Below are 113082 nucleotides of genomic sequence, written 5' to 3' on the forward strand. Positions count from 1 at the left end.
GAGAACGATCAAGTGCCAAAAGGGCGTTCAGTGGATGCCTTGGCGCACACAGGCGATGAAGGACGTGTTACGCTGCGATAAGCGTCGGGGAGCTGCGAATAAGCTTTGATCCGGCGATTTCCGAATGGGGAAACCCGGTCTTCGGACCACCCGCAAGGGAGCTAACCCGGGGAACTGAAACATCTCAGTACCCGGAGGAAAGGACATCAATTGAGACTCCGGTAGTAGTGGCGAGCGAACCCGGACCAGGCCAGTGGCAGTTAGGTAAGAACAGGAAGGACCTGGAAAGGTCTGCCTTAGTGGGTGATAGCCCCGTACTGGTAGAAAGCCTAATTGTCCTCGAGTAGGGCGGGACACGTGAAATCCTGTCTGAACATGGGGGGACCACCCTCCAAGCCTAAGTACTCGTGTGCGACCGATAGTGAACAAGTACCGTGAGGGAAAGGTGAAAAGCACCCCGACGAGGGGAGTGAAACAGTTCCTGAAACTGGATGCCTACAAACAGTCAGAGCCCAAGGTTCGTCCTGGGTGATGGCGTACCTTTTGTATAATGGGTCAGCGACTTAGTCTGTCGTGCAAGCTTAAGCCGTTAGGTGTAGGCGTAGGGAAACCGAGTCTGAATAGGGCGATAAGTACGACGGATTAGACCCGAAACCGAGTGATCTAGCCATGTGCAGGTTGAAGGTGCGGTAACACGCACTGGAGGACCGAACCCACGTCTGTTGAAAAAGACGGGGATGACGTGTGGCTAGGGGTGAAAGGCCAATCAAACTCGGAAATAGCTGGTTCTCCGCGAAATCTATTTAGGTAGAGCGTCAGACGAATACCTTGGGGGGTAGAGCACTGGATGGGCTAGGGGTCCTCACCGGATTACCAAACCTAACCAAACTCCGAATACCCAAGAGTACTATCTGGCAGACACACGGCGGGTGCTAAGGTCCGTCGTGGAAAGGGAAACAGCCCTGACCTACAGCTAAGGTCCCCAAGTCATGGCTAAGTGGGAAAGCATGTGGGAATGCTTAGACAACCAGGAGGTTGGCTTAGAAGCAGCCATCCTTTAAAGATAGCGTAACAGCTCACTGGTCAAGCGTTCCTGCGGCGAAAATGTAACGGGGCTCAAGCCATGCACCGAAGCTTAGGGTGTGCAGTTTACTGCACGCGGTAGCGGAGCGTTCCGTAAGCCTGCGAAGGGATACCCGTGAGGGGTCCTGGAGGTATCGGAAGTGCGAATGCTGACATGAGTAGCGATAAAGAGTGTGAGAGACACTCTCGCCGAAAGTCCAAGGGTTCCTGCGCAATGTTAATCAGCGCAGGGTTAGCCGGCTCCTAAGGCGAGGCCGAAAGGCGTAGTCGATGGGAATCACGTTAATATTCGTGAGCCTGCTGGGAAGTGACGGATTGCCAGAGTTGTATGTCCTTATCGGATTGGATGTGCAGTGAGGCGGTTCCAGGAAATAGCCCCAGCTTATAGTCCGTACCCTAAACCGACACAGGTGGACTGGTAGAGTATACCAAGGCGCTTGAGAGAACGATGCTGAAGGAACTCGGCAAATTGCACGCGTAACTTCGGGATAAGCGTGACCCGTTGATGGGCAACCATTGGCGGGTGGCACAAAAGAGGGGGTGGCGACTGTTTATTAAAAACACAGGGCTCTGCGAAGCCGTAAGGCGACGTATAGGGTCTGACGCCTGCCCGGTGCCGGAAGGTTAAAAGGAGAGGTGCAAGCCTTGAATTGAAGCCCCGGTAAACGGCGGCCGTAACTATAACGGTCCTAAGGTAGCGAAATTCCTTGTCGGGTAAGTTCCGACCTGCACGAATGGCGTAACGACTTCCCCACTGTCTCCAGCATCGACTCAGCGAAATTGAACTCCCCGTGAAGATGCGGGGTTCCTGCGGTCAGACGGAAAGACCCCGTGCACCTTTACTATAGCTTCACGCTGGCATTCGTGTCGGCATGTGCAGAATAGGTGGTAGGCTTTGAAGCGGGAACGCCAGTTCTCGTGGAGCCGCAATGTGAGATACCACCCTTATCGTCATGGATGTCTAACCGCGGTGTAACAGCACCCGGGACAGCGTGTGGTGGGTAGTTTGACTGGGGCGGTCGCCTCCCAAAGAGTAACGGAGGCGCGCGATGGTGGGCTCAGAGCGGTCGGAAATCGCTCGTTGAGTGCAATGGCATAAGCCTGCCTGACTGCGAGACTGACAAGTCGAGCAGAGACGAAAGTCGGTCATAGTGATCCGGTGGTCCCGCGTGGAAGGGCCATCGCTCAACGGATAAAAGGTACGCCGGGGATAACAGGCTGATGATGCCCAAGAGTCCTTATCGACGGCATCGTTTGGCACCTCGATGTCGGCTCATCACATCCTGGGGCTGGAGCAGGTCCCAAGGGTATGGCTGTTCGCCATTTAAAGTGGTACGTGAGCTGGGTTTAGAACGTCGTGAGACAGTTCGGTCCCTATCTGCCGTGGGTGTCGGAATATTGAGAGGAGCTGTCCCTAGTACGAGAGGACCGGGATGGACGAACCTCTGGTGGACCTGTTGTGGCGCCAGCCGCATAGCAGGGTAGCTAAGTTCGGACGGGATAACTGCTGAAAGCATCTAAGCAGGAAGCCTCCCTCAAAACCAGTATTCCCTATCAGAGCCGTGGAAGACCACCACGTCGATAGGCCGGGTGTGGAAGCGCTGCAAGGCGTGAAGCTTACCGGTACTAATAGCTCGATCGACTTGATCGTTCTCATTTACCAATGTCCGCAACGTCGAAGACGTTGCCGGTCAGATCAGACCTCCCGTCCGCACGGACGAGCAAGGCGAGGACCCCGTCGCACAATTGCGACGCCCCGCCAGAGGGCCAGCAAAGAGCATAGGCGCGGTTTTAGCGCCGTCATGCTCGACGCGGTGCGGCCCGTGAGGCCAACATAAAGACCAGTTCACCCAGCGAGTTTTATCGATCTGGTGGCTATGGCGAAGCGCCCAGAACCCGATCCCATTCCGAACTCGACCGTTAAACGCTTCTGCGCCAATGGTACTGTGTCTTAAGGCACGGGAGAGTAGGTCGCCGCCAGATCTATAAAACCCGCTGGAAAATCCTTCTCAATACACAAAACAACAAAAAGCCCTCGGTAACCCCGAGGGCTTTTTGCATTGGGGGGAACGAAGTTGTGATTTCGAAAAGCCCAGCTCCGTCCGAATGTTAACGCTCTCTTAAGGGGCGGAGCGCAACTTGCGTTCAAGTCGTCTCAAATTGGTCGTCTTCCTCGACCAATGAAGCGCGTCCGTAGCCAGTTCATAATCAAGACCAAACATGATCATCTCGCGTCGCCATTTTCTCGGCTCGATGAGCGCCCTCGCCTTGGGCGGGTCATTGCTTCCGAGCCCGGCTCAGGCCGTTTCTCTCATGGACCCGTTCAACCTGCCGACGGCCGTCGATGGCGGTGTCGTCAAGATCGGCGACGGTATTCCCTATGCCGGCGGGCCGCGCGGCAAGCTCGACGTCTATGTGAAGCAGAACCCCAGCGCCAATGCGCCGGTCTGCATGTTCATCTATGGCGGAGGCTGGAACAGGGGGGAGCGCTGGGAATATGACTTCGTCGGCCGTGCCCTGGCGGCGCGCGGGTTTGTGACGGTGATCCCGGATTATCGGCTGGTGCCTGAAGTCACGTATCCGGCTTTTCTCTACGACGTGGCCGTGGCGGCCAAATGGATAGAGACCAACATCACGACGTTCGGCGGCAATCCCGAAAAGCTTTTCATGGCCGGTCATTCGGCAGGCGCCTACAACGCCGTGATGATGGGCCTCGACCCCTCGTTTTTCAGAGAAGCAGGATGTGGGCTTACGGTCCGCGGGGTTGCGGGACTTGCGGGTCCTTACGACTTTTATCCCTTCGAATTCAATGAAGTGCGCGCCGCTTTCGGTTTTGCCGCAAACCCCGAGGGTACTCAGCCGGTCAAGCTGGTTACTCCCGAAGCGCCACCCATGTTTCTGGCGACGGGCAATCTCGATTTGATCGTCAAGACCGACAACACCACCGCGCTCGCCGCCAAGCTGCGCGAATATAATGTGCCCGTGGACGAGCGCTATTACGACGGCATCGGACATATGGAAATCGTCACAGCGCTCGGCGCCATGCTCAGATGGCGTGCGCCGGTGCTCGACGACATGGTCAATTTCTACGCCAGTCTCGGCGCATTGGACGCTTAGAGCCTACCGCGCTTGCAGGAAGGCTTCGAGCCGTTCGAGCCCCTGGGTGATCTTTTCAGGGCGGGCGGCAAAACACCAGCGTAGCCAGCCGGCACCCTCGGGGCCGAATGCGCTGCCCGGAGCGAGCCCCAGGCCATGCTCGGTCACCAGCGTCCTGGCGACTGCCATGTCGTCATTATCGCCCTCAATGCGGAAGAAGGCATACATCGCACCATCGCTGCGGGGGGCTTCGATGCTCCCGAAATGCTCTAGGCCATCGAGCAGCAGCTTGCGCGAGGCGGAAAGCCCGGTCCTGAGCTCGGCCACCGATTGCTCGCCACGCGGATCGGTCAGCGCCGCGATGCCGCCCTTCTGGATAAAGGCAGGGGCGCATGAGGTGTTGTATTCAATCACCTTGGGCACGTCGGGCATCATGGCCTCGGGCAAGGTCAGCCATCCCAGTCGCCAGCCCGTCATGCGCCAGGCCTTGGAAAAGGAATTGACCCGGATGATCCGGTCTTCGGGGTCGGCATGGACGAGCATCGATGGGGCTGCTGGGCTGCCGTCGAAAACCAGCCGCTCATAGACTTCGTCGCTCAGAATCCAGATGCCGTACTTGCGGCAGTGGGCGAGAAGCTCGCGCTGCTCCTGGGCGTGGAGCGTAAATCCCGTGGGGTTGTTGGGGGCGTTGATGATCAGCATGCGCACGTCGGGGGTGAGCGTATCGATCAGTTTTTGCAAGTCGAGCGTCCAACGCCCGTTTTCGACCTCGAGGGCAAAGCGGGTGACCTCGGCGCCGATCAGACGCGGCCCTTCGGCGATGTTGGGCCAGATCGGCGTAACCACCACCACCCTATCGCCGGGCGAAACCACGAGCTGGTTGGCGATCATCAGCGCCGAAACGCCCGAACCTGTCACCGCAATGCGCTCAGGCGTAGAGGCGAAGCCGTGCAATTTGTTCTCATAGGCGGCGATCGCCTCGCGCAGCACAGGAAGGCCCAGATTGTGGACGTAGAAGGTTTCTCCATCCGTGATCGCCTTCTGGGCAGCCTCGCGGATGAAATCAGGCGTCACTTCGTCGCCTTCGCCGAACCAGAACGCGGCCATGTCGGGATGGTCCATTCCCGCATTGGCGATATCGCGGATGCGCGAGGACGAGAGCGCGAGAACTTCGGGGCGAGCATTGGCAGTCATATGGGGAAACCGAACCTTTTAAACCTTGCGCTGGGCGCGTCTGCCGATCAGCGTCGCCGCGATCACCCCGATGGCCACGACAGCGATGATGATCGTGGCGAGCGCATTGACGTCCGGGGAAACGCCAAGGCGAATTTTCGAAAAGATCACCATGGGCAGCGTCGACGAGCCTGGGCCGGACACGAAGCTCGCAATCACCAGATCGTCGAGCGAAAGGGTGAAGGCCAGGAGCCAGCCCGAAATCAGCGCCGGCGCGATGATGGGCAGGGTGATGTCGAAAAACACCCGCAGCGGTGTCGCGCCCAGATCCATGGCGGCCTCGTCGAGCGAGCGGTCCATGTCGGAGAGCCGCGCGCGCACGACCACGGTCACATAGGCGAGACAGAAGGTCGAATGAGCGATGGTTACCGTCGTGAAGCCACGACCAGCCGGCCAGCCGATCAGGTTTTCCATGGAAACGAACAACAGCAGGGCCGAAAGTCCGGTGATCACTTCGGGCATGACCAGCGGCGCCGAAGCCATGCCGGTCAGAGCCGTCTTGCCGCGAAACTTGCCCATGCGGGTCAGCGCGATACCGGCCAGCGTGCCCAGCACGGTGGCGATGGTGGCGCTGACGGCGGCGATCTGCAGGCTCAATATGCCTGCGGCCACCACCTGGGAATCGTTGAACAGAGCCGCATACCAGCGCAGGGAAAAGCCGGTCCAGACGGTCACCAGCCGGCTTTCGTTGAACGAAAAGACGACGAGGGAAACGATCGGGGCGTAGAGGAACGCAAAGCCGATGATGGCGAGGATGGGAATGAACGGGCCGCGCTTCATTGCTCGCTCTCCACCACTGTGTCCTGCGCCCTGTTGAGCAGCATGATGGGCACGACAAGGATCACCAGCATGACGATGGCGACCGCCGAGGCGACCGTCCAGTCGCGATTGGCGAAGAATTCGTCCCACATCACCCGGCCGATCATCAGCGTATCAGCGCCGCCCAAAAGCGAGGGAATGACGAACTCGCCGATCGCCGGAATGAACACCAGCATCGAGCCGGCGATGATACCGGGCATGGCCAGAGGCACGATGACCGTAAGGAACGTCATGAAGGGCCGCGCGCCAAGATCGGCCGAGGCTTCGATCAGGCTCTGGTCGAGTTTGACGAGGGTGGTGTAGAGCGGCAGCACCATAAAGGGCAGATAAGTGTAAACGATGCCGATAAAGACGGCGCCCTCGGTCTGGAGCATCAGGATCGGCTCATCGATGATGCCGAGCGAAATCAGCGCGTTGTTGATGATGCCGTTGCGGCCCAGGAATCCCATCCACGCATAGACGCGCAGCAGGAACGAAGTCCAGAAGGGCAGGATCACCAGCATCAGCCAGATGTGGCGATGTTTTTCATCCGAACGGGCGATGAACCAGGCCATGGGAAAGGCAATGACCAGCGCGACCAGCGTCGAAATTCCGGCGATACGCACCGAGTTGATGTAGGCGTTGGCGTAAAGGCTGTCGCTGAGGATGAACAGGAAGTTGGAAAAATCGAGCTGGATCGAGAGCGTGCCGCTGCCGCTCCAGCTAAACATCGGGGCATAGGGTGGCTGGCCGAGCGCGAAGGTGCTGAGCGCTATCTTGAAGACCACCAGCAGCGGGACGAGGAAAAACAGCGTCAGCCAGAGGGTGGGGGCGAGGATCACCGCCGTGCGGCCGGAAATGCCCAGCCGCGCCAGTCCGTTGCGGATGAACGTCCAGGGACTGCGCCGCGCGGTATCGAACCGATCCGCGCTCATGAGGTCAGCACCGCCCCGGCGTCGGACGCCCAGGAGATATAGACCTTCTCGTCCCAGGAAATGCCCTCGAGATCGTAGCGGGTGGCGTTGGTTTGCGAGACATGGATGCGCTTGCCGCTGTCGAGCACGATGCGGAACACGCTCATGTCGCCCAGATAGGCGACGTCTTCCACAAGACCGTGGGTGATATTGGCATCGCCCTCGGGGCGCTCGCGGGTGATGGTCATCTTTTCGGGCCGGATGGCGTACCAGAGGATTTGCTCGGGCGCGCAATCGACACCGTGCGACACATAGATATCGCAGCCCGCCTCGGCCGAGGAATCGATGCGAATGTGGTCGTCCTCGTCTTCGGTCACCACGCCCTCGAACATGTTGACCGAGCCGATGAACCCCGCCACGAAGCGGGAATTGGGGAATTCGTAGATTTCCTGGGGCTCGCCAATCTGGGCTATCTTGCCGTCATTCATCACCCCGATGCGGGTGGAAAGCGTCATCGCCTCCTCCTGGTCGTGGGTGACGACGATGAAGGTGACGCCGAGCGTTTCCTGGATCTTGACCAGTTCGTACTGGGTATCCTCGCGCAGCTTCTTGTCGAGCGCGCCGAGCGGTTCGTCGAGCAGCAACAGTTTGGGACGACGGGCCAACGAACGGGCCAGCGCCACGCGCTGGCGTTGGCCGCCCGAAAGCTGGTGCGGCTTGCGTCGGCCATATTGATCGAGGCGCACGAGTTTCAAAAGCTCGGCCACGCGATCGGAGATTTCCGACCGCGCCAGGCCCTGGCGCTTGAGGCCATAGGCAATGTTGTTTTCCACCGTCATATGGGGAAACAGCGCATAGGACTGGAACATCATGTTGATGGGCCGTTCATAGGGCGGCACATCGGCCATGTTCTGGCCGTCGATCTCGATGGTGCCCGAGGTCACCGTCTCGAAACCCGCCAGCATGCGCAGCAGGGTGGACTTGCCCGAGCCGGACCCGCCAAGCAGGCAGAACAATTCGCCCTTGTAGATATCGAGCGAGACGTCGTCGACGGCATAGACGTCGCCGAACGTCTTGGTCACGTTGCGAATGCGTACGAAGGGCTTTGCGTTTGGATCGCGCCAGGGCCGCGTATCCGCTGCAATCTGAGGTTTCTTCAAATCGAACTTCCCGAACCCCGAGAGACAAGGAAAAGGCAGGGCGCCGAAACGCCCTGCCTGAGCAATGGCGCCTTACTGGCCGGTCTTGATGCGCGTCCAGGTGCGGGTCAAGAGGCGGTCATAGCCGGCCGAGCGTGCAACGATGGGGTAGAGGTTTTCCATCACTTCGGCGGTCGGATAGATGGCCGGATCGGACGAAATCTCGGGATCGACCAGATCGAAGGCTGCCGCGTTAGCATTCGAATACCACACGTAATTGGTGATATCGGCGGCGATCTGGGGCTCGAGCACGAAGTTGATGAAGGCGTGGGCGGCTTCGGGATTGGGCGCGTCGGCCGGGATGGCCATCATGTCAAACCACATCGAAGCGCCCTCGTCGGGGATCACATAGGTGATCTCGACGCCGCGATCGGCTTCGGCGGCGCGGTCGGCGGCGATAAAGACGTCGCCCGAATACCCGACGGCCAGGCAGATCTCGCCATTGGCGAGGTCGGAAATGTACTGGGACGAGTTGAACGTGCGGATATAGGGACGAATCGACTGGTAGAGCGCTTCAGCCGCTTCGAGGTCCTCGGGGGCTTCCGAATTGGGGTCGAGGCCGAGATAGTTCATGGCCAGAGCGGTCATTTCGACCGGCGCGTCGAGCACCGAGATGCCGCAATCGGCGAGCTGGGCCGCGATTTCGGGGTCGAACAGCAGGTCCCAGGAGTTGAGCGGACCTTCCGCGCCCAGCCGCTCGGTGATTGCGGTGACGTTATAGCCCAGACCGGTCGTGCCCCACATATAGGGAACCGAATATTGCCCGCCGGGATCATGGGCTTCGACGATCTCCATGATGGCGGGGTCGAGGTTGCCCAGATTGGGGAGAAGGTCCTTGTTGAGGGGCTGGAACAGGCCGATGGGGATCTGGCGCTCGAGGAAGAAGCCCGAGGGGATCACCACGTCATAGCCCGAGGAGCCGGCGAGAAGGCGCGCCTCGACGATCTCGTTGGAATCGAAGACGTCGTAATTGGTGGCGATACCGGTTTCGGCGGTGAATTTTTCCAGCGTGTCCTCGGCGATGTAGTCGGACCAGTTGTAGATATTGACGGTCTGGTCCTGCGCTGTGGCCGCCGAGGCCATGAGAACGGCGGAAAGAGAGAGGAAAATGAACGGCTTATGCATGTGACGGGGGTCCCCTTTCAAGTCCAAAAAGAGATGGTGACAGTGTCGTGCGAGCCCTCGGAGTTACCTCTTGGCAGCGTTAACCACACGGCACTCCCTTCGCCGCTTCACCAATCGAGTACGAGGATCAAACCCCGCGCGCGGACCCGACCGCTAGGCATAAAAAGGTCGAAATCCGCATTACAGGCAAGTGCCTTTTCTGAAAAGCGAAATTGTTGCCATCGCCGGTGCATGGTCCCGAAATTTTGCATGCGCGCAACAGAAGGGTCAACATGAGGCGAAAACGGCGTCGGGGTTGCGTGTGTTGAAGGGCTTGATGGCGCAAAGTTTAGACGGTTGGATGACGGTCATGAAAAAACCCCCGCCACGGCGTGTCGAGCGGGGGTTTTCGATGCCGAACAGGAAAGGAGAACCTATTCGGCGTCGCTTGCCGGCTTGGCGTTGAGCTGGCCGTATTTTTCCAGACCGATGGTTTCGAGCAGGTCGAGCTCGGTTTCCAGGAAGTCGGTGTGGCCTTCCTCGTCGGTCAGCAATTCCTCGAACAGGCGCTGGGTGACGTAGTCGCCCAGGTCGTTACAAATCTTGCGGGACTCGCGATAGGATTTGATGGCGTCGAGTTCGCCGGCGAGGTCGGCTTCGAGCACTTCCTTGATGGATTGGCCGATGCGCAGGGGGGCGACCCGCTGGAGGTTGGGATGGCCCTCGAGGAAGATGATCCGGTCGATCAACTTGTCGGCGTGGTGCATCTCCTCGATGGATTCGGCCCGCTCCTTGTCGGCCAGGCGCTTGAAGCCCCAGTCGTCGAGCAGACGGTAGTGAACCCAATACTGGTTGATGGCCCCGAGTTCGAGAAAGAGCGCTTCGTTAAGCCGCTCGATGATCTTTGCGTCGCCTTTCACTTTCACCTCCAGGTCGCGTCGATTTGCGCAAGCGTTTCATCCTGGACCTAACGTCGACGAGATTGGCGGCGTTCCCGGCCAGTTTGAGGTGATAAGTTTCGGTGACCTTGCCGATAATGTCCACAATGTTCGGCACGCAGCCGCAACATTGGCCGCGCTTGCCCAGTTCGCGGTAGATCAGGGCCGGCACGACGAGCTGCCAGGGATCGTCATCGAGAATGGAGACGACGATATCCTCGATGTCTTTGGTCGATATCAGATTGCACTGGCAGACAAGCATGGCGCGGCGAAGTGAGGGGCTGCAGTTTTTCGTGCCCCATACATACGGGGTTAAAGCTGATTGTCAACGTCAGCTTTGTTTTCGTCCTTCACTCTCCCGTGTCACCGGGGTCCTCGGGCTTGTCCCGGTTCCATACGATAAAGAAGGTATAGACGGCATAGACGGCCAGGGCGCCGAAAAGCAGCGTCCAGCCGAAATTGCCGTGATAGGCGTCCCACCCGGCCACGGCGGCGGGAATGGCCACCATGAGCGCACGGCGCCAGACGGGCTTGAACCAGGGATGCTGGGCGTCGTTGTTCATGGGCGGCTCGGCGCGATCACTGGGGGCGGTTCACATAGCCCGAAAGCGCATAGGCGCGTTGGGCGGTGCTGTCGAGAATGCAGCCGGCATAGACGAGGGTGCGGATCGTGCCCTCGCTCCAGAGTTCGTATTCAAAGCCGCAGCTTGCATCGCGATAGGCGAGCCAGCTCCGCTGGGCGTCGCGCAGCGATGCGAAGAGATCGGCGTCGAGGGTTTCCTCGAGGCTGGCATAGTGGACGTTGAGCTGGCTGTCCCACCAATTGGTTTCCCGCCCCACGCATTCGGCCATCCCGATGGTGGAATAGCCGCCCTCCTCGTTTTCCATGCACGGGTTGGAGGCGGCGCCGATGCAATTGGTTTGCGGGCGCACCTCGTCGGGATTGGCCTTGGACAATTCCGGATCGGCGAGCCCGTCGATGCAGGCCGTCATCAGTTCGGCGTCCTCGGGCGTAAAGGTCGGCGTATCCTGGGCGGCCGCCGGCACCGACGCGATCAGCAGGGCGGTGAGGATAACTGTTCTCATGGATGCACTCCTTTGGGACCCTCTAGACTGTATTTCGTCGTGCGGTCGAACCGGAAAAGTCTGCAACTTTTCCTGACCGCACTCTAGTGAGGCGTGATGCGCGCGACCAGCCAGCGGGCGTCGGAAAAATACTCCCTGTGGAGCAGCAGGATAACCGTTCCCACGGTCACTACAATCGCCGCCCAGCTCGAAACGAACCACGCAACCATGGGAATTGCAAAGTAATAAGACCTTATGCCCGCGTTGAAGCGCTGGGCGGCCATCGCATTGATCCGCGCGATGGTGCGGATTTCCTCCGGCGGAGCAGGCTTTGCGTTGTCGAGGGCGCCGAGCAGGATGCAGAAATGGTTGAACTGGCGCAGCGACATGGTGAACGCCAGGAACGCATAGACGAACAGCACCAGCAGCATCACATTGTGGATCTGCAAATCGACCTCGGAGTGGAGCGGGCCGAAGGTGATGGCCGAAAGCGCCGGGGCGTATTGGGGCAATTGCCCGATGACCGTGAACAGCGCAAGAATCAACAGCGCGGTGGTCGAGGCGAAAAACGACACCGAACTCATGAGATTGCCCGATAAGATCGCATCGAGCGGGGTATCGCGCCGGGCCGCCTGGGTGACCCAGTTGAAGCGCTGCTCGTTCATCAGGGTCGAAAGCGCGGGGCGACGGCGGTCGAGAAGGGTCGAGGCGGCGCCATAGAAATACAGCGCCGCCAAGGGCAGCAGGGATGCAAAGAACGAAAAGAAATTGATCCTGTCCAAACCGCTCCCCCAAAGGCTGATCGCTGCAAACGATACCGTCTGCGTCCGCTCATGGCGACCTGAAAAATCTCCCGGTTAGACGGTGCGCGGGTAGAGGCGGTGGATTTCCTCGATGCCCGCGAGCACTGTCTCAGAGAGAATGACGTCACTGGCCGCGATATCGGTGCTGAGCTGGTCCATCGCGGTCGCCCCGATGATCACCGAGGCCATCGAGGGGCGGGTGAGGCAGAAGGCGATGGCCATCTGGCAGACGTCGAGCCCATGTTCCTGGGCCAGCATCATATAGGCCTTGGTGGCGGTTTCCGAATGGGGATTGTGGCGCCACATGGCCCCCAGCGCGCCGCGCGTTCCCGCCGGCATCGCGCCATCGTTGTATTTGCCGCTCAACAGCCCGGCGGCGAGGGGAGAATAGGCCAGAAGCCCCACATCCTCGAAGGCGCACACTTCGGCCAGATCGAGGTCGAACCCACGGCGCAGCAGATTGTATTCGTTCTGGATGGTCGCCATGCGCGCCAGCCCCTCCCGTTCGGCCAGCGAGAGATACTGCATGAGACCCCAAGCCGTTTCGTTGGAAACGCCGACGGCGCGGATCTTGCCGGCCTTGATCTGCGCGTCGAGCGTTTCGAGCACTTCGAGCAGGTTGTCGCGAATCTGCTCCCGGTCCTGTCCGTAGGGGTCGAAGGTCCATGAGCGGGAGAAATTGTAATGGGCGCGGTTGGGCCAATGGAGCTGGTAGAGGTCGATATAATCGGTGCAAAGGCGCTCAAGACTGGCGTCGAGGGCATTTGTGATTTCCGTGGCGTCCATGGGGCGCCCGCCGCGAATCCAGTCATTGCCGGGGCCGGTGATCTTGGAGGCCAGCACCCAATCGGCGCGGCGGCCATTGGCCTTGAACCAATTGCCGATGATGGTTTCGGTCGATCCTTGCGTCTCGGCCCGTCCGGGGGTGGAATAGAGCTCGGCGGTGTCGATGAAATTGATGCCGTGATCGAGGGCATAATCGATCTGCGCGTGTCCTTCGGCCTGGGTGTTCTGCTCGCCCCAGGTCATGGTGCCAAGGCAGATTCTGCTCACGGAGATGCCGGTGCGGCCGAGGGTGCGCTGCTGCATGAAAACGAAAAATCCCGGATGTCGTCTGTTTGAAAAGAAGGGCAGGGGCCCTTACCCTTGTCTAGCCGGCATGGCGCCCGCGCGCAATCGCCGGCAGGTTTTGAACGATTGTCAAAAAAATGTCGTGTTGAATGACCGAAAGGGGTTTGCAAACCGAATTTGCCCCCCTATATAGGCGGCGTCCGAGCGGTTCGGGATGAACTGAAAATCGCCGACATCATTGACGCGGGGTGGAGCAGCCCGGTAGCTCGTCAGGCTCATAACCTGAAGGTCGCAGGTTCAAATCCTGCCCCCGCAACCAAACAAAAACCCCGCCAGACCCATGGTCTGCGGGGTTTTGTTTTGGGCCGGGTCAAGAAGCCGGGTTCAACCCCCGATGATCTTCCGCAGACAGCCAGCAGCCTGAGGGGCGGTGGCGAGGCAGGGGAGGCGGTGGAGGAGGGTTTGAGGTGTGAAGGGGTCGTCGGCGATGCCGCCGGCTTCGCGCACCAGGAGCAGGCCCGCCATGCAGTCCCAGGCGCTCAGTTCGGGTTCGTAAAATCCCAGATAACTGCCTTGCGCCACATAGGCCAGACTCAACGCGGCGGAGCCGTTGCGCATGTAATTGCCGCCCTGTTCGAGGATTTCGGTGACGATGCGGCCGGTTTCCCGTGCGTGCCGGGCGTTGCCGGGACCGATGGCCGAAAGGCCCGAGGTGAAGGGGGTTTTGGTATCGACGGCCAGGGGCCTGTCGTTGCGCCAGGCGCCGCCGCCGGCCTGGGCCCAATAGAGCGCGCCGGCGCAGGGCTGGGCGATGAGGCCGAGAACCGGGTTGCCGTTTTCGACGATGGCGATCACCACGGTCCAGGTTTCGAGCCCGTGCAGGAAGGCGCTGGTGCCGTCGATGGGATCGATGATCCAGCGATAGCCGGTGCTGCCTTCCCTGAGGCCATGTTCCTCGCCGACGATCCCGTCGCCGGGGAAACGGGCGGCGATCTCATCGCGGATCAGGGTTTCCACCTCCCGGTCGGCAATGGAGACCAGATCCTGCCCATCGGTCTTGCTCTCGATGGGAAGGCTGCGATGGCGGCTGAAAAACTCGAGCGCCATGTCGCCGGCGCGGGCGATGATGTCTCGGGCGGCGTCGTGGCGGGCCGCCAGTGCGGCGGAAGGAAGGGAGGCGGGCATGAAATCGTCTAGTCTTCTTGTTGTGGGGCCGGAGGCCGGGGAGAGGAATTAGAGGCGCGGAGCCGAGGAGGTGGAGCCGCGTTCGACGAGATGGACGTCGACGATGATCGGTGCGGCCTTGGAATGGGGTTCGGTTATGCGCCCAAGCAGGCCGCTGACCGTCGCGTCGGCGATCTCGATGGGGTCCTGGCGCACGGTGGTCAGGTCATAGGCCAGCCAGCCGGCTTCGGCGATGTCGTCGCAGGCGGCGATCTTGAGATCGCCGGGGATCGAGAGCGTCGAACGGTGCCGGATGGTGTCGATGAAACCCAAGGCCAGATAGTCATTGGCGCAATAGACGCCATCGGCCGTCGTGGCCTGAGCGAGAAAGGCTTCGGCGGCGTCGCGTCCGCCATCGTAATTGGGCAGGGCGCCGAAATATTCGCCGCAAATCGAAATGCCCAGCCGCCTGCATTCGGCCAGGAATGCCGCACGGCGCAGGCCGATGGAATGGGAGGGGCGGTGCTGGCTCGCCAGTGCGACGTTGGCGCATCCGGCCCGGTGAAGGGCGCGCGCCGCGATGACGCCCGCCTTGCCGGTATCCATCGAGACGTTGAGGACGGTATCGGAAACGAACATCTTGTTGATCAGCACCAGGGGCACGCCATGCGCCGCGCAGTGGCTGGCGATCTCGTCGGGCGAGGAATCGTCGGTGACGATGGCGCCCGAGACGTTGTAGTGGAGCATCATGTCGATATGGCGCACCACCGAGCCGCCGGCCTCGGTGGGCAGCAGGAAGGGGCGATAGCCCGAGGAGACGAGGCTGCGGCCCAATTCGGCCAGAAGCTGGGCGCGGAAGGGATTGTCGATATCGGACACCACCAGCCCGATCAGATCGGTGCGCTGGTGGGAAAGGCTGCGGGCGAGGAGATTGACGCGATATCCGAGCGTGCGAGCGGCCTCGAGCACCTTTTCGCGCGTTTCGGGCGCAACGCTCGCGCCGGGGGTGAAGGTGCGCGAAACGGCCGACCGGTGCACGCCGGCCAGCCGGGCAACGTCCTCGGCGGTGGGGGCGCGGCCGGGCCGCAGCACATCCCTAGACATGGGCCAGCCGCTTTCTCTGCGCCGCGATCAGCAGATCGGCGCGGTCGAGGTTGATCATGGGGGGAGCGATCTCCACGATGCTGTCGAAAATTGCGCGATCATCGCCGAAATATTGCATCATGGGAATGATCCCTGCGTCCTGGCAACGGGGCGCGAGGCGCAGGTAATCGGCATAGCCGATTTCGGTCAGTTGCGGAGCCAGATGGGACTGCATTTCGCCGATGTCGGCATAGCGGTTGATATTGGCCTTGATGATGGCATCGGGCGCGGCTTGGCGCATGGCCTCCTGCAGGCGCTCGTCGCCGGACCAGAAGAAGCACTGATCGAGAAAATCGTGCGCGCGCACGAAATCGACCAGCTTTTGCGCGTCGACCGATTTGTTCTCGATATAGAGCTTGCGGCCGTAGGATCTGGCGAGCGCGATGGATTCGGCGAGGGTGGGGATGGTCTGGTCGCTGTAGAAGGGCGAGAACCAGCTTCCCGCGCTCAGTGTCTTGAGCGTGGCGAGGGTGTGGGAGGTGACGTCGCCCGTGCCATTGGTGGTGCGGTCCAGCGTGGGGTCGTGGAGGACGACGATCTCGCCATCGGCGGTTGGGCGGACATCGATCTCCACATAGTGCGCGCCCTGGTCGAAACTCAGCCGCGCCGAGGCGAGGGTGTTTTCCGGCGCGAAGGCGTTGGCACCGCGGTGGCAGACGATTTGCGTCGTCCAGCCGGCAAAGCTCTCGACACCGCGCATGAGTTCGGGCTGGTTGGTGCATATGCCCAGAACCGGAAGGTCCATGATTGCGTCGAGCACGTCCCTGCGCTCTTCGTGCCAGAGAACGACACCGAGATTGTGCGCCCTTGCACGATCGAGCAAGGCGGCTGTGACCAGATCCTGCGGCCGGTCGCCGCCTTTTTCCCAGCACAGATGGATGATGTCGGCGCCCGATTGGGCGGCGCGCTCGAAGGGATCTTCGCCGAGCGGGACGAGGATGGCGAGGGGATAGGGACAGCCGGCGTCCGAAAGGGCGCGGATTTCGGCGGTGTTGAAACTGCCGATAACCGCGCGGGTGAAGTTTTTCGCTTCGAGGAGGGTCCAGACCACCCTTCCGGCGCCCTGTGCCTTGATCTCGATATAGAGCGCCTGCCCGAGGCTTTCGGCGAGGTCGAGGGTTTCGGCAAGGCTGGGGATGTCGGGAGCGTCGTTGCGCAATTGGGCCAGCGTCGTTTGTGCAATGGCGCCCTCGATATTGGCAGTGCGCTTGAGGTCCGCGTCATGGGAGACGACGGGGATGCCGTCGGCGGTGAGGTGAACGTCGATTTCCCACATGTCGGACCCCAGCGCCGCGGCGACGCGGAAGGCCTGGAGCGTATTTTCCGGGGCGTGCGCCGACGCGCCGCGATGGGCGATGCAGGCCGGCTTGCCCCCGCGCACCGGCCAGTCGATGGTTTTCGTCTGGCGGCGGGTCATATGGCGTCGCCCTTGGAATCGAAGGCCAAAAGGCTTTCGATGGAAAGGCTCCAATTGACGGTGTCGCCTATGGCGATATCGGAGCGCGCGGGCTGGATGGAGCGCAAGACGGTCTTTTCGCCCAGCCGGACGTCGAACAGCATTTCGCGGCCCTGCGGCTCGACGAAGCTGACGACACCAGGAGGCCCCTCGGGGCCTTGGGCGCCAAAATGCTCAGGGCGGATGCCCAAGGCGATGCGCTCGCCCTCGGTCCGGGTGTGCAGGCGTTGGGGGAGGGGCAGGCGTATGCCGTCATCGGCGACAAGAGCGGCCTTTTCGATCCGACCCTCGACGAAGACGATGGGGGGATTGCCCAGAAAGCCGGCGACGAAACGCGTGGCGGGCGCCCGGTACATTTCCGATGGGGTCGCGATCTGCCGGATCTGTCCGCGATCCATGATGGCGATGCGGTCGCACATGGACATCGCTTCCACCTGGTCGTGGGTGACGAGGATCGCGGTGATACCGGTTTCGAGCTGGATGCGGCGGATTTCGGAGCGCATTTCGAGGCGCAGCTTGGCGTCGAGATTGGCCAGAGGCTCGTCGAGCAGCAGCACGTTGGGCCGGCGCACCAGGGCGCGGGCCAGCGCGACGCGCTGTTGCTGGCCGCCCGAAAGCTGGCCGGGCTTGCGCGCGAGCAGTTCCTCGATATGGGCGAGGCTGGCGATGGCGCGCACTTCGCGCTCGATATCGGCCTTGGGCTTGCGCTGGACGCTCAAGGGGAAGGCGATGTTGTCGAAGACCGACATGTGCGGGTAGAGCGCGTAGTTCTGGAACACCACGCCCACATTGCGCTTCTGGCTCGGCAGGCTCGAGACGTCCTCGTCCCCGAAGAGAATCTGCCCGCTGTCGATGCGGTGGATGCCGCATATGGCAAAGAGCGTCGTCGATTTCCCGCACCCGGAGGGGCCGAGCAGGGCCATCATCTCGCCCGAGCGTACAGTGAGGTTCATGTCGGCGATGACCGGGGTGCCATCGAAGCTTTTGGTGAAATTGGAAAGAGAGACTTGCATCAGCCTTTGGTGCCTCCACTGAAGATGTTCATCAGCGGCTTTTGGAAGAGCACGAAGAGAACGATGACCGGCAGGGTGTAGAACAGCCCCACGGATTTGAAGATGTTGAAATTGAAGTTCGAGGAATCGGGGTTGGAGACCGATTCGAGATAGACCGAGAGCACTTCGATCTGCGCCGCAGGGGCCAGGATGCGCGGCAGCAAATACTCGCCCCAGCCGTCGATGAAGGCGAAGATGGTGAGCGCCAGAAGACCGGGTTTGACCTGAGGAAGGATCAGCCGCCGCCAGACGGTGAACCGGCTCGCCCCGTCCTGAACGCCGGCCATTTCGATTTCCCAGGGCACTGCGTCGTAAAAGCCCTTCATCACCCAGATGCCGAAGGGCAGCATCAGGCTGGCCTTGACCAGGATCACCCCGATCAGCGTGTTGTAGAGCCCGCCATATTGGAGGACGAGAAACACGCCGATCAAAAGGGTCACCGTGGGAAAGGCGTGCATGACGAGAAGGCTCGAAAGGAAAAACCGCCGGAAGGGCAGGTTGAGCCGGGAGATCGCGTAGCCGGCGGTGGCCGAGATGGAGACGACGATTATCACCATGCTGGCCGCGAAGATGAAGGTGGTCAGCGTGGGCTGCCAGACGTCTCCGGTGATCGTGGGGTCCCAGAGAAAGCGCCAATGGTCGAGCGTGAACTCATTGGGCAGGATCGCGCCGAAGGGCGTGTTGGTGAAGGTATCGACGACCAGATAGAGATACATGATGGCCAGCGGCGCGCTGACCAGAACCAGCACGGCGACGATCGGCCAGAGAGCGAAATTGCGCGTCAATGTGTTGCTCCTAGAATTCGATCTTGGGTCTGCTGACCAGTTCGCCGAAGCGGAACATGCGCAGATAGACGATCGAGAGCACCAGCCCGACGATGACCAGGATCAGCGCCATGGCTGCCCCCAGCCCGTATTGCAGATTGCCGGTGTAATTGTTGAGGGCGGTGTTGAACGCTTCGAGCGCCCAGACCGAGGTGGTGCGGCCCGGACCGCCATTGGTGGTTAGCCAGATCATTTCATAGGACGAGAGCAGCGACAGCGTCTGGTAGGAGGTGACGAACAGGATCGGCCAGCGCATCTGGGGCAGGATAATCCGGGTCACCTGCTGCCAGCGGCTGGCGCCATCGACTTCGCTTGCCCAAAGCTGCTGGATGGGAATGGAGCGCAGCGCGCCCGAAAAAAGGATCATCCCGAAGGATGCGCCCACGAAACCGTTGACCAGGATGACTGTCGCCCACGCGGTTTCCACCGAGCCCTTCATGTAGTTGAAGGCCGGCAGGCCAAGATTGAGCGCCATGGAATAGAGAAAGCCATTTTCCCAGGTGAAGGATTTCCAGAGCACGGCGTAAAGGACGACCGGCGTGATGCGCGGCAGCAGCCATAACACGCTGAACACGCCCGATGTGCGGGCTGGCATGTAGAAGGTGGCAAGAGCGAGAAACAGGCCCACAAGCACGTTGAACGCCAGGGTCGCGCCCACATAGAAAATCGTGTTGCCGACCAGCCGCAGCGTTTCGGCGCGGGTCAGAAGGTTGACGAAATTGCCCAGTGTCCAGGTCCAGCCGGTGTAGCTCGCGCTCGAGATCGTCGCGATATCGGATGGGCCGGCGTCGGGGACAAACGCGCTGAGCGCGGTTTCGAACCGGGTCTGGTCGGCATAACGGATGTTGATCACCGAGCGCTCGAACGGTTCCGTGGCGAGCTTGAGATCGCGCACGCGCGAGGGGCGCGAGGGCAGCGTCTTGAGATCGGCCTCGAAGTCCGAGGAGGACGAATAGACCCGTCCGGCCAGCCGATCCTCGATCTCGCGCAGAAAGGCGGGATCTATCTCGGTATCGGCCGCCGCCGCGAGCGTGGTTTCATCGACAGCGTAGTTTTTCTCCCGCAGGGCCTCGAGAATGGAGGAATCGAGCTCGCTCGATTGGAGATTGCGCAGCACGGTTTCGGTCACGACATAGGCGCCGCCCGAAATCCCGGTGGCGGTGCTCATGTTGGTGAACGCGAATATCCCCGTCAGCACGGCGGGCGTAAGAAAGAATGCAGCCAGGAGCAGCAGGGCCGGCGCCATAAGCACAAGACCGAGCCGGTTGGTTTTGAGTGGCATCGTACAAGGGTCCGGATAGGGTTCCGGAGCCGGCGAACCGGCCCCGGAGGGAGGGCCGCCTAGCGGATGATGATGGCGTCGCCCAGGGCGGCGGTCACTTCGGATTCGACGGTGTTGACGGCGTCTTCGACCGAAACCGTGCCCGTCCAGCTTGCCTCGAGCCCCTGATACATCGCGTTCCAATAGACGCCGAAATCGATGTCGTTGGGGATGGCGGTGGCAAACGGCAACAGCTCGGTGGTGGCGATGCCGGCCCAGCGGTCATTGGCAAAGATCGGCACGTCGACCTGCGCGGTGCCCAGCGCGACCTTGCCCGATTTGACGGCGTGCAGCGCATTGATGCGCGGCTCGGAGGCGATGGTGATCAGCTCGGACGCGATCACGGCGTCGTCGTCGGTGCCGGTCGTGGAAAGAAGATAGACCAGCGGGTGGCTGATGGTGTTGGCCTGGCCGTTTTCATTGCCGGCCGGGATGAGGCTGTACTGGATTTCGCCGAAGAAATCTTCGAGCCCGTGCTGGGCCTCCCATTCGGATTTGTGCCAGGAGCCACCATGCCAGGCGCCGGCGCCGCCATTGACGACCAATTGGTGCCAATCACCCCAATCCATGCCCAGATGGGTCGAGGAGGTGACGCCCATATCGACCGCGTCCACGAAGAACTGGTACATGTCGGTGAGGGCCTGGCGGTCGAGAACGAGGCGGCCGCTTTCGGGATCGATCATCTCGCCGCCGAAGCTGACGTAGAACTGCCAGTAATCGGTGCCGTTGTTGACGCGCGGCAGGAACCCGCGGCCGGCTTCAACCAGCCCGGCATCCTGCATGGCCTTGACGTCATCGAGCATGGAATAGAGCGTATAGTCGCCATCCTGCACGCGCTGGGGCAGGGCGTCGATCTCCTCCTGCGAATAGCCGATTTCGGCGAGGTGGGCGCGCGAGAAATAGAAGGGACGCACTTCGGCATCCTGGGGCAGGCCCCAGACCACGCCATCATAGCTCGCGATGTCGATCAGATTGGGATAGATCTGGTTGAGCGGCCAGGCGTCGAAATCGACATAGTCCTCGACCGGGCGCAGCAGGCCCGAGCGCGACCAGGGGCCGAGATCCTCATGGCCCGAGACGATGATGTTGGGCGCGTTGCCCGCTTCGGCGGCCAGCGTGACGGCCTGCTTGAAATCGTCCCAGCCGCTCCATTCCTGGTGCTCGATGGTGATGGAGACGTCTTCGCCCAGAACGGCGTATTCGCGTTCGAGGATGTCGGCGGCCATTTCGATCGCCTGCCAGCGATAGCTGCCGGTTTCGCCGGTGCCGCCCGACCAGACGCTGATGGTATAGTCCTCGGCCACGGCGCCTGCCGCTGCGCCGAAAACGAGTGCGGAGCCCAGAAGGGCGGTGGTGGTGGTTTTGAGAATGCTCACGAAAAGCCCCTAGAATTTTGACTGCGAGCCGGATTGCACGCGCGTGCAACATCTATTGGGCGGATGTGTCGTGGGCTTAACGGTTATGTTGCAGTTTTGTGTCCCCGAGCGTCACAGATCGATGAGATAACGCACGCTCATTTCCGTCTTGCCGGATGGGACGATTTCAGGCCGTGCTTCGCCCACCTGCCGGAAACCAGCCTTGAGAAGGACCCGCTCGGAGGCGGGATTTTCCTGCACCGTGCGGGCACGCAATCTTTTGAGGCCGATCTGGCGAGCCATCTCCAGCGCCAGCACCAGGGCACGGTTCGCAAGTTTCCGGCCGCGATGGTCTGGGGATATCCAATAGCCGATCTCGGCCTCATCGTGGGCCATATCGAAAAACACAATGCTGCCGGCAAATGCATCCGTACCGGAATCGGCGATGGCAAGGACGGCCAGTGATCCCTCCCGCAAGCCCTCGGCGATGGCCCCATCGATCAGGTCGCGCACGATCTGGGGGGTGTAATTTTCCAATGGCAGATGGGCGAAGCGCACAACCAGTTCGTCCTCGGTTCCGGCGGCATAGGCCTCTGCATCCGAGGTCTGCATTGGCCTGACGGTCACCGTGCCGTCAGAGGTGGGCAATGCTGCGAGAAAATCGCGATCAACCATGTCGCCTCCTGATGCTGCATAAGAATTTATGTCCTGTCGGACGCCCTAGCGAGCGTTTGCGCTCTTTTCATGATGACGTCCCAGCCCTTCCGGCCGCCGCCCGCTAACGGCTGTATTAGCTGTAGTAATATTGTGTCATTGCCCGGTTATTGCCTCTCCATACCGTCATCTCGCCGGCCCCAGCGGTCGAAGCGCATGACATTTCAGGAGAACAAGAATGACAGTCCTTGGAAGGATGGTCATGATTTCGGCCGCGGTTCTGGCGATGGCTTCGACAGCCCTTGCACAGGACGAGCGCCCGTCCATCACCATCGGCGTTCAGTCCCTGCCGGCGGGTTTCGACCCAGGCCTCAACATTTCCAACGTGGGCCAGCGCGTGAACTACTCGCTGTTCGACGAATTGATCCGCCGCGCCTATTGGGAAGGCGAGAACGGCGACGGAGCCGAGCTCGCCCCCTCGATCGCCACCGACTGGCGCAATGTTTCGGACACCGAATGGGAAGTCGATATCCGCACCGATGTCGTTTTCCATGACGGCACGCCGATGACCGCTGAAGACGTGGCGTTCTCGTTCAGCGAAGAGCGCGTGTTCGGCGAGGAGCGGCTGGTGGCGGCCGGTCCGACCTATTTCGGCAATTTCACCAATGTCGAAGTGGTCGATGAGGATACTGTCCGGTTCACCACCTCCGGCCCCGATCCGATCTTCCCCTATCGCTTCACTGCGACCTTGGGCAAGGTCGTCCCCAAGGACTATTACCTTGAAGTGGGTCCCGAGCAGTTCAACCTCGCTCCGATCGGCACCGGTCCCTATAAGCTGGCCGAAATGCGCCAGGGCGAATTCATTCGCCTCGAAGCCAATGACGATTACTGGGGCGGCCTGCCGCCGGCCCGTGAAGTGACCTTCGTCGAAATCCCGGAAATGGCCACCCGTATTTCGGGCCTGATGACCGGCGAACTCGACATGATCACCGACGTCTCGCCCGACCAGAGGGATACGCTGGCCCAGGCCGATGGCGTCCAGCTTATGCCGGCGGTCATCGACAATTCCCGCGTTATCGTCTTCAACACCTTCGAAGCTCCGATGGACGACCCCAACATGCGCCGCGCCATGGCCTATGCCGCCGACCGGCAGATGGTCGTCGAGGCCCTGTGGGGCGGGGATTCCCGGGTGTTGCCGGAACTGACCTTCACGGCGCACGGCGAGGACTTCTTTGCCAGCCGCACCGCTGCCGCCTACGATCCCGAAGAAGCCCAACGCCTGCTCGATCTCGCCGGTTATGAGGGCGAAGAGATCGTCTTGCGCATCCCCGATGGCTATTACACCAATTTCCTCGAAGTCTCGCAGGTGCTCCAGCAGATGTGGCGCGAGAGCGGGATCAACGTCAGCATCGAATTGCGCGACACCGGCCCGGTTCTGACCGAGGACACCTGGCATATGCGGGCCTGGTCCAACGGTATGCAGATCCCCGATCTCACCCACCCGCTCGCCAACAATTACGACCGTAGCGCGGTGCGGACCAATCCCGACCACCACAACTACACATGGCAGGCTCCCGAGCGTCTTTACGAACTGCTCGACCTGCTCAACACCACCATCGATGCCGACCAGCGGCTGGCCTATTTCACCGAAGCGCTCGACCTCATGGAAGCCGAAGCGCCCCAGATGGAGCTGTTCCAGCACGTCGAATATTTCGGCGTCCGCGAAGGGATCGACTGGAAGCCCTATTCCTTCTGGATGATGGATCTGGGTCCGGATAACCTCTCGTTCGAATAATCCTTGAAGCGGGCGGCATCGCACGATGCCGCCCGTCCGACTTTCCGGGAGCCCGGTCTGGTGAAAATCCACCCCGTTCTGGCCCGCGCCCTGCGCATGGGCATTACCCTTTTCGTCGTTGCCATTGCCGTGTTCTTCATGGTTCGGCTTTCGGGCGATCCCATCGAGATCATGGCCGGCCCCGATGCCGACCCCTATTTCATCGAGCAGATGCGCGAGCGTTGGGGCCTCGACCGGCCGCTGCACGAGCAGTTGATCGCCTTTATCGGCGGCATCTTCCGGGGCGAATTCGGCTATTCGCTCGCCACCGGCCTGCCCGCCGCGCAATTGTTTCTCGAGCGCCTGCCCGCAACGCTCTGGCTCGGTTTCGCGAGCCTCGCGTTCAGCATCGTCATCGGCCTGCCGCTGGGCATTTTCGCGGCGCTCAAACATAATTCGGCGCTCGACCGGTTCGTAATGTCGATGTCGGTTCTGGCATTCTCCATGCCGAACTTCTTTCTCGGCGTGCTGTTCATCCTGTTCTTTTCATTGCATCTGCGCTGGCTCCCCAGCTTCGGCAGCGGGTCGCTCGCCCATATGGTCATGCCGGTGCTGACGCTGGGATTGTCGAGCGCAGGCGCCATAGCCCGGTTCGCGCGCTCCTGCATGCTCGACGTGCTCAACCAGCCCTATATGCTGGCGGCCCGCGCCAGAGGCATAAGGCCTCCGCGCCGCACCTTCCTTCACGCGCTGCCCAATGCCTCCATTCCGCTGGTGACCATTCTGGGCATGCGGCTTGGCGATCTGATCGCTGGGGCCATTATCGTGGAAACGGTGTTCGCATGGCCCGGCATCGGGCGGCTGCTGGCCGAATCGGTCACCAATCGCGATCTCGCCGTCGTGCAAATCATCGTTCTTGCCACGGCCACAACCATGGTCCTCGCCAATCTGGCGGTGGATCTGCTCTACGGCTGGCTCGATCCCCGGGTGCGTCAGTCATGAAGGATTTTTTCAAAACCCTCCCGCCCAGCACCGCTGTTGCCCTGGGCGTGTTGAGCGTTCTGTTCATTCTGGGATTGGGCGCCGAGCTTTGGGCGCCCTATGACTATCGCCACACCGACCTCCTCGCCCGGCTCCAGCCGCCGGTCTTTGCCGGCGGGGACTGGGCCCATATCCTTGGCACCGACGAGATCGGGCGCGACATCCTTTCGCGCATTCTCTACGGGCTGCGCACCAGCCTGATGATCGCCGCCGTGGGCACGATGATCGGCGCGGTGGTGGGCACGCTTCTGGGGTTCATCGCCGCCCATTTCCGGGGGGCGACCGAACAGGTGATCATGGCGGCTGTCGATTTCCAGGCCGCCGTGCCGTTCATCATCCTGGTCCTGTTCTTCATGGCCATCGCCGGCACGGGAATGTGGATATTCCTCTTGCTGGTGGGACTGGCCGGGTGGGAGGTCTATGCGCGCCTCACGCGCGGCATGGTGCTGAGCGCCCGTGAGCAGAATTACGTTCTGGCCTTGCAGGGGCTGGAACTGAGCCAATCGACCATCTATCTACGCCACATCCTGCCCAACATATCGAGCGCGCTGATCGTACAGTTGACGCTCAATTTCCCCGCCACCGTGCTGCTCGAAACCGGGTTGAGCTTTCTCGGCCTCGGCGTCCAGCCGCCCAACACCAGCCTTGGGCTGATGTTGGGGCAGGGGCGCAATTTCCTCCTTAACGCGTGGTGGATTGCTGTGTGCCCCGGCGTGGTGATCGTCATGACGACGCTCTCGATGAGCATGCTGGGCGACTGGCTCCGCGACCGGCTCGATCCGCTTTCGCGGGGGCGGTAGAAAGAAAAACCCGGCGTCTCAACGAGACGCCGGGTTCAATATTCATCACTACGGAATGTTCACGCCAGATGGCAGGCCACGCGCCGCGTTCCCTCCATAGGACGCAGATCGGGGCGTTCTCCTTTGCACGCGTCGACCGCCTTTGTGCAGCGCGGGTGGAACGGGCAGCCCGAGGGCAGGAACAGCGGGTTGGGGGGTTCGCCCACCGCTACTTCGTCACGCCGGTTCTGGCGTGGATCGAGTGCGGCGGAGAGCAGGACGCGCGTATAGGGATGGCGCGGGGCGTCGAAGATTTCGGCGGTCGGGCCCTGTTCGACGATGCGGCCGGCATACATCACGGCAATCTCGTCGCAGAGGTAACGCACGCTCGAAAGCTGGTGCGAGATGAAGAGATAGGCGATGCCCAGCTCGCGCCGCAGGCTTTCCAAAAGCCGGATGATCTGCGCCTGCACCGAGACATCGAGCGCCGAAAGGGGTTCGTCGCAGACCAGGAGCTTTGGCCGCGCGGCCAGTGCCCTTGCGATCACCACGCGTTGCTTTTGCCCACCCGACAATTGATGGGGGAACCGGTCCGCAAGACTGGGTGACAGGCCCACCAGCGTCAGCAGTCGGTCGCGCTCGGCGGAGCGTTCAATGCGCGAACCGTCGCATGTCAGCGCAATGGCCTCCTCGATCTGCGCGCCGATCGGCATGCGGGAATCGAGCGCCGAGGCGGGGTTCTGGAACACCATCTGCACGCTGCGGCGCAGGCGTTTGCACTGCTCGGGGTCGGCATCGGCGAGTGAAATCCCATCGATGCGGACGCTTCCGGCCGAGGGGGGAAGGAAATGGGTGGCGATCCGCGCCAGCGTCGATTTTCCGCATCCGCTCTCGCCCACAAGGCCGAGCGCCTGCCCCGGCTGGATCGAAAGCGTCACCCCACCGACGGCAACCAGCGTGCGGGCGGGCGAAAAAAGCCCGCTGCCGCGCGTCGAAAAATGCATTTCGACATCGTCGAGGGCCAGAAGCGCGGTCACTGCAGCCGCGCCCCGGCGCGAAGCGGATGATGGCACCTGACGGTTGCGCTCGCTCCGAAGTTTTCAATTTCGGGCAGGTCGGCGGCGCAGGCCGCGCTCGCGTGAAGGCAGCGCGGGTGAAAGGCGCAGCCGGCGGGGTGCCGGCCGGGGCTGGGCACTTCGCCGGCGATCGCGGCCGGGGGCGGCGCGTGCGGATCGAGCGAGGGGAGGCAATCGAGAAGGGCGCGGGTATAGGGATGGCGCGGCGCCGTGAACAATTGGTCCTTGCGCCGCGATTCCACCGAGCGGCCGGCATAGAGCACGGTCACCCGGTCGCAGAGTTCCGCAACCACGCCCAGATCGTGGGTGATCAGGACGATGGCGAGGTCGCGCTGGCGCTGGATGGAGCGCAGCAGGTCGAGAACCTGAAGCTGCACAGTCGCGTCGAGCGCCGTGGTGGGCTCGTCGGCGATCAGCACTTCGGGCTCGCTGGCCAGCGCCATGGCGATCATCACGCGCTGGCAGGTCCCGCCCGAAAGCTGGTGCGGATAAGCGTCGAGACGGCTTTGGGGCGCCGAAATCCCCACCATGCTGAGCAATTCGCAGGCCCGCTCACGCGCCTGGGCCGTATTCATGGGGAAATGGCGGCGCAGGGTTTCGATCAATTGCCGGCCGATGGTGCGCACGGGGTTGAGCGCGCCCTGCGGGTCCTGGAAGATCATGCCGATCCGGCTGCCGCGCACCGTATCGAGCCGGCTCTGCCGGTCGCCCAGGATCTCGGTTCCGCCCAGCCGCACCGAACCGGTGACTGTCGCTTCGCGGGGCAAGAGGCCAAGGGCGGCGAGGCAGGTGACGGTCTTGCCGCAGCCGCTTTCGCCGACAATGGCGTGGCATTCGCCGCGATTGACCGAAAGGCTCACATCATGGACGAGATCGATCCGTCCCTCGCGGCCCGGCACGCTCACCGACAGGCCTTCAATGGCGAAGGCCGGAATTTCGGGCGCGGCGTCTTCAGCGACAAGCGGATAGGGCAGGCGCGAAAGGGGCGGGACGAGGTCCATCGTCATGATGCGAGTTCCATCGGTTCGGGATCGGCGGCGGGGACTGCGACGCCGCGCTGGGCGCAATTGCGGATGAAATCGGTGAACTGTCCGCGCGCGTGGGTTTCGGCATCCCCCGCATAGGTGAAATCCTGCGGATGGGTGATGAGGCTGCGCTCGCCCACCAGGGCCACCGCGTAGTGCGGCGCGCCCGACCAGCGGGTGACCATTTCGGTGGCAAGGTCGGGATAGACCTGCGAGCCCATCGAGCGCAGTCCGGAAAACGAAATGCCTTCCACATGGCCCTGCATGTCGGCGTGGCAGTGCCCGTGGAAGATGTGGCGGATCTTGCCGCTGTGGCGGGCCAGCACCTTATGGAAATCGTCCCAATCGGCGACGCCCTTGGCGTCCATGGCAAACGCGCCGGTCGGTGTGGGGTGATGGTGCATGAAGATCAGGATTTCGCGCGGGCTTTCCGATAGCTGCCGGTCGAGCCAGCGCAGGCGATAGGAACCGAATGCGCCGCCGGCGGTGCCCACGGTCTGGGTATCGAGAAACAGCAGGCGATAGGGACCATGGTCGGCGAAATACTGCACGAAAGGTGCGTCAAACGGATGACGGTCCCCGAAGACTCCGAGGAAATTGTCGCGGTTGTCGTGATTGCCGACCATCAGATAGACGGGGAGGGGGAAGTCTTCCAGCAGCGCCTTGAGCTTGCGATAGGCGCCCGGCTCGCCCCAATTGGCGAGGTCGCCGGTGATCGCCAGAAAATCGGCATCGCCGAAATTGGCGCGAACGTGGTCGAGGGCAAGCCGCGTCGTCTCGTGGGTGTCGTGTCCGAAATGAAGTTCGCCCGTCCCGGTGAGATGAAGGTCGGTCATATGGATAAGCTTGAGCAACGGGGCCTCGCAGAACTTTAGAAACTTGAGGCCGCGATATCATCCAACTGTCACGTTGGGGTGATGTTCTATTAGCGCCGATTATATTGCGATCAGGCTTTGGGGCCGATTTTGAAGATCAACCACCACCATATCCTCGCCTTCAACGCGGCCTGCCGCCACAAGGGGTTTTCCACGGCCGCCAAGGCCCTGGGTGTCACCCAATCCTCGGTGACCCAGAACGTCGCCAAGTTCGAGGCCGAGGTGGGGGCAAGGCTGTTCGAAAGGCGCCGCAGCGGGCTGGTCCTCACTCCGGCTGGCAGCAAGATCCATGCGGTGACCGAGGAAATCGGCCAGCTCTACAAGCTGCTCGAGGAGCGTATGGCCGAATACGCGCAATCGAACCGGGGATTGCTGCGCGTCGTCGCCGCCGCTTCCCAGCCGGCGCTTTCCTATCTGCAGCGGTTCAAGCAACGCCATCCAGGGATAGAGCTGGCGTTCGATAACGCCAGCTGGCGGCAATGCGCCGATCTTTTGCGCGACCGGCAGGCCGATGTCGCCTTGATGCCCCAGCCGGAAAATACCACCGGCCTCTATCTCTGGCCAATCGAGGAACGCGTGCACAGAGCGCTGGTCTATCAAGGTCACCCCCTCTACGAGGCAGCGGCGATCTCGATTGCCGACATGGCACGGACGACGGTGATCCTTGCCAGTTCACGCTCCTTTGCCCGCTGGCGTTTCGAGCGGCGCGCCGCTGAACTGGGGGTAAAACTGACCGATGTGATGACCGTGGGCTCGACGCCCATGGCGGTGGAAGCGGTGCGGAGCGGGCTGGGCATCGGCATCACCTATGGCGAAGCCATGCAGGTCGAGCCCCATCTGCGCTCCATCCCCATCACCGATCTGAGCGACAGCTATCCCCTGGTCGCCGCGTGCAACAGCGACGTGCGCGACCTCGCGGTCATCCGCAGTTTTTTCGATTGCATGGATTGATCCACGCCGGCCGACCGGCGCGGATCGTCATTCCATTCAATTTACCCAGCCGTGCTCGGCAATGTTGCGCCGGGCCAGCCGGCGGACCGTCAGGTGCTGCTCGAAAGCGCCGCTGCCGGTCGTAAAGGTTTCGGCCTCCGGCATGGCATCGTCGGGCTCGGTGCCGCCCGCCAGCAAGCCGGCAAGGGGCCGGCCCACCATAGTTTCGGGCTGGGCGATGCCGAACACCGAGAGGATGGTCGGGGCGACATCGACCATGCCGCCGATGGTCTCGGAGCGGTGGCTGGTCCTGAAATCGGGGCCGGCGGCAAGGAACACCGTCGCCAGCTCCTCGGAGTGCAGCCCGCCATGGCTCGATCCGCTCGGCCCTTTGTCGCCGGCGTTGAGGCAATGGCCGTATCTGCGGTCACGTCCATTCGCTTCCATGCGGCGTAGTTGGAAAAAGAGGTCGGGCGAGCGCTCATGGTCGAGCGAAAGCAGGCTGGTCGAGAATGTTCCGGGCACCGCGCCCTCGATGCCGTCTCCGCCGGCGGTCAAGAGGTTGCCGCACCAGGGCTGGGCCTGCATCCAGCCAACGATATCGGCGAGGGCGGATTGATCGGTATCGCGCAGATAAAGTCCGCCGCTGCCGAAGGGAAGCAGCAGGGCGCCGGGCTGGTCGGGATTGGCCGTGACCGGCAAGCCGGTTTCGGCGAACAGGGCCTGGAGATCGATGGTTCCCGAGGTTTCCACATGGCCGTGGTCGGACAGGAACATCAGGTTCGGCGCGTCCTCGCCCAGCCCGCGCCACCAGGCGACGATCTCGCCCACCAGATCGTCCACATGGGCCAGAGCCGTGGCGCTGACGGGGCCGTCGATGCCATCGACATGGAGCGATTTGTCTGGCTCTTCGGACCAGAGCACCGTGACGTCGGCCAGGACCTCCGGATAGACGATTTCCGTCAAGGCCCGCACGGCATAGCGCGAGCGGTTGAGATTGACCCCGTTCGGCGAGGGCATGGCGCCGAGCTGGGCTTCGACCGAGGCCCACAATTTGGGCGAGCTGAACTGGGGACCGGCCATGGAAAGATAGTGCTGGCCGCGCTCGGTCGCCCGGTAGTTGAGCAGGTGCGGCGCACCGGATGCGCCGCAATGGATCACCGCCATCGAGCGCCCGCCATCGGCGAGCGCCGCGCCCAGCGGAACCGCCGTCAGCAGATCGTGGGCGGGCGTAATGGAAGAGATTTCGCCATGATCGCCCACGTCGAGAATGCCCGGCTTGAGCTTGCCGCCGAAGATCTTGTTGAAATGGATGCCGTGATGTTTCGGTGTCGTCCCGGTGCCCAACCCCGTCTTGTTGACGCGGGTGTGGCTGGGATAGAGCGCCCGGCTGCCGGCGAGCGTGGCCGCCTGGACTTTGAAGGCGGCAAGGTTGGGCATTCTTTCGGGCGTCACGAGGTCGGGCCGCAGGCCGTCGAGGACGATGATGACGAAGCGATTGTTGGACATGGACGCATCTTCTTATGTGGGCGGTGGCACCGGCCTAGTCCCATCAGGTGTCGTAACGTTGACACTCTATTACGCCGGCTAATGCTGCTGACGGATCGGTCCATGGCGAGACGGCTCGAATTTTTTTGCATCCCTCCCCAATAAAGCCGTTTCCCCCGGCGTCTCATGGGGTGACACTTCTTGCGCGACAGGACCTGAAGGGAACCGGTTATGAGCGATTGCAGCATGGGAAATATCGACAACCACAGGCTCGGCAGGGGCGTTAGCCCGCTGCTGGTGCCGCTCGTCAATCGCGCGCTGGCGGGCGTATGTCTGGCGGTTATCCTGCCGCTCGGGGCCGCTGTCGCGCAGGAAGGGGCGGAAAGCCGCATCGAGGCGATTACGCTTTCCTCGTCCGGCCTTGCCGAAATCCGCAGGGCCATAGCGGCCGAGGGGGCGGGCGAGCTCGATTTCGACGTGCCGCTCGATCAGGTCAACGACGTTCTCAAGAGCCTTCTGGTCTATGACCCGGCGGGCAATGTCGCCTCGATGACGCTCGATGGCTTGTCCCCGGTCGAGGAAACCTTCCGGGGCCTGCCCTTTACCGCCGAAGACATGCGCGCGCTGCCGCGCCTGTTGGGCACGCTTCAGGGCGTTGCCGTGCGTGTGTCCTCGGGCGGGCGCACCGTTGGGGGCATGGTGCTGGGTGTTTCCGAACCCGCTCCGGATGCAGAGACCGAGGAAGCCAGCCCACTGCTTTCGGTTATGACCGAGGAGGGGCAGGTCGCAACGATCCGGCTGCGCGCCGATACGGAGCTCGACATTCTCGATGAGGCGATGCGCGAAAACCTGCGCATGGCGGCCAGTGTCAGCGGGCAGCGGCGCATCGAGGACATGCGGACCATCATGCTCACCCTCGAGGGCACCGGCGAGCGGGATGTGCTGCTCGACTATGTGGTGCCCGCGCCGATCTGGAAGACGGCCTATCGCCTGATCCTCGATGCCGAGGGTACCGTTCGCCTCCAGGCCTGGGCGGTGATCGAAAACGCCACCGGAGACGATTGGTCCGATGTGGAGGTGACGCTTTCGTCGGGCGCGCCGGTGACGCTCGCCCAGGCGCTTCACGAGCGCTACTGGCACCAGCGGCCCCAGATTCCGGTGCTTTCCCAGTCGACCACCCCCATGGGGCCCGATCGCTTCCGGGAGATCGCCGTGGGGCAGGCCGGCTTCGCCGCCGAACAGGAAATCATGATGGACACCAGCCGCACGGCCCCCGCTGCCGCGCCTTTCGCCATGCCCGAGCCCTCGATGTCCGCCGCCCAGGCCCAGGCGGGCGAGGGCGAAACCGCGGCGACCTATCGCCTGCCCATGCCCGTCGACCTGCCGGCGGGCCAGACACTTTCGGTGCCGTTCGTGGATGCCGAACTGGAGGGCGAGCGCATAGCGCTGTTCCAGCCCGAACGTGGCGAAATCCATCCCATCTCCGCCCTGCGGCTGGAGAACGGCACGGGCACCAGCCTGCCCGCCGGCATCGTCACCGTTTATGCGCCGCAACAGGAAGGCTATGCAGGCGATGCGCAATTGGCCAATCTGCCAGCGGGCGAAAACCGGATGCTCAGCTTTGCCGCCGACCGGAAGGTCGAAATCCGGACCGAACGGGTGCCCGATGAAATTTCCTACCGCGCAAGCCTCGTCGAAGGCGTGCTGCGGGTCACCCGGATCTGGCAGGCCGATACGGTCTATACGGTTTCCGGCGCCCCCGATGCATCGCGCACCGTGGTGATCGAGCACCCGCGCCGGGATGGTTGGCAGTTTTCGTCGGACGCGCTCGATGGCAGCACGCCGACCCATCACCGGTTGCGCGTCGAGGTCCAAGAGGGCGGCACGGCGGAGGTGGTCGCTACCTTCGAGCGTACCGAAACCGAGAGCCTTTCGCTTCTCGATGCGGATTCCGAAACGCTGCTCTTCTGGCTGGGTCAGCTCGACGATCCGGAAACCGCTCAACAGCTTACCGAACTCGCCGATCAGCAGCAGGAGATCGTAAGGACCAAGACCGAGATTTCCGATATCGAGCGCGAGTTGGACAACGCTTTCGCCGGCCAGGAACGGATCAGGGAAAACCTTGTGGCGGTGCCGGGCGAAAGCGCGCTGGCCCAGCGTTACCTCTCCCAGCTCGAAGAGCAGGAAGACCTGATCGCCGATATGGAGGAACGGCGCGGAGAGGCCGAACAGAGGCTCGCCCAATTGCGCGATGCATTCAACCGGGCCGTCGAAGCGCTTTAGGTAAAAGCCGTTAAGTGGGTTTCGACGAGCTGGGAAACCAGCTCGTCGAACGCCCCGTCCATGATGCTGTCCAGCCGGCCTTCGGTGGCCAGGGCGGTTATTCCATAGATGCCCGCCCAGAGCAGATGGGCCTGACGCTGGGCTTCCCTAACCGGCCGGCCCGGCGAGAGATCGGCAAAGCACTGCCCGATCATCGTGGTCAGGCGCCCGATATGGGAGCGATACCATTCGGGCGCCGGCAGGCTGGCGTTGCGGCGATATTCGAACAGCGCGTTCCAGGCGTTTTCATTTCGCGAAATGAAATCGACATATCGCCGGGCATATTCATGCATGCGCTGGCGGGGAGGAAGCGTTTGGGACACTTCGGCGAGCGCGTCGCCCAAGCCGCGCAGCACATCGCCCAGGGCGGCGAGGCGGATGTCCTCGATCGAGGGGAAAAGATTGTAGAGCGAGCCCGGCAACAGGCCCGCCCGCTTGGCCAGGGCCCGCGCCGAAATGGCGCCCGGGCCGTCCTCGGCGATCATCTCCCTCGCCGATTCCAGCACTCGGGCGCGCATTGCCGCCCGATCCGCTTCCGTCCGTCTGGCCATCGAATATTCCTTTACGTGAACATTGTTCACAATAAACGCTTGACATGCATGTCCCGTGCGTCATTATGAACACTGTTCATGTAAAGTGCAACCAACCCTGGGACACCTTGAAATGACACGGGACGCCAGTTCGATTTCCGACTATCTCGACACCCTGCGCGGGCGCATGCCGGTCGATGAGATCGCCCAGCGTCTGGCGCCCAAGCCGGCCGAGGCCAGGGGCATCCGCCCGTTCACCGACATCAGCGCCCAGAACGCGGTGCGGACCTGGGATCAGCTCGAAGCGGCGGGCACGCCCACGACGGCGCGGGCGGCGATTTTCGATTCTCAAACCCAGGACGAGGCCGAGGCCTATGCCGGCAACATCGAAACCCTCGTCGGAACCGCAAGGATTCCCATGGGTGTTGCCGGTCCCGTGCGGGTCAACGGGCTCAACGCGCAGGGCGAATATCATGTGCCTCTAGCGACCTGCGAGGCGGCGCTGGTCGCCTCCTACCATCGCGGCATGCGCGCGGCGACGGCTGCGGGGGGCATCACCGCCGCCGTCCTGACGCGCGGCGTCATGCGCTCGCCCGGCTTTGCGTTCGCCAATGAGCTTTCGTCGGGACTGTTCGTCGATTGGGTGCTGCGCAATCGCGACATGCTGTTTGCCGCCGCGCATGCCACCACCCGCCACGGCAAGCTGACGGAGCTTTTGCCCCATATCGAAAACGAGATCGTTTTCCTCCTGTGCCGCTACGACACCGCCGACGCGTCGGGGCAGAACATGAGTACCATCGCCACCGAGGCCCTGTGCCGGGCGATCGTCGAGCACTGCCCGGTGCGGCCCGAGCACTGGTTCGTGGAAGCCAATTTCTCCTCCGACAAGAAAGCGTCGGCCCTGGCGTTCCTTTCGGGGCGTGGCCGCAAGACCACTGCAAGCGTCGTCCTCGAAGAACCGATCGTGCGGCGCCATCTGCGCACCTCCATCGACATGATGGACAAATATGTCCGCATGTCTTCGCTCGGCGGCATCGTTTCGGGCACCATGGGCGTGCAGGGGCATTACGCCAACGCGTTGGCCGCCATCTTCATCGCCACGGGGCAGGACGTCGCCTGCGTCGCCGAATGCGCTGTGGGGGTGACCCGGCTCGAACGCAGTGAAGGTAGCATGAGGTTTTCCGTTACCCTCCCCAATCTGCTGGTCGGCACCGTGGGCGGGGGCACCGGCACGCCCACGGCGCGCGCCACCCTCGATATCATGGGGCTCCATGGCGCCGGCAATGCCGACGCCTTTGCCGAAGTGGTCGCCGCGACCTGTCTTGCGGGCGAGCTTTCGATCATCGCCGCGCTCTCTTCGGGCCAGTTCACCGGCGCCCATCACAAGCTGGCCCGGACGCGAACCGGCGGAGAGGAAAAATGAGCGCGGTGGGCGAGGCTGAAAAATCATTGTCCGCGCGACTGATCCAGTATGCAGGCGAGCGTTTTCCCCTGCCTGCCAATGGCCTGCTGACGGCGTTGATGTGCGCCGGCTCCATCGCGCCGCTGGATCTGTCGCCGCCGCAACCGCTCTGGCAAGCGGCGCTGAGTTTTCTGGCGCTCCTGCCGCTGTTTTTCATCATGCGGGTGGCCGACGAGCACAAGGATTTCGCCGATGACAGCGCCTATCGCCCCGAACGACCCGTGCCGCGCGGCCTCGTGAGCTTGGGGGAATTGCGGGGTGCCGCCGCTGTGGCGGGGGTGGTGCCGCTGGTGCTGGCTGTCGCCTTTTCGCCGCTCTCCATCGTGCCCCTGTTGTTGGCTCTTGCCTGGATCGGCGCCATGTCGTTCGAATTCGGCGTCAAACATTGGCTGCGCGCCCATCCGCTCGCCTATCTCTTCTCGCACATGCTGGTCATGCCGTTGCTGGCGCTGGTCGCCATCTCTTTCGCGGTGCCCGATACCGAAGCCTTCTTTTCGGCGCGGGTGGCCATGGTCCTCGGTCTGGCGTTCGCCGCCGGGCTGTCGCTGGAAATCGGACGCAAGGTGTGGGCACCCGCCGAGGAGCGCGAAGGGGTCGAGACCTATTCGAAACTCTGGGGACCCACCACCGCTGCCATCGTGTGGCTCGCCGCCGCCTCGGCTGCACTGATTTTGGGCGCCGCCGCCGCCGACCCTCGGCTTCCCATCCTGTTCACGGCGGGCGTCCTGATCCTTATCGGAGCGATGGCCGCGCTGCGCTTCATCGGCCGCACGGACGTGACACACGCCAAGCAGTTGCGCGCCGTCGTCGTATTGGGCGTCGCCGCCGCCTATGGGCTCGCCATCGCCGGAGCCATGCTCCCATGAGTGCTTCTCACGCTATTGTCGGCGGCAAGGCCGCCAATCTTTTGCGCCTGCGCGACATGGGCTGGGCGGTCCCCGATTTCCACGTCATCCCCGGTTCCGACTTTACCGAAAGCGGAGGCATCTCACCCGACCGGATCGAGGCGCATCGCGCCGCGATATCGGCGCTCGAAGGGGACGCCTTTGCGGTGCGCTCCTCGGCGGTGGACGAGGACGGGAGCGACAATTCCTTTGCCGGCCAATTCCTTTCCCTCCTCGAGATCGCCCGCCCCGATATCGAAACGGCGGCTGCCCGCGTCTATCGCTCGGGCACCCAGGCCTCGGTCGCCGCCTATCGCGCGCAGCGGGGCGGCGGGGCAGGGGCGCCGCCATCGGTCATCGTCCAGCGCATGATCGCCCCGCGCAGCGCCGGCGTGGTGTTCTCCACCGATCCGGTCACCTCGCGGCCCGACCATATGGTGATTTCGGCCACCGCCGGTCTGGGCGAGGGGCTGATGGCGGGCACTGTCGATGGCTGGACCTATCTCATCGAAAGTGGTTCGGGCGACATCATCGAAACGACGCCGGGCGAGGGAGAGAACCCGCTCGGCGCGAGCGATATCGAATCGATCGCCGACGCCGCCCGCAGGATCGCGGCATCGATGGACGGCCCGCAGGATATCGAATGGGCCATCAACAATGCCGGGCTCCACATCCTCCAGTCGCGCCCCATCACCACCATCCAGACGGGCATCTGGCGCATCTGGGACAATTCCAACATCGTCGAGAGCTATCCCGACTGGGTTTCCCCTCTGACCTTCTCCTTTGCCCGTTCGGTCTATGCCCATGTCTATCGCCGCCTGCTTGCCGATCTGGGTGCGTCCGAAGCGGCGATTGCCCAACGGCACGCGGCGTTCGAAGGATTGCTGGGGCGGTTCGAAGGCCGGGTCTATTACGAATTGGGCAATTGGCACCGCCTCCTCTCGGCCCTCCCGGCCTATCGGCTCAATGCCGGGTTCATGGACCAGATGATGGGGGTGGACGAGCCGCTGCCCCAAGCCTTCACCGCGCCGCTCGAAGCGGAAGCCGGTTCGGGCAATCGGCTGGCCGCCGGCGCGCGTACAGTCCGGGCCGGGGTGGGGCTGATGTTTCGCGCCATGCTGCTCGGGCGTACCATCAAGCGGTTCCGCGCCCGCCTCGATATGGCGCTCGACCGCGACAATATCGATTTCGCCACGGCCGATCTCGATACGCTCGCCGCCTATTGGCGCGGGCTGGAGCGCGATCTGCTGTCGCGCTGGGACGCGCCGCTCCTCAACGATCTCTGCTGCATGATCGCGGTGGGCGTCGCCCGCAAGGCGCTTTTTTCCTGGGGCGGCGACGAGGGCACGGCGATTTTCAACGATACGCTGATCGGGCAGGGCGAGATCGTTTCGGCCGAACCGCCCCAGCGCATAAGGGCGATGGCCGATCTGGTGCGCAACCGCCTCGATCTCATCGAGGCGCTGAGCCTGCACGATCTCGAGACCCTGCGCGCCGATGCCGAATTCGCGGCGCAGTTCGACGCCTATATTGCCAAGTTCGGCGACCGCTGCGCCGCCGAGCTCAAGCTCGAAAGCCCGACATTGGAAGACGATCCGGCCCCAATTCTCGATGCGGTTCTGGCGGCGGCCAGCCGCGAGCCTGTCACGGTTGGGGCGACACGCACCGCAAAATCCAGTTCGCTCCTGCCGGGCAAACCGATCCGCAGCGCGATCGCGCGCCGCCTTCTGGCGCTGGCCGCCCGCCGGGTGCGCGACCGCGAAAATTTGCGCTTCGACCGCACCCGCGTCTTCGGCCGCGTCCGGCGCGTCGTGCGCGCCATGGGCGACAGGCTGGCCGAAACCGGGCGGCTGGACGCTGCGAGCGATATCTTCCATCTCACCGTCGACGAAGTGCAGGGCAGCGTCGAAGGCTGGGGCATCTCGCCCGATCTTTCGGCGCTGGCGCGTACGCGCCGCGAACAGGCTGAAATCGAACGCGACAATGCCATGCCCGACCGCTTCGAAACGCGCGGCGCGCTGGCCACGGCCAGCCCCATCGTCACGCGCAAACGCGTGGACGACACCGGCGATCTGCGCTCGGGGCTGGGGTGTTCGGCGGGCCGGATCACCGGAACGGCGCGGGTCGTCCTCGATCCCACCCGGGCGAGCGTCGGGGCGGGCGAAATTCTCGTCGCGCGCAACACAGATCCGGGGTGGATCGCGCTTTTCGCCAATGCCGGCGCGGTGGTGGTGGAAAAGGGATCGATCCTTTCCCATTCGGCAATCGTCGCGCGCGAGATGGGTATCCCCTGCGTCGTGGGTATCAAGGCCGTGACCGAATGGATCGAGGATGGCACCACCATCGAAGTCGATGGCGGCGCGGGCACCGTGAGGATCGTGAGATGAGCAAGGACATTTCCCAACGCGCCCGGTTCGACCATGTGCGCTACGCTCAGGTCTGGGAAGATGCGGACGTTTTGGTCCAGGGCCTTCGCATCCGGAGCGGCGAGAGCGTTTTGTCCATCGGTTCGGCGGGCGACAACGCATTGGCGCTGCTCACCGCCGATCCGGCCAGCGTCGTGGCGCTCGATCTTTCGGCGCCCCAGATCATGTGCATCCGCCTGCGGATCGCCGCCTATCGGGCGCTGACGCATGATCAATTGCTCGAACTGATGGGCTCGCGTGAAAGCACGTGGCGGGGCGAACTTCTGGATCTTGTGTTGAAGGCCCCCGAAATCGACGCCGACTGCGCCAGCTTCTGGGACGGCCAGCGCGATGCCGTGCTGCGCCATGGGGTCGGCGGCGTCGGGCGGTTCGAGCATTATTTCGAAATTTTTCGCGAGAAAGTGCTCCCCTGGGTCCATTCGCAAGCCAGTGTCGATGGGCTCCTTGCCGAACGCGCGCCCGCCGAACGCGAAAAATTCTACCGGGCCCGCTGGAACAATTGGCGCTGGCGGCTAATGCTCAAGGCGTTCTTTTCGCGCGCGGTCATGGGAAAGCTCGGCCGCGATCCGGCGTTTTTCACCCACGCGCAAGGCTCGCTCTCCGATCAGGTCGCCCGGCGCACGCGCCATGCGCTCGTCGAGCTCGACCCTTCGCAAAACCCCTATCTGCACTGGATATTGAAAGGCCGCCACGGCGCCGCGCTCCCGCTGGCGCTGCGTGAAGAACATTTCCAAACCATCCGCGATCGGCTCGACCGGTTGGAAGTCGTGCAATCGACGCTCGAATCCTTTGCGGGACGGTCCTTCGACGCCTTCAACCTTTCCGACCTTTTCGAATATCTCGATCCGGCCGGTTTCGAGGCCCTTTATGGCGCCCTCATCGATATGGCCAGGCCCGGCGCGAGGCTGGTCTATTGGAACATGATGGTGCCCCGCAGCGCGCCGCCCCGGTTCGAAGACCGGATCGTGCGCGAAACCGAGCTGGCCCGGCGCCTCCATGATAAGGACAAGGCGTTCTTTTATTCAAATCTGATCGTGGAGCGCGTGCGGTGACCTTGGGCGATCTTGCAACGGTCATCGGCTTTTCGGCGCTGCTGGTCGCGGCGCTGCTGCTGGCCCGCCGGGTCGGCAAAGCGCTGGACCTCGGCCCTGAGGTGCGGCGCAAGATCGTCCATGTGGGGCTGGGCTTTTCCGTCCTCACCCTGCCATTGCTTTTCGATACCGTCGCGCCGGTCCTCCTTCTCTGCGCGGCCTCCATCGCCATTCTTCTTGCCGCCCGCTTCAATCCCCGGTTGGGGGCTGCGCTGCATGGGGTGGGCCGGTCGTCCTATGGCGAGATCTATTTCGCCCTCTCGGTCGCCGTGCTGTTCGTGCTGCAGGCGGTGGGCGAGCGGGCGGGGCTGTCCGCTCTGCAAATCGGGGCCGATCCGTCGGTGTTCTTCATCGTTCCCATCGCGGTGATGACCCTGTCGGACACCGCGGCGGCGCTGGCGGGCACCGAATATGGCAAGCGCGTCTTTCCCGTCGAAAAGGGCAGGAAATCGCTCGAAGGCGCCGTCGCCTTTTTCATCGTCACCTGGCTGGTTTCGATCATCCTCCTGCTGGTTTTGACCGAAATCCCCCGCGATACGGTCATTGCGCTTTCAGGGCTCATCGCGCTGGTGGGCGCCACCATCGAGATCGAAAGCTGGGCCGGGCTCGACAATCTTTTCGTGCCCATCGGGCTGCACATCATCCTCGTCGCCATGGCGCCGGCGGGCGTGTTGCAGATTGTCGCCGTCGCCGGTTTCTACGCCCTCGCCGTCGCGTTCGCCTTTCACATCGCCCGGGCGCGCGATGTCAGCCAGCAGCCGCTGCGCGCCGCCATCCTGCTGCTGGTCGTGGTGCTGCTCTCGTTCGATCCGCTCAACGCCGCGCTTCTGGCGTGCGTTCTTGCCGTCACCATCATGGCCAATCGCATGGCGCGCCAGAGCGAACCCCATGCCGAGCTGCACACCATATTCGCGGTGATCGCCATCGGCATTTTCTGGATGGTGCTGGGCAATATGACAGGCCGCAACCTCATCCTTTATTTCGCCATCACCATTACCGGCTATGGCGCGGCGATGGCCGCGCTGGCGCTGACGCGGCACAAGATCTGGCTGCTGCTGACCATTGCCGGGTTTTCGGCGCTGCTTGCCGCGCGCATCGCCATCGAAGCCCTCGGTCCGGTGACCGCAAGGGTTTTGATCGCCTATGGGGTCGCTTCGATCGCCGCCCTATCGATTCTCTGCGCCTTCCGTCCAGCGCTGTTCGCCCGCCGGCGTGCGGCCAAGATCGCCATGCTGGTGCTGGCGACGACCCTGCCGCCGGCCATTTTCGGAGCCCTACAATGACCGAGACGATTTTGCACGCATCGGCCTCCTGCTCGCTGCTCGTCAAAGGGCGCGAGGGGCGGATTTTCGCCTTCGATACGAAGACCGCCGAAGATGGCACCGCGCTCATCGCCGATGCGCTGGCCCGACTGGCTGAAGCCGGTTGCAGCACGGTATTGGGCCCGATCGGCGAAGATAGCTGGGGCTCCTATCGGCTGGTTGTCGAAAGCGACAGCACTCCGGCCTTTCCGGGCGAACCCGATACGCCGCTGTTTTTCGTCGATTGCTTCACGGCCAACGGTTTCATCCCCGTCGCCCATTATATCAGCACCGTCGATACCGCGCCGCAGCCGTCCGTCCGTCCGGCCCCCGCCGATCTGGCAATCGGGGAATGGAACCGCGACAACCCGGAAGCCGACATGGCCGCGATCCATGCAATCGCCAATTCCGCCTTCGCCGCTGCGCCTTATTTCGAGCCCATCGGGTTCGACCGGTTCAAGGCGATCCACGCCCCGCTTCTCGCTTCGCTGCCCTCGCGCTATTGCCTTGTCGGGCGCGACGCGGCTTCGGGTGAAATCGTTTCCTGCCTTCTGGGCTATCCGAGCGCGGCGGGCCTCGTGCTCAAGAGTTTGATGACCATGCGGCCGGGCGCCGGAAGCGCGTTGGTCGATGAATTCTACCGCCGCGCCATCGATGATGGGCAGAGCCGCATCGTCCACGCCCTGATGCATGAGGACAACCGCTCGACCCGGATGAGTTCCAGCCGCCAGGGCCGGGTCTTCCGCCGCTACGGCCTGTTTGGACGTGACCTGTGAGCAGCGTTCTCGACCCTTTTTTCGCCTCGTGCCGGCGCGCGCCAGAGCGTATCGCGCTGATCGACCGGGACGGCACGGCCATCACCTACGCCCAACTCCAGGCCGAGGCGCGGGGGCTCGCGGCGCACTGGCGCGGCAAGGGGTTGCGGCCCGGACAGCGGGTTCTCGTCGCCACCCCGGTTTCCATCGGGCTTTATCGCAGCCTCATCGCCATCTGGATGGCGGGATGCGAAGCGATCTTTCCCGAGCCCTTCGCCGGGCTCAAGGGGCTGCGCCACGCTTCGTCCCTGCTCAAGCCCGCATCGACGGTGACCAGGGGTGCGCTCGGATGGGCTCTGCCGCTTCTGGCGGGCCGCTGGATGCGCCCGCTCTCGTGCCATGCGGTGGGCGAAAGCACGGGGGGCATCGTGGATATCGCCCCGCCCTCCGAGGTGGCGCTCTATTCCTTCACCAGCGGGTCGACCGGCACGCCCAAATGCATCGCGCGCAGTCACGCGTTCATGCTGGCTCAATCGGGTGCGGTCTCGCGCCTGCTGGCGTCCGACAGGCCGGAAATCGATCTCGTCTGGTTTCCGGTTTTCGTTCTCGCCTGCCTCGCCAATGGCGGCACCGCGGTTCTGGCCGATAGCGCGCTCAAGCGCCCCGCCGCTCCCGACACGCAGGCGCTTGCCGCCCAATGCCGACGGCATGGCGTGACGCGTCTTCTCGCCCCGCCCACGGTCGCCGATGCGCTCTCGCGCGAACCCACAATGCCCCGTCTGGCGCGCGTCTTTACCGGCGGCGGTCCGGTGATGCCGGATCATTTCGGCTCCATTGCCGCCTATGCCGACGAAATCGTCGCCGTCTATGGCTCGACCGAAGCCGAGCCGATCGCCATTTTATCGTCCAAGGATCTCACGCCGGAGCTGATGGACACAATGCGCTCCGGCGGCGGCCTTCTCGCGGGCAAACCGGTGGAAGACCTCCATCTGCGCATCCGCGAGGATGAAATCCAGGTCGCCGGTCCCCACGTCGTCCAATCCTATCTCGACCCGCGCCAGAACCCGGAAAACAAGATCGCCGAAGACGGCGTCATCTGGCACCGCACCGGCGATGGCGGACGGCTGGACGATCAGGGCAGGCTATGGCTGCGGGGTCGGATCGGCGGCAAGATCGAGGGTTTCTGGCCGCTTGAAACCGAGATGACCGCCCGCGCCTGGCCGGGCGTCACCGCCTGCGCGCTTGCGCGGCACAAGGGCAAGCCGCTGCTCGCCATCGCCGGCGATCCCGCGCATCTGCCGCACTGGCAGCAGGCTGCCTCCCGGCTGGCGGTTGGCGTGGTGGTGCTGGAGGAAATCCCCATGGACCGCCGCCACGCCTCCAAGCTCGATTATACCCGGCTCGGCGCGGCCATCGAAAAGACCGTTGTGGCAGCGGGCGATTGAGGAACCACTCACTGGTTCTGAAGAATGGTCCCGATCAGCGTGCCGGCAAAAACCAGTTGCCCTTCGCTCATGGCCTGTTCCATCTGCTGTCCCCTCACCGGGGTGGTGATGGTCAGCGCGAGGACGTCCTCGCCGTTCTGGAGCGTGCAGATCCGGTCGATCAGCTTCATGGGAGCCTCGCCGTCATCGGTCGCTTCCGCCGTGTCGAGCCGTTCGACGACGCCGCAGGCGATCACGGTGCCGTCGACATCGACGCCCATAAGCCGCACGGGCGAAAACTGGAAACCCTCATGCAGCGCGTTGGTGCCGGCCGCGAGGTTCTGGTCGAGCAATTGGAAGAGTACGCGCTGGGCGGCTGCCGATTCTCCGGTTACCTCCGGCTCGGCGCCCGCCACGCCCGATGTGTCGGTTTCCGGCGCGGGGATGATCCTGAGCGTGGCGCGGCCGACGCTCTGGCCGTAATAGGCGATCAGCAGTTCATCGCTCAACTCGGCGTCCTGCAGCGCCATTCCGTTCAACTCCTGGGGCAGTCTGTCCTCATAGTCGGCGGGCGCGGCCCAGGCGGCACCCGAGGCCAGAACGAGGGCGGCGGCAAGAGCGGTCGGGCGGATCATGGTCATCGATATGCGTCCAAATCTGTTCGACAAAGCCCGGAGGCGACCCGATTCGTTCGATGTTTGTATGACAGCGCCCTTTCCTGCTTGCGCGGGGCCAAGCCCATTGCACACCATCGGCATCTTACGGTCACATTTCCGTGAACCATGTCCGGGGTCTATCGGGAGGAGTTTTGAATGAAAAATCTCACCGCCATCGCGCTTGCGCTGTTGCTTGCCGTGCCGGCTCCGGCTTTGGCGCAACAGTTCTCGGAAGCCACCGAAACCGATGAGGAACTGATCGCGCTTTACGATCAGGCCGGCGATCTGTGCCTGCGCAATCCGAGCCGGGACGTGGAGGTCGCCGTCGCCTGCTATTCGATGCAGATCTATGCCATGGCGCTCAACGAACGCGACCTCTGCTATGGCCGCGAAGAGGAGGCCAATGCGGTCATGGAGTGGCACCAATGCGAGGAAACCTCGTTCCGCGCGCCTGAAATCGACCTGCCGGAGGGGTTCAACTAGAGTGAAATCAGGAAAAGTTGCAGACTTTTCCGGTTCGATTTCACGACCAGCCAAAAAGTTTAGGGCTCGACCACCTCGAACTCATAGGTCTCAGCGAGCCAGGACCCGGCGGTCACCATGATCGAATGGGCCCCGAGCGGGTCGCCTTCGGCCAGGCACCATTGCGCCCCGATCCAGCCATCGGCGGGTTCGAGCGTGCGATGGGTCTTGGCCGCCGTGAGGTCGTTGGAAATCCGTGAATCGCCGGCTCCCCAGCTTCCCGCCGGCGCGGGCAGTTGCAGCACTTCGAGCACGTCGATCGAAGCGGGTGCATCCTCGATCCGCGCCTGCCAGGCAAAACAGGCCTTGCCGGGCAAAAGCGGAACCTGGGTCGTTTCCTCGGTTTGCACCGACCCATCTTTCTGCGCGACCGAAACGACGAAGGCCCGCTCGGCCACGCTGGGCTCATCCTGCGCCGCCGCAGGAAAAGCCGACAGGCCAAGGCCCATTATGGTCCCGATAAGAACAATGCGCATGATCCGTCTCCGCAACTTTGCGCTGGATGATAGCACGATTTTGCGCGCCGGTCGGATCAGTTGGCCGCCGGCATCGCCCGCAGTCTGAACCGCGCCGTCAGCGCGCCTTCCGTCCACATGGAAAAATTGGTTCCCCATTTGTTGTTGAAGACGTTGAATCGCCCGCCTTTGCTCATGTCGGGCAAGGCGCGCGAAAAGACGAGGAAGGGCTGGTCGCCGGGCACGAACAGCGGGGTGTCGAGCACCTCGAGGGCAAATTTGCCCCCAACGCCCGTTTCCACGGTCACGCCGTCGACGCAGTGAAGCTGGCGATTGCCGTTCTCGATGACGGACCTCGGATCGATATCGAGCCCCAGCTTGGCCATTCTCCACGCTTCGGGCAGCGCCTTGGCCGCAAAGCTCAAAAATCCGGCTTCCGGCATGCGGTTGGCGGGCTTGTCGGCCAGGGTGACGGTAACGGTCAGCGCATCGCCTTCGATCCGGTAGGTGGTGACGACGGTGGCGGGCGCGCCCAGTTTTTTATGCGCTTCGGCTTCGCACCGGGCCGAAACAATTATCGCATCCGCCGTCCGCGCAATGCGCGCCCCGCCGGTTGCAAAAACCGCCGAACGGGCGGTGGCGGCGTTTTCGAGACCGGGCTTGCCATGGTCCTGCACGCCCCAGCGATAGCGGGCCGTGAGATAGCTATCCTTATAGGCCTCGAAATCTTCGGCGTCGTAGCTCTCATAGGTGAAGGCGAACAGGCCTGACCCTTCCGAGACGGCCTCGATCGACCGCTCTCCCGAAGTGGCACGGCGCAGGCCGCCCGACAGCGGATCGAAGACCAGTGACCAGTCGCCGAGCGTATAGGCGCCGCTTTCGATGGGTTCGGACTGCCCCTCGGCGGCCGCCGGTTCGGCTTCCGAAACAGCCTCCCGGTCGCCAGGGTCGAGCAGCGCCAGCGCCTCGTCGACAATGGCGTCCTGTTCCGCCCAGGCGCCCTCGGCCATGGCAAAGCGCGGATCGTCCCGGCGGGCGGTTTCGAAGACGGGGCGGTCCCAGGCGATTTCGTCACGCAAGTAGACCTTGATATCGACGCCCCATGTGTGTTCGGCCACCTCCAGCAGCTTGCGTCCGAACGCCTTGCGGGCCGGGGTCAATTCCTCGCCCGCGAAGCTGTCGAACGCCCGACGGGCGGCAAGGTAGCGGCTCACCCTTTTGGGGGCCGAGCCCACGCCGTGTATCCAGCTATCGGCGATCTCGGCTTCGATCACCGGGAAATTTTCGCGGTGCGGGCGCAGCGCGTCGGCGAATGCATCGAGCGTCGATGCGGCGATCTCGAACCCCTTGTTGCTTTCCCCCAGCTCGTAGAAGCTGTCGACGACATGGCCGACATTCTGGGGGCCCATATTGTCCATGGTGTGGGCGAAGGCGATGCCGTCTTTCATCCCCTCGGGCACCAGCGTCGTCCCGTATTCGCTTTGATACATGACGAGGATTTCCTCCCCGCCGGGGGCGCGCCAGCGAAAGACCGGGGGCACGTCGGGCGGGGTCGAGGCAGAATTGACCCCGATATGGAGGAAATTGACGCCGGCCCTGGCAAGCAGGGGCACCAGCCCCAGCGTGTGGCCGGGCACGTCGGTCATCTTGGCGGCCCGTGTCCTGCGCCCGAACCGGGCATCGAGTTCGGCGGAAATCGAAAGCGCTTCGGCGACCAGCGCCGGGGACATCAACTCGGTGTGGGTGGTGAAGGGCAGGGCGTGCCAGGCGATGATCCCGGCTTCTATCCCGCGTTCGAGCCGGCGCACCTTGTCGGCGGGCTGGGTCCGCAAATGGTCCCAGATCAGCCACGACCCCGTCGTCCAGACGAATTTGGGCGCGCTTGCATCTTCCTTGAGGAAGTGCTCGCCGGTATCGAGCGCCATGGGGATGAAATAGTCGTGGTACTGGCGGCGCACGGTGCCGGCATAGGCGGTGAAGCCCAGATCGAGATGGGTCTTGAAGATCAGATGCAGCCTGGAAGTCATGATGGGGACAGCTCGGGTTGAAGTGGGCCCACGCTCTAGACGCTGGAGCGCACGGTGAGGGTCGCGGTGACGGTTTCGACGCGGGGCGGGCCTGCAGGCTCTTCGATCCGAGCGAGGATCAGCCTCATGAGGGCGGCGACCCGCGTCTGGATGGGGATGCCGACGGTGGTCAAATCATAGGCGCGCCAGCCCGCTTCGCTCACATTGTCGAACCCGATCACCGCGCAGCGCTCGGGCACCGGCAGGTCGAGATCGAAGCGCAGGGCGTCCATGGCGCCGAAGGCGCTGATGTCGTTGGCCGCGAAATAGGCGTCGGCCTGCCCGCCATTGCGCACGAAGTTGACGACGCCCTGGCGGGCGGTCTGGTAGTCGAATTCGCCACCGATCTCCCCGGCAAATTCCAGCCCGAAACTTTCGAGCGCATTGCGCAGGGCGGCGAAACGATCAGCATCGGAATTGGCGTTGAAGGCGGGCCGGGCGCTTTTGGGGCTGGCCCCACTCACATAGGCGATGCGCCGGTGCCCTGCGCTGGCCAACAGCCTCACCCCGCTGCGGATGCCGGCGTGCTGGTTGATGTGCAGCCTGTCGATCGGCGCGCCGGGGGTCGGCAACGGAGCCGCCTCGCCGTAATGGGGGTAGATGGCGGGCGAATTGCCGAATATCGGCAGCAGGTCCTGGGGGGCGATCAGGTCCATGAAGGCAATCACGGCGGCGGGCTTATAGGCGCGCACCTGACGCAGGGCCGGGCTCGAAATCCCTTCGGGGGTAAGGCGGAAAACCAGCGTTGCCAGCCCTTCGGTCTGCAAGGCCTGGATCAGCGCATCGACTTCCTGGCTCTCCCACGCCCGCGCCAGCGAGGGGACGAGGAGGGCGACGAGGTTCGAGCGGCCCGTGGCCATCGAGCGGGCCGCCATGTCCGGATGATAGCCCAATTGGCCGGCGACCTTGAGGATCATGTCGCGCTTGTCGGGGCGGATCGAGGCGGCGGGGTTGAAGGCGCGCGACACCATGATGCGGGAAACCCCGGCGGCCTCGGCCACGTCCTGTGCCTTGGCTTCATTGCGCGGTTCGGCAAGCGTGCCCGGATTCTTGTTATTTTTGTTCACGCTAACAATTCTTCCCTGGACGGATTTTCTCCTCTTACCCCAGTTGTTGCCGAAATTCCATGACAGCAATGTCATAATGACGTTCCTTCAGTCGATCTCCTTGTTGTTCGCGTGTTCATTCAAGTGTCATGACGGCATCCTAAAACCGCTGGCGAAATTGAGCGGGCGTGGCCCGCCTCACGATCCCAGGGGAGATTGAAACCGATGATTTCGAAATTGACCGCCGGCACGCTTGTCGCACTGGCCACGGCGTTGATGGCCACCACCACTATGGCGCAGGATTTGCGCATCCTCACCTCGGTCACCGGCGGCAAGGATGCCGCCGAGCACGAGCTGTTCGTCCAGGAGCTCGAAGAGCACCTCGGGCTCGATATCGAAATGGTCAAACCCGAGGCCAGCTATAACGAGGTGATGTTCACTTCGCTGGCCAGCGGCGAGCGCTACGACCTCATCTATGGCGATGCCTCGATGATCCCCAACCTGGTCAATCAGGGCGCCATCCTCCAGGTCAACGATATTGTCGATGCGTCTTCCGTCCTGTCGGACCCGTCGGTCATTCCCGAGGGGGAATGGGATCTGTTCGATATCGAGGGCGCGCTCTATGGCGTTCCCAACAAGTTCGAAGGCGGCACGCTGCCGACCGTGCGCCAGGATTGGCTCGACGCATGGGGCATGGAAACGCCGGTGACGCTCGCCGATTGGCGCGCCTATTTCGAACGCGCCAATGAAGAATATGGCGCCTATGGCCTGTCCACCTCGGGGCTCTACGATATCCAGGGCTTCATGTCGGCTGCCGGCGTCAAGGCCGGTTACGTCATCGACGAAAACGGCAACCGCACAATTCCCTACGCATCGGACGCAGCCGCCGAGGTTTACGACTGGTTCGGAGCGCTCCACGCCGATGGCCTGCTCGATCCCAATTTCGCGACCAATGGTTCGGGCGATTTCCGCAATCTGTTCATGACCGACCGCGCCGCCGCCGTCACCTATTGGGATGCGTGGGTGGGCCTGTTCAACAACATCATGACGACCGAGAACCCCGACACCACCTTCAAGGCGGCCGGCGTCGCCGGCGTGCCGGGACCCGATGGCGAGATCATGCTGCGGCGCGGCGTGGCTTCGCTCTGGATGATCCCCGCCAATGCCGAAAATCTCGACAACGCCGTCGCCTTCCTCGAATTCTGGCACTCCGAGCCGGGCTATCTGATGGGCACGCTGGGTATCGAAGGGCATGATTACACCGTCGAGAACGGCGAATATGTGCTCACCGAAACCGGTCAGGCCCATAGCTGCGATCACGGCGCTCCGCGCGTCGCGTCGACGACCTGGGAAAACCCCTGCGGCGTCCTCCCCGGCGTCGCGGAAGCCGAGGCGACCGTTCTCGAACACGGCACCGTGGAAAACCTGCCCGCCGAATGGACGGACGCCGAACCCATCGTCCAGAACTACGCCTATCAGGCCATGAGCGGTGAAATCAGCGGCGCCGAAGCCGTCTCCGCCATGCGCGAGGAGCTCCTCGCCGCCGGCCTTATCGACGAGTGATCCGTTGATCGCGATGGAAAATGACGCCGCGCGGCAGACCGCGCGGCGTTCCCTCTCCGGCGCCGCAGGGCGGGCGATTGCCGCCCTGCGGCGCTATTGGCCGTTCTATCTGATGGTGGCCCCGGCCATCGTCTATTTCGCGCTGTTCCTCTTCTGGCCGATGGCCCAGGGGATATTGATCTCCTTCCAGCGTTTCGGTCTCATCGGGTCGATGGGGTTCGTGGGGCTGGACAATTACCTCGCCGTCTTCAACGACCGGATGGTGGCCAACGCCTTCGTCAACACGGTGCTGATCAGCGCCGGCATCACGATTTTCGGCACGCTGCTGCCGATCATCCCGGCCATCGCGCTCGCCGAAATCACCCCTAAATTCGTGCGGCGCGGCTTTCAGACGGTGATTTACATCCCCTATCTGCTGAGCTGGGTGATCATCATCGGGATATGGACCAACACGCTTTCCCCCATCGGCCTCGTCAATTCCACCCTTCTTGGGCTCGGGCTCATCGAGCGGCCCATCGCCTTTTTCGCCAGTCCGGCCTGGGGCCAGCCGCTGGTCGTAGGGCTCACTGTCTGGAAGGATATGGGCTTTACAGCGCTCATCTATTTCGCAGCGCTGATGTCGCTCAATACCGATCTCATCGAAGCGGCCGCACTCGACGGGGCCAACGGCTTTCAGAAAATCCGCGATATCGTCCTGCCCCATCTGGTCCCGGTGATGCGCGTTGTGTTCCTCATCACCCTGCTCGGCTCGCTGCGCACCTTCGACTCGGCTTTTCTGATGCTCAACGGACGAACGGCCTCGACGGTCAGGACCCTCGCCGTCTTCACCTATGAGCGCGGCATCCTGCGCTTCGATCTGGGTATCGCCAGCGCGGCGGGTGTGCTGCTCTTGATCCTTTCTCTGGTCGTCGCCTTCCTCGTGCGGCGGTTGCCGGGCTTCAAATCGCAGGGGCTCTAGATATGATCCGATCCAAAGGCGTGGCGATCTTTGCCTGGCTGTTTCTGGGCCTGCTTGCGGCCACCATGATCGTGCCGCTGCTCAATGTCCTGGCCACCTCGTTCTCCTCCGCCGCCGACAGCCTTTCCCCCGGTATCGTCTTCTGGCCCGACCCGATCAGCTTTGCGGGTTACGAAACCCTGTTCCGGCGCCTGAATTTCTGGCTGCCGTTCATGAACACGCTCTATGTCACGGTGGTGGGCACCATTGTCCATGTGCTGCTCGCGAGCCTTGCCGGCTATGCGCTGGCGCAGGAGGATTTGCCCGGCCGGCAATGGATCGGCGGCATCATTCTGGTCACCCTCACCATCCCCACCCAGACCATCATGGTGCCGCTGTTTATCGTCTTTCGCGATTTCGGGCTGCTCAACACGCTGTTTTCCCTGATCGTCGCCGAACTGATCTCGGCGTTTTCCATCCTGCTGATGAAGACCTATTTCGAGCAGGTGCCCCGTCAGGTGATCGAATCGGCCAAGATCGATGGCGCTGGCCATTTCCGGCTGTTCTGGGATTTCTACGTGCCGCTGGCGCTGCCCGGCATCGTCACGATCACCGCGTTCAACATCGTTTGGAAATACAATCTGTTCATCGAGCCGCTGCTGTTCATCAACGACCCCGACAAGATCACCCTGCAGATCGCGCTGCGCGCCGTCACGCTGGGCGGGGATGGGGCCTCGGTCACCTCGACCAATGATTTCATCGCCCCCAACACCATGATGGCTGGCATCGTCGTGGCGCTGGTGCCGCTGCTGCTGTTCTATCCCTTCATGCAGCGCTATCTGGTGTCCGGGCTGGCGCTGGGTGGGGTCAAGGAGTAGCGGGCGCCACATAGATCGGGCTGGTCAGCGCCCGCAGGACGGGATGGCCGGCCGTATCGTCCCATTGGGAATGTCCGGGGCGATGATCCCCGAGAAAACCGAGCAGATCGCCGAGGATCTTGTCCCGGCTGGCGACAGCGACGATCTCGGCCCGCACGAACCCTTTGGGGACCAGCGTTACGCACGCCGCAAAATCGTCCGAGGCGATGGGGATTTCAGCGACGATCCCCGTGGCGTCGATCAGGGTAACGATGTCGCCCCTCGCGCCCTGGGCAGGTATTTCGATCTCCGCCGGCGCATCGGGGATGGTCCCACCCATCATCACCTCGCCCACCCCGATCGACAGGCGTGGACCGGTTGGGGATTCGCTCACAAAGCTCCTGCCGGCCCGCATCGCCTCCAGAACCCCTTCGACCGACAAATGGTCGAGCCAGAGAAAGGTGCAGGGCCGCCCCAGCGTGAACGGATTGCCCGAAGCCTCGAGGTGCGGCTGGTGGAAATCCGATCCCCCGATCGCCGTTACCCGCTCGCCCCGGACCAGCCGCTCCTGATAGCGCGCCAGCGAGATGAAATTGCCGGCCAGCCAATGGCCCTGCCACACTTCCATGCAGTCTATGGCCGCAACGTCATAGGAAAAGGCGATGGTGGGCTTGTCGTGATTGGGCGAAAACAGCGCCCCCGATTGCCGGATGGCCTCCACCATCGCCGCGATGTCCCGGTTTTCATTGCTCCGGAAATCGAACACGCGGTCGGCGCCAAAAACATTGGCATGACCGAATTCGGTGGTGAATTCATAGGCCGGGATAAAGATCAGGTCCTGCGAGGAGGCTCCCGCGAAATAGGCCGGGTGCGAGGTCAGCGTGTTGTGCTCGGTTACCGCCAGGAAATCGAGCCCTTCCCTGCGCGCTGTGGCGTGCAACTGCTCGGGCGAGCCCTGCCCATCGGAATGGAAGGTATGGCATTGCAAATCCCCCTTGTACCAGCCGGGCACGGCCCGCTTCGGCCGGGCGGACACGGGGGGCTCGTAAACCGGGCGCGGATCGTTTGAAAACCAGATATCGATTTCCACATCGACGGGCGTCTCGCGCACACGATAAAGCCCGAGAATGACCTGCCACACGCCCGGCGCGATGGGGCCGGGCACATAGCCGGGCGTTGCCGCGTCGGTGCCCAGAAATATCTCGCTCCGCGCCCCACCGCTCCAGCCCCGGTGGCCGCGTGGCGAAGGGAAAGGGCCGAGTTCGGTATCGCCCAGCCCCAGATCGATCACCACGCTTTCCGATTTGGGATAGCGCAAGGCCAGATCGATCCGCGTCGTCCCCTGCGGCACTGTGAACGGCACATGGAAATAGGGATTAATCGCCTTATCGGCGGCGCCCAGCCGTTCGGCAAGGCGCAGGGAGGGTTCGCGGGGAGGGACGGGGGCAAGCTCGGTAAAAGACATTGGGACTCAAACAGATGATTTCCATCCTGCTTGACCATATCCCGATGTCAGAACCGTGAAGGCCCCTCTACAGCCGCCCCGCCGCGATGATCCGTTCGAGGAATTTCCGCGTGCGCGGGTTCTGCGGCGCTGAAAACAGCGATTTGGGCTCGCCTTCCTCGACGATGCGCCCGCCATCGAGAAAGCAGACCCGGTCGGCCACCTCGCGCGCGAACCCCATTTCATGGGTGACGATCACCATGGTCATGCCCTCGCCCTTCAGCCGCCGGATGATGGCCAGCACGTCGCCCACCAGTTCCGGGTCCAGCGCGGCGGTCACCTCGTCGAGCAATAGGATTTCCGGCTTGGTCGCCAGCGCTCTGACGATCGCGACGCGCTGCTGCTGCCCGCCCGAAAGCTGTTCGGGATAGGCTTTGCCGAACTGGCCCAGCCCGAACGCCTCGAGCAATTCCTGTCCCCTCGCCACGGCCTCGTTCCTGGCCATTCCATGCACCTTGACGGGCGCGAGCGTGATGTTTTCCATCACGCTCATATGGGGGAAGAGATTATAGGACTGAAAGACGATCCCGACCTTGCGGTAGAGCCCGTGCCGCCCCCAGCCGGCATCGTCCACCGACACGCCGTCGAGCGCTATGGTGCCGTGGTCGAATTCGGTGAGCTTGTTGATGCAGCGCAGCAGCGTCGACTTGCCCGACCCCGACGCCCCGATCAGGCACACCACCTCATGGGGCGCGACCGAAAGGTTCACGTCGTCGAGCACCAGCGTCTCACCGTAATATTTGGTAAGCCCGGAAATTGAGATACGCGATTGTGTCACAAAACCCCCTGCAGGCGGCGTTGGCGGTCCTTGCGGGCGATGTAGTCGGTCAGCCGCGCCATGGGGATGGTGGCGACGAGGAACAGCAGGGCCGCCGCGATCAGCGACGAATAGTTGAAGGTCTGGGCGGTATAGATCTGGGCTTCGCGCACCGCGTCGCGCACGCCGATGACGCTCAACAGCGCCACGTCCTTTTGCAGCGCCACGGCAAGGTTGAGCAGCACGGGAATGACGTTGCGCACCGCCTGGGGCAGGATGGCGTGGCGCATGGTCTGCCACTGGCCGAGCCCCAGCGCCTTGGCGGCCGCCCATTGCCCGTCATGAACCGCCTCGATCCCCGAGCGGTAGATTTCCGCCGAATAGGCGGCGTAGGAAATCACCATCGCCGTCGCGCCCCAGAACAGGGCGGAATTGGGCAGGCCGGGCAGGTTCAGCGCCGGGATGCCGAAGCCGAAGATCAGCACCAAAAGCAGCACCGGCAATCCGCGGAAGATATCGATATAGACCACGGTGAACACCCGCAGCGGAGCGAACCAGGGGCCTTGCAGCGAACGGAACAGGGCCAGCACCAGCCCCCAGGCCATGATGGAAACCAGGCAGATCACCCAGATCTGGATGTTGAGCCAGAAGCCGCGCAGCACCTGGGGAAACGATGCGGCCATGGCATTGAGATCGAAGAACTGGCGCGCGATGCGCGGCCATTGCTCGGCCGAGGTGACGGTGACGGCAACGATGCCGAACACCACGAGCACCATCGCGATGGAGATCAGGCCCGGCACATAGCGCTCGGTGGCGCTCAGCTTCTTTCTGGCCGGGGGAAGAGGCCGGCGGGGACTTTCGTCGGTGTCCCCGCCGGTCGTCGTGCCTTGCGGCGATACGCCCAAGGTCATTGAGTGATGACCGGCAGGTCGGGGTCGGCGATCAGATATTGGTCGACCAGCGCGTCGATCACCCCTTCGCTCTGGAGCGTGGCGATCGCCTCGTTGACCCATTCGACCAGATCATTGCCCTGCTCGAAAATCAGCCCATGGCCATAATCGTTCTCGTCATGGGGCAGGATGGCGGCGATTTCGGCGTCGGGCACCTGCACGGCGGTGAGGTAGAGGGCTGTCGCGAGTTCGGTCGCCACCGCGTCGATCTGGTTGCCCTGCAGCGCCTGGAACAGCCCAACCTGATCGTTATAGACGGCGGCGTCGTCGACGCCGATGATTTCGGCGACATAGTCGAGGTCGGTCGTGCCCAGCATCACGCCCCAGCGCACTTCGCGCAGGTCGGCAAAGCTGCGCGCTTCGCCAGCCGGCGAACCGGGCATGGCGACGACGGCTTTTTCGGGCAGGTAATAGGGGTCCGAGAAGGTCGCGATCTGGCTGCGTTCCTCGGTCACCGAAATCTGCTGGATGCCGAAATCATAATTCTTGGCGCCCGGCGCGATGGCCTGATCGAAGGTTTCACGCACCCAGACGACGTCCTCTGGCGCAAAGCCCATTTCCTCGGCCAGCGCATAGACCAGCGCGCTCTCGAAGCCCTCGCCATTGGAGGGATCATTGTCCATCATCCAGGGCGGAAACACCGGATCGGATGTGGCGACGGTCAGCTTGCCGGCCTCGAAAAGCCTGGGATCGTCCGGCGTATTCTCCTGGGCGTGGGACGCCCCGGCTGCGAGCGAAACGATAAGCGCCGCCAAAAGGGCGGTGCGGCTGGGTGTCATCATGGTCCCCGACATGTGCATTTTCCTCGCGTCCAAAGGGATGGGAAGCATCAAAGCGTGCGATATTATCGGCGTGGCGTGGACTCGCAAGTGTCTTGCCGGGAATGTTCGTTCCCATTTGAAAGAGGATTGAGCACATGAGCATACGCGGCCTCGATGGCGTCACCGCCTTCCTGCGGGTGGCCGAACGGCGCAGCTTCCGCGCCGCCGCGCTCGATCTGGGGGTTTCGCCATCCGCCGTCAGCCAGGCGATCCGTGCGCTCGAGGCGCGGGTCGGGGTGGCGCTGGTCGCCCGTTCGACCCGCAGCGTGGGGTTGACCGAGGCGGGAGAAAAATTGCTCGCCCACGCCGCCCCGGCCATGGCCGCCCTCACCGCGGGCCTGGAGGCGGCGCGGTCCCTGGGCGAACGCCCGGCCGGGCTCCTGCGCCTCACAGTGCCCCGCGCCGTCGTGGGACCGGTGATCGAGCCGGTACTGGCCGAGTTCTGCGCGGTCCATCCGGAGGTCGAAATCGAGATCGTCGCCGATTCCGGTTTCGTCGATATCGTGGATGCCGGGTTCGACGCCGGCATCAGGCTCGCCGAATCGCTCGATGCCGACATGATCGGCGTGCGGTTGACCCCGCCGTTCCGGTTCTGCGTCGTCGCCAGCCCCGCCTATCTCAAGGCGCATGGCACGCCGAAACACCCCCAGGACCTCGCCGGTCATCGCGCCATCCGTTTCCGTCAGCATTCCTCGGGCGCGCTCTACCGCTGGGAATTTGGCGAAGGCGGACGCGAGTTCGACATGTCGGTTGCAGGGCAGGTCATCGTCAACGACGAGGCGCTGGCGGTCTCCCTGGCGCTCAGGGGGCTGGGGCTTTCCTATGCCGCCGAGCCCATCGTCGCCCCGCACATCGCGGCAGGTCGCCTCGTGCCGGTGCTCGAACCCTTCTGGCCGGAAAGTCCCGGCATCTTTCTTTATTATCCCAGCCGCGCCCAGACGCTGCCCAAGCTTCGGGCCTTTGTCGAGCACATGAAGCGTTCCCGTCCGGCGATCATCGCTGCCAACACCATTCCATCGTGAAGTAAAACTTCACGACCCGTGCCGATTGTGCCTGATTGTCGCGCACTCTCCGCGACGTCATCCTGGGCCAATCGTGCAAATGGACGGATGGAAATGAGCGAAGATTCCGATAGGGCCGGCAAGCCCGCCAACCCCTCGCGCCGCCGCATGCTGGGCGCTGCGGCCATCGGCACCGTGGCCGGCGCGGCGGCGGGCCTTGCCAGCGGCATGGCGCTGGCGGCGTCGGTGCGGCCACCCGAGCCGCCTGTCGTCGATGGCCGGCGTCGGTTCGCCGATCAGGTGGTGCTGATCACCGGCGCCACCTCGGGCATCGGCCGTGCCGCCGCCGAGGCATTCGCGGCCGAAGGTGCGCGCGTTGCCTTTTGCGGCCGGCGCGAGCAATTGGGCGAAGAGGTGGCCGCCGGCATCCGCGAAAGGGGCGGCGATGCGCTCTACATCCGCGCTGACGTTCGCAATGAGGACGATATCAACGCCTTCGTCGCCGGCACTGTTGCAGCCTATGGCGGCATCGATATCGCGCTCAACAACGCCGGGGTCACCTTCAACAATCCCCTGCACGAGATTTCGACCGCCGACTGGGACGATCTTCAGGCCACCAATGTGCGCGGCGTCTTCCTCGCCATGAAGGCGGAAATCCCGCACATGCTCGCGCGTGGCGGCCAGATCATCGTCACCTCATCGGTCAATATCGTGGGCGCGCGTCCGGGGCTTGGGGCCTACAATGCCTCCAAGCGCGCGCTTGCCGGATTGGTGCAGACGGCGGCGCTCGAATATGTGGGGCGCGGCATAAGGGTCAATGCCATCTGCCCAGGCGCCACCGATACCGAAATGATCCGCCGCGATGCCGGCTTTATCAATGCCCCCGATCCCGTCTGGCATGCCGGGGTGGGCGTCTGGGCGCGCTCGAACGTGCATGGCATGCAGCGGGTGGCCTCGGCGCAGGAAATCGCCGCCGCCATCCTGTCGATGGCTTCGCCGGAAATGACCTATCTCAATGGATCGCTGTTCTTCGTCGATGGCGGCATGACCGCCGCGCTTTAGCCCTGGTGTGTCGGACCGCCGTTGGGGGTATAAGGGGGCGCCGACATTTGGGAGAAACAGGCATGACCGGTCATCGCGTCTACAAGATCAGCGTCGCCAGCGTTTATCCTCACTACATCACCAAGGCCGAAAAGAAGGGGCGTACCAAGCAGGAGGTGGATGAAATCATCCGCTGGCTGACCGGGCATACCCAGCAATCGCTTGATGACGAGCTGGAAAACAAGACCAGTTTCGAGGATTTCTTCGCCCGGGCGCCCCGGCTCAACCCCGCGCGGTCGCTGATCACGGGCGTGGTGTGCGGCATCCGGGTGGAAAATATCGAGGAGCCGCTGATGCGCGAATTGCGCTATCTCGACAAGCTCATCGACGAATTGGCCAAGGGCAAGGCGATGGAAAAGATCTTGCGGGCCTGAGCCGCTCAGCCCTTGTCGAGCGCCCCATAACCGCGCCTGTGCCAGAGCAGCGGCGCGCGGTCGGGGAAGGACGCGGTGTGCATCACGATCCCCGCATAGAGCACATGGGTGTCCATCTCGATGGCGCCGCCCAAAACGCAATCAAAGCTGGCGACGGCCGCGTCCAGCCGGGGGTGGCCCGATGCCCATTGGCTCCAGTCGGCATCGGCGAAGCGGTCGGCGGGGCCCCAGCCGGCGAAGGAATCGGCCACCGCTTTCTGATCTTCCGCCAGCATTGAAAGCGAAAATCCGCCCGAGGCCTCGATGGTCCGGCCCAGATCGGTATCCTTGGTGATCGAGACCAGTATCGAGGGCGGCTCGGCGCTGAGCGAGAGCATCGCCGTCACCGTGCGCCCGTGACGCTCCGTGCCATGACCCGCCGCGACGACGGTCACCGAGGCGGCCAGCGTGCTCATCGCTCCGGTGAACTGGGAGGCCGGCACCGCATCGCGGGCAGCGGGGTGGTTGCCGCAGGCCAGCGCGATGGTGGGAGCCGGGTGGGCTGGCATGATCTTGCTCTGTTTCGTCATTCTCACCGGCGCTCACGCGCCAAAAAAGGGAGGGATGGAAGCGGCAGGACTTGATCTTGCGCTCCGTCCTCTGTATTTTCCAAGTAAGTGCTTTCTAAATGCCGCTCCGGAGCCATGTCAAGCAGCAAACCTGTCATCGAGGCCGACGCTCAAGTCGCGCAAAGCTGGAGCCCGCGCAACGCGGGCGAGCGCATCCTGTTCCATCTCAAGATGCACGGGGAAAAGACCGCTGCCGAGCTGGGCCGTGCTTTGGGCACCTCGGGCGAGGCGGCGCGCCAGCAATTGGTGCGGCTGGCCGAGGATGGGCTCGTCGAAAGCTGGAGCCAGTCGCGCGGGGTGGGGCGTCCCTCCCAGTTCTGGCGGCTGACGGCGCAGGGCCAGACGCGGTTTCCCGATACCCATGCCGCGCTCACCGTCGAGCTTTTGGGGATCGTTGGCGACACCTTCGGCCCCGATGCGCTCTCGCGCGTCATCGACGCCCGCGAGGAGCGCACGCGTTCGCTCTATCGCAATGGAATGGCCGATGCGCAAACGCTCGGCGAGCGGGTGGCCCGTCTGGCCGATCTGCGTTCGGCCGAGGGCTATATGGCGTCCTGGGAAGCCGATGGGGCAGGGGGCTATGTGCTCTATGAAAATCATTGCCCCATCTGCGCGGCGGCCACGGCGTGCCAGAATTTCTGCCGCGCCGAGCTTGCCGTGTTCCGCGACGTGCTCGGCCCCGATACCGAGGTCGAGCGCACCGACCATATCGTCCTGGGTGCCCGCCGCTGTGCCTATCGGGTGACCCCACGCTGATCGATCGTTCGCGATTATCGAATAATCAATGAACCATAGGCCGGATTATCCGGCGCTTTCCAAGGGCTATATTGGTCTCCAGCACCGATTGGAGATTTCACCATGCTCGACCAGATCAAGGGCCTGCATCACATGACCTCGATGTCGCGCGATGCCGATGCCAACAACCGTTTCTTCACCGATACGCTCGGCCTGCGCCGGGTCAAGAAAACCGTCAATTTCGACGAGCCGTCCGTCTATCACCTCTATTACGGCGATGAAATGGGCACGCCGGGATCGGTGATGACCTATTTCCCCTTCCCGAACATCATCCGCGGCCGTCCCGGCACCGGTGAAGTGGGCGAAACGGTCTTTTCCGTTCCCGAGGGCAGCCTCGATTTCTGGAAGGAGCGCTTCGCGCAAAAGGGCGTCGCCGGCGTTGCCGCCGAAGAGAGCTTCGGCGAAAAGCGCCTGCGTTTTACCGCCGTCGACGGCGATCATTTCGCCCTTGTCGAAGCCAAGGCCGACCCCCGCGCCCCCTGGACGGGCGGAACCGTTCATGGCGACGAGGCCATTCGCGGCTTTGCCGGCGCGACGCTGCGCCTGCGCGATTGCGGGCCGACCGAAGAGCTCTTGAAATTCATGGGCTATGAGCACGCCGACACGTCCAAGGGCATCAAGCGCTTCGAGATCCCCGACGGCAATGGGGCCGACGTCATCGACCTCCAGACGCTCCCCAACATGCCGCGCGGCGATCTGGGGGCGGGGTCGGTGCACCATATCGCCTTTGCCGTCGACAACCGCGACGCGCAGATCGCGGCGCGTCAGGCGTTGCTCGATACCGGATATCAGGTCACGCCGGTCATCGACCGCGATTATTTCTACGCCATCTACTTCCGCACCCCCGGCGGCGTGCTGTTCGAGATCGCGACCAACGAACCCGGCTTCGACCGGGACGAGGACACCGCTCATCTGGGCGAGGCGCTCAAGCTCCCCACCCAGCACGAGCACCTGCGCGCCTATCTCGAAACGCATCTGCCCGAGATCAGGGATTGAGTGAAAACCGCAGGCTTTTGGCTGGCACTGAAGCTCCCACGCCCTCGACTCCCCTTCTCCCCTTGAGGGAGAAGGGGGGCTCTCGCTTGAAAAGCGAAAGGTCGGATGAGGGGTGCGCAGCGCCTGCCCGGCCACCAAGCAAGGAAATATGAACATGGCCTACATCACCAAAACCCACGACCCCAAAACCCCCGGCGCCCCCACGCTGGTGCTCTTCCACGGCACCGGCGCCGACGAAAACCAGTTCTTCGCCCTCGGCCGCCAGCTCTTGCCCAACGCCCGGCTTGTTGCCCCGCGCGGCGATGTTTCCGAAGGCGGGGCGCTGCGCTATTTCCATCGCACCGGCGAGGGCGTCTATGACATGGACGACCTCAAGACGCGCACCGACGCCATGGCCGAATTCCTCAAGGGCCTTGCCGCCGACGGCCCGATGATCGGATTGGGCTATTCCAACGGCGCCAATATCCTGGCGTCGGTCATGATCTCCCATCCCGAAATCGTCGACGCCGCCGTGCTCATGCACCCGCTGATCCCGTGGACCCCCGAGCCGGTCGCAGAGCTCGCCGGCCGCAAGGTGCTCATCACCGCCGGCCAGCGAGATCCCATCGCCCCCGCCCAGCTCACCCAGGCGCTGGCCGATTGGTTCGTGGCCCAGGGCACCGAGACCGAGATCGCCTGGCATGAGGGCGGCCACGACGTGCCCCAGAACGAATTGATGGCCGTCGCCGCCTTCCTTAAATCTTGGGGCTAGCTAGCGTTTCCAGCAAGCACGCCAAAGAAAAACTTAGGCCAGAAGGTCGGCCCAATCGGGATGGCGGCGGAACTGCACCGCCACATAGGGGCATTGGGGAACGATCCTGAACCCGCCCTTGCGCGCATCCTCGATGGCGCGTTTGACCAGTTGCAACGCGATGCCGCGGCCCTCGAAGGCGCGCGGCACGCCCGTATGGTCGATGACGATCGAGCCGTCCGGGCGTCGCCGATAGGTCATTTCGGCCTGCTCGCCGGGGGCCAGATCGGCCCAATAGCGTCCACGGTCACCGCTCAGGCTGTGGTGGATGTCGAGTTGGGTGTCCATGGTCGCTTCCTTTCGTCGTTTTGCCCACCTTAACGCCGAACCCCCGCTTGTGGTTGACGAAGTGCGCGCATCCCAGCACTCTCTGGCGCACAATCAAGGAGCCGAGATGAGCCTTCCCCTCCACCACATGATCGAAAGCGGCCCCCGCCCGGTGGCCCCCTTTTCCCATGCCGTCGAGGCCGATGGCTGGGTGTTCGTTACCGGCCAGATGCCCACCGACCCCGACGCTCCCGACGCTCCGCTTCCCGAGGGGATCGAGGCGCAGACGCGGCGGGTGATGGACAATCTGGGGATCGTTCTGGGCGGCATCGGGCTGACGCTGGAAAACGTCACCATGGCGCGCATCTATCTCACCGATTTCGAAGGCGATTACGCGGCGATGAACGCCATCTACCAGTCCTATTTCGAACCGGGCAAACTGCCGGCCCGCACCACCATCGGGGTGACGGGCCTGGCTGTAGGGGCGAGGGTTGAAATCGATCTGATCGCCCGGCGGCCTTAGGAGGTAACCGCAAGCTCAGCGCTCTGGCAGCGTCTCGTCAAACCTTAGGCGCTGCAACCAGAGCCCCCCTCTCCCCTTGAGGGAGAGGGGCCGGGGTGAGGGGTGCGCAGCGGCTCGGCGCGCTCAATCGCCTATGACGATCCTCACCCTGTTCCCTGCCGGATCACGCGTTTCGATCCCGCCTTCGATCGTCTCCACCGGCGAACCAGCACCCTCCATCCTCCCCCGCACCTCACCGAGCGTCCCCTCGTCGGGCACGACGATGGTAAACCAGCGCAACCCCGCCGCCCCGAGCGGGGGCATGGACGGATTGCGTCCGGCCCAGATGTTGAAGGCCAGGATGTGCGGCGCGTAGTCGAGATTGACGTCGCCCATGCCGTACCGGCGCGACAGCAATTGTCCGGCAAAGCCGAGTTGGTCGCGATAGAACCCCATGGCGGTGTCCAGATCGTCCACATGCACGTGCACATGCCCGATCCGCGTGCCCTCGGGCATCGGGCCGAACGGTGTCTCGTCGCCATCGAGTTCAGTCATGAGCCCCGGCACGTCGATGGGTTCGCGCCCCGAATGGGGCCGCCCGTCCGCCGTCATGGCCATAAGCTCGTCATTTTCCACGAACCGCCCGCGCCACGGCGTCTCGAAGGTGATTTCGATGCCATTGCCGTCGAAATCCCAGAAATAGAGCGCTTCGGAAACCAGGTGGTCGGTGGGAGAAACCCGCACCCGCGCGGCGATCGCGCGGTTGAGCGTCCGGGCGAAATCGCGCCGGGTCGGCACATGGATGGCCACGTGATAGAGCCCGATGGTATGGGGCGTCACCGGGCCGGTCGCCCCGGTGTGGAGCACGACGAGCACCTTGCCGCCCGCGCCCAGCTCCAGCCGGTCGTCATGGCGCGCGATCAGCGTCAGGCCCACAACGTCGCGCCAGATGGCCAGCGCGCGCTCGGCATCGGTCACCGCGATATGGATGGCGCCCAGCCGGGTCGTGGTGGGAACCAGCAAGGGGGTGGCAACAGTGGATTGAACGTCAGACATGGCAGATCTCCGGCGGCCGTCATCGGCCAGGCAATTTTTCATTGCCTCCAAGATAGTCCCTGCCGGCGTTGTGATTAAGTGGACGGAAGGCGACGGATTGTTGCCAAATGGCGAATGACGGGCAGGGAAGAGCGGCGCGGCGCGGGTCGCACGAACAGCTCGGGCCGCTGGGCGGCCAGCGCTTCGAGCTCGCTGATCATGCCGTCGAGATGCCGGCGCATGGCGCGGGCGGCGGGATCGGGCTTGCCGGCGGCGACAAGGTCGACGATCTCGGCGTGCTCCTCGATCCCCAGCGCGATGCGCCGCATGGTGTTGGTCATCTGCCGCGTCCTGTCGAGATTGTTGCGGGCGGTGTCGACCATGGCCTTCATGCGCTTGTAATCGAGGGGGACCAGAAGCAGTTCGTGAAATTGCAGATCGAGCGCGTGGAAGGCGTCGCGATCCTCGGCCACGGCCCTTTGGGCGGCGATATTGGCGTGCAGCGCCTCGATGGTCTCGCCGGGCCGGCGCGCCGCCAGCACGCGGACCGCCTCGCCCTCGAGCGCCTTGCGGATGAAGATGTATTCGCGGACTTCCGCAAAGGAGAGGAACGAAACCACGGTGCCGCGCTGGGGGAGGATTTCGAGAAGGCCCTCGGCCTCCAATCGCGCGAACGCCTCGGCGACCGGGGAGCGCGAGACGCCGAGGCGCGCGCAGATCTGGGCCTTGTCGAGCATGGTGCCGGGCGGCAATTTCAGCGCGATGATCGCCTGGCGCAATTGCGTGGCCACTTGGGCGGCCATGGAGCCACGCGCCAGTTCGGTTGCCGGGGCGAGAAAGGAATAGCTCGTTTGGGCAGTATCCATCCGGTCCGTCGTCTGTCTATTTGTATGATTATACCAACATTGGATGCGGCGGCAAAGGGGCACGGCGAAACGGCCCATGTTGCCTTCCGGCGCCTTTGCGCGTTCAATCCATGCAACGACAAAAAAGGAGGCATGCCATGACCCTCACACCCGTTCTCACCGACAAGCTCGCCGAGCCCCGCCTTGCCGTCGCCGGCGGCTTCATAAACGGCAAATGGAGCTCCGTTTCCTCGCGCGGCAAGGTGTTTCGGGTCTCCAACCCCGCCACCGGCGAGGTACTGGCGCAAATCCCCGATCTCGCCACCCACGCCACGCGCGAGGCGATCGATGCCGCCCACGCCGCGCAGCCGGGTTGGGCGGCGCTTTCGGCCAAAGAGCGCGCCGATCTCTTGAAAAAGCTCAATCGCCTGATGGTCGAAAACGCCGACGATCTGGCCACCATCCTCACCCTCGAAATGGGCAAGCCCTTCAAGGAGGCACGCGGGGAAATCCTTTATGGCGCCAGTTTCATCGAATGGTTCGCCGAGGAAGCGCGCCGCGTCTATGGCGACACCATTCCCGGCCACACCGCCAACACGCGGATCACGGTGATCAAACAGCCCGTGGGCGTTGTGGGGGTCATCACGCCTTGGAATTTCCCCAACGCCATGCTGGCCCGAAAGCTGGCCCCGGCGCTCGCTGCGGGCTGCACCGTGGTCGCCAAACCCGCTTCGGAAACCCCGCTCTCGGCGCTCGCAATCGCGCGGCTGATGGAATGGGCGGGCTTTCCTCCCGGCGTCTTCAACGTCGTGCCGGGTACCGACGCGGCGGCGATCGGGGAGGAATTGTGCGCCAACCCCAAGGTGCGCAAGATCAGCTTCACCGGTTCGACAAATGTGGGCCGCGTGCTCATGCGCCAATGCGCCGATGGCATCAAGCGCATGAGCATGGAACTGGGAGGCAATGCGCCCTTCATCGTCTTCGACGATGCCGATCTCGAAGCGGCTGTCGATGGCGCCATCGCGTCCAAATTCCGCAATGCGGGGCAAACCTGCGTCTGCGCCAACCGCGTCTATGTCCAGGCCGGCATCCACGATGCGTTCGTTGCGCACCTCAAGGAAAAAATGGCTCAACTGAAGGTCGGCAACGGCATGGAGGAGGGGATCGATATCGGCCCGCTCATCACCGGCAAGGCCGTCGACAAGGTCGAGGATCTGCTGGCCGACGCGCGCGAGCAGGGCGCTTCGATCGAAATGGGCGGGGCGCCCACCGGCGAGATGACGTTCTATCCGCCGACCCTGCTGACCGGCGCCACCAGAACCATGCGGCTGGCGCGGGAGGAAATCTTCGGGCCTGTGGCCCCGGTGTTCAAATTCGAAACCGCCCAGGAGGTGATCGAGCTCGCCAACGCCACCGAATTCGGTCTGGCCGCCTATTTCTTCGCCAGGGACATCTCCAGGGTCACCCGCGTCGCCGAGGCGCTGCAATATGGCATCGTGGGCATCAACACCGGCCTCATCTCCACCGAAGTCGCCCCCTTCGGCGGCGTCAAGCAATCGGGTTTCGGGCGCGAGGGGTCCAAATACGGCATCGAGGATTATCTCGATATCAAATATCTCTGCCTGGCGGTGGACGAGGTGTAGCGGGCGCGCATCCTTCAATTCGTCGTCCTCGGGCGCGGCCGGAGGACCCATGCAGCGCACTTGCCCCACCGCTCCCGGTTACCTCCCGTTAGCCTTCGTCTCCCTATCGTCGCGCCAGACCACAGGGAGACGATTCGATGCGGACGGTTTTCGGTAAGCTGCGCGCGAAGCCAAGGCGCCGGCGCGCCATGGTCGTCGAACCGATGCTGGCTTTCGTCGCCGTCGTCGCGCTGGGCTGGGTGGCCATCGACAAGGGTTATGTGCCCGTCCCGGCGCTCGAACGCTCCCCTGCAACGGCGACGCCCGGCGAAACAATTTCCGCGCGCTTCGCGCTCTGCACGGGTGCGGGCGGCACCTGCGTCATTGATGGGGATACCATCCGCATCGCGGGCCAATCGGTCCGCGTCGCCGATATCGATACGCCCGAGGTGCGCGATTACGCGTGCCAGGAAGAAAAGGCGCTGGGCGACCGCGCCACGCGGCGCATGCTCGACCTCGTCAATGGCGGGGCCTTCACGCTCGCCCCTTGGGGCAATCGCGACGCGGATCAGTATGGCCGCAAGCTGCGCGTCCTCAGCCGGGACGGGCAGTCGCTGGGCATGGTGTTGGTCGCCGAAGGCCTGGCGCGCCCCTGGGACGGCGCGCGCCGGAGCTGGTGCGGCTAGAGTGCTTCCAGCAAAAGTGGATGCCACTTTTGCTGGAAGCGCGACGAAACAAAGACCTAGAGCGGCGTCCTATCTGCGCCCGCGCATGCCGTCCACGCTCCAGTCCCCCGGACCGGCGAAGACCAGATAGAGGAACACGAAGCAGTAGAGAATGGCGAAACCGCCCAGATTGGTGGCCGGGAAAAAGCCCATCGGCGCGTGCCCCATGAAATAGGCGACGGCCATGAAACCGCACAGGATGAAGGCGGTGGGGCGGGTGAAAAGCCCCAGCACGATCAGCAGGCCGCCCACCAGTTCGAGAAGGCCCGCAGTCGTCACCAGCGGATCGAGCGGGGGCATTTCCATGGGGGCTGTGGGAAAGCCGAACAGCTTTTGCGTACCGGTCTGGATAAACAGCACCCCGGTAACGATGCGCAGCACGGCCAGGGCCTTGGGCGCATGTTGAGACAGGGTTGCCGCCAGCGAAGTCGTCGATTGGGAAGTCGTTTGCATTGAAGTCCCCTCGGTTGGATGAGCGATGCGTTGAGCATCGCTGATATCGCGAGGACGAATGATCGCTCGACTTTCCGACACGCGCACGCGTTTTTTCAATAATGGGGCGGCGGCGGCTCGATCTTGCCGGTGCGCGCCATCTGCTCGACGGCGGCCATTTGGTCGTCGATAAGCTGCAACTGGCGCTTGAGCCTGTCGATCTCGCGCCATTGCTCGGCCACCACCGCGTTCATCTCCTCGATGATGCGATCCTGATGGGCAACCCGCTCTTCGAGCGTGGTCAGTCTTTCGTCAGCGGACATATATGGCCTTAATCGATGGTCAGAACGCCTGCATCGGTGGGGGCAAACCCGCAGGAAAGATAGAAGTCGCGCAGATGGGGCTCGAAGTCCACATGCACTTTCCTGATGCCGCGCTGGCGGGCCACCTTGAGTGCCTCTTCGACCATGGATTGGCCGATCCCGTGGTCGCGGAAGTCCGGGTGCACGCAAACATCCACCAGAAAAGCATGCACGCCCCCATCCCAGGCCATGTTGGCGAAGCCGATCAACTCGTCGTTCTGGAAGGCGGCCACATGGGTGAGGCTGCGCTTGAGCACGGCGCGGAAATCGGCGAGCCCGTCGATCTCCCAGGTGATGCGCCACAGGTCGGACAACGCCTGCTGGCTGGGAAAGGGATCGATCCTGATATCGACGACATCCATGAGATAATCCTTGGAGCGAAAACGGGAAAAATACTTAAAAGAAATGACCGCCTACCGCAAAGGTTGCCGTTTTGCGCCTTTCATCGTAAAGTGACGATGAAAGACATCGACCATCCAGCAAGGCCCCTTCATGTCCGAAACCAGTCCCGCCGCCATCACCCGCGATCCCGTGTGCGGGATGATTGTGGACCCGGCGACCGCCAGCCACCACGCAACCCATGAGGGGCAGGATTTCCACTTCTGCAATCCGGGTTGCAAGGAGAAGTTCGAGGCCGATCCGGACGCGTATCTCACTGCAAAGGACCCGGTTTGCGGCATGGACGTGGACCGCGCCCACGCCAAATTCATGACCAGGCACGAGGGCGAAAGATTCTATTTCTGCTCGCCCCGCTGCCAGGAAAAGTTCGAGGCCGATCCCGCCGCCTATCTGGGCGATCGCCCCGCGCCCGAACCCATGCCGGAAGGCACGCTCTATACCTGTCCCATGCATCCGGAAATCGTCCAGGACCACCCCGGCGATTGCCCGCTCTGCGGCATGGCGCTCGAACCCATGGGCGTACCCGCCACCGATGCCGGCCCCAATCCCGAACTCGTCGATTTCTCGTTCCGGCTGAAGGTTTTCGCCGCCCTTACAGTGCCGATCCTGCTGATCGCCATGGGGCCGATGGTCGGCCTGCCGATCCGCGACTGGATCGGGGAGACCACGGCCAAATGGGCCGAGCTGATCCTTGCCACCCCCATCGTCGTCTGGGCGGCGGCGCCGTTCTTCAAGCGTTTCTGGTCCTCGCTCAAGAACCGCAGCCCCAATATGTGGACGCTGATCGGCATGGGAGTGGGCGCGGCCTTTGCGTTCTCGGTGGTCGCGACTGTCTTCCCCGATATCTTCCCCATGAGTTTCAGGCACATGGGCGGTTCGGTGCCGGTCTATTTCGAGGCCGCCGCCGTCATCATCACCCTGGTCTTTGCCGGCCAGGTGCTCGAACTCAAAGCCCGCGAGCAGACCGGCTCCGCCCTGCGCGCGCTCCTCGATCTCGCCCCCAAGACGGCGCGGGTCGTCCATGACGGTCACGAGCACGATGTGCCGCTCGAAAACGTCAAGTCCGGCGATATCCTGCGCGTCCGCCCCGGCGATGCCGTGCCCGTCGATGGCGAGGTGATCGAGGGGAATTCGGGGATCGATGAATCCATGCTCACGGGTGAGCCGCTGCCGGTCGAAAAGAGCGTGGGCGATGCGGTCACCGGCGGCACGCTCAACGGCAATGGCACGTTCCTGATGCGTGCCGACGCGGTGGGTGCGGAAACCAAGCTCTCGCGCATCGTCGAGATGGTCGCCAAGGCCCAGCGCACCCGCGCGCCCATCCAGGCGTTGGCCGATAAGGTGGCGCAATATTTCGTGCCCGCCGTGGTGGTGGTCGCCATCATCGCCTTCATCGTCTGGTCGATCTTTGGCCCCGAGCCGGCCATGGTCTATGCGCTGATCGCCGCCGTCTCGGTGCTGATCATCGCCTGCCCCTGCGCGCTAGGGCTTGCCACCCCCATGTCGGTGATGGTCGCCACGGGCCGGGGCGCGCAGGCCGGCGTTCTGGTGCGCGAGGCCCGCGCGCTCGAAACCCTGGCCCGCGTCGATACGCTGATCGTGGACAAGACCGGCACGCTGACCATGGGCAAGCCCAAGCTGGTGGGCGTCGACAGGGTCGATGGCGTTTCGGAAGCAGAACTCCTCGCCCTCGCCTCGGGCCTCGAACAGGGCTCGGCCCATCCGCTCGCCGAGGCCATCGTCGCCGGCGCCAGTGAAAAGGGTGTTTCGGGTCGCCGGATCGAAAATTTCGCCTCCCACACCGGCATGGGCATTTCGGGCACCGACGATGGCGAACCGGTCGCCCTGGGCAATCTGCGCCTGCTCGATACAGTGGGCGCTGAGCTGCCCGACGCCCTGCGCTCGGCCGCCGATGCACGGATCGCGGAAGGCCAGACCGCCATGTATCTGACGCGCGGCACGTCGGTCATCGGCGTCGTCGGCGTCGCCGATCCGATCAAGCCGGAAGCCAAAGCCGCCCTCGATGCGCTTCATGCCGATGGGGTCAAAATCGTCATGGCCACCGGCGATGCCGAAGGCACGGCGCGGGCCGTGGCCCGGCAATTGGGGATCGACGAGGTTTTCGCCCAGGTGATGCCCGAGGATAAACTCGAGCTGGTCAAAAAGCTCAAAGCCGACGGCAAGACGGTGGCCATGGCCGGCGACGGCATCAATGACGGCCCGGCCCTCGCCGCCGCCGATGTGGGCATCGCCATGGGCACGGGCGCCGACGTCGCCATGGAAAGCGCCGGGATCACGCTGGTCGGCGGCGAGTTGAACGGCATCGTTCGGGCCCGAAAACTGGCCCATGCGACGCTCTCCAACATCAAGCAGAACCTGTTCTTTGCCTTCGCCTACAACACCCTGGGCGTGCCGGTCGCCGCCGGTGTCCTCTATCCGGTGTTCGGCCTGCTTCTCTCGCCCATGTTCGCGGCGGCGGCGATGTCGCTGTCTTCGGTCTCGGTCATCGCCAACGCCCTGCGGCTGCGCGGGATCAAGCTTTAGGCTCCAAAGCTTCCACAACCTCAGCACCCCTTCTCCCCTCGAGGGAGAAGGTGGGCCGGCGAAGCCGGGTCGGATGAGGGGTGCGCTGAGTTTCCACGCGAACCGCCCTCGATAATCCCCAAGCATCCGCCCACCATCTTGGCGAATGCCCGCCGAGCGTATAGAGAAGCGCCGACGCGCCAGCCGGGGAGGGCATTGATGTTCGTTGTCGCAGGGGAAAGCCTCATCGATCTGGTCGCCAAGCCGAGCAAGGACGGCGGCACGCTGGAAATGGGCGCCCATGAGGGCGGCTCGCCCTACAACTGCGCCATAGCGCTGGCGAAGCTGGGCCAGCCCACCGGCTTTCTCTGCCCCATCTCCAAAGACACCTTCGGCGATCTGCTGATGGCCCCGCTAACCGCCGCCGGCGTCGTCCCGCTGGTCGAGGAACGGTCCGATTGCAACACGACGCTCGCCGTCGTCACCCGCAACGCCAGGGGCCTGCCCGCCTACGCCTTTTATCGCCAGGGCACCGCCGAGCGCGACATCTCCCGCGAAAAGCTGCGCGCAGCGCTACCGCAAACCATTGATCTCTTCCAGATCGGCGGGTTCCTGCCCATCGAACCCGAGGATTCGGCAATCTGGCTCGATGTGGTCAAGTCCGTGGCGGCGCGCGGCGCGGTCCTCTCCATCGATCCCAACGTCCGCCCCAGCCTCATCTCCGATTTCGCCGGCTACAAGCAGCGCCTCGGCGCGTTCCTCGATCTCGCCCATATCGTCAAGGTTTCCGACGAAGACCTCGCCGCCCTCGATCCAGCCAAATCCATCGAGGAACACGCGCAAGACCTTCTCGCCCGCCCCAATGTCGAACTCGTTGTCGTCACCCAGGGCGAGGACGGATCGCGGGCCTTCACCGCTGGCGCCGAGGCGCGCGCCGCGATCTATCGTCCCCAAACCTTCGGCGACACGGTAGGGGCCGGCGATAGCCTGATGGCCGGCATCCTCACGGCGCTGTCCGAGCGCGGCGCGCTGCAAAAGGGCAAGATCGGCAGCCTCGATGCCGGCGCGCTGGGGGAAATCCTCACCTTCGGCGCGGTTACGGCAGGCCTCAATTGCGCCCATGCGGGCTGCAATCCGCCCACCCGCGCCGAGGTCGAAGCGGTGCTGGCGCGTCTGTAACCGGCTGGCACATTGCTGCCGGATTGGAGGGCCAATATTGCCGCCGATCGTTTGCGCCACACACGGACATCAGTGCCCATGAAAGCCCTCCTCGCCACTCTCGCCCTTTGCCTTGCCTGCGCCCCGGCCATGGCCCAGACGGTCAGCGAATACACCGAATACGATCTCGAAGCCGATTGCAGCGTCATCGGGCGCTCGCTCGAAGGAGAGGGCGATTGGGTCGATTTCGTCTGCCCGGGCTATGCGGGCTATCCCTTCGTCGTCCGCTACACCGATGGGCGGGAATCGGTCACCTACGGCTTTGCCACCGATTCGGGCATGTCGACCTTTTCGCCCTTCAACTACGCCAATGGCACTGTGGAATGGCGGGTGCGGATCGACCGTGACGTCGAAACCCCCGTCGCGGCCATCCAGCGCTGGTTCCTCGCCGATATCGACGGCAACTGGTCGCGCCAGATCCTCGTCGTCTCCCGCGTCGGCCAGCCCGATGGCGGCGGCGCCTGCGCCCTCGGCTTCATCGACGCCCATGCGGAAGGCGCCAACCAGGCGGCCCGGCAACTGGCCGACCAAATGGCCGAAAATTTCGCCTGCGGCTCGGACACGCCCCATATCGATGAGACGGTCAGCGACATCGTGCCGGCGGGGTAGGCGCCGCTGTCTGCTTTCCCAGTTGGCGATGATCGAAGAAATCATCCGACCCCAACATGTCATTGCGGGATTTATTCCCGGAATCCAGCTACAGCGCCTCACCAACCGCCGCACTCTGCGTTTTTCCCAATCGCCCCTGTCGGAATCCCCCACCCTCATCCGTCCTTGCCTCGAAAACCGGACCGAAAGTCCGGTTTCACCCTAAAATAATCGCGATTGCCTGCCTCAATGGCGCCAATTAGGCTCGCCCCTCGCAAAGGACCGGACCATGAGCCCCTTCAACCAGATTCTGGGCAACAACCTCGTTGCCAACGTCACCAATTTCACCGTCTGGTTCGCCATCACCTTCTGGATCTATATCGAGACCCAGTCGGTGTTCGCGACGGGCATGGTGGCCGGCATCTTCCTCGTGTTCACCGCTGCCTTCGGCATCTGGCTCGGGGCCATCGTCGATCACAATTCCAAGCGGCTGGCGATGATGGGGTCGAGTCTGGTCTCGTTTGTCTTCTACATCGCCGCCATCGCCATGGTGCTGCTCGAGCCCGAGGGAGCGTTTTCGGATGCTTTCAGCCCCTATCTCTGGGTGTTCGTCCTCGTCGTCATGCTCGGGGTGATCGCGGGCAATATCCGCTCGATCGCGCTGCCCATCATCGTCACGATCATGATCCCCGAGGATGAGCGCGACAAGGCAAACGGTCTTGTCGGCATGGTCACCGGCATCGGGTTTTTGACCACTTCGGTCATCTCGGGGTTCCTGGTTGCCTGGGGCGGCATGTATCTGGTACTCATGCTCGCCATCGCGGCCACGGCGCTGGTGTTCTTTCACCTGTTCTTCCTGCGCCTCAACGAGGGGCGCCCGGTGCCCGTCGATGGCCAGCCGGCCGAGCCCAAGCGCGTCGACATCGCCGGCACCATCGCGGTGATTGCCGCCGTGCCGGGCCTGTTCGCGCTGATCTTTTTCGCTACCTTCAACAATTTTCTGGGCGGCATCTTCATGGCGCTGCTCGATGCCTATGGGCTGTCGCTGGTCCCGGTCGAAGTCTGGGGCCTGCTGTTCGGCGTGCTCTCGACGGCCTTCATCGCCTCGGGCCTGTTGATTTCACGGATCGGCCTGGGCAAGAACCCTCTCAAAACCCTGCTGCTGGTCAATCTCATCACCTGGTCGGTCTGCTGCGTCTTTACGCTGCAATCGTCCATCTGGCTGTTGGCGGCGGGCTGTTTCGTCTGGATGTTCCTGGGTCCCTTCGCCGAGGCCGCCGAGCACACCACGCTGCAAAAAGTCGTGCCGCTGGAACGCCAGGGCCGCGTCTTCGGCTTTGCCCAATCCATCGAACAGGCCGCGTCCCCGCTCACCGCTTTCCTCATCGGTCCCTACACCCAGTTCGTGGTCATCCCCTTCATGACCGAGGGCACGGGCGCGGACACCATCGGCGGCTGGTTCGGCACGGGCCCGGATCGGGGCATCGCATTGGTCTTTACGGTCGCCGGCTTTGTCGGTGTCCTCGTCACCATCATGGCCCTCAACTCCCGCCCCTACCGCCAGCTCTCAGCCTTCTACGCCGGCCAACCGGATACCGAGGTGGAGACCACCGAGGGGCCAAAGCCGGCTTAGGCAGTGCCCGAAGCCGGGTCGGATGAGGGGTGCGCCGAGCTTGCGGAGAACGACAAAGCAAGAGACGGCCAAATCCAACGAAATACCCGAATATCAAGCTCTACGGCTGCACCCGCGAAATCTTCCGATCCACCCCCATTGTGATCGCCAGCGTCAGGAATGCGAACACCAGAAGCCCGAAGGCGATGATGTGCGCCTCGGTCCACCGCAACTGCTCGACATAATCGAAGATCGCTATGGAAAGCACCTTGGTGCGCCCCGGAATATTGCCCCCGATCATCATCACCACGCCGAATTCGCCCACCGTATGGGAAAACCCCAGCACCGTGGCTGTCAGATACCCAGGCCGGGCCAGCGGCATCGCCACGCGCAGGAAGGTCTGGAACCGGCTCGCCCCCAGCGTGTGGGCGGCTTCGATGGGATCGTCCCCCACGGCGATAAAGGCGTTGCGCAGCGGCTGGACGACAAAGGGCAGGGAGTAGAACACCGAGCCGATCACCAGTCCGGGAAAGGTGAAGGCCAGCGTGCGCGCGCCCCAGAGCGGGGCCAGCCAGCCGCCCGGCCCGTTCACGCCGAGAAGGATCAGCATATAGAACCCCAGCACCGTGGGCGGCAGCACCAGCGGCAGGGCCACGGCGGCGTTGACGATCACCGTCCAGCGCGATTTCGACCGCGCCAGCCACCAGGCGATCGGCGTGCCGATCAGCAGCAGGATCACGGTCGTCGTCGCGGCCAGCGTCAGGGTAAGCCTGACCGCCGGCCAGATGTCCGCGAAAAGGCTCACTCGCCGGCGAATCCATAGCCATAGGAGGCGATAATCTCACGCGCGGCATCGGACGATCTCACGAAGTCGAGAAACGCCGCCGCCGCCTCATTGTCGGTCAGCAGCACAGCGTCCTGTGTGATGGGTTCGTAAAAGTTTCCATCCACCACCCAGCGCGACCCGTCATCGCGCCCGATCACCTGGGAAAGCGCCACGAACCCCAGTTCGGCATTGGCGGTGTCGACGAACTGATAGGTCTGGGAAATGTTCTGGCCCACCACCAGCTTGTCGGTCAGCGCCTCGGTCAGCCCCAGCGCTTCGATCACCTCGACGGCGGCGGCGCCATAGGGGGCGGCCGCCGGTTCGGCTATGGCGAGCTGGGCGAAATCGCCCTCGAGGCTTTCCGGCCCCGTCACCAGATCGGCATCGGTCGAAAACAGCACCAATTGCCCCACCGCATAGGTGAAACCCGAGCCTTCGACCGCCAGCCCCTCGTCCAGCATCCGGGCGGGGGTCGCTGCATCGGCGGAAAGGAACGCGTCGAACGGCGCGCCCTGGGTCACCTGCGCATAAAGTTGCCCCGTCGCCCCGAAGGAAAAGCCGATGTCCTGTCCGGTTTCCTGCGCAAAAGCTGTGCCCAGCTCCTCGGCGGCTGCCGTGAAATTGGCGGCCACGGCGATCTGCGCGTCCTGCGCGCTGGCGGGCAAAGCCAGGGCGAGAGCCGCGAAAAGCGTGAGCGAAAAGCGCATGGATATCCCCTCGATGTGTTTGATAAACCACATCGAGCTTCGCACGCCGGTCCTATCCGGGCAACCGATATGTTCAGCCAGAAATATCGCGGCGCAGGCCCTTGATGGCCTCAAGATCGTCGGCGATGGCGGCGGCGGTTTTGGCCTCCATCGCCCGATAGCGCGCCAGCACTTCGCGCCCCGCCGGGGTGAGGGAGGCACCGCCCTGGGCCGAGCCGCCCCGGCTGGTTTCGACCAGCGGAGCGCCGAACCCTTCATTGAGCGCCTGAACCAGGCTCCAGGCGCGCTTGTAGCTCATGGCCATAGCCTTGCCCGCCGCCCCGATCGAGCCCGTCGCCTCGATCCCGGCGAGCAGATCGGCCCGCCCCGGTCCCATGTAGAAATCCTCGTCGAGCACCATCCTTAAGTGCCCAAGACCGGAAGCTGGGACCGGGCGCCGCATTTATGCGGAAAGCTGGGCCGCTTCGGTCGCCAGCTTGCGGATGGTGTCGAAATCCCCCGCCGCGATCGCATCGGAGGGCACTGTCCATGACCCACCGACGCAAACGACGTTGGGGAGTGCGAGATAGGATTTGGCCTTCTCCATATCGATGCCGCCCGTGGGGCAGAATTTCAGATCCGCCAGGGGCGAAGCGAAGGATTTGAGCACCGGCACCCCGCCCATCGCCTCGGCGGGGAAGAATTTGAGATACCCATAGCCCAACAGCGATGCGGCCATGGCTTCGGTGGGCGAGGCGATCCCCGGCAGCAGGGGAATGGAGATGTCCTCGGCGTCCTCGAGCAGCCGCACCGGCGCGCCGGGCGACACCATGAACTGGCAGCCCGCATCGGCCGATGCCTTCATGTCGTCCTTCTTGCGCACGGTCCCCGAGCCCACGACGGCGCCCGGCACCTTGGCCATTTCCGCGATGACCTTGAGCGCGTTCGGCGTGCGCAGCGTCACCTCGATATTGACCAGCCCACCCGCCACCAGCGCTTCGGCGAGGTCGCGGGCCGAGGCGACGTCGTCATGGATGATGACCGGAATCACGGGCGCCGCCGAAAGAAGGGTTGCAAGCTTCGCCGTATCCTGGGCCATGTGTGGGTTCTCCGTGATCTTACACAAATGCTGATCGTGCTCTAGCACGGGCTTTATTGAATTGGGAACCAAAACTCCCTAAGTCATCCCCGCGGCCAGGCGGTCGTGCCACCGGACCAGCGCGGGGACGCCTTTTATGCTCCAGCAGATCAACGCCATCACCCCCATCGATGAAGCGCGCGCCGTTCTCGCTGCCGATTTCGATCTCAAATTCTCCAAGGCGATCGAAAAGGAAACAAGGCCGGTTTTCGAAAAGGTCAGGGACCGTATCCCCGAGATCGAATGGCCGTTCTATGCGCCGCTGATCTTCCAGATCAACAAGCTCAAGCGCGAGAAAAACGCTGTCATCCTCGCCCACAATTACCAGACGCCGCAGATCTATTACGGGGTCGCCGACATCGTGGGCGACAGCCTGCAACTGGCGGTCGAGGCCACGCGGGTCGAGGCCGACACCATCGTCCAGTGCGGCGTCCACTTCATGGCCGAGACATCCAAGCTCCTCAATCCGCAAAAGACCGTCCTGATCCCCGACAGCCGCGCCGGCTGCTCGCTGGCCTCCTCGATCACCGCCGCCGACGTTCTGGCGATGAAGGCGCAATACCCCGGCGTGCCGGTCGTCACCTACGTCAATTCCTCTGCGGCGGTCAAAGCGGTCACCGATGTGTGTTGCACCTCCTCGAACGCCCTCGATATCGTCGAGGCGGTCGAGGGCGATACGGTGATCATGATTCCCGACCAGTACCTGGCCAAGAACACGGCCAAAAAGACCAGAAAAAAGATCATCACCTGGGCCGGCGCCTGCGAGGTGCACGAGACTTTTACCGCCGACGACATCGCCGAACTGCGCTCGGCCTATCCCGGCGCCAAGATCATCGCCCACCCCGAATGCCCGCCCGAGGTGATCGACGTTGTCGATTTCGCCGGCTCGACTTCGGGCATGATCAACTGGGTGCGCAGCGAAAAGCCCAGCCGCGTCGTGATGGTCACCGAATGTTCGATGAGCGACAACGTGGCGGCGGAAACCGAGGGCGTCTCGTTCCTGCGCGGCTGCAACATCTGCCCGCACATGAAGCGCATCAACCTCGAAAACATCCTCTGGAGCCTGCACACCGGCACCGAGGAAGTCACCATCGCCCCCGAACTGATGGACCCCGCCCGCGCCTCGGTCGAACGGATGATCGCCTATTCGACCAGCCGGAGCTGAAAAAGGCCTGCGCCTCTCCCCTCGTCACCCTCGGGCTTGACCCGAGGGTCCATAGCCTCGAAAAGTGCAACGGGAACGGGGGAACACGCCTTGGACATCTTCGATAACGTCTTCAACGCCGAGGGCGTGGTGATCGTCGGCGCGGGCCTCGCGGGCCTCTTCTGCGCCCTCAAGCTGGCCCCGCGCCCGGTCACCGTCCTTTCCCCCATGCCGCTCGGCTCGGGCGCTTCCTCGGCCTGGGCGCAGGGCGGGGTGGCCGCCGCGGTTGGCGAGGGCGACACCGCCCACGCCCATGCGCGCGATACCGAAATGGCCGGCGCCGGCATTGTCGATCACGGCGTTGCCGAATCGGTCACCGGGGAAGCTGCCGCCCGCATCGACGATCTGGCCAATTGGGGCACCCCGTTCGATCGCGACGCGCTGGGCCAGTTCGTCCTCTCGCGCGAGGCGGCCCATTCGGCCAACCGCGTGGTGCGGGTTTCCGGCGACCGCGCCGGCCACGCCATCATGCAGGCGATCATCGCCAAGGTGCGCCAAACTCCCTCCATCCGCGTTCTCGAAGGCATCACGGCGGTCGATCTCGCCCATGCCGATGGCCGCATCGTCGGCGTCTTCTGCCGCCGGCTGGGCGACCGCTATGTGGAGCCGGTCTTCATCCGCGCCCGCGCCACGGTGCTGGCCGCCGGCGGTTTGGGCGGGCTTTACGCCGTCACCACCAACCCGCCATCGGTGCGCGGCCACGCCATGGGGATGGCTGCCCGCGCCGGCGCCATCATCGCCGATCCCGAATTCGTCCAGTTCCACCCCACCGCCATCCTCACCGGCCGCGATCCTGCCCCGCTCGCCACCGAGGCCCTGCGCGGCGAAGGCGCCATCCTCGTCAACGATCTCGGCGAGCGGTTCATGCAAGCCATCCACCCCGACGCCGAGCTCGCCCCGCGCGATATCGTCGCCCGCGCCAATTTCAGGGAAATCCAGAGGGGCCGAAAGGTCTTTCTCGATACGCGCCAGGCGCTGGGCGCGCGCATCGTTTCGGCCTATCCCACCGTCGTCCAATACTGCCAGGCCGCCGGCATCGATCCGGTCACCGATCCCATCCCCGTCACCCCTGCCGCCCATTACCACATGGGCGGCGTCAAGGTGGACGAGGACGGCCGCTCGTCTCTCCCGGGCCTGTGGGTCTGCGGCGAGGCGTCCTGCACGGGCCTGCACGGCGCCAACCGGCTGGCCTCCAATTCCCTGCTCGAAGCCATCGTCTATGGCGCCCGCATCGCCGAGGACATCTCCGGCCTCGAACCCCGCCGTCGCCCGCTCCCCGATTTCGCCGGCATCGCCTGGGACGCGGAAAAGGGCGCCCGCGCCGAGGAGGTGCTGCGCAATCTCAGGGCCGTCAAGGACCTCCGCGCCACCATGAGCGCCGATGTGGGCGTCGAGCGCGATGCCGAGGGCCTCAAACGCGCCCTTCGCACCCTGCTGAACCTGGAAGAAACCGCGCTGGAAGTCACCCGCGCCTATCTCAACATGATTTCATCGGCCACCCTTGTCGCCGCCGCCGCGCTCAAACGCACCGAAAGCCGCGGCGGCCATTTCCGCACGGATTTCCCTCAGACGAGCACACAATGGCAGACGCACACTGAAATGACGCTGGCCGAAGCCCGCGCGATCCGGGCGGAGGCGTAGGGACAAGAGGACGCTCTGCTGCTGGATTCCGGGAACAAGTCCCGGAATGACAGTGGTTTGTTGTGGCACGGCATTGCCTTACCCCCACCCTGTCATTCCGGGACTTGTTCCCGGAATCCAGTGTGCGCCTGCCGAAACAACCACCCCCGGGGCCTATCCCCCCAGCATCTCCACGATCCTCTTAAGCCCCTTGCGCAGGTGCCGATGGCGCTTCTCTCCGAGATCTTCCGCGATCGTCTCATCGAGATGGGCCCAGTGCTCCTCGATCGCCCGGCGCATGGCGTGGCCCTGCTGGCTCAGCCGGGCGCCCGGTTCCATTTCCGGCCCCACGGCCAGCCGCAGCAGCACATCGCGGTCCTCGAGCCGGGCCAGCCGCGCGTCGAGCTGTTCGGGCGCCAGGCCGGTGAATTCAACGAGCGCCGCCATCGTCGCCCCGGCCGGATCGGAAAGCCCGAGCAGCACGGCGTCGTCGCCAGCCTCCAAACCCCGCGCCGCCAGGGGCGCGAGCAGGGCCTGCCGGGCCAGTTGGCCCGCCTCGATCAGGCGGTAGAGCGTCGAGCCGGCGGCGGATTTGGACATGGGTATCGATCCAGAGCGCTTTCAGCAAAAGTGGCTCCCACTTTTGCGGTTCGGAAGCGCGACAAAACAAGAGCTTAGAGCATTTCGTCGTTTCCGTTAAACGATGTAATGCTCTACCCAAATCCCGGCCTTCCGTCGAATCGCCTTTGGAAGAAAAGTTAATTGGCTGGTGCATGCTTGTTCGCGCTCCCGGCGCGCTATAAGGCTCATAAGCACTGTAAATTTCGCCGGAGTCGTTTCTTGCCGCTCACGCGTGTGACATCGATCGAAGCGCTGTCCGGCCTTGGGCTCACCCCAAGCACCATCGCCATCCTGCCGGTCGCGGCCACCGAGGCGCATGGCCCCCATCTCCCCGTCACCACCGATTGCGACATTGCCGAAGGCCATCTTGATGCGTTCGGGTCCCATCTCTCCAGCGCTATCGACGCTGTCGTCCTGCCCATCCAGAGGATCGGTGCGTCGCGCGAGCACCTCTGGGCGCCGGGCACGCAAAGCCGCGAGGAAGCCGATCTGTTCGCCGATTGGTTCGCCATCGCCCAAACCCTGGCCCGGGCCGGAGGGCGGCGGCTGGTCGTCGTTTCCAGCCATGGCGGCAACACGGCGGTGGTCGACAGCCTGATCCTTACGGCGCGCGCCGAGCTTGAAATGCTCGCGGTGGGCACCGCCTGGATGCGGTTTGCCCAATTCGAAAAATTCTACACCCATGACGAGCGCAAATACGGCATCCATGGCGGCGCCATCGAAACCGCGCTGATGCTCCATTTCGCGCCCCATCTTGTCGATATGGCCAAAGCTGAAAATTTCCCCTCGTTTTTTGCGGCCATCGAGAGTGAGATGACCCATCTTTCCGCCACGGGCCGGCACCGGTTCGGCTGGCTCAGTTCCGATCTCAACCCTCAAGGGGTTGCAGGCGATGCGACCATCGCCACGGCGGAGCAGGGGGCTTTGCTGGCCGATCAGATTCACGCAGGCTTTGCCCAATTGCTTGACGATGTCGCCCGGTTCGACCTTTCTTGGCTGCGGTAACAAGGACACGCCATGACCCAGGACCTCGCCCGTATCCGTGCTTTCGTGCAGGTGTTCGACGCCGGCGGCTTTTCGGCTGCCGCGCGCATCCACGGGCGGTCCAAGGCGCTGCTCTCCAAATATGTCACCGATCTGGAAGATTATCTGGGCGTGCGGCTGATGAACCGTACAACGCGCAAGCTCAGCCTTACCGAGGCGGGCGAGGCCTATTATCGCGAGGTCAGGGAAATCCTTTCCCAGCTCGACGATCTGGACGCCACGATCACCGAGCAGTCCGCCGCCCCGCGCGGCGTCCTGCGGGTTTCCGCGCCGCGCAATTTCGGGGAGTCGACCCTGCTCGAACCGCTGTTCGAATTCACGCGCCTGCATCCCGACGTCACCCTCGATCTGCGGCTCGAAGACCGGATGGTCGATCTGGTCGATGAAGGGATCGACGTGGCGCTGCGCATCTCGAAGATGAGCGACACCTCGCTCATTGCCCGCAAAATCGCCGAAACCTCAGTCATGCTGTGCGCCAACCCGCAGATCATCAAGGCCCACGGCATGCCCAAAACCCCCGAGGCGCTCAAGGGCGTGCCTTGCGTGGTCGATACCGCCATGACGGGGCAGGCCAACTGGCAGTTCGTCGAAGAGGGACGCACGCTCACCGTGCATGTGGATGGCCCGGTCCGCGTCAATTCGCCGATGGGGGCGCTGGTTGCCGCAAAAAAAGGCCTCGGTTTCGCGCTACTGCCGAGTTTCCTGGCCTGTACGGCCATCGAAAGGGGGGAGCTGGTGCCCGTTCTTGCCGATTTTCTGCCGCAACGGCCCTTCCTGCAGGCGGTCTATCCGCATCGCCGGCATTTGTCGGGCAAGGTGAGGGCGTTGATCGATTTCCTCGTCGATTGGTTCGCAATCCACCCGGTCAATACCTGAGCGATGTTTGCACCCCTGCTCAAAAAAGCCGGCGCAGTCCTGGTTACCGCTCTCGCCCTGGGCGGGCCGGCCATGGCCCATCCTCACGTCTGGATCGATGCGGCCGGCGAGGTGCTGTTCGAAAACGGCGCCATCTCCGGCATGCGCCATCACTGGACGTTCGATCAGTATTTTTCCGCCTGGGCCACTCAGGGGCTCGATGCCGATGGCGACGGCATCCTGACCCAGTCCGAGCTTCAGCCGCTGGCCAATGAAAATATCGAAGGGCTGGATTATTATTCCTACTACACCTTCGGCGATCCCGATGGGCTCGACGGTCACGCGACCGTCGGCGGGGCGCGCGATCCCTCCATGGTCTATGAGAACGGCCAGGTGACGCTCTCCTTCACCATGGATTTCGCCGAGCCCCAGCGCGTCAGCGGCATTTACGATATCGAGGTGGGCGATCCCGGATACTACGCCGCCTTCACCTTCCCCGCCGCCGATTCCGTTACCCTGGTGGGTGCGCCCGAGGGGTGTTCGGTGGTCTCGAAAGAGCCCCAGCCGATCGATCCGGAACTGGAAGAGGCGCTGTGGATGCTCGGGCCGGAAGTGACCGAGTTGCCCGAAAACCTGCGCGAAGCGGCCCGCGCCCTGGCCAATCTCGTGACCGTCACCTGTCCGGCGGGAACGCCGGCCACGGCGCTCGACGCCATCGAAACCGTCGCCGCCCAGCGCCCGGCCACCCCGTTCTCCGCTCCACCCGCCGAAGTGTCCCTGGTTCCCACGCAGGGGGGATTTTTCGGCTGGATCGCCGCTCAGCAGCGCGATTTCTACCGCGCCATGACCAATGCGCTCGGCGCGCTGCATCAGGATGGCAACGCCTTCTGGGTGCTGGGCGGCCTGAGCTTTCTCTACGGCGTCTTCCACGCCGCAGGACCGGGGCATGGCAAGGTGGTGATTTCCTCCTACGTTCTGGCCAGCGAACGCCAGTTGCGGCGCGGCATCGTCCTGAGCTTTCTGTCGGCCATGATGCAATCGGTCGTCGCCGTGGTTTTCATCCTCGTCGCCGCCAGTCTTTTGCGTCTCACCTCGATCGCCATGAGCGAGGCGGCGCGGTGGATCGAAATCGTCTCCTACGGCATGGTCGCCCTGCTCGGGGCGTGGCTGGCGACGCGAAAAATCGTCAACTGGGGCAAGGGCGGTGAACACGGCCATGCACACACCGTTCAACACCACCATCATGGCGGTCATCACCACCACCACGATGACTGTGATCACCACATGGTCACCCCCCAACAGGCCGACGGCAACTGGCGCGAAGCGCTCGGCGTCATCGTCTCGGTCGGGCTTCGTCCCTGCTCGGGGGCGCTGGTGGTGCTGGTGTTCGCGTTGAGCCAGAACCTGTTGCTCGCGGGAATTTTCGCTACATTTCTCATGGGGTTAGGCACTGCGATCACTGTCGCCACCCTCGCCTCGCTCGCCGTTTTCCTCAAGGGCGGCGCGCTCAAACTCACCGGCGGCGGCACGCTGGGCGCTTCGGTCTTGTGGTGGATCGAGCTGGCCGGCGCGCTGCTGGTCATGGCGTTCGGCATGATCCTGCTTTTCGCCAGTCTCTAAACGGCGTAAATCCCCCTTAAAAGCTGGGCAAATGGCCGCATTCCGAAGCCAAAGTGTTGCCCCGCCGGCCATTGGCGCTATTGTGCGCCCAACATAACAAATGCCTCACATCAGTGTCGTCAGGATTCCGATGAACGCCCAATTGCCGCTCGATCATCTCGCTGTAAAACAACAAAAAATCGGCGTTCTGCTGCTCAATCTCGGTACACCCGACGGCACCGATTACTGGAGCGTCCGCCGCTATCTCCAGGAATTCCTGTCCGACCCGCGCGTCATCGAAACGCCGAAATGGCTGTGGTGGCCGATTCTCAATCTGGGCATCCTTTCGTTCCGCCCGCAAAAGACCGGCGCCAATTACGCGCGCATCTGGGACAAGGAAAAAAACGAGAGCCCGCTTAGGGTTATCACCCGCGCCCAGGCCGAAAAGCTGCAAGAGGCGATGGCGGGCGAAGACGTTATCGTCGAATACGGCATGCGCTACGGCAACCCCTCGACTCAGAGCGCCATCGAAAAGCTGCACGCCCAGGGCTGCGACCGCATCCTGTTGTTCCCGCTCTATCCGCAATATTCGGCGACCACCACGGCAACCGCCAACGACAAGGCTTTCCTGGCTTTGAAGGATATCCGCTGGCAGCCCGCCGTGCGCACGGTTCCGGCCTATTTCGCCGACGATATCTATATCGAAATGCTGGCGAAATCGATCAAGGAGGGCGTCGAGGCGCTCGACTTTACTCCCGACGTGGTCATTACCTCCTATCATGGCATGCCAAAGGAATATCTCGAAAAGGGCGACCCTTATTACTGGCAATGCCATGAAACCACGCGGCTGGTGCGTGAAAAGCTCGGCTGGTCGGACGAAAAGCTCATGGTCACCTTCCAGAGCCGTTTCGGACCCACCGAATGGCTGCAACCCTATACCGACGAGACGCTGAAATCGCTGCCGGAGAAGGGGATCAAGAAGGTCGCGATCCTCGCGCCGGCCTTTTCGGCCGATTGCATCGAAACCCTCGAGGAAATCGCCATAACGGGGGAAGAGGAATTCACGCACGCGGGCGGCGAGCGCTACGCCTATATCCCGTGCCTCAATGACACCCCCGATGGCATTGCGATGATCGAAACCATCGTTCGCCGCGAGCTTTCCGGCTGGGTTTAAAGCCCTAATTTAAGGCTTTGTTAACTATAAGTTGCAAGCTTCGGTCCTGAGCAGGGAGCGCGCTTTGAATCGCTCCGTTTCCTTTGGATTTCGGGGCAATTGGGCATACGCGCGCACAGCATCGCCATCCTGATCGTGGCCGTCGGCGGGGCGTTTGCCGGCGCCTCGCCCGGATTTGCGCAAGGGGACGGGTCGCGCACCGACAACCCCGATCTGCTGCGCGGCTCGCTCGGCATGGGGTGCCCGGCGGGGACGTTGTGCGATTTCCCTCCCGCCCATCTCGCCGCCGCTCCCATTGCGCTGCCCACGCAGCCGGCTCTTGCTCCCGCGCCGGCCATGAACGTGGAAACCGCCACGGTCCCGGCAATGGAGCCTGCGACATCGACGGTTTCTACGCCCCCAGCACCCGCTCCGACGCCGAACGCACGCGAGCTCGAATACGGCATCAGCCTGCGCGGCGCCTATGTGCGGAGTGTTTCGGATGAGCGCTTCGAGATGCTGGCGATTCCGGATGTAAGCGTTTCGCGCTCGACGGGGGCTACCGATTTCTCGCTGGATGCCTCGGCGAGCCTCATCCAGCCGCAATCGTCCGATCCACGCGTCGGCTCGGCCAGCGTTTCGGCAGGCACCGTCCATCGCCTATCGCCCTCGGCGGGCCTCGCCTTTAATACGGATCTGGCCTTGGTGCAGGACGATGCCGCCGGGTTGACCGTCGATGAGATGGACCTTGCCACCGCGCCGGTGACGGTCGCGGGGAGCGTCGGAACCACCTATACCCAGCGTTTCGGGCGTCTCAACGCCACGGGTACGCTCGGGTTCAGCCGCGAATGGGTGGGTGCTTCGACCCGCATCGACGGCACCGAGATCGACAATTCGGGTGACAGCTTTACCCGCTACGCCGGCGGCTTGCGCGTGGGCTATGAACTGACGCCGGTGCTGGAAATCTTCGGGCAGGGGGATTTGGGGCGCACGGTTTTCGATGCCGCCGATCGTGATCTGGGCGTCAGCCGCACCGGCAATGATTTCGCCTTGCGCGCCGGGGTGGCCACCAATTGGAACGATGTGGTGACGCTCGAAGCCTCACTGGGCTCGGGCTGGCGTGTCTATGAGGCGGGGTCCCTCGCGGACGCGCAAAGCTGGCTCTATGGTGCCGCCATCGGCTACCGGCCAACGGCGACCACGCAATTGCGCGCCAGCCTTGAAACCCAATTATCGCCGGGCGAGGGGGAAGCGGGGGCCAGCACCAATTACCTTGCCGGGGTTGAGCTGACCCATGCCGCCAATTCATGGCTCGAGTTGCGCGCCGCCGCCGGCATGGAATGGCTGGCGCCCAAGGACGGCACACCGGCCAGCCGGCTCTATACTGCCGGGGCGGGAGCCGATCTGGTCCTGGGCGCCCACACCAGCGCGACGCTCGATTACGAATATGGCCTGCGCGAAGATCCCGGCGCCGCGATCGCCGATCGAGACGAGCATCGCGTGAGCGGCGGGATCAGTCTTCGATACTGATCGGGATATCGCCGGTCAGGGTCTTGAGTTCCTTCATGAACGCATCGGCGATGTCCTCGCGGTCAAGCGCGAAGACCACATTGGCCGTCAGGAACCCGATCTTGGAGCCGCAGTCGAATGAGCGGCCATCATATTTGACGCCGGTAAAGGGCTGCATGTCCATCAGATGCCGCATGGCGTCGGTGATCTGGATTTCTCCGCCCGCGCCGACGGTCTGCTCTGAAAGAAGTGAGAAGATCTCCGGCTGCAGGATGTAGCGGCCCGAGATGATCAGATTGGACGGGGCGTCCTCGGGCTTGGGCTTTTCCACCATCCCGCTGATCGAAAAGCCGGTATCGGGGCCTTCGCCGCGCGCCACCACGCCATAGGAGGACACCTCCTCATGGGGCACTTCCTCGACGGCGATGACGTTGCCGCCGGTTTCCTCATAGGCCTCCATCATCTGCTTGAGGACGCCGCGCTCGGATTTGAAGATCATGTCGGGCAAGAGCAGGGCGAACGGCTCGCGGCCGACGATATCGCGCGCGCACCAGACGGCGTGACCGAGCCCGAGCGGCTCCTGCTGGCGGGTGAAGCTGGTCTGGCCCGCCTTGGGCAGTTCGCGGCGAAGCTGTTCGAGCGCTTCATGTTTGCCACGAACCTCGAGGGTGGATTCGAGTTCGAACTGGCGGTCGAAATGATCCTCGATGACGCCCTTGTTGCGGCCGGTGACGAAGACGAAATGCTCGATGCCTGCCTCGCGGGCCTCATCGACGGCGTACTGGATGACAGGCTTGTCGACGACCGTCAGCATTTCCTTGGGCATGGCCTTGGTGGCGGGAAGAAAACGGGTGCCAAGGCCGGCAACGGGAAAGACGGCAGTACGGACTCTGCGAACCACTGGATACTCCTTGGATGTGCGCGCAATAAGCTAAGACAGTTTCAATGACTTAATGCAAGTTTGGGGTAACGGTTTCATGCCGCTTCCGCTATGTGGGGAGCGACAATTCAACAGGCTTGGACAAAGATCATGGCTATTCTGGTCACGGGCGGAGCCGGATATATCGGTTCCCACATGGTTCTCCATCTCGCTGATGCCGGCGAAGACGTGGTTGTGCTCGACAATCTTACCACTGGCTTTCCCTGGCTGGTCGATCATCGGGTGAAACTGGTGGAGGGCAATGTCGCCGACAATGAGCTGGTCACACGGCTGATCGCCGAGCATGGAATCGAGGCGGTCATCCACTTCGCCGGATCGATCATCGTCCCCGAATCGGTTGAAAATCCGCTCAAATATTACAAAAACAACACCGCCAACACCCGCGATCTGATTGCCGCCTGTGTTGCGGGCGGGGTCAAGCATTTCATCTTCTCCTCCACCGCCGCCGTCTATGGCATGGTGGGGCTCGAACCGGTTTCCGAGGAGGCCGTGCTCTCGCCGGTTTCGCCTTACGGCAAGTCCAAGCTGATGAGCGAGTGGATGCTGGCCGATGTGGCGGCGGCCCACCCCATGACCTATGGTGTGCTGCGCTATTTCAACGTAGCGGGCGCCGATCCGCAAAAACGCTCCGGCCAATCGGCGGCAGGGGCGACCCATCTGATCAAGGTCGCCGTTCAGACCGCGCTCGGCCACCGAGAAAAGATGAACGTTTTCGGGGACGATTATCCCACCCCCGACGGCACCTGCGTGCGCGACTATATTCATGTTTCCGATCTGGTTGCCGCCCACGGAATCCTGCTCGACCATCTGCGCAAGGGCGGCGAGAGCCTGACGGTCAATTGCGGCTATGGGCGCGGCTTTTCGGTCGATGAGGTCGTTTCGACGGTCAAGGCGGTCACCGGCATCGATTTCCCCGTCGAGCACGGCCCTAGGCGTCCCGGCGATCCGGCTTCGATCGTTGCCGGTGCCGACCGTATTCGGGCGCTGGGCTGGCAGCCGCGTTTCGACGATCTCGCGGGGATCGTGGAGATGGCCTATGGTTGGGAAAAATATCTCGATACTCGAAACGACCGTCCTTCCATTCTTTGAGCCCGCCGCTTTCGGCGTCGATCGATTTGGACTAAAAAAGCGGTATGTCGGTTTCCCGTACCATCGTTCGTGCCGTTCTGCTGGTGCTCTTGTCGGCCGGCCTCGTTTCGAGCCTCGCCGCCCAGGAACGCTCGACGAGAACGCTGTTCGAGGTTCTGTTCGGACGCGATGACGAGCCCACGCCGCCACCGGCGGCGACGCAGCCTCAGCCAAGGCCGCAGCCCGCGCCGGCGCCCCAGCCCGCGCGGCAACCGGCTCCCCAGCCGGTGGCGGTGCCCGAGGTGGAGAAATCGGAAAGCGCCCGCAGGATCATGGTCATGGGCGATTCCCTAGGCGTCGATCTGGCGCGCGCGCTCGAACGGCTTTATGCCAACAATCCCGAGATCGCGGTGATCGACAGCGCCGTCGGCTCGTCGGGCTTCGTGCGGGACGATTTCTTCGATTGGAACGAAGCAATCGAGGATGAGATCATTGCTGATAGTTTCGACGTCGCGGTGGTGGCCATCGGCATCAACGACCGGCAGGCGCTCAATGGCGCCGAGGCGTTGAGCGAGGGTTGGCGGAACACCTATCGCGAACGTCTCAATGCGTTCCTGGGCGATCTCGGTGCGGCGGGCAAGCAGATCGTCTGGATCGAACTTCCGCCCATGGAGCAGCCGAGCTATGGCGCGGCGATGGCGCAGATTTCCTCCATCCATAAAGCGGCGGTGAGCGCTGTGGGCGGCGAATGGGTCGAGACCTATGACCGCTATCTGGGGGAGAATGGCGGCTACAGCGCCGACGGGCCTGATCTTAACGGAAATATCGTTGCCATGCGCAAGGGCGACGGCATCCATTTTTCCGCCGCCGGTGCCGACAAGGTCGCCTTTTATATCGACAGGGCCCTTGCCACCGAGGGGAGTCGGGTCAGCCTTTCGGGCAGCACGTCCGAGGTTGCCGATCTGCTTGCGGGGACCGACGCGGCGAGCATGATCCGCCCGCCGTTCCAGGGGCTTGAGCAGATGCGGCTGGTGGAAATGGCCAGCCTGGTTCAGGATCTGGGTGGCGCGGCGCAAAGGGCTGGGGGGCTCGTCGTCGCCCGGACACCCACGGCCGATGCGCGCGGGTTCGCGCTCGAAGACATGCTGGAGGCTCCGGTGGGCCGGGTCGATGCATTCGGGTTGGGGCGAATGGCGGGTGGCGTGGAAAACCCGGCAGGCAGATAAAACCCCGGAGCATCGCTCCGGGGTTCTGTTTTCCCGATTATCGGGGCAGAGTCGTTGTGCCCATCAGGTCCAGATCGATGGCCCGCGCGGCCTGCCGGCCCTCGCGGATGGCCCAGACGACCAGCGACTGGCCGCGCCGCATGTCGCCGGCGGCATAAACCCCATCGACAGTGGTCTTGTAGCTGAAGGTATCAGCGAACAGATTGCCGCGTTTGTCGAGCCTGGCGCCGAGTTGGTCGAGCATGCCGTCATGGATCGGGTGGGCAAAACCGATGGCCATCAGCACCAGATCGGCGGGCAGCAGAAAATCGCTGCCCTCGATGGGCTGACGATCTCGTCCGACGCGGGCGCAGTTGACGCCGATGACATGGCCACGCTCGTCGGCGACGATCTCGACGGTGCCCGCCTGGAATTCGCGATTGGCGCCCTCTGCCTGGGACGAGGACGTGCGCATCTTGACCGCCCAATTGGGCCAGGAGGTCAGCTTATCCTCCTTGACCGGAGGCTGGGGGCGGATGTCGAGCTGGGTGACGGAGATGGCGCCCTGGCGGAAGGCGGTGCCCACGCAGTCCGATGCCGTATCGCCGCCCCCGATCACCACGACGTTCTTGCCGGCGGCAAGGATCGGCTCGTCGGTGACGGGCTCGCCGCCATTGCGGCGGTTCTGCTGCACCAGATAGGGCATGGCGTAATGAACGCCCGCATGCTCGGTGCCTTCGCAACCTGGATGGCGTGGGAACTCCGCGCCGCCGCAGAGCAGCACGGCATCGTGGCCGGCCCGAAGCTCGGAGAGCGGACGGGTGATGCCGATATTCTCCCCGAAATGGAAGATCACACCCTCCGCTTCCATCTGAGCCTGACGGAAGTCGATATGGTGCTTTTCCATCTTGAAGTCGGGGATGCCGTAACGAAGCAATCCACCTGCGTTGGGCTCGCGCTCATAGACGTGGACCTCATGACCGACGCGGGCGAGCTGCTGGGCGGCGGCGAGACCGGCCGGGCCGGCACCGACGATCGCGATCTTCCTGCCGGTCTTTTTGTCGGCGATCTGCGGGCGGACCCAGCCACCGCGAATGGCCTTGTCGGCAATGGCCTGTTCGACGGTTTTGATGGCGACGGGCATGTCCTCGAGGTTCAGCGTGCAGGCTTCCTCGCACGGGGCGGGGCAGATGCGGCCGGTAAACTCGGGGAAATTGTTGGTCGAGTGCAGATTGCGCGCGGCCTCTTCCCAGTCGTCATTGTAAACGAGATCGTTCCAGTCCGGAATCTGGTTATGGACCGGGCAGCCCGTATCGCCGTGGCAATAGGGGATGCCGCAATCCATGCAGCGCGCGGCCTGGTTGCGCACCTCCGGCTCGGTGAGCGGGATGGTGAACTCGTGGTGATGGCGCACGCGGTCTGAGGCTGGCTCGTAACGCTGCTCCTGGCGATCGATTTCAAGAAAGCCCGTAACCTTGCCCATTGGCTTTCTCCTTCCTATTCGGCCGCACTGGGGCGCGAGCGGCCCGTGCGAAGATCTTCCATTTCCTGCATGGCCCGGCGGTATTCGACGGGCATGATCTTGACGAATTTGGGTCGGTATTCCTCCCAACGGTCGAGGATCTGCTTGGCTCGCGTCGAGCCAGTATAGTGCAGGTGATTGGACACGAGCTGGAACAGGCGCTCGTCGTCATGCTTAGTCATGTCGCCGGAAACATCGACGCGGCCATGCCATTCGAGGTCGCCACCATGGTGGTGGATCTTGCGCATCAGCTCTTCTTCCTCGGCCACCGGCTCGAGATCGACCATGGCGAGGTTACAGCGCGAGCGGAACGTCTCGTCCTCATCGAGGACATAGGCGACGCCGCCCGACATGCCCGCCGCGAAATTGCGTCCGGTCTTGCCGATGACGACGACGACACCGCCGGTCATGTATTCGCAGCCATGGTCGCCGGTGCCCTCGACAACGGCGACGGCGCCCGAATTGCGGACGGCGAAACGCTCGCCGGCCACGCCCCGGAAATAGCACTCGCCCTCGACGGCACCGTAGAGCACAGTGTTGCCGACGATCATCGATTCCTCGGGCACGATCCGGGCCTTTTCGGATGGACGGATGACGATGCGGCCGCCAGAAAGGCCCTTGCCCACATAGTCATTGCCGTCTCCGATCAAATCGAAGCTGATGCCGCGGGCCAGGAAGGCCCCGAAGCTCTGGCCGGCGGTGCCCCGGAAGGTCACCGAAACGGTGTCCTCGGCAAGCCCCTTATGACCGTGGATCTTGGCGACTTCGCCCGAGAGCATGGCCCCGGCGGAGCGGTTGAGCGAACGGATCGGCATTTCGAACTGGGTCGGCGTGCGCGTATCGATGGCCTCGCGGGCCTTTTCGATCAGCGTACGGTCGAGCACCGCTTCGAGGTGATGGTTCTGGAATTCGGTGTGATGGATCGAATCCCCGCCGATCGGCTCGGGCTTGTGGAAGAGTCTCGAGAAATCGAGCCCCTTGGCCTTCCAGTGATCGTCGAGCCGGGTCTGATCGAGCAGGTCCGAGCGCCCGATGATCTCGTCGATCGTGCGCGCGCCGATCTCCGCCAGAAGCTGTCTCAATTCCTCGGCCACGAAGAAGAAATAATTGATGACATGCTCGGGCGTGCCCTTGAAGCGCTTGCGCAGGACGGGGTCCTGCGTCGCGATGCCCACCGGGCAGGTGTTGAGATGGCATTTGCGCATCATGATGCAGCCGGCCGCGATCAACGGTGCGGTGGCAAAGCCGTATTCGTCGGCGCCCAGCAGCGCGCCGATCAAAACGTCTCTACCGGTGCGGAAGCCACCATCGACCTGCAGCGCCACGCGCGAGCGCAGGCGGTTGAGGACGAGGGTCTGGTGGGTTTCGGCAAGGCCGATTTCCCACGGTCCGCCGGCATGCTTGAGGGAGGTCAACGGAGCCGCGCCGGTGCCCCCGTCATAGCCGGAAATGGTGATGTGGTCGGCACGCGCCTTGGCGACGCCAGCGGCAACGGTGCCGACGCCGACTTCGGAGACGAGCTTAACCGAAACATCGGCCTCGGGATTGACGTTCTTGAGATCGTAGATCAGCTGAGCCAGATCTTCGATCGAATAGATGTCGTGGTGCGGCGGGGGCGAGATGAGGCCCACGCCGGGGGTCGAATGGCGCGTCTTGGCGACGACCCAGTCGACCTTGTGGCCGGGCAACTGCCCGCCTTCGCCGGGCTTGGCGCCCTGGGCGACCTTGATCTGGAGCATATCGGCGTTGACCAGATATTCGGTCGTGACGCCGAAGCGGCCCGAGGCGATCTGCTTGATGGCCGAGCGTTGCGGGTTCATCGACCCATCGGGCAGCGGCTTGAAGCGCTCGGGGTCCTCGCCGCCTTCGCCGGTGTTGGACTTGCCGCCGATGCGGTTCATGGCCATGGCGAGGGTGGTGTGCGCCTCTCGCGAGATCGATCCAAAGCTCATCGCGCCGGTCGAAAAGCGCCGGACGATGGCCTCTGCCGATTCCACTTCCGAAATATCGACCGAAGCGCCGAGCGGCTTGATGGTGAAGAGCGAACGGATCGAAAGCCGCTGCGCATTTTCGCCATTGGCCGCGCGGGCGAAGGCGTTGTAACGCTCCTGCGCCGTTTCCGGCGTCTCGTCCTTCAAGCGCACTGCGTGCTGGAGGTCGGCGATGGTGTTGGGACCCCAGGCATGGGCTTCGCCCCGGATGCGGTAGGCGTATTCGCCGCCCACTTCGAGCGATTTGCGCAGCACGGCGTCGTCGGAAAAAGCCAGCGTGTGCCGGCGCAGGGTTTCCTCGGCGACCTCGGGAAGGCCGACGCCCTCGATGGTCGTCGCGGTACCAAAGAAGAAGCGCTTGATGAACTGGGTCGAAAGCCCGACGGCGTCGAAAATCTGCGCGCCGCAATAGGACTGGTAGGTCGATATGCCCATCTTGGACATGATCTTGAGCAGTCCCTTACCCACCGATTTGATGTAGCGGTAGATGACTTCGTTTGAATCCACTTCGGAGGGGAATTCCTCCTCATTGTGGAGCGCTGCGAGGGCTTCGAAGGCGAGGTAGGGGTTGATGGCCTCGGCGCCATAGCCGGCCAGTACCGCGAAATGATGGACTTCGCGGGCCTCGCCGGTTTCCACCACCAGACCCGAAGAGGTGCGAAGCCCCTTGCGGATCAGGTGATGGTGCACGGCCGCCGTTGCCAGCAGCGCGGGGATCGCGATGCGGTTGGCCGAAACCAGGCGGTCCGACAAGATGATGATGTTGTAGCCGTTGGTGACGGCCTGCTCGGCGCGTTCGCAGAGCGCATCGAGAGCCGCTTCCATGCCGGCAGTGCCCTTGGCGGCATCATAGGTGATGTCGAGGGTTGCCGTATGGAACTGGTTGTCGGCCATGTCTCCGAGCGCGCGGATCTTTTCGAGATCCTCATTGGTGAGGATCGGCTGGCGCACTTCGAGGCGTTTGACGGTCGACAGGCCCTCGAGATCGAACAGATTGGGGCGCGGGCCGATGAACGACACAAGGCTCATCACCGATTCCTCGCGGATCGGATCGATGGGCGGGTTGGTGACCTGCGCGAAGTTCTGCTTGAAATAGGTATAGAGCAGCTTGGGTTTGTCCGAGAGCGCCGACAGCGGGGTATCGGTGCCCATCGAGCCGACGGCTTCCTGACCGGTGGTGGCCATGGGCTCCATCAGGAGCTTGACGTCTTCCTGGGTGTAGCCGAAGGCTTGCAGGCGGTCGAGAAGGCTTTCGGTGGTGGCCGGCGCCTTGGGCTCGGTCTCGGGCAGATCCTCGAGCACGATCTGGGTCTTGGCGAGCCAGGTCGCATAGGGGTTCTTGGCGGCGAGGGCCTTCTTGATCTCATCGTCGGAAACGATGCGGCCTTCCTCGAGATCCATGAACAGCATCTTGCCCGGCTGCAGGCGCCAGCGTTCGAGCACGTCCTCTTCGGGAATGTCGAGAACGCCGGATTCCGAGGCGAGAACGACGTGCCCTTCCTTCGTCACCAGATAGCGGGCCGGACGCAGGCCGTTGCGGTCGAGGGTGGCGACGACATAGCGGCCATCCGACATGGACATGGCGGCGGGGCCGTCCCAGGGCTCCATCAGGGCGGCGTGGTATTCGTAGAACGCGCGGCGTTCCTCATCCATCAGCGTATTGCCGGCCCAGGCTTCGGGCACCAGCATCATGGCCGCGTGGGGCAGGGAGTAGCCCCCGCGCACAAGAAATTCGAGCGCGTTGTCGAAGCATGCCGTATCGGACTGGCCCTCATAGGAGATGGGCCAGAGCTTGGAAATCTCGTCGCCGAACTTGTCGGAAGCGACCGATGCCTGACGCGCCGCCATCCAGTTGACGTTGCCGCGAATGGTGTTGATTTCACCATTGTGGATAGTCATCCGGTAGGGGTGAGCCAGCTTCCATGAAGGGAAGGTGTTGGTGGAAAACCGCTGGTGGACCAGCGCGATGGCGCTTTCGAAATCGGCGTCGTGCAGGTCGGGATAGAACTTGCCGAGCTGGTCGGCCAGGAACATCCCCTTATAGACGATGGTGCGGGCTGACATCGAAACGATGTAGAAGCCGTTGTCGCCCTGCACCTCGGGAATTTCGCCGTAAACGGTGTTGGAGATCACCTTGCGCACGATTAGCAGCTTGCGCTCGAAGGCATCGATATCATCGATCGTTTCGGGGCGTGCGACGAACATCTGCTCGATGATCGGCTGGGTGGCGATAACCCCTTCGGAAAGCGCGGAATTGTCGAACGGAACGATGCGGTTGCCGAGCACCGTCAGCCCTTCGGCCTCGATGGTCTTGCGCACCAGTTCCGCGCACCGATCGCGCAGCCCGTCATTGGGGTAAAAGATCATGACCGGCGCGTAGTGGCCGCGTTCCGGCAAATCGAAATCGGTTGTTTTCTGAAAGAATGCGTGCGGGACCTGAACCAGTATCCCCGCGCCGTCGCCCATCAGGGGGTCGGCGCCGACCGCACCGCGGTGTTCGAGGTTCTCGAGGATCTCAAGACCCTTCTCGACCACTTCATGGCTGGATTTATTCTTGATGTTGGCGATCATGCCGATGCCGCAGGCATCGTGCTCATTGGCCGGATCGTAGAGCCCTTCTCCGGGGCGGGTGCGTTTGATGTCGGTGGAACCGGAAATCTGCGCAGCCGCCCCCAGATGACTAAAGTCCATTTGGTCCATATAAAGTCCTCGCCAAAGTTAACGGAACGTTGCTCTCGCGCCGTCCGTGCAGGTCGCTCGTTCGGGTCGTACAAGGATCAATGTACGGCTCGGGTGAGCGGTCCGGTTCTGTGTATGGAGCGGCACTGCATCCAAATGGCCGCTCAAAAACCCGATCGGGTTCCGCCACGCCGCTTCGCCACATCAATGGGCGGGCCGGGGCTGGCGACGCAGTTCGGGCCGGGAGACGGTCGATCCTGCGATTTTCTGTCCAGACCGCTTCGGAACCGAAGCGTCCATGGGACTTCCTAGCACAGTCTGTGCCGGATTGCCGTTCTTTTGTCAATTATGGACAGGAGTGCTGCCCTAATTTGGGGCGCGACATTGGCAGATTTTTTGCGCCGCGACAAGGGCGGGTCAGCCATTTTAGGACAATGAACCTAAAAAGCAAAAGGGCGCGTCGGATCGACGCGCCCTGCAAATTCCCGATGAACCATAGGCTCTATTCGAGGTGGGATTTGATGAACCACAAATTCTTGTCGAGATCGCGGGAAAAGGCGGTGAGGATGTCGGCCGCGTCGGCGTCTCCCGCTTCGTCGGTCGCGTCGATATCCTGGCGGACCTGATTGGCGAGCGCTGCATAGCGCTTGGCCAGTTCGGTCAGGTGATCCTTGGTCTTGCGGATATCGGTGGGATATTCGGCCAGCTTGGTCTTTTTGGCCACCACCTGCGAGGTGCCCAGCGCAATGCCGTCAAGCTGGGCAACGCGCTCGGCAATGGTATCTACGTGATCATCGAGCTGGGCGCGCATGGGGTCGAGCATTTCGTGCACGGCGATGAAATCGGCGCCCTTTAAGTTCCAATGGGCCTGCTTGGTGATGAGTGCCAGATCGATGGCGTCGGCGAGGCGAGCGTTGAGGATATCGATCACCGCCTTGCGGGCGTTGTCGTCCTTACCCAGGGAAATCGAAGGAAGAGCCATTTGAAAAATCCTTTGCTTTCAAAACAAGCCAGCGACCATTCAACACATATCGTCGCGGGCGGTTCCCAACAAGACAACGGGCGCAGCCCTTGCGGGCCGCGCCTTGTTTTGAACGGGAGATCGATCAGTTGACCGTCTTGTCCTCGATGGTCTGGGTGCCGTTGCCCTTGATTTCGATCTGGCGCGGACGTTTGGATTCGGGGATCTCGCGCTTGAGGTCGATGTGGAGCAGGCCGTTTTCGAGCGAAGCGCCCGAAACCTCTACATGCTCGGCAAGCTGGAAGCGCAGCTCGAAGGCGCGCTCGGCGATGCCGCGATGGAGGAATTCGCGTTTTTCGCTGCCGTTGGCGGTGCGGGAACCCTTGACCTGGAGGCTGTTCTCCTTGGTCTCGATGGCGATATCGCCGGACGAAAAGCCCGCAACGGCAATCGAGACGCGATAGGTGTCGTCACCGGTGCGTTCGATATTGTAGGGCGGGTAGGTCTTGGCGTCCTCGCCGACGAGGGTGTCGAGACGCGAAAACAGGCGGTCGAAACCGACAGTGGAGCGGTAGAAGGGGGAAAAATCGAGACGTTGCATTTTCTGTGTTCTCCTAGACAAAGCAAGAATCACGTTCTCTGCTGCCGGCGAATTGCTCCCATCTTTGGCAAGCGAAAGGGCCGGCGGCGTCCCCGGGTCATCCGGCGGACAAGATTGAGATAGGTGCCCGCATTTTCCGGTTCAAGGGGCGGGCCGGAAACCGGTTTTGGCGCGGCTGAACCGAATATGAATATGACGCTCGGGCAGCGTTCAGGCGCCCGGGGTTAGAACGGGGCATGTGATCTCGACACGGGATCATGCCAGGGCGCAGGCGCCGTTCACCGCCCCCCGCAACGGCGTCTGCGACCCATTCCCCCTTCCGTTCTGGCCTCGTTTACCTCGACTGGCTATCCTTGCGCCTTCTCAAGGAGACTTGCCCGGTGAACATGGCCCAGACGCCCGCCGAACCCAGCCTGGTTCATCTGCCATCCAGCCCGATCCCCCATGGTGCCCGCGTCGGCTATTTCACGACCAGCGACGGGGTGCGCCTGCGCTATGCCCTTTTCCCTCGGCTGGGCGAGGTGGCACGGGGGACCATCGTGCTGGTGCAGGGGCGGACGGAGTTCATCGAAAAATATTTCGAAACGATCGCAGATTTCCAGAAGCGCGGCTTTGCCGTCGCGACCTTCGATCTGCGCGGGCAGGGCGGTTCGGACCGGCTTCTGGCCAATCCGCGGCTGGGTTATGTTGAAAATTTCGACGACTACTGGACCGATCTGCGCGATTTCCATTCGGGGATCGTGCTGCCCGACTGCCCGCCGCCTTTCTATCTCGTGGGCCATTCCACCGGGGGGCTGGTGGGCCTGCTCGCGGCGTGCCGCGACAGGCTGATGTTCGACCGGGTGTTTCTTTCTTCCCCCATGCTCGGCCTTCCCGGGTTGCCGCTTTCGCTCAAATGGTCTTCGCGTCTGGTCAATGCTCTACGGTTTTTGGGGCTTTCGGCCTTGCCGATCGGGCGGCGGGAAGACAGGGCGCAAAGCGGGGGCCGCTTCGAGGGCAATCCGCTGACTTCCGATAGGGCGCGCTACATGCGCAGTGTCGAGATTCTTGCGGCGCGGCCCGAACTTTTCGTGGGCTTTCCGACGCTGGGATGGATCGGCTCTTCGCTCGCCGCCATGCGTCGGGCCAATGATGACAGCTTTCCGCTCGACCTCAAGATTCCGGTCTTTATCTGCGCGGCGGCGCTCGACAATGTGGTCGAAACGCGGGCCAGCGAGGCGTTGGGGTTGAGGCTGCGCGCCGGGCACCACGTCGTGATCCCCGGGGCGCGGCATGAACTGTTCATGGAAGCCGATCCGATCCGCGCGCAGCTCTTTGCCGCGTTCGACGCGTTCGTGACCGATCAGTCCTGGTAATTCTCAGTCCAGCATCGCTTCGCGCAGGACGCGCATGGCCTCGTCATGGAGCTGGGGGGTTGCGGCGGCTATGCAGGTCCCGCCTTTTTCGGCCCGTCCGCCATCCCAAGTCGTTGCGATGCCGCCCGCCGCCTCGATGATCGGGATCAGCGGAGCGATATCGACATCCTTGAGCCCGGCTTCGACGACGAGATCGATATGTCCGGCGGCAAGCAGCATATAGGCGTAGCAATCGAGCCCATAGCGCACCTGCAAGGCGCGCGAGCTCACCGCCGTCCAGGCCGCCAGATGCGGACCTTTGAACATGTCGGGCGTCGTGGTGCTGGCCCGCGCCTGGGAAAGGCGCGTTCTGTCGCTCACCGAGGCAGGAAAGGTTTCCTCGTGTCGCGAATGGCGCAGTTTGCCGCCTACGGCCAGCCAGCGCTCGCCGGTGAAGGGCTGCTCCATCAGCCCGGCAATGGACCGACCTTGGTGGGTGAGGCCGATCAGGGTGCCCCAGACCGGAATGCCGGAGATAAACGCCCGGGTGCCATCGATGGGGTCGATGATCCAGTTGTATGGCGTTGCGGTTGCCTTGGCGTCCCATTCCTCGCCGATAATGCCGTGATCGGGGAAACGGGTCGCGATGATTTCGCGAATGGCCATTTCAGCTTCTCGGTCCGCTTCGGTTACCGGATCGAACCCTTCGGCAAGCTTGTTATCCACAACAAGTTGGGTGCGGAAGCGGCTCAGGGTCACCGGGCGGGCAGCCTGGGCGCAGGCGAGAAGTGTTTCGACGATGGCTGCCTCGTCGAGCGCGCCGGGTGACGAAATTGTCATTTTGAACCAAATCGTTGCAGGGAAGGAAACAATCGTCGGCCGACAGCGGCCGGAATCGCGTTGGTAAATAATGGGTTTACAGAAGTGATTCCTTTTTGCAACAGCGTGTGCCGATTGCGCGGTCGAGGCATGAGGCAGGCTTGCGTTCGGGCGAAAAAAGGTTCAAGCACGATATTGCATGATGGATTGGTGACTCTTTTCGGCTCCGCCGTTCCGGGTCGCCAATGTTTCCTCCCTTGACTGGGGCCGCCTAGAGCGGCCCACTCTTTTTCCCTCATTGGAAATGATTATTCCGCTGCAAGCTGCGTGCGTGCCAGCGCGACTGCGTCGAAGCGCACGAGCGCGGCGAGCAGGGTTTCCGCCAATTGCTGCATGAGGGGAAAGCCCTGGTGCTTGGCGAGCGTCAGCTCGTGCATATAGAGGTGGCGCGAGAATTCGATCTGCAGCGCATGAATGCCATATTGCGGCCGGCCATAGGTGCGGGTCGTGTGGCCGCCCGCATAGGGGCGGTTGCGGGCCACCTTGAGCCCGGCGGCGGCAAAGACCATTTCCACGGTATCGACGAGGACGGGCGCGCAGGTCGTGCCGTAGCGGTCTCCGAGCACGACATCGGGGGCCGAGCGGTCGCCGCCCCGGTTGAGGCGCGGCATGGAATGACAGTCGATCAGCACCGCGACGCCGAAGGTGGCGAGTGTTTCGCTCAGAAGCGTCTGTAAGGTCTTGTGGTAAGGCTTGTAAATACCCTCGACGCGCATCAGCGCGTCTTCGAGCGTCAGCGGCTCGCGGTAGATTGGGCGGTTTTCAGAAACAATGCGGGCGATGGTGCCCAGCCCCGCCGCGATGCGAGGCGAGGTCGTGTTGAAGTGATCAGGCAAGCGTTCGCGAAACATGCGCGGGTCGAGCTCATAGGGCTCGCGGTTGACGTCGAGATAGGCACGCGGAAAATTGGCGCGCAGCATGGGCAGGCCCATATGAGGCGCCCGCGTGAAAATCTCGTCGACATAGGCGTCTTCGGAATGCCGGATGGTGGTTTCGTTGAGCCGGGAGAGCTTGAGGAAGCGCTGGGGATAGTCGCGGCCCGAATGCGGCGAATTGACCACGATGGGAGCGAGCTGACGGCGTGGGCGGATGGTTTCGAATGCAGGTCTGTCGGAATAGTCTGATTGCACGAATAACCCCGAGCCGCGCTGACGATATGTCGGATCAATTTCGCCAGTTTGCACCGCCCGCGCACGCTTGTCCACAAAAGTGGCCGCTTGCGACGCGATTGTGACTGTTGCGTGGGGCATCGGTTTCGTAAAACATGCGAATCACGCTGGAAACGGCGGAGAAAATTGAATGCAGGACGACGCTGAAGGGCAATCATGAACCGGATTTTGCTGGCTGAAGACGATGCTGACATGCGCCGGTTTCTCACCCGCGCGCTCAAGAATGCCGGCTATGACGTCGTCGCTTTCGACAATGGAAAGTCAGCCTATGAACGGCTGCGCGAGGAGCCGTTCACGCTTCTGCTTTCCGATATCGTCATGCCGGAAATGGACGGGATCGAACTGGCGCGCCGCGCCACCGAACTCGATCCGGACCTGAAAGTGATGTTCATCACCGGCTTTGCGGCCGTGGCGCTCAATCCCGACAGCGAGGCCCCCAAGGGTGCATCGGTACTTTCCAAGCCCTTCCACCTGCGCGATCTGGTGGGCGAAGTCGAGCGCTTGCTGGCGGCCTGAGCGCCTGATTTCGGGCGTTCCCGAAAGGGCGTCACAAAACGGCAAAAACCTGTTGACCCCGACCGCCGTTTCGTGGTGTATCCGCCCCATCGCTCCGCCGCTGGCGGAACGGTAACGAGAGTATGGGCGTATAGCTCAGCGGGAGAGCACTACGTTGACATCGTAGGGGTCACTGGTTCAATCCCAGTTACGCCCACCATCCTCTCACCCCGTTCCGTCGGGGCGCCCCCAAGGGGCTTTTCTGCCGGCACCGACCCATCGGGACGGATATGTCGAGCGGGTGTGTAGCTCAGCGGGAGAGCACTGCCTTCACACGGCAGGGGTCACAGGTTCAATCCCTGTCACACCCACCATTTATCTTATTGATTCCGAACGATATTTTGAATTGATTCTGCTCTAGTCCAGAAACCGATGATTATCGGTTGCTGCGAAGATTGGTTATGGCCCGCAATGAGCGTTTACCGCTACGCCACCACTTCGGCCGCTGTGTCGGCACTCTTAACGGCCCGGTGGTCGTCTTCGACCAACCCGCGTTTCCAGTAGCTGGAAATGTAGAGGCGGTCCGGGCCGAGCGCGCGTTCTTCTCGCAGGTATTTGCGGAGATTGCGCATAGCGTCAAACTCGGTTGCCACCCAAGCGTATGTCAGATCGGCAGGCCAATCCAGATTGCGGATTGAATCGGCAAGCAATCTGTCGTTGCTGCCGGGGGTGGGATTGACCAGCCAATGGGTCCTGACGTTATCCGACGCCGTGAGGTTTTGGATGTCCCCTTCAGCCTGGATTTCAAGAAAGGCGTCGCATTGTGCGTCAGGTCCCAAGGCTTCCAGGTTGACCGAAATCGCCGGTAACGCCGTCATGTCGCCGGCTACGATGTAGCGACCATTTCCTGCCGGCAAAGGTTTGACCGGGCCAGGGCCGCCGACCTCCAATCGGTCGCCACTCTTTGCCGCGAGTGCCCAGGCCGTGGCGAGGCCGGCGTGCCCGCTGGAGCCATGGAGCGCAAAATCGACGTCGATGAAGTCTGCGCCCTGGTTCCTGATGGTATATGTCCGCGTTGCCGTGTCTTCGCCGACCGGAATACGCAATTTGAGGTAGCCGCCAGCGAACTCAGGGGGGAAATTGGTGACGTCGTCCCCGCCAAATCGCACGCGAAACATGTTGGGCGTGACAAAGCCTGTTTCGCGAACCTCAAAAACGCGCAGTTGGCGGACCATCGACAGTCTCCTTTTCGTTTCGCCCCGATTTGGGCCTGTTTATGCGTCGAAAGCATTCCAACATATGGTGGCTGGCTAGCGAAATGCCATCCTAGGACTGACCCAACTCCACCGATCGATTTGCGGCGCGCGAAAAGCCCATAAGAGAAATAGCCAGTTCCATTGGCTCATTGGTGCCGGCGGCGACCCCGGATAGCGTCATTTCGGTTCCGGCGCGCAGGCGGCTGGCCTGGCTTGCGTCGAACACGACGGGCACAAGGCAGCCTGTTGCAATGCAGGCGAGGAACGGTTGGCGATCGCCAAGATCGTTCCCATCAACCGCGATCTGAATTCCATTGGCCAGTTGCATACCGAATGGCAGGAGCAGCATGCCTTCGATGCGGTCGATTGCCGGCGTTGCCAGCTCGACGGACACAACCGGGCGACCGGTGCCGCTGTCGGCCAGGGTTTGAGCCAGAATGCATAGCTTTTCGGCATCTTGCGTGCGGCAGGACACTGTCCAATCGCCATGCTCTTCGATCAACGACTGAGCGCCGCCGGGCAATCCGGCTGGCTGCTGGGCGGTTGCGGGGGATAGAGCGAGACCGAGCGCTGCAAAGACAACGAAGATGCGGTTAGTCATTGGAGGAAGCCTTTGGTGTGTTGGAGGCGGCGGGCGCAAATGGAGGAAGCCGGAAGACAGCGTCTGCGATCGGTGGTGTCATCGGCGAAAACCGCTCGGCGTCAGAGGGCAGCAAAACTGCCGTGTCGGTTATGCCGAGATGAGCAAGCTGAAACGGTGTGCCGTGGCCATATTCCATATGTCCACGGCCTATGATGCCGATGACAAGTCCGGCTTTACCCGCCTCGAGCGCCTTGGCGATGTTGCATGCGAAAGCACGGTCCCAGGTCTGTTGGGAGCGTACGAAGCGATCGAAGGCCGGATCGTCGGCCGAGACTGCGCCCGAACCCCTGCCGACGGTTCCGCCGCGCGTTAATTCGAAGAGGTGCTGCCGGTGAGCGGTACTGGCTGGAACGGCTGGCGTCAGGCCGTCCCGCTCATCCTCGGGGATCGCATCCCAGCCCTCCTTGCCGACTCGGGTGACCAGCGGTCGCTCGCAATTGAGGGCCAGCATGGGGAGACCGAATTCGCGGCAGAAATCGAACAGCGGCATGTAGAGGGCCGGATCGAAACGCCAGACCGTTTCCCACTCGGCTTGCGCCAAGAAATCGACGGTGCTCAGGTTTCCGGCCACCCAGCGGTCGAGCACCGGTTGCACGCGGCGGGGAAACATCTCGAAGCCCACGGCAATGTCGGCGCGGTATGTCAGAAGGCTTGCGCAGACGGCAAGCTGCCAGCGATGGATGTCGTAGCGATCATGGGTTTCGCCCAGCAGGACGGCGCGATTTCGGGCGACCCTTGCGATCAGTTCGTGGTGGGCGAGGGTCTCTCCGCTGATCCCATCGCGCCATGTGCCGACAATATGGGCGGAGGTCATGGGCGGGGTGTGTCTTCTGTCTGCGCGGAGATGACAAGGCCAATCGGCATCTGATCCTCGCCGAGAGCGGCGAGCGTCGAGCCATTTTCGCCTTCCTGCCAGCGGGAAACTGCGCCACAGCGCAGATGAAGATGGAAATCGGGACGCGTAACGTTGATGAAACCCATCGCCGGGTTGACCCGCTCGACAATACCGGCCCAGCGCTGCTCGAAACCTTTCCGGCGAAAGCTGATGGAGACAGGCTCGCCGTCTTCCAGTGCCCTGGAAAGGGGCTTTGCTCCCACGTCCTCAAGGCTGGCTTCCTGGCGTTCACCGCGAGGCTGCCGGGGTTGCTCAGGCAGGGCCTCTCCCGAGCCGAATTGGGCAAGGGCCGCATCGAAGGGCTCGAGCCCGCCAAATCCCACAACGGAGAAAAGGACCTCTTCGCCGCCCAGAAAGTCGATGCGGGGATAGGCCTGGTCGCCCATGATGCTGGTGCGGTCGACGATGATGTCGGTGATCGCCCGGGGATCGATCCGGCTGTCATGCTCGGCGCCTGAGCAGACAAGCCAACCAGCATCGGCCGAAACGGATTCGATGACGCCGATACGTTCATGCGTCGCGCCGCCGTTTTTGGCGGTAATCATCAGCCGCCCGATGGCAGGGAGCGTGTAAATAACGGAGGCGGGTGAAACCGATAGACGTTCGCGGCGGTTGGTGGTCATGCGGGAACGAGGTCCTTGTGAGGGGTGGAGGAAGTCGATTGCGAAGGGATGTCGAGGTCGATCACGCGAACCTCGTCGAGCCCTTTGGGTTGCCGATGGGCAATGATGACGAAAGTGGTTTGCGGCAATTCACGACGCAGCATCGCGAAAAGATCTGTTTCAGCCCTAGTGTCCAGAGCCGAAGTCGGCTCGTCGAGCAGGGCCCATTGGGGCCGCTGCAGCAGCAGGCGCGCCAATGCGAGCCTTTGCTGTTCGCCGCCAGACAGCCCGTGGTCCGATTGCGTGGACTTCGCATCAGCGATTTGCGTGAGACCCACCTTTGCCAGGGCAGCGTCGAGGTCTTGTGGTTCGAAGTCCTCGATCGATCGGGGGTAGGAGAGAGCATCCCGGACGCTGCCGGTGGGGAAATAGGGGCGCTGCGGTAGAAAGAGGGTCGATGCCTCTGGCGAAAGCACCGATCCCGAGCCATACGGCCAGACGCCGGCCAAGGTCTTGAGCAAGGTCGTCTTGCCAAGACCCGAAGTGCCACGAAGCCAGATGGTTTCGCCCGGCGCGATATCGAGATCGGAAACCTTCAGCATCTGTTGGCCGTCCGGCGTCGAGAGCGTCAGGCCGTTTGAAGAAAGCCCTGAATTGGGCGAGCGATCGTGTTCGATAGCGCCGGCATTTCCGCCGGCTTTCTTGGCGGCGTCGAGAAAATTATCGAGACGCGAGGAGGCCGCGACCAGATCGGCAAGACTCCGGTAGGAGAAGATGAACCATGCAAGGCTGGTGACGACGCTGGAAAACGCGGTGCTGAGTTGCATGAGTCCGCCAAAGGCAACGTGTCTGGCGAGATAGCCGGGCAGGGCCACGAACAGGGGAATGCGGAGCACCGAATGGTTGAATGGGTAGGTGAAGCAGCCAAGGATCAGTTCGCGGTTCACCAGTTGGCGCCAATTGGAGATGATGGCGCCGAAACGATTGTCGAAGATGCCGCGTTCGGCGCGTTCACCGCGTAATAGGGCGACCTCGTCGGTGTTGGAGCGCAGCCGGGCGAGGGCAAAGCGGAAGTCCGCTTCGCGCCGCTGCTGTTCGACAAGCAGACCCTTGAGTGGATAGCCCAACACATGGGTGAGCAGGCTCGAGAGCGCGACATAAAGGAACGCGGCCCAAATCATATAGTGCGGGATTTCGATATCGATCCCGATGGGAGCGAGCGAAAGCGGGAAGCTGGCCAACCCCCAGAGGAGAACGAGATACGAAAACAGCCCCACGATCCGCCCAATGAGGTCGAGCGCTTCGCCCAACAGCCCGGTGAGAAACAGCCGACAATCTTCCGCGATGCGCTGATCGGGGTTGTCGAGCAATTGCCGGTCGGGATCAGTCTCCGAGCCATGGGCCAGGGTCCAGTAAGCGCGATTGGCCAGCCAGATATCGAGAGCGCCATCGGTCAACGTGCGGCGCCAGAGCATTTCAAGCTGCTTGCGGACCCATTGCGCCGAAAGGTGGCGGATGGAGTTGAGCGCGACGATGATGCCGAAGACACCAACTTGCCAAACCGCTTCGGCCCCATCCATGGCTTCCAGCGCACCGTAGAACGCGCCCGTCCATTCCACGATGCGGATCGTTGCGTAGATTCCGCCCAGATCGAGGGCGACGACGACCGCAAAAAGGAAAATGCCGAACTTGCCGCCCTGTCCGGAAAGGCAAAGCTGCATAAGGCGCCAGAACTGGCCAAATATACGAGCCATTTCGATGTCCCCGTTTTCAAGGGGAGGGCGCCGGAGCGCCCTCCGCCATCGCCTTAGAAGCGGACCGTGGCGCCGACCTTGAAGGTGCGGCCCGGGCCGGTCTGCAGTTCGACGGGATTGACCCCCTGCACCGACGAGGGCGCGGTGTTGGCGTAGCCGGTCAGCGTGTTGGGGTAGTATTTGGTATCGAAAATGTTCTCGATGCCGAAGTTGAACTCCAAATTCTCGCTGGGCTGCCAGGTCACGTAACCGTCGAGCAGCGCGTAGCCATCGGGCAGGAAGGCATCGGGATCGGAACGCTCGCTCGGGCCGGCGGCTAAGGTGCCCAGAAGCTCGAAATCGAGGCCATATTCGGGCATTTCATAGCGCACGCCGAGCACTGCGGTGAGCGGAACGGCTCCATCGAACGGCGTCGTGTCGGCGCCCGAGTTCACCTGTTGCGTGCCATGCTGCCAGGTAACGTTGGCAGAGGCAAAGATGTTGTCATAAACCTCGTATTCGCCACCGAACTCGATACCGAAAATTTCGACCGATTCCACGTTGTCCGAATAATAGATGCTCGGTTCGCCATCCGGGGTGAGCGGAGCGCCGGGGTAGGGCTGAAGGCCGCGGATGAAATCGCTGTAGTCGGCATAGAAACCGGAGACCGAGAACCAGCCGCGGTCGAATTCTCCGCGCAGGCCGATCTCGTAGTTCTGGACCGATTCCGGCCGGAGATCTGGGTTCGGCACGATGTCCACGAACCCCGTGTTTCCAATGCCGGTGCTCGACTGGAAGAGCTGCTGCGCGCTGGGCATCTTGAAGCCTTCGCCATAAGCGGCATAGACCGAGAACTCGTCGGTAAGCTGGTATTGAAGCGAAAGCTTCTTGATGAGTTCGGTGCTGCTGATCGCTTCAGGCGTATAGCCGGGAAGGCTCAGGTAGTCCGGATCCGGATCGATGTAATAATTGGCGATCCGCAGGCCTGGCGTGATGGTCAAGCGGTCGTCCAGCGCCGTGATTTCATCCTGAATAAAGAAGTCGGCTCTCGTCGTCTCGACCTTGGGGAAGGAGAAGCCCTGGTTTTCGGCGATCACCGTCTCACCGGTATCGGAGCGCCAGGTCTCGTTGCGTCCCTCGTAGTTGCTGGGCGTGAAATCGCCATCGAAACCATAGGTCAACGTGTGCGAGGTCGCGCCCAGATCGAACGAGGAAACGAGTTGCAAATCGCCTTCGAGGAACGTCTCGCTATACTCGCGAAGCTGGAAGCGGGTTTCCGAGCGCGTCGGGTAGGTGCGGTATTGGGTGCTTTCCATAACCCGGCTTTGGGGGGAATAGCTCACCTGCCATTCGACGCTGTCGAGCCAGCCGGCATTGACCTGCCAATCGTGTTCGAGAGCGATCCGATACCGTTCCATATCGAGCGAACGCGGATAATCGTCGCTGCTATAGCCGAACATCGCCGCGCTCGAATCCCAGATCTGCTCGATCGTGGAATTGCGGTCGAAGAACTCGCCCGTCAGGGTGAACTGGTGATCGGCATTGGGCGTGATCACCGCCTTGACCAGGGCGTTGTAGGCGCTGGTGTCGGTGGGGAAGAGCTGGTCGCAGCGGAAATAATCGGGACGCGGACAGTCCCACGGGCCGCCATCGGGATCGGCATTGGCGAGGCGCGGCTCGCTGGCCGACAGATGCCCGAAGCTGCCCAGCACCTGGATGGCACCGAAATCATAGGCGCCGGTGACCTGCTTGCGCCAGGAATTGTCGAAGCTGTCGAAGGCGGTCCGGATTTCGAGCGCCCAGTTCTTGTCGCCGCCATCGAGCAGATCGGCCGGGCTGCGCGTGCGGAAGGCGACGGTGCCGCCCAGGGCGTCGGCGCCCCAAAGCACGGAGTTGGGGCCGCGCACGATTTCGACAGCCTGCAGATTCCACGGATCGACGAAATCGCGGCTGCCATCGGTGATCCGCTCCTGGATGCGCGAGCCGTCGACCATCATCTGCACGCGGTTGCCGCTCATGCCGCGAATGGAGAAGCTGGTGAGTTGTCCGAACGGATTGGTGAGCGAGGTCTGGCGATCGACAGAGACGCCGGGTTCGTGACGCACGAGGTCCTGGATGTCGCGAACCAGGCGATCCTCGATCTCTTCGGAACCGATCACCGTCACCGTTGCGGGCACGTCGAGCACGCGCCGCGCGTCTCGCGTTGCGGTGATGACAAGCCGGTCGAGCATGATGCCCTGTGTCGCCGTAAGTTCGACGCCGGGCTGCGTCTGAGCCGTGGCTGAACCACCCAGGCCTACGAAGATCGTGCTTGCCAACAAGGCGGCGCTTGAAAACTGGCTTAGCGGACGTGCTCCAGCACGTTCCGCCGACGGAAAGAGTCGGACCATCTGGAACCCCCGAAAATTGAAATTATTGGCGGGGCTGGCTAGGTGAGGAACTCTTTGCTGGCTGCGCTCGGGCAAGCATGTATTTAACATGACTAAAGGAGTCAATATTATTTGCGAGGGGCTTTCGGGCACACCAAGGCGAGCCTGAGCGGCCATTCGGATGGGCTCGGCGGTTACGACCGCCCATTTACTTGATGAATATAATCATGTTTTGTGTGGGCCGTCGTAAACCAGTACCCATGAAGCCCAGGCCATGCTATCGATCGCCAGCCGCACAGGCATCCTCCTTGCCGCAATCGTACTGTCCCTGACTGCGCCCGCACAGGCCCAGACCCGATTGCTGGAAACCTCGTTTGGAGACGTGGAGGTCCCCACCGATCCGTCTCGAATCGTTGCTACACATACAGTGGCGGCGCTTCCCCTGGTCGAGCTTGGGTTCGTGCCGGTCGGCACGCGAGCTTTTGCGGAAAATCAGATCGCCCTCGACGTCTGGGAGCGGGTCAAGGACATCCCCGTGGTGATTGCCGGCGGTGAAGCCAATATCGAGGCGATTGCGGCGCTTGAGCCTGACCTGATCTTCGAGACCAATGCCGCGCCCGACGACGTTGTCGAGAAACTGCGCCAGATCGCCCCGGTCGTCATCGTCGGCGTCCGGGGAGCCGACCGAAGCGATTGGCAAAACAGGGTATATCAGATTGCGGATGCCGTCGGCGCATTGGAGCGCTGGCAGGAGTTGGAGGACGAATTGGCCGAGCGCCAGGCGCGGATCGCCGACCGTTATGGCGATTTCCTGGCCGAACATCCCATTGCCGTCTGGTCGAGCTGGGACGCTACTGCGCCGGCGATCTATGCCTCTCAATCGACGGCAGGTTCGGTTCTTCTGCCCACGGGAGCGATATTTGCCGATGGTGTGGAGGCTGTCCCGTACGAGGATTCAGAACCTCAAATCAGCCTTGAGCAGATCGGGCCCGTCCTTGGCGATGCCGCGATCGTTTTCCATTCCACCGATCATCGCGATACGCCCGTCGACCCCGTAGCCGAAATCCGTGCTCTCGATGTCTATCAGCGTGTTCCGGCCGTTGCACAGGGCAGGGAATTCCCGATCGGCACTGTGGCGATAGCTGGATACACGAACGCCTTCTACCTCCTCGACAGCTTCGAGGCTGCGCTGGAAGAACTCTCCGCCGAGATTGAATAAGGACCGTTTGCCGATGACCGCATTTTCCGCACAGGCCAGATTCCAGCTCGATGGAGCATCCGAGATCATCGATAGCGTATGCGAGCATCTCGTCAGCCATGGCGTTCGTATAGGCAAGGCGAGCGGAAAATGGGCTCTGACCTTCTACCATGGCATGTGCGAGATTGCGCTTGACGGCAACCAGGCGTTCCTGAAAATTGCGGCTCCCACGCTGACGGGCATATCGGTGATCCGGGAGGAACTTGCTGGACATCTGATCGAACATTCGCCCGAACTCGAAGAGAAGATCATCTGGTCGGGTGACGGTTGCGACGTGACCATGCCGGTATGGTTTTGTCTTTTGACGGTTGTTAGTTCGCAGCGGCTGACGCCTCATATGCAGAGGATCAGATTCCGCGGCAGCAATTTGGAGCGCTATGCAGGCTTCAAGGATATCCACGTCCGGCTGATGTTTCCGCACGATGAACAGGCGCCGCAATGGCCCAGCGTCAGCCGGAGCGGCGTTACGCAATATCCCGAAGCCGCTGTTCTCGCGATCCGTAAATACACCATTCGCAACATCGACCCTGCAGCCGGCACGCTGGATGTCGATTTCGTGCTTCATGAGGATGCCGGACCGGGCTCCCAATTCGCATTTCAGGCCCAGCCCGGCGATGTGATCGGGATGGGCGGCCCAGGTGGTCGGTGCGCTCCCCTGGACTGCGACTGGTATCTTTTCGCCGGCGATGAAACCGCGCTTCCAGCAATCGCCCGCATTCTGGAAACTCTTCCCCAAACCGCCGACGGCATCGCTTTGATCGAGGTCGCCGATCCTGCCGAAGAGCAGATCATCGAAACGAGATCAAACGTCGAAATCCGCTGGCTGCACCGTCAAGGTGCCAACGCGGGAACGACGCCACTCCTTTTGGACGCGGTCCGAACAGTCGATATGCCGTCGGAGGCAGCATCAGTATTCGCATGGGCCGGTTGTGAGCATGACACCTGCATGTCCATCAGGTCGTATCTCCGCAAGGAGAAAGGATTGAACAAGGGGGATGATTTGGTCGTCTCCTATTGGCGCCGAGGCGAAGGATAGGGCTTCTTCGCCCTTATGCCGGTCAAAGCGAAGGACGCGGCACGCTCAAGTTCTTCGGGATTGACGAGTCAACGATCTCGCTGAGGTCGCCCCGCGCATATCAGCGCGGGCTTGGGTAGCAATGTGGTGGAGCATCGGAAGCCCGATCGGGGTAATCTAGTCTTCTAGGTTTATCGGCCGCTCCCTTTGCGTTCCTCTATATATTCGGCCAACACACGGGCATGGTTATGAGTCTCGTCGTGGGCGGCATAAACAAGGGTCAGCGGCCCCCGGGCGAGAAGCGTAATCAGGTTTTCCACGGCTGGGTTTTCAGAAAGTTCGAGCCGATAGCGCCGGCGGAATTCCTCGTAGCGAGCAGGATCGTGGTTGAACCATTTGCGCAGTTCGGTGCTGGGAGCGACGTCTTTCATCCAATCATCGAGCCCTGCTTCATCCTTGTGTAGGCCGCGTGGCCAGAGCTGGTCCACAAGGACCCGATGGCCGTCGCCGTCGGTGGCGGGCTCGTAGGCCCGCTTTATCGAAAGTGATCTCTTTGTCATACAGTTCGAACCTTGCTCCCTGGAGATCACCTGCGATCCGGTGAAACGACGGGGCCTGGACCATTAAACAGTTTAATGCGACATCAGAACCGGAACATTCTGGTGTTCGAGAATATACCGAGCAACACCGCCAAACAGGAGCGCCCTCAACTTGGCTCTTCCGAAGGCCCCCATGACCAATATGTCCGGATCGACACGAGCACAGAAGTCCAGGATCGCCTCACCGACATTGCTGGTGCTCTTCAGGTTGACGGATTCAGCGTCGATGCCGTGCCGCCGCAAATGCTTTATGATGTCATGGTCGGTCAGCGGTGCGATGCGGATTAACCGGCATACCTGAATGCGCCAGCAAATATCCCGACAGTAAATGGGGATTGTTTCTGTCTGACAAAGCATTATGGCGGCCGCCAGTGGAAGTGCTCATCCATTTGATGTGACGCTGGGTCATCCGCCGATCCATCATCTAGACCTTGCCCGTGGACCCAATTGCTCACATGAGCAAGCAAAAAACTATTGGCAAAGACACGCTTCGGCTTGAATCTCGACAAGGAGCGAGGGGTCAGCAAGCTTTGCCTCTACACAAGCCCGGACTGGCAAATGTTCTTTCGGCACCCACTCGTCATAGACACGGTTCATCGCATCGAAATCGTCCATGGTCTTGAGCCAGATGGTAACCTTGAGAATAGCAGAACGATCCGATCCAGCGGCCTTGAGGATTTCATCGAGCTTTTCGAGGCATTTTCGGGTCTGACTGGCGATGTCTTCATCCACTCCCCGCGCCGTGATGCCCTGGGTGAATACCAATCCATTGACGACGACCGCCGAACTCATGCGGGCTGTTCCGGCCAGGCGTTGAATGTCGTGCATCGGATTTTCTCCTTCTTGATTCGAAAGTGCTCAGGCCGATTGTGGTCTTGTTTTGGGAAGACCAGGTTGGTCCCATTCCCGACGCCGCCACTGGAGCGCGATGACCAGACCGATTAGAAGCAGGGCAGGGATATAGACCAATTCCTTGGCGGGGCGGTTGGGATTGGCGACGAGGACGCGTTCTACGTTGTCGCCGATGGCAAGGTTCAGGCGCTCGGCCTGGCTGCGGAAGCGCACATTGGTGACTTGCACCTGGCCGCCGAATTCGGTCACCTGGATACCCGCGTTGGAAAGCCGCTCGACACCTTCGGCCGGTGGTCCCATAGGCAGACGCATCACTCTTGTATAGTCATTGCCCGAAATATCGATGCCGCCGACCTCGACGGTCAGGAACCCGTTTGCAGGCACCTGCTCGGCGAGCATGACGATATCTTCGGCTGGGGCGTCCAGGGTGGGGAGCACGACCCTGTCCATCACCTGGCCGGGGACGAACAGCATGAAACAGGCGATCAGCAGCATGGCCGTCTCCCAGATACGCGAGCGGGAGATGAAAATTTGCTGGGTGACCGAGACGAACATCAGCATGCCGATCAGCGACATGATGATGGTGAGGGCCAACTCCCACCAATTGGTCACCCCGATCATCAGCAATTGGTGGTTGAAGATGAAGATGAGCGGCAGAATGGCCGTGCGCATCTCGTAACGGAAGGCCTGTACGCCCGTTTTTACTGGGTCGGCGCGGGAAATGGCGGAAGCAGCAAACGAAGCAAGCCCGACCGGGGGCGTCACGTCAGCCATGAGCCCGAAATAGAAAACATAGAGATGGACCGCGACCAGAGCCACGGCGAGACCGTTGAGGGCCGCGACATCGACGATCACGGGGGCAATCAGCGTGGCAACCACGACGTAATTTGCCGTCGTGGGCATCCCCAGGCCCAATATCATGCAGATTACCGCCGTCATCAAAAGCATGATCAGGAGATTACCGCCCGAGACGGAAATGACGATCTCGGTCATGACCAGCCCGATGCCCGTGAGCGAAACTGTGCCCACGATGATGCCTGCGGCGGCCGTGGCAATGCCGATGCCCACCATATTGCGCGAACCGGCGACGAGGCCCTCGAACAGATCCGTGATGCCGGCCTTGAAACGGCTCAATATCTCCGATTGACCCCGGAACAGGGCTATCAGAGGACGCTGGGTGATGATCAGCACGATAAGCGCCAGCGTGCCGTAAAAGGCCGAAAGCCCGGGCGACATCTGTTCGACCATCAGGCACCAGACGAGGATGAAAACCGGCAAGATGTAATGGATGCCGGTGGGCGCGACCTTGGCGGTATCGGGCAAGGTGAGGTCCGGATCGTTAGGATCGTCCTCTGCAAGGTCCGGGAAGCGCGAGC

At 62.9% G+C, this 113082-nt stretch carries 103 protein-coding genes, 3 tRNA genes, 2 rRNA genes and 3 pseudogenes (1 of these 111 cut by a window edge); 48 read left to right on the forward strand and 63 right to left on the reverse strand.

Annotated elements, in window-relative coordinates; translation table 11 throughout:
• The first annotated feature begins 6 nt into the window (after positions 1-6).
• From V4T21_RS01135 to V4T21_RS01145, 3 genes are all read left to right on the forward strand, one after another.
• Positions 7-2734, forward strand: a 23S ribosomal RNA gene (locus V4T21_RS01135).
• Between the two features lie 216 nt (positions 2735-2950).
• A 5S ribosomal RNA gene (gene rrf, locus V4T21_RS01140) occupies positions 2951-3066 on the forward strand.
• Between the two features lie 237 nt (positions 3067-3303).
• Complete coding sequence (locus V4T21_RS01145; RefSeq protein WP_332711853.1) at positions 3304-4200, forward strand: alpha/beta hydrolase; 897 nt, start codon at positions 3304-3306, stop codon at positions 4198-4200.
• Positions 4201-4203: 3 nt separating this feature from the next.
• On the opposite strand, the gene V4T21_RS01150 is transcribed toward V4T21_RS01145, so the two are convergent.
• The 11 genes from V4T21_RS01150 to V4T21_RS01200 all read right to left on the reverse strand — a co-directional run bounded on the left by V4T21_RS01150 (position 4204) and on the right by V4T21_RS01200 (position 13322).
• A complete protein-coding gene (locus tag V4T21_RS01150; protein WP_332711857.1) occupies positions 4204-5373 on the reverse strand; it encodes a pyridoxal phosphate-dependent aminotransferase in 1170 nt (389 codons plus the stop codon).
• 18 nt (positions 5374-5391) lie between these two features.
• The gene (locus V4T21_RS01155) at positions 5392-6192 is read right to left on the reverse strand and encodes an ABC transporter permease subunit (RefSeq protein WP_332711860.1); all 801 of its coding nucleotides are present in this window, start codon (positions 6190-6192) and stop codon (positions 5392-5394) included.
• Positions 6189-7145 carry an ABC transporter permease subunit gene (locus V4T21_RS01160; protein ID WP_332711862.1) on the reverse strand — a complete coding sequence of 319 codons (957 nt, stop codon included), beginning with the start codon at positions 7143-7145 and terminating at the stop codon, positions 6189-6191. Before V4T21_RS01160 ends, V4T21_RS01155 begins: the two co-directional genes overlap by 4 nt.
• Complete coding sequence (locus V4T21_RS01165; protein ID WP_332711865.1) at positions 7142-8284, reverse strand: ABC transporter ATP-binding protein; 1143 nt, start codon at positions 8282-8284, stop codon at positions 7142-7144. Before V4T21_RS01165 ends, V4T21_RS01160 begins: the two co-directional genes overlap by 4 nt.
• Positions 8285-8356: 72 nt before the next feature.
• Complete coding sequence (locus tag V4T21_RS01170) at positions 8357-9448, reverse strand: polyamine ABC transporter substrate-binding protein (protein ID WP_332711868.1); 1092 nt, start codon at positions 9446-9448, stop codon at positions 8357-8359.
• Between the two features lie 413 nt (positions 9449-9861).
• Positions 9862-10347 (reverse strand): bacterioferritin, encoded by a 486-nt coding sequence (bfr, locus tag V4T21_RS01175; protein WP_332711871.1) that lies wholly within the window; start codon positions 10345-10347, stop codon positions 9862-9864.
• Positions 10313-10627: a (2Fe-2S)-binding protein gene (locus V4T21_RS19125; protein WP_440589602.1), complete on the reverse strand. Its 315-nt coding sequence runs from the start codon at positions 10625-10627 to the stop codon at positions 10313-10315. The genes bfr and V4T21_RS19125 overlap by 35 nt, the downstream gene beginning before the upstream one ends.
• A gap of 88 nt (positions 10628-10715) precedes the next feature.
• Positions 10716-10928 carry a hypothetical protein gene (locus tag V4T21_RS01185; protein ID WP_332711877.1) on the reverse strand — a complete coding sequence of 71 codons (213 nt, stop codon included), beginning with the start codon at positions 10926-10928 and terminating at the stop codon, positions 10716-10718.
• 16 nt (positions 10929-10944) lie between these two features.
• Positions 10945-11451 (reverse strand): lysozyme inhibitor LprI family protein, encoded by a 507-nt coding sequence (locus V4T21_RS01190; protein ID WP_332711879.1) that lies wholly within the window; start codon positions 11449-11451, stop codon positions 10945-10947.
• An 83-nt stretch (positions 11452-11534) separates the two neighbouring features.
• Positions 11535-12212: a DUF599 domain-containing protein gene (locus V4T21_RS01195; protein ID WP_332711882.1), complete on the reverse strand. Its 678-nt coding sequence runs from the start codon at positions 12210-12212 to the stop codon at positions 11535-11537.
• Between the two features lie 75 nt (positions 12213-12287).
• A complete protein-coding gene (locus tag V4T21_RS01200) occupies positions 12288-13322 on the reverse strand; it encodes an aldo/keto reductase (protein WP_332711885.1) in 1035 nt (344 codons plus the stop codon).
• 224 nt (positions 13323-13546) lie between these two features.
• On the opposite strand from V4T21_RS01200, the gene V4T21_RS01205 reads away from it, so the two are divergent.
• Positions 13547-13623 (forward strand) — tRNA-Met (locus V4T21_RS01205).
• A 65-nt stretch (positions 13624-13688) separates the two neighbouring features.
• On the opposite strand, the gene V4T21_RS01210 is transcribed toward V4T21_RS01205, so the two are convergent.
• The 9 genes and pseudogenes from V4T21_RS01210 to V4T21_RS01250 all read right to left on the reverse strand — a co-directional run bounded on the left by V4T21_RS01210 (position 13689) and on the right by V4T21_RS01250 (position 22294).
• Positions 13689-14489 carry an inositol monophosphatase family protein gene (locus V4T21_RS01210; RefSeq protein ID WP_332711888.1) on the reverse strand — a complete coding sequence of 267 codons (801 nt, stop codon included), beginning with the start codon at positions 14487-14489 and terminating at the stop codon, positions 13689-13691.
• Between the two features lie 48 nt (positions 14490-14537).
• The gene (locus V4T21_RS01215; RefSeq protein WP_332711891.1) at positions 14538-15572 is read right to left on the reverse strand and encodes a LacI family DNA-binding transcriptional regulator; all 1035 of its coding nucleotides are present in this window, start codon (positions 15570-15572) and stop codon (positions 14538-14540) included.
• A complete protein-coding gene (locus V4T21_RS01220; protein ID WP_332712686.1) occupies positions 15565-16311 on the reverse strand; it encodes a glycerophosphodiester phosphodiesterase family protein in 747 nt (248 codons plus the stop codon). Before V4T21_RS01220 ends, V4T21_RS01215 begins: the two co-directional genes overlap by 8 nt.
• Positions 16306-17028, reverse strand: a pseudogene (locus V4T21_RS01225) (glycerophosphodiester phosphodiesterase); the annotation flags it as partial. The pseudogene V4T21_RS01225 and the gene V4T21_RS01220, both read right to left, overlap by 6 nt.
• Positions 17025-18080 carry an ABC transporter ATP-binding protein gene (locus V4T21_RS01230; protein ID WP_332711894.1) on the reverse strand — a complete coding sequence of 352 codons (1056 nt, stop codon included), beginning with the start codon at positions 18078-18080 and terminating at the stop codon, positions 17025-17027. The gene V4T21_RS01230 and the pseudogene V4T21_RS01225, both read right to left, overlap by 4 nt.
• A complete protein-coding gene (locus V4T21_RS01235; protein WP_332711897.1) occupies positions 18080-18904 on the reverse strand; it encodes a carbohydrate ABC transporter permease in 825 nt (274 codons plus the stop codon). Before V4T21_RS01235 ends, V4T21_RS01230 begins: the two co-directional genes overlap by 1 nt.
• A 10-nt stretch (positions 18905-18914) precedes the next feature.
• On the reverse strand, positions 18915-20225 hold the full coding sequence (locus tag V4T21_RS01240) for a carbohydrate ABC transporter permease (protein ID WP_332711900.1): 1311 nt from the start codon (positions 20223-20225) through the stop codon (positions 18915-18917).
• Between the two features lie 59 nt (positions 20226-20284).
• Complete coding sequence (locus tag V4T21_RS01245; RefSeq protein WP_332711902.1) at positions 20285-21640, reverse strand: ABC transporter substrate-binding protein; 1356 nt, start codon at positions 21638-21640, stop codon at positions 20285-20287.
• Between the two features lie 111 nt (positions 21641-21751).
• The gene (locus tag V4T21_RS01250) at positions 21752-22294 is read right to left on the reverse strand and encodes a GNAT family N-acetyltransferase (protein WP_332711905.1); all 543 of its coding nucleotides are present in this window, start codon (positions 22292-22294) and stop codon (positions 21752-21754) included.
• Between the two features lie 217 nt (positions 22295-22511).
• Here V4T21_RS01250 and V4T21_RS01255 point away from each other — a divergent pair, with 217 nt between their 5' ends.
• Genes V4T21_RS01255 through V4T21_RS01265 form a run of 3 tightly spaced genes read left to right on the forward strand, consistent with a single transcriptional unit; the run spans position 22512 to position 25888 of the window.
• Positions 22512-24068 carry an ABC transporter substrate-binding protein gene (locus tag V4T21_RS01255; protein ID WP_332711908.1) on the forward strand — a complete coding sequence of 519 codons (1557 nt, stop codon included), beginning with the start codon at positions 22512-22514 and terminating at the stop codon, positions 24066-24068.
• Between the two features lie 60 nt (positions 24069-24128).
• On the forward strand, positions 24129-25049 hold the full coding sequence (locus V4T21_RS01260; protein ID WP_332711911.1) for an ABC transporter permease: 921 nt from the start codon (positions 24129-24131) through the stop codon (positions 25047-25049).
• Complete coding sequence (locus tag V4T21_RS01265) at positions 25046-25888, forward strand: ABC transporter permease (protein ID WP_332711914.1); 843 nt, start codon at positions 25046-25048, stop codon at positions 25886-25888. Before V4T21_RS01260 ends, V4T21_RS01265 begins: the two co-directional genes overlap by 4 nt.
• Positions 25889-25947: 59 nt before the next feature.
• Here V4T21_RS01265 and V4T21_RS01270 read toward each other — a convergent pair whose 3' ends face one another.
• Genes V4T21_RS01270 through V4T21_RS01280 form a run of 3 tightly spaced genes read right to left on the reverse strand, consistent with a single transcriptional unit; the run spans position 25948 to position 28822 of the window.
• Positions 25948-26904, reverse strand: a complete 957-nt coding sequence (locus V4T21_RS01270; RefSeq protein WP_332711917.1) for an ABC transporter ATP-binding protein — start codon at positions 26902-26904, stop codon at positions 25948-25950.
• Complete coding sequence (locus tag V4T21_RS01275) at positions 26901-27950, reverse strand: ABC transporter ATP-binding protein (RefSeq protein ID WP_332711919.1); 1050 nt, start codon at positions 27948-27950, stop codon at positions 26901-26903. Before V4T21_RS01275 ends, V4T21_RS01270 begins: the two co-directional genes overlap by 4 nt.
• Entirely contained in the window at positions 27947-28822 is an 876-nt protein-coding gene (locus V4T21_RS01280) for a phosphodiesterase (RefSeq protein ID WP_332711922.1), read from the reverse strand. The genes V4T21_RS01275 and V4T21_RS01280 overlap by 4 nt, the downstream gene beginning before the upstream one ends.
• 111 nt (positions 28823-28933) lie before the next feature.
• On the opposite strand from V4T21_RS01280, the gene V4T21_RS01285 reads away from it, so the two are divergent.
• Positions 28934-29794, forward strand: coding sequence for a LysR family transcriptional regulator (locus V4T21_RS01285; RefSeq protein WP_332711924.1), 861 nt, complete (start codon positions 28934-28936; stop codon positions 29792-29794).
• 36 nt (positions 29795-29830) lie between these two features.
• On the opposite strand, the gene V4T21_RS01290 is transcribed toward V4T21_RS01285, so the two are convergent.
• Complete coding sequence (locus V4T21_RS01290; protein WP_332711927.1) at positions 29831-31282, reverse strand: alkaline phosphatase family protein; 1452 nt, start codon at positions 31280-31282, stop codon at positions 29831-29833.
• A 210-nt stretch (positions 31283-31492) separates the two neighbouring features.
• On the opposite strand from V4T21_RS01290, the gene V4T21_RS01295 reads away from it, so the two are divergent.
• Positions 31493-33544 (forward strand): DUF4139 domain-containing protein, encoded by a 2052-nt coding sequence (locus tag V4T21_RS01295; RefSeq protein WP_332711930.1) that lies wholly within the window; start codon positions 31493-31495, stop codon positions 33542-33544.
• Here V4T21_RS01295 and V4T21_RS01300 read toward each other — a convergent pair.
• Positions 33541-34134 (reverse strand): TetR/AcrR family transcriptional regulator, encoded by a 594-nt coding sequence (locus tag V4T21_RS01300; protein ID WP_332711933.1) that lies wholly within the window; start codon positions 34132-34134, stop codon positions 33541-33543. The two genes, V4T21_RS01295 and V4T21_RS01300, sit on opposite strands and share 4 nt — an antisense overlap.
• A gap of 112 nt (positions 34135-34246) precedes the next feature.
• On the opposite strand from V4T21_RS01300, the gene V4T21_RS01305 reads away from it, so the two are divergent.
• The 7 genes from V4T21_RS01305 to V4T21_RS01335 are packed head-to-tail and all read left to right on the forward strand — an operon-like array spanning position 34247 to position 43477.
• On the forward strand, positions 34247-35536 hold the full coding sequence (locus V4T21_RS01305) for a hydroxymethylglutaryl-coenzyme A reductase family protein (protein WP_332711935.1): 1290 nt from the start codon (positions 34247-34249) through the stop codon (positions 35534-35536).
• On the forward strand, positions 35533-36441 hold the full coding sequence (locus tag V4T21_RS01310) for a UbiA prenyltransferase family protein (RefSeq protein ID WP_332711938.1): 909 nt from the start codon (positions 35533-35535) through the stop codon (positions 36439-36441). The genes V4T21_RS01305 and V4T21_RS01310 overlap by 4 nt, the downstream gene beginning before the upstream one ends.
• Positions 36438-38846 (forward strand): PEP/pyruvate-binding domain-containing protein, encoded by a 2409-nt coding sequence (locus tag V4T21_RS01315; protein ID WP_332711940.1) that lies wholly within the window; start codon positions 36438-36440, stop codon positions 38844-38846. The genes V4T21_RS01310 and V4T21_RS01315 overlap by 4 nt, the downstream gene beginning before the upstream one ends.
• Positions 38843-39937 (forward strand): BtaA family protein, encoded by a 1095-nt coding sequence (locus V4T21_RS01320; RefSeq protein ID WP_332711942.1) that lies wholly within the window; start codon positions 38843-38845, stop codon positions 39935-39937. Before V4T21_RS01315 ends, V4T21_RS01320 begins: the two co-directional genes overlap by 4 nt.
• Positions 39934-41259 carry a hypothetical protein gene (locus tag V4T21_RS01325; protein ID WP_332711945.1) on the forward strand — a complete coding sequence of 442 codons (1326 nt, stop codon included), beginning with the start codon at positions 39934-39936 and terminating at the stop codon, positions 41257-41259. Before V4T21_RS01320 ends, V4T21_RS01325 begins: the two co-directional genes overlap by 4 nt.
• Positions 41256-42053 (forward strand): hypothetical protein, encoded by a 798-nt coding sequence (locus V4T21_RS01330; RefSeq protein WP_332711947.1) that lies wholly within the window; start codon positions 41256-41258, stop codon positions 42051-42053. The genes V4T21_RS01325 and V4T21_RS01330 overlap by 4 nt, the downstream gene beginning before the upstream one ends.
• Positions 42050-43477, forward strand: coding sequence for an AMP-binding protein (locus tag V4T21_RS01335; RefSeq protein ID WP_332711949.1), 1428 nt, complete (start codon positions 42050-42052; stop codon positions 43475-43477). Before V4T21_RS01330 ends, V4T21_RS01335 begins: the two co-directional genes overlap by 4 nt.
• 8 nt (positions 43478-43485) lie before the next feature.
• Here the strand turns inward: V4T21_RS01335 and V4T21_RS01340 are convergent, their stop codons facing one another.
• Entirely contained in the window at positions 43486-44097 is a 612-nt protein-coding gene (locus V4T21_RS01340) for a hypothetical protein (RefSeq protein ID WP_332711952.1), read from the reverse strand.
• 171 nt (positions 44098-44268) lie between these two features.
• Between V4T21_RS01340 and V4T21_RS01345 the strand changes: the two genes are divergently transcribed.
• Positions 44269-44595, forward strand: a complete 327-nt coding sequence (locus V4T21_RS01345) for a hypothetical protein (RefSeq protein ID WP_332711955.1) — start codon at positions 44269-44271, stop codon at positions 44593-44595.
• A gap of 59 nt (positions 44596-44654) precedes the next feature.
• Here V4T21_RS01345 and V4T21_RS01350 read toward each other — a convergent pair whose 3' ends face one another.
• Genes V4T21_RS01350 through V4T21_RS01360 form a run of 3 tightly spaced genes read right to left on the reverse strand, consistent with a single transcriptional unit; the run spans position 44655 to position 48222 of the window.
• On the reverse strand, positions 44655-45110 hold the full coding sequence (locus V4T21_RS01350) for a PM0630 family protein (protein WP_332711958.1): 456 nt from the start codon (positions 45108-45110) through the stop codon (positions 44655-44657).
• Between the two features lie 56 nt (positions 45111-45166).
• Positions 45167-47116 carry a DUF5054 domain-containing protein gene (locus tag V4T21_RS01355; protein WP_332711961.1) on the reverse strand — a complete coding sequence of 650 codons (1950 nt, stop codon included), beginning with the start codon at positions 47114-47116 and terminating at the stop codon, positions 45167-45169.
• Between the two features lie 35 nt (positions 47117-47151).
• On the reverse strand, positions 47152-48222 hold the full coding sequence (locus tag V4T21_RS01360; protein ID WP_332711963.1) for a LacI family DNA-binding transcriptional regulator: 1071 nt from the start codon (positions 48220-48222) through the stop codon (positions 47152-47154).
• A gap of 204 nt (positions 48223-48426) precedes the next feature.
• On the opposite strand from V4T21_RS01360, the gene V4T21_RS01365 reads away from it, so the two are divergent.
• The 3 genes from V4T21_RS01365 to V4T21_RS01375 are packed head-to-tail and all read left to right on the forward strand — an operon-like array spanning position 48427 to position 51579.
• Positions 48427-49764 carry an extracellular solute-binding protein gene (locus V4T21_RS01365; RefSeq protein ID WP_332711966.1) on the forward strand — a complete coding sequence of 446 codons (1338 nt, stop codon included), beginning with the start codon at positions 48427-48429 and terminating at the stop codon, positions 49762-49764.
• Between the two features lie 13 nt (positions 49765-49777).
• Positions 49778-50722, forward strand: a complete 945-nt coding sequence (locus tag V4T21_RS01370) for an ABC transporter permease subunit (RefSeq protein WP_332712689.1) — start codon at positions 49778-49780, stop codon at positions 50720-50722.
• A gap of 2 nt (positions 50723-50724) precedes the next feature.
• Positions 50725-51579, forward strand: a complete 855-nt coding sequence (locus V4T21_RS01375) for a carbohydrate ABC transporter permease (RefSeq protein ID WP_332711969.1) — start codon at positions 50725-50727, stop codon at positions 51577-51579.
• Here V4T21_RS01375 and V4T21_RS01380 read toward each other — a convergent pair.
• The 4 genes from V4T21_RS01380 to V4T21_RS01395 all read right to left on the reverse strand — a co-directional run bounded on the left by V4T21_RS01380 (position 51569) and on the right by V4T21_RS01395 (position 55563).
• Positions 51569-53023, reverse strand: coding sequence for a CehA/McbA family metallohydrolase (locus V4T21_RS01380; RefSeq protein WP_332711972.1), 1455 nt, complete (start codon positions 53021-53023; stop codon positions 51569-51571). The two genes, V4T21_RS01375 and V4T21_RS01380, sit on opposite strands and share 11 nt — an antisense overlap.
• Positions 53024-53090: 67 nt before the next feature.
• On the reverse strand, positions 53091-53840 hold the full coding sequence (locus V4T21_RS01385) for an amino acid ABC transporter ATP-binding protein (RefSeq protein ID WP_332711974.1): 750 nt from the start codon (positions 53838-53840) through the stop codon (positions 53091-53093).
• Positions 53837-54730 (reverse strand): amino acid ABC transporter permease, encoded by an 894-nt coding sequence (locus V4T21_RS01390; RefSeq protein WP_332711976.1) that lies wholly within the window; start codon positions 54728-54730, stop codon positions 53837-53839. Before V4T21_RS01390 ends, V4T21_RS01385 begins: the two co-directional genes overlap by 4 nt.
• On the reverse strand, positions 54727-55563 hold the full coding sequence (locus V4T21_RS01395) for an ABC transporter substrate-binding protein (protein WP_332711979.1): 837 nt from the start codon (positions 55561-55563) through the stop codon (positions 54727-54729). The genes V4T21_RS01390 and V4T21_RS01395 overlap by 4 nt, the downstream gene beginning before the upstream one ends.
• Before the next feature lie 122 nt (positions 55564-55685).
• On the opposite strand from V4T21_RS01395, the gene V4T21_RS01400 reads away from it, so the two are divergent.
• The 3 genes from V4T21_RS01400 to V4T21_RS01410 all read left to right on the forward strand — a co-directional run bounded on the left by V4T21_RS01400 (position 55686) and on the right by V4T21_RS01410 (position 58066).
• The gene (locus V4T21_RS01400; protein ID WP_332711982.1) at positions 55686-56612 is read left to right on the forward strand and encodes a LysR family transcriptional regulator; all 927 of its coding nucleotides are present in this window, start codon (positions 55686-55688) and stop codon (positions 56610-56612) included.
• 93 nt (positions 56613-56705) lie between these two features.
• Entirely contained in the window at positions 56706-57653 is a 948-nt protein-coding gene (locus tag V4T21_RS01405; RefSeq protein WP_332711985.1) for an SDR family NAD(P)-dependent oxidoreductase, read from the forward strand.
• Between the two features lie 62 nt (positions 57654-57715).
• Complete coding sequence (locus tag V4T21_RS01410; protein WP_332711987.1) at positions 57716-58066, forward strand: DUF2200 domain-containing protein; 351 nt, start codon at positions 57716-57718, stop codon at positions 58064-58066.
• Between the two features lie 5 nt (positions 58067-58071).
• On the opposite strand, the gene V4T21_RS01415 is transcribed toward V4T21_RS01410, so the two are convergent.
• Entirely contained in the window at positions 58072-58635 is a 564-nt protein-coding gene (locus V4T21_RS01415; protein ID WP_332711990.1) for a flavin reductase family protein, read from the reverse strand.
• Positions 58636-58749: 114 nt separating this feature from the next.
• Between V4T21_RS01415 and V4T21_RS01420 the strand changes: the two genes are divergently transcribed.
• From V4T21_RS01420 to V4T21_RS01430, 3 genes are all read left to right on the forward strand, one after another.
• A complete protein-coding gene (locus V4T21_RS01420) occupies positions 58750-59430 on the forward strand; it encodes a helix-turn-helix transcriptional regulator (protein ID WP_332711993.1) in 681 nt (226 codons plus the stop codon).
• A 102-nt stretch (positions 59431-59532) separates the two neighbouring features.
• Positions 59533-60465, forward strand: a complete 933-nt coding sequence (locus V4T21_RS01425; RefSeq protein WP_332711996.1) for a VOC family protein — start codon at positions 59533-59535, stop codon at positions 60463-60465.
• 154 nt (positions 60466-60619) lie between these two features.
• Positions 60620-61216 (forward strand): alpha/beta hydrolase, encoded by a 597-nt coding sequence (locus V4T21_RS01430; protein ID WP_440589603.1) that lies wholly within the window; start codon positions 60620-60622, stop codon positions 61214-61216.
• A gap of 33 nt (positions 61217-61249) precedes the next feature.
• Here V4T21_RS01430 and V4T21_RS01435 read toward each other — a convergent pair whose 3' ends face one another.
• Positions 61250-61543 (reverse strand): GNAT family N-acetyltransferase, encoded by a 294-nt coding sequence (locus tag V4T21_RS01435; protein ID WP_332712001.1) that lies wholly within the window; start codon positions 61541-61543, stop codon positions 61250-61252.
• A gap of 127 nt (positions 61544-61670) precedes the next feature.
• On the opposite strand from V4T21_RS01435, the gene V4T21_RS01440 reads away from it, so the two are divergent.
• Positions 61671-62045, forward strand: a complete 375-nt coding sequence (locus V4T21_RS01440; RefSeq protein ID WP_332712691.1) for a RidA family protein — start codon at positions 61671-61673, stop codon at positions 62043-62045.
• A gap of 123 nt (positions 62046-62168) precedes the next feature.
• On the opposite strand, the gene V4T21_RS01445 is transcribed toward V4T21_RS01440, so the two are convergent.
• Positions 62169-63080, reverse strand: coding sequence for a VOC family protein (locus tag V4T21_RS01445; protein ID WP_332712004.1), 912 nt, complete (start codon positions 63078-63080; stop codon positions 62169-62171).
• A gap of 74 nt (positions 63081-63154) precedes the next feature.
• Positions 63155-63925 carry a GntR family transcriptional regulator gene (locus tag V4T21_RS01450; protein WP_332712006.1) on the reverse strand — a complete coding sequence of 257 codons (771 nt, stop codon included), beginning with the start codon at positions 63923-63925 and terminating at the stop codon, positions 63155-63157.
• 137 nt (positions 63926-64062) lie between these two features.
• On the opposite strand from V4T21_RS01450, the gene V4T21_RS01455 reads away from it, so the two are divergent.
• A complete protein-coding gene (locus tag V4T21_RS01455; RefSeq protein WP_332712009.1) occupies positions 64063-65547 on the forward strand; it encodes an NAD-dependent succinate-semialdehyde dehydrogenase in 1485 nt (494 codons plus the stop codon).
• Between the two features lie 137 nt (positions 65548-65684).
• Positions 65685-66212: a thermonuclease family protein gene (locus V4T21_RS01460; protein WP_332712012.1), complete on the forward strand. Its 528-nt coding sequence runs from the start codon at positions 65685-65687 to the stop codon at positions 66210-66212.
• A 69-nt stretch (positions 66213-66281) separates the two neighbouring features.
• On the opposite strand, the gene V4T21_RS01465 is transcribed toward V4T21_RS01460, so the two are convergent.
• The 3 genes from V4T21_RS01465 to V4T21_RS01475 form a co-directional block, all read right to left on the reverse strand.
• Positions 66282-66704, reverse strand: coding sequence for a DoxX family protein (locus V4T21_RS01465; protein WP_332712015.1), 423 nt, complete (start codon positions 66702-66704; stop codon positions 66282-66284).
• Between the two features lie 95 nt (positions 66705-66799).
• Positions 66800-67006, reverse strand: a complete 207-nt coding sequence (locus V4T21_RS01470) for a SlyX family protein (RefSeq protein ID WP_332712017.1) — start codon at positions 67004-67006, stop codon at positions 66800-66802.
• A gap of 8 nt (positions 67007-67014) precedes the next feature.
• Positions 67015-67407, reverse strand: a complete 393-nt coding sequence (locus tag V4T21_RS01475) for a GNAT family N-acetyltransferase (protein ID WP_332712020.1) — start codon at positions 67405-67407, stop codon at positions 67015-67017.
• Positions 67408-67537: 130 nt separating this feature from the next.
• Here V4T21_RS01475 and V4T21_RS01480 point away from each other — a divergent pair, with 130 nt between their 5' ends.
• From V4T21_RS01480 to V4T21_RS01495, 4 genes are all read left to right on the forward strand, one after another.
• Positions 67538-69988, forward strand: a complete 2451-nt coding sequence (locus V4T21_RS01480) for a heavy metal translocating P-type ATPase (RefSeq protein ID WP_332712023.1) — start codon at positions 67538-67540, stop codon at positions 69986-69988.
• A gap of 198 nt (positions 69989-70186) precedes the next feature.
• On the forward strand, positions 70187-71146 hold the full coding sequence (locus V4T21_RS01485; RefSeq protein ID WP_332712026.1) for a carbohydrate kinase family protein: 960 nt from the start codon (positions 70187-70189) through the stop codon (positions 71144-71146).
• Between the two features lie 78 nt (positions 71147-71224).
• On the forward strand, positions 71225-71794 hold the full coding sequence (locus V4T21_RS01490; RefSeq protein ID WP_332712029.1) for a hypothetical protein: 570 nt from the start codon (positions 71225-71227) through the stop codon (positions 71792-71794).
• Between the two features lie 268 nt (positions 71795-72062).
• Positions 72063-73406 carry an MFS transporter gene (locus tag V4T21_RS01495; protein ID WP_332712034.1) on the forward strand — a complete coding sequence of 448 codons (1344 nt, stop codon included), beginning with the start codon at positions 72063-72065 and terminating at the stop codon, positions 73404-73406.
• A 100-nt stretch (positions 73407-73506) separates the two neighbouring features.
• Here V4T21_RS01495 and modB read toward each other — a convergent pair whose 3' ends face one another.
• The 4 genes from modB to eda form a co-directional block, all read right to left on the reverse strand.
• The gene (gene modB / locus V4T21_RS01500; protein WP_332712037.1) at positions 73507-74190 is read right to left on the reverse strand and encodes a molybdate ABC transporter permease subunit; all 684 of its coding nucleotides are present in this window, start codon (positions 74188-74190) and stop codon (positions 73507-73509) included.
• Positions 74187-74918: a molybdate ABC transporter substrate-binding protein gene (modA, locus tag V4T21_RS01505; protein ID WP_332712040.1), complete on the reverse strand. Its 732-nt coding sequence runs from the start codon at positions 74916-74918 to the stop codon at positions 74187-74189. Before modA ends, modB begins: the two co-directional genes overlap by 4 nt.
• A gap of 73 nt (positions 74919-74991) precedes the next feature.
• Complete coding sequence (locus V4T21_RS01510) at positions 74992-75318, reverse strand: winged helix-turn-helix domain-containing protein (RefSeq protein ID WP_332712043.1); 327 nt, start codon at positions 75316-75318, stop codon at positions 74992-74994.
• A 42-nt stretch (positions 75319-75360) separates the two neighbouring features.
• Complete coding sequence (gene eda / locus V4T21_RS01515) at positions 75361-75996, reverse strand: bifunctional 4-hydroxy-2-oxoglutarate aldolase/2-dehydro-3-deoxy-phosphogluconate aldolase (protein WP_332712046.1); 636 nt, start codon at positions 75994-75996, stop codon at positions 75361-75363.
• 136 nt (positions 75997-76132) lie between these two features.
• Between eda and nadA the strand changes: the two genes are divergently transcribed.
• Both nadA and V4T21_RS01525 read left to right on the forward strand, forming a co-directional pair.
• Positions 76133-77200: a quinolinate synthase NadA gene (nadA, locus tag V4T21_RS01520; protein ID WP_332712049.1), complete on the forward strand. Its 1068-nt coding sequence runs from the start codon at positions 76133-76135 to the stop codon at positions 77198-77200.
• A gap of 90 nt (positions 77201-77290) precedes the next feature.
• Entirely contained in the window at positions 77291-78880 is a 1590-nt protein-coding gene (locus V4T21_RS01525; RefSeq protein ID WP_332712051.1) for an L-aspartate oxidase, read from the forward strand.
• Between the two features lie 153 nt (positions 78881-79033).
• Here the strand turns inward: V4T21_RS01525 and V4T21_RS01530 are convergent, their stop codons facing one another.
• A complete protein-coding gene (locus tag V4T21_RS01530) occupies positions 79034-79459 on the reverse strand; it encodes a winged helix DNA-binding protein (RefSeq protein ID WP_332712054.1) in 426 nt (141 codons plus the stop codon).
• A gap of 240 nt (positions 79460-79699) precedes the next feature.
• Here V4T21_RS01530 and V4T21_RS01535 point away from each other — a divergent pair, with 240 nt between their 5' ends.
• From V4T21_RS01535 to V4T21_RS01555, 5 genes are all read left to right on the forward strand, one after another.
• Entirely contained in the window at positions 79700-80485 is a 786-nt protein-coding gene (locus tag V4T21_RS01535; RefSeq protein ID WP_332712057.1) for a creatininase family protein, read from the forward strand.
• A 12-nt stretch (positions 80486-80497) separates the two neighbouring features.
• Positions 80498-81400 (forward strand): LysR family transcriptional regulator, encoded by a 903-nt coding sequence (locus V4T21_RS01540; RefSeq protein ID WP_332712060.1) that lies wholly within the window; start codon positions 80498-80500, stop codon positions 81398-81400.
• A 3-nt stretch (positions 81401-81403) separates the two neighbouring features.
• Complete coding sequence (locus V4T21_RS01545; protein WP_332712062.1) at positions 81404-82999, forward strand: HoxN/HupN/NixA family nickel/cobalt transporter; 1596 nt, start codon at positions 81404-81406, stop codon at positions 82997-82999.
• A gap of 130 nt (positions 83000-83129) precedes the next feature.
• The gene (hemH, locus tag V4T21_RS01550) at positions 83130-84152 is read left to right on the forward strand and encodes a ferrochelatase (protein ID WP_332712065.1); all 1023 of its coding nucleotides are present in this window, start codon (positions 83130-83132) and stop codon (positions 84150-84152) included.
• A 99-nt stretch (positions 84153-84251) separates the two neighbouring features.
• Positions 84252-85661, forward strand: coding sequence for an outer membrane beta-barrel protein (locus V4T21_RS01555; RefSeq protein ID WP_332712067.1), 1410 nt, complete (start codon positions 84252-84254; stop codon positions 85659-85661).
• Here V4T21_RS01555 and galU read toward each other — a convergent pair.
• Entirely contained in the window at positions 85645-86541 is an 897-nt protein-coding gene (gene galU, locus V4T21_RS01560) for a UTP--glucose-1-phosphate uridylyltransferase GalU (protein ID WP_332712069.1), read from the reverse strand. The genes V4T21_RS01555 and galU overlap by 17 nt on opposite strands.
• Positions 86542-86670: 129 nt before the next feature.
• On the opposite strand from galU, the gene galE reads away from it, so the two are divergent.
• Together galE and V4T21_RS01570 are read left to right on the forward strand one after the other, a co-directional pair.
• Positions 86671-87669, forward strand: a complete 999-nt coding sequence (gene galE / locus V4T21_RS01565; RefSeq protein WP_332712072.1) for a UDP-glucose 4-epimerase GalE — start codon at positions 86671-86673, stop codon at positions 87667-87669.
• Between the two features lie 44 nt (positions 87670-87713).
• Positions 87714-88874: an SGNH/GDSL hydrolase family protein gene (locus tag V4T21_RS01570; RefSeq protein WP_332712075.1), complete on the forward strand. Its 1161-nt coding sequence runs from the start codon at positions 87714-87716 to the stop codon at positions 88872-88874.
• Between the two features lie 37 nt (positions 88875-88911).
• Here the strand turns inward: V4T21_RS01570 and V4T21_RS01575 are convergent, their stop codons facing one another.
• The 4 genes from V4T21_RS01575 to V4T21_RS01590 form a co-directional block, all read right to left on the reverse strand.
• A complete protein-coding gene (locus V4T21_RS01575) occupies positions 88912-90336 on the reverse strand; it encodes a glutamate synthase subunit beta (protein WP_332712078.1) in 1425 nt (474 codons plus the stop codon).
• Positions 90337-90350: 14 nt separating this feature from the next.
• Complete coding sequence (gltB, locus tag V4T21_RS01580; protein ID WP_332712694.1) at positions 90351-95057, reverse strand: glutamate synthase large subunit; 4707 nt, start codon at positions 95055-95057, stop codon at positions 90351-90353.
• A gap of 490 nt (positions 95058-95547) precedes the next feature.
• Positions 95548-96027: a DNA starvation/stationary phase protection protein Dps gene (gene dps / locus V4T21_RS01585; protein WP_332712080.1), complete on the reverse strand. Its 480-nt coding sequence runs from the start codon at positions 96025-96027 to the stop codon at positions 95548-95550.
• 124 nt (positions 96028-96151) lie between these two features.
• On the reverse strand, positions 96152-96607 hold the full coding sequence (locus V4T21_RS01590; protein WP_332712083.1) for an Hsp20 family protein: 456 nt from the start codon (positions 96605-96607) through the stop codon (positions 96152-96154).
• Between the two features lie 386 nt (positions 96608-96993).
• Here V4T21_RS01590 and V4T21_RS01595 point away from each other — a divergent pair, with 386 nt between their 5' ends.
• Positions 96994-97962 (forward strand): alpha/beta hydrolase, encoded by a 969-nt coding sequence (locus V4T21_RS01595; RefSeq protein ID WP_332712697.1) that lies wholly within the window; start codon positions 96994-96996, stop codon positions 97960-97962.
• Between the two features lie 3 nt (positions 97963-97965).
• Here the strand turns inward: V4T21_RS01595 and hisN are convergent, their stop codons facing one another.
• Both hisN and V4T21_RS01605 read right to left on the reverse strand, forming a co-directional pair.
• Positions 97966-98781 carry a histidinol-phosphatase gene (hisN, locus tag V4T21_RS01600; protein ID WP_332712086.1) on the reverse strand — a complete coding sequence of 272 codons (816 nt, stop codon included), beginning with the start codon at positions 98779-98781 and terminating at the stop codon, positions 97966-97968.
• Positions 98782-99068: 287 nt separating this feature from the next.
• The gene (locus V4T21_RS01605; protein ID WP_332712089.1) at positions 99069-99950 is read right to left on the reverse strand and encodes an N-formylglutamate amidohydrolase; all 882 of its coding nucleotides are present in this window, start codon (positions 99948-99950) and stop codon (positions 99069-99071) included.
• A gap of 195 nt (positions 99951-100145) precedes the next feature.
• Between V4T21_RS01605 and cpdR the strand changes: the two genes are divergently transcribed.
• The 3 genes from cpdR (at position 100146) to V4T21_RS01620 (ending at position 100858) form a co-directional block, all read left to right on the forward strand.
• Complete coding sequence (gene cpdR / locus V4T21_RS01610; protein WP_309160010.1) at positions 100146-100505, forward strand: cell cycle two-component system response regulator CpdR; 360 nt, start codon at positions 100146-100148, stop codon at positions 100503-100505.
• A 124-nt stretch (positions 100506-100629) separates the two neighbouring features.
• Positions 100630-100704: transfer RNA gene (locus V4T21_RS01615), tRNA-Val, on the forward strand.
• Positions 100705-100783: 79 nt separating this feature from the next.
• Positions 100784-100858: transfer RNA gene (locus tag V4T21_RS01620), tRNA-Val, on the forward strand.
• 111 nt (positions 100859-100969) lie between these two features.
• Here V4T21_RS01620 and V4T21_RS01625 read toward each other — a convergent pair.
• From V4T21_RS01625 to V4T21_RS01650, 7 genes and pseudogenes are all read right to left on the reverse strand, one after another.
• Positions 100970-101719: a siderophore-interacting protein gene (locus V4T21_RS01625; protein WP_332712103.1), complete on the reverse strand. Its 750-nt coding sequence runs from the start codon at positions 101717-101719 to the stop codon at positions 100970-100972.
• Between the two features lie 91 nt (positions 101720-101810).
• Positions 101811-102341: an invasion associated locus B family protein gene (locus V4T21_RS01630; protein WP_332712106.1), complete on the reverse strand. Its 531-nt coding sequence runs from the start codon at positions 102339-102341 to the stop codon at positions 101811-101813.
• Complete coding sequence (locus tag V4T21_RS01635) at positions 102334-103197, reverse strand: ChaN family lipoprotein (RefSeq protein WP_332712108.1); 864 nt, start codon at positions 103195-103197, stop codon at positions 102334-102336. Before V4T21_RS01635 ends, V4T21_RS01630 begins: the two co-directional genes overlap by 8 nt.
• A complete protein-coding gene (locus V4T21_RS01640; protein ID WP_332712111.1) occupies positions 103194-103901 on the reverse strand; it encodes a hypothetical protein in 708 nt (235 codons plus the stop codon). Before V4T21_RS01640 ends, V4T21_RS01635 begins: the two co-directional genes overlap by 4 nt.
• Before the next feature lie 161 nt (positions 103902-104062).
• A pseudogene (locus tag V4T21_RS19130) lies at positions 104063-104482 on the reverse strand (ATP-binding cassette domain-containing protein); the annotation flags it as partial.
• A 126-nt stretch (positions 104483-104608) separates the two neighbouring features.
• Positions 104609-105634, reverse strand: a pseudogene (locus V4T21_RS19135) (SbmA/BacA-like family transporter); the annotation flags it as partial.
• Between the two features lie 53 nt (positions 105635-105687).
• Complete coding sequence (locus tag V4T21_RS01650) at positions 105688-107931, reverse strand: TonB-dependent hemoglobin/transferrin/lactoferrin family receptor (protein ID WP_332712117.1); 2244 nt, start codon at positions 107929-107931, stop codon at positions 105688-105690.
• A gap of 325 nt (positions 107932-108256) precedes the next feature.
• Between V4T21_RS01650 and V4T21_RS01655 the strand changes: the two genes are divergently transcribed.
• Positions 108257-109201, forward strand: a complete 945-nt coding sequence (locus tag V4T21_RS01655) for an ABC transporter substrate-binding protein (RefSeq protein WP_332712120.1) — start codon at positions 108257-108259, stop codon at positions 109199-109201.
• Between the two features lie 13 nt (positions 109202-109214).
• Positions 109215-110276, forward strand: coding sequence for a siderophore-interacting protein (locus V4T21_RS01660; protein WP_332712123.1), 1062 nt, complete (start codon positions 109215-109217; stop codon positions 110274-110276).
• 170 nt (positions 110277-110446) lie between these two features.
• On the opposite strand, the gene V4T21_RS01665 is transcribed toward V4T21_RS01660, so the two are convergent.
• The 4 genes from V4T21_RS01665 to V4T21_RS01680 form a co-directional block, all read right to left on the reverse strand.
• Complete coding sequence (locus tag V4T21_RS01665; protein ID WP_332712126.1) at positions 110447-110815, reverse strand: DUF488 domain-containing protein; 369 nt, start codon at positions 110813-110815, stop codon at positions 110447-110449.
• A gap of 72 nt (positions 110816-110887) precedes the next feature.
• Positions 110888-111211: a universal stress protein gene (locus tag V4T21_RS19140; RefSeq protein WP_440589605.1), complete on the reverse strand. Its 324-nt coding sequence runs from the start codon at positions 111209-111211 to the stop codon at positions 110888-110890.
• 114 nt (positions 111212-111325) lie between these two features.
• The gene (locus V4T21_RS01675; protein ID WP_332712132.1) at positions 111326-111682 is read right to left on the reverse strand and encodes a RidA family protein; all 357 of its coding nucleotides are present in this window, start codon (positions 111680-111682) and stop codon (positions 111326-111328) included.
• Positions 111683-111712: 30 nt separating this feature from the next.
• Positions 111713-113082, reverse strand: partial view of a TRAP transporter permease gene (locus V4T21_RS01680; protein ID WP_332712134.1) — the 3' portion only. 1261 nt of this gene lie beyond the right edge of the window; the window shows 1370 of its 2631 coding nt (coding positions 1262-2631); its start codon lies off the right edge, out of view — the gene reads right to left on this strand; the stop codon is at positions 111713-111715.

Source organism: Pelagibacterium mangrovi (assembly GCF_036662815.1).
Lineage (GTDB): Bacteria > Pseudomonadota > Alphaproteobacteria > Rhizobiales > Devosiaceae > Pelagibacterium > Pelagibacterium mangrovi.

What these genes read in the sequence shown, in the direction of transcription:
- V4T21_RS01640 (WP_332712111.1), bottom strand. Translation starts at nt 103,901, where the DNA reads ATGACCACCAACCGCCGCGAACGTCTATCGGTTTCACCCGCCTCCGTT.
- V4T21_RS01660 (WP_332712123.1), top strand. Translation starts at nt 109,215, where the DNA reads ATGACCGCATTTTCCGCACAGGCCAGATTCCAGCTCGATGGAGCATCC.
- V4T21_RS01665 (WP_332712126.1), bottom strand. Translation starts at nt 110,815, where the DNA reads ATGACAAAGAGATCACTTTCGATAAAGCGGGCCTACGAGCCCGCCACC.
- V4T21_RS01190 (WP_332711879.1), bottom strand. Translation starts at nt 11,451, where the DNA reads ATGAGAACAGTTATCCTCACCGCCCTGCTGATCGCGTCGGTGCCGGCG.
- V4T21_RS01595 (WP_332712697.1), top strand. Translation starts at nt 96,994, where the DNA reads ATGGCCCAGACGCCCGCCGAACCCAGCCTGGTTCATCTGCCATCCAGC.
- V4T21_RS01470 (WP_332712017.1), bottom strand. Translation starts at nt 67,006, where the DNA reads ATGTCCGCTGACGAAAGACTGACCACGCTCGAAGAGCGGGTTGCCCAT.
- V4T21_RS01430 (WP_440589603.1), top strand. Translation starts at nt 60,620, where the DNA reads ATGGCCTACATCACCAAAACCCACGACCCCAAAACCCCCGGCGCCCCC.
- V4T21_RS01445 (WP_332712004.1), bottom strand. Translation starts at nt 63,080, where the DNA reads ATGTCTGACGTTCAATCCACTGTTGCCACCCCCTTGCTGGTTCCCACC.
- V4T21_RS01160 (WP_332711862.1), bottom strand. Translation starts at nt 7,145, where the DNA reads ATGAGCGCGGATCGGTTCGATACCGCGCGGCGCAGTCCCTGGACGTTC.
- V4T21_RS01435 (WP_332712001.1), bottom strand. Translation starts at nt 61,543, where the DNA reads ATGGACACCCAACTCGACATCCACCACAGCCTGAGCGGTGACCGTGGA.
- V4T21_RS01295 (WP_332711930.1), top strand. Translation starts at nt 31,493, where the DNA reads ATGAGCGATTGCAGCATGGGAAATATCGACAACCACAGGCTCGGCAGG.
- V4T21_RS19125 (WP_440589602.1), bottom strand. Translation starts at nt 10,627, where the DNA reads ATGCTTGTCTGCCAGTGCAATCTGATATCGACCAAAGACATCGAGGAT.
- V4T21_RS01675 (WP_332712132.1), bottom strand. Translation starts at nt 111,682, where the DNA reads ATGCACGACATTCAACGCCTGGCCGGAACAGCCCGCATGAGTTCGGCG.
- V4T21_RS01155 (WP_332711860.1), bottom strand. Translation starts at nt 6,192, where the DNA reads ATGAAGCGCGGCCCGTTCATTCCCATCCTCGCCATCATCGGCTTTGCG.
- V4T21_RS01145 (WP_332711853.1), top strand. Translation starts at nt 3,304, where the DNA reads ATGATCATCTCGCGTCGCCATTTTCTCGGCTCGATGAGCGCCCTCGCC.
- V4T21_RS01405 (WP_332711985.1), top strand. Translation starts at nt 56,706, where the DNA reads ATGAGCGAAGATTCCGATAGGGCCGGCAAGCCCGCCAACCCCTCGCGC.
- V4T21_RS01510 (WP_332712043.1), bottom strand. Translation starts at nt 75,318, where the DNA reads ATGGTGCTCGACGAGGATTTCTACATGGGACCGGGGCGGGCCGATCTG.
- V4T21_RS01425 (WP_332711996.1), top strand. Translation starts at nt 59,533, where the DNA reads ATGCTCGACCAGATCAAGGGCCTGCATCACATGACCTCGATGTCGCGC.
- V4T21_RS01240 (WP_332711900.1), bottom strand. Translation starts at nt 20,225, where the DNA reads ATGCCACTCAAAACCAACCGGCTCGGTCTTGTGCTTATGGCGCCGGCC.
- V4T21_RS01215 (WP_332711891.1), bottom strand. Translation starts at nt 15,572, where the DNA reads ATGTCTAGGGATGTGCTGCGGCCCGGCCGCGCCCCCACCGCCGAGGAC.
- V4T21_RS01570 (WP_332712075.1), top strand. Translation starts at nt 87,714, where the DNA reads ATGTCGGTTTCCCGTACCATCGTTCGTGCCGTTCTGCTGGTGCTCTTG.
- nadA (WP_332712049.1), top strand. Translation starts at nt 76,133, where the DNA reads ATGCTCCAGCAGATCAACGCCATCACCCCCATCGATGAAGCGCGCGCC.
- V4T21_RS01310 (WP_332711938.1), top strand. Translation starts at nt 35,533, where the DNA reads ATGAGCGCGGTGGGCGAGGCTGAAAAATCATTGTCCGCGCGACTGATC.
- V4T21_RS01200 (WP_332711885.1), bottom strand. Translation starts at nt 13,322, where the DNA reads ATGCAGCAGCGCACCCTCGGCCGCACCGGCATCTCCGTGAGCAGAATC.
- V4T21_RS01540 (WP_332712060.1), top strand. Translation starts at nt 80,498, where the DNA reads ATGACCCAGGACCTCGCCCGTATCCGTGCTTTCGTGCAGGTGTTCGAC.
- modA (WP_332712040.1), bottom strand. Translation starts at nt 74,918, where the DNA reads ATGCGCTTTTCGCTCACGCTTTTCGCGGCTCTCGCCCTGGCTTTGCCC.
- hemH (WP_332712065.1), top strand. Translation starts at nt 83,130, where the DNA reads ATGAACGCCCAATTGCCGCTCGATCATCTCGCTGTAAAACAACAAAAA.
- dps (WP_332712080.1), bottom strand. Translation starts at nt 96,027, where the DNA reads ATGGCTCTTCCTTCGATTTCCCTGGGTAAGGACGACAACGCCCGCAAG.
- V4T21_RS01185 (WP_332711877.1), bottom strand. Translation starts at nt 10,928, where the DNA reads ATGAACAACGACGCCCAGCATCCCTGGTTCAAGCCCGTCTGGCGCCGT.
- V4T21_RS01275 (WP_332711919.1), bottom strand. Translation starts at nt 27,950, where the DNA reads ATGACGATGGACCTCGTCCCGCCCCTTTCGCGCCTGCCCTATCCGCTT.
- V4T21_RS01630 (WP_332712106.1), bottom strand. Translation starts at nt 102,341, where the DNA reads ATGACTAACCGCATCTTCGTTGTCTTTGCAGCGCTCGGTCTCGCTCTA.
- V4T21_RS01475 (WP_332712020.1), bottom strand. Translation starts at nt 67,407, where the DNA reads ATGGATGTCGTCGATATCAGGATCGATCCCTTTCCCAGCCAGCAGGCG.
- V4T21_RS01395 (WP_332711979.1), bottom strand. Translation starts at nt 55,563, where the DNA reads ATGTCGGGGACCATGATGACACCCAGCCGCACCGCCCTTTTGGCGGCG.
- V4T21_RS01545 (WP_332712062.1), top strand. Translation starts at nt 81,404, where the DNA reads ATGTTTGCACCCCTGCTCAAAAAAGCCGGCGCAGTCCTGGTTACCGCT.
- V4T21_RS01210 (WP_332711888.1), bottom strand. Translation starts at nt 14,489, where the DNA reads ATGCCCGCCTCCCTTCCTTCCGCCGCACTGGCGGCCCGCCACGACGCC.
- V4T21_RS01150 (WP_332711857.1), bottom strand. Translation starts at nt 5,373, where the DNA reads ATGACTGCCAATGCTCGCCCCGAAGTTCTCGCGCTCTCGTCCTCGCGC.
- V4T21_RS01390 (WP_332711976.1), bottom strand. Translation starts at nt 54,730, where the DNA reads ATGACCTTGGGCGTATCGCCGCAAGGCACGACGACCGGCGGGGACACC.
- hisN (WP_332712086.1), bottom strand. Translation starts at nt 98,781, where the DNA reads ATGACAATTTCGTCACCCGGCGCGCTCGACGAGGCAGCCATCGTCGAA.
- V4T21_RS01495 (WP_332712034.1), top strand. Translation starts at nt 72,063, where the DNA reads ATGAGCCCCTTCAACCAGATTCTGGGCAACAACCTCGTTGCCAACGTC.
- V4T21_RS01365 (WP_332711966.1), top strand. Translation starts at nt 48,427, where the DNA reads ATGATTTCGAAATTGACCGCCGGCACGCTTGTCGCACTGGCCACGGCG.
- V4T21_RS19140 (WP_440589605.1), bottom strand. Translation starts at nt 111,211, where the DNA reads ATGCTTTGTCAGACAGAAACAATCCCCATTTACTGTCGGGATATTTGC.
- V4T21_RS01635 (WP_332712108.1), bottom strand. Translation starts at nt 103,197, where the DNA reads ATGACCTCCGCCCATATTGTCGGCACATGGCGCGATGGGATCAGCGGA.
- V4T21_RS01450 (WP_332712006.1), bottom strand. Translation starts at nt 63,925, where the DNA reads ATGGATACTGCCCAAACGAGCTATTCCTTTCTCGCCCCGGCAACCGAA.
- V4T21_RS01575 (WP_332712078.1), bottom strand. Translation starts at nt 90,336, where the DNA reads ATGGGCAAGGTTACGGGCTTTCTTGAAATCGATCGCCAGGAGCAGCGT.
- V4T21_RS01170 (WP_332711868.1), bottom strand. Translation starts at nt 9,448, where the DNA reads ATGCATAAGCCGTTCATTTTCCTCTCTCTTTCCGCCGTTCTCATGGCC.
- V4T21_RS01485 (WP_332712026.1), top strand. Translation starts at nt 70,187, where the DNA reads ATGTTCGTTGTCGCAGGGGAAAGCCTCATCGATCTGGTCGCCAAGCCG.
- V4T21_RS01455 (WP_332712009.1), top strand. Translation starts at nt 64,063, where the DNA reads ATGACCCTCACACCCGTTCTCACCGACAAGCTCGCCGAGCCCCGCCTT.
- V4T21_RS01480 (WP_332712023.1), top strand. Translation starts at nt 67,538, where the DNA reads ATGTCCGAAACCAGTCCCGCCGCCATCACCCGCGATCCCGTGTGCGGG.
- V4T21_RS01530 (WP_332712054.1), bottom strand. Translation starts at nt 79,459, where the DNA reads ATGTCCAAATCCGCCGCCGGCTCGACGCTCTACCGCCTGATCGAGGCG.
- V4T21_RS01440 (WP_332712691.1), top strand. Translation starts at nt 61,671, where the DNA reads ATGATCGAAAGCGGCCCCCGCCCGGTGGCCCCCTTTTCCCATGCCGTC.
- V4T21_RS01300 (WP_332711933.1), bottom strand. Translation starts at nt 34,134, where the DNA reads ATGGCCAGACGGACGGAAGCGGATCGGGCGGCAATGCGCGCCCGAGTG.
- V4T21_RS01370 (WP_332712689.1), top strand. Translation starts at nt 49,778, where the DNA reads ATGGAAAATGACGCCGCGCGGCAGACCGCGCGGCGTTCCCTCTCCGGC.
- V4T21_RS01375 (WP_332711969.1), top strand. Translation starts at nt 50,725, where the DNA reads ATGATCCGATCCAAAGGCGTGGCGATCTTTGCCTGGCTGTTTCTGGGC.
- galE (WP_332712072.1), top strand. Translation starts at nt 86,671, where the DNA reads ATGGCTATTCTGGTCACGGGCGGAGCCGGATATATCGGTTCCCACATG.
- V4T21_RS01655 (WP_332712120.1), top strand. Translation starts at nt 108,257, where the DNA reads ATGCTATCGATCGCCAGCCGCACAGGCATCCTCCTTGCCGCAATCGTA.
- V4T21_RS01490 (WP_332712029.1), top strand. Translation starts at nt 71,225, where the DNA reads ATGAAAGCCCTCCTCGCCACTCTCGCCCTTTGCCTTGCCTGCGCCCCG.
- V4T21_RS01410 (WP_332711987.1), top strand. Translation starts at nt 57,716, where the DNA reads ATGACCGGTCATCGCGTCTACAAGATCAGCGTCGCCAGCGTTTATCCT.
- V4T21_RS01355 (WP_332711961.1), bottom strand. Translation starts at nt 47,116, where the DNA reads ATGACTTCCAGGCTGCATCTGATCTTCAAGACCCATCTCGATCTGGGC.
- V4T21_RS01250 (WP_332711905.1), bottom strand. Translation starts at nt 22,294, where the DNA reads ATGGTTGATCGCGATTTTCTCGCAGCATTGCCCACCTCTGACGGCACG.
- V4T21_RS01460 (WP_332712012.1), top strand. Translation starts at nt 65,685, where the DNA reads ATGCGGACGGTTTTCGGTAAGCTGCGCGCGAAGCCAAGGCGCCGGCGC.
- V4T21_RS01380 (WP_332711972.1), bottom strand. Translation starts at nt 53,023, where the DNA reads ATGTCTTTTACCGAGCTTGCCCCCGTCCCTCCCCGCGAACCCTCCCTG.
- V4T21_RS01625 (WP_332712103.1), bottom strand. Translation starts at nt 101,719, where the DNA reads ATGGTCCGCCAACTGCGCGTTTTTGAGGTTCGCGAAACAGGCTTTGTC.
- V4T21_RS01340 (WP_332711952.1), bottom strand. Translation starts at nt 44,097, where the DNA reads ATGACCATGATCCGCCCGACCGCTCTTGCCGCCGCCCTCGTTCTGGCC.
- gltB (WP_332712694.1), bottom strand. Translation starts at nt 95,057, where the DNA reads ATGGACTTTAGTCATCTGGGGGCGGCTGCGCAGATTTCCGGTTCCACC.
- V4T21_RS01420 (WP_332711993.1), top strand. Translation starts at nt 58,750, where the DNA reads ATGTCAAGCAGCAAACCTGTCATCGAGGCCGACGCTCAAGTCGCGCAA.
- V4T21_RS01255 (WP_332711908.1), top strand. Translation starts at nt 22,512, where the DNA reads ATGACAGTCCTTGGAAGGATGGTCATGATTTCGGCCGCGGTTCTGGCG.
- V4T21_RS01400 (WP_332711982.1), top strand. Translation starts at nt 55,686, where the DNA reads ATGAGCATACGCGGCCTCGATGGCGTCACCGCCTTCCTGCGGGTGGCC.
- cpdR (WP_309160010.1), top strand. Translation starts at nt 100,146, where the DNA reads ATGAACCGGATTTTGCTGGCTGAAGACGATGCTGACATGCGCCGGTTT.
- V4T21_RS01345 (WP_332711955.1), top strand. Translation starts at nt 44,269, where the DNA reads ATGAAAAATCTCACCGCCATCGCGCTTGCGCTGTTGCTTGCCGTGCCG.
- V4T21_RS01465 (WP_332712015.1), bottom strand. Translation starts at nt 66,704, where the DNA reads ATGCAAACGACTTCCCAATCGACGACTTCGCTGGCGGCAACCCTGTCT.
- V4T21_RS01590 (WP_332712083.1), bottom strand. Translation starts at nt 96,607, where the DNA reads ATGCAACGTCTCGATTTTTCCCCCTTCTACCGCTCCACTGTCGGTTTC.
- V4T21_RS01230 (WP_332711894.1), bottom strand. Translation starts at nt 18,080, where the DNA reads ATGCAAGTCTCTCTTTCCAATTTCACCAAAAGCTTCGATGGCACCCCG.
- V4T21_RS01350 (WP_332711958.1), bottom strand. Translation starts at nt 45,110, where the DNA reads ATGCGCATTGTTCTTATCGGGACCATAATGGGCCTTGGCCTGTCGGCT.
- V4T21_RS01220 (WP_332712686.1), bottom strand. Translation starts at nt 16,311, where the DNA reads ATGCGCGGTGTCGAGAGCTTTGCCGGCTGGACGACGCAAATCGTCTGC.
- V4T21_RS01305 (WP_332711935.1), top strand. Translation starts at nt 34,247, where the DNA reads ATGACACGGGACGCCAGTTCGATTTCCGACTATCTCGACACCCTGCGC.
- V4T21_RS01415 (WP_332711990.1), bottom strand. Translation starts at nt 58,635, where the DNA reads ATGACGAAACAGAGCAAGATCATGCCAGCCCACCCGGCTCCCACCATC.
- V4T21_RS01290 (WP_332711927.1), bottom strand. Translation starts at nt 31,282, where the DNA reads ATGTCCAACAATCGCTTCGTCATCATCGTCCTCGACGGCCTGCGGCCC.
- V4T21_RS01315 (WP_332711940.1), top strand. Translation starts at nt 36,438, where the DNA reads ATGAGTGCTTCTCACGCTATTGTCGGCGGCAAGGCCGCCAATCTTTTG.
- V4T21_RS01330 (WP_332711947.1), top strand. Translation starts at nt 41,256, where the DNA reads ATGACCGAGACGATTTTGCACGCATCGGCCTCCTGCTCGCTGCTCGTC.
- V4T21_RS01265 (WP_332711914.1), top strand. Translation starts at nt 25,046, where the DNA reads ATGAAGGATTTTTTCAAAACCCTCCCGCCCAGCACCGCTGTTGCCCTG.
- V4T21_RS01320 (WP_332711942.1), top strand. Translation starts at nt 38,843, where the DNA reads ATGAGCAAGGACATTTCCCAACGCGCCCGGTTCGACCATGTGCGCTAC.
- eda (WP_332712046.1), bottom strand. Translation starts at nt 75,996, where the DNA reads ATGGCCCAGGATACGGCGAAGCTTGCAACCCTTCTTTCGGCGGCGCCC.